Source organism: Arthrobacter sp. TWP1-1, assembly GCF_049897845.1.
GTDB lineage: Bacteria > Actinomycetota > Actinomycetes > Actinomycetales > Micrococcaceae > Specibacter.
Genome location: NZ_JAFCXC010000003.1, coordinates 284,617 through 399,959, shown reverse-complemented (window position 1 = coordinate 399,959; position 115,343 = coordinate 284,617). Strand labels below are relative to the sequence as shown.

Annotated in this window: 101 protein-coding genes and 3 tRNA genes (2 of these 104 only partly in view); 68 read left to right on the top strand and 36 right to left on the bottom strand. The window is 60.9% G+C overall.

Going from position 1 to position 115,343, the window contains the following annotated elements:
- From ACP7B9_RS08265 to ACP7B9_RS08200, 14 genes are all read left to right on the top strand, one after another.
- Positions 1 to 1,581 carry the 3' portion of a polysaccharide biosynthesis protein gene (locus ACP7B9_RS08265; RefSeq protein WP_425862406.1) on the top strand. Its footprint begins 303 nt before the window's first position, so only the last 1,581 of its 1,884 coding nucleotides appear in the window; its start codon lies off the left edge, out of view; it ends in the stop codon at positions 1,579 to 1,581.
- Positions 1,581 to 2,621: an MraY family glycosyltransferase gene (locus ACP7B9_RS08260; protein WP_425862404.1), complete on the top strand. Its 1,041-nt coding sequence runs from the start codon at positions 1,581 to 1,583 to the stop codon at positions 2,619 to 2,621. The genes ACP7B9_RS08265 and ACP7B9_RS08260 overlap by 1 nt, the downstream gene beginning before the upstream one ends.
- Before the next feature lie 167 nt (positions 2,622 to 2,788).
- Positions 2,789 to 3,307: a hypothetical protein gene (locus ACP7B9_RS08255; protein ID WP_425862403.1), complete on the top strand. Its 519-nt coding sequence runs from the start codon at positions 2,789 to 2,791 to the stop codon at positions 3,305 to 3,307.
- Positions 3,308 to 3,649: 342 nt separating this feature from the next.
- The gene (gene atpB, locus ACP7B9_RS08250) at positions 3,650 to 4,462 is read left to right on the top strand and encodes a F0F1 ATP synthase subunit A (protein WP_425862401.1); all 813 of its coding nucleotides are present in this window, start codon (positions 3,650 to 3,652) and stop codon (positions 4,460 to 4,462) included.
- 87 nt (positions 4,463 to 4,549) lie between these two features.
- Complete coding sequence (locus ACP7B9_RS08245) at positions 4,550 to 4,765, top strand: F0F1 ATP synthase subunit C (RefSeq protein WP_269937049.1); 216 nt, start codon at positions 4,550 to 4,552, stop codon at positions 4,763 to 4,765.
- Positions 4,766 to 4,838: 73 nt separating this feature from the next.
- Positions 4,839 to 5,390, top strand: a complete 552-nt coding sequence (locus tag ACP7B9_RS08240) for a F0F1 ATP synthase subunit B (protein WP_425862399.1) — start codon at positions 4,839 to 4,841, stop codon at positions 5,388 to 5,390.
- The gene (locus tag ACP7B9_RS08235; protein ID WP_425862397.1) at positions 5,390 to 6,205 is read left to right on the top strand and encodes a F0F1 ATP synthase subunit delta; all 816 of its coding nucleotides are present in this window, start codon (positions 5,390 to 5,392) and stop codon (positions 6,203 to 6,205) included. The genes ACP7B9_RS08240 and ACP7B9_RS08235 overlap by 1 nt, the downstream gene beginning before the upstream one ends.
- 115 nt (positions 6,206 to 6,320) lie before the next feature.
- Positions 6,321 to 7,958 carry a F0F1 ATP synthase subunit alpha gene (gene atpA, locus ACP7B9_RS08230; RefSeq protein ID WP_425862395.1) on the top strand — a complete coding sequence of 546 codons (1,638 nt, stop codon included), beginning with the start codon at positions 6,321 to 6,323 and terminating at the stop codon, positions 7,956 to 7,958.
- 71 nt (positions 7,959 to 8,029) lie between these two features.
- On the top strand, positions 8,030 to 8,923 hold the full coding sequence (locus ACP7B9_RS08225; RefSeq protein WP_425862394.1) for a F0F1 ATP synthase subunit gamma: 894 nt from the start codon (positions 8,030 to 8,032) through the stop codon (positions 8,921 to 8,923).
- A gap of 51 nt (positions 8,924 to 8,974) precedes the next feature.
- Positions 8,975 to 10,432 (top strand): F0F1 ATP synthase subunit beta, encoded by a 1,458-nt coding sequence (atpD, locus tag ACP7B9_RS08220; RefSeq protein WP_425862573.1) that lies wholly within the window; start codon positions 8,975 to 8,977, stop codon positions 10,430 to 10,432.
- Between the two features lie 2 nt (positions 10,433 to 10,434).
- A complete protein-coding gene (locus ACP7B9_RS08215) occupies positions 10,435 to 10,725 on the top strand; it encodes a F0F1 ATP synthase subunit epsilon (RefSeq protein ID WP_425862393.1) in 291 nt (96 codons plus the stop codon).
- Positions 10,726 to 10,735: 10 nt separating this feature from the next.
- Positions 10,736 to 11,167, top strand: coding sequence for a DUF2550 domain-containing protein (locus ACP7B9_RS08210; protein WP_425862391.1), 432 nt, complete (start codon positions 10,736 to 10,738; stop codon positions 11,165 to 11,167).
- A gap of 138 nt (positions 11,168 to 11,305) precedes the next feature.
- Entirely contained in the window at positions 11,306 to 12,634 is a 1,329-nt protein-coding gene (locus ACP7B9_RS08205) for an alpha/beta hydrolase-fold protein (protein ID WP_425862390.1), read from the top strand.
- Between the two features lie 29 nt (positions 12,635 to 12,663).
- The gene (locus ACP7B9_RS08200) at positions 12,664 to 15,120 is read left to right on the top strand and encodes a bifunctional lysylphosphatidylglycerol flippase/synthetase MprF (protein ID WP_425862571.1); all 2,457 of its coding nucleotides are present in this window, start codon (positions 12,664 to 12,666) and stop codon (positions 15,118 to 15,120) included.
- A gap of 23 nt (positions 15,121 to 15,143) precedes the next feature.
- On the opposite strand, the gene ACP7B9_RS08195 is transcribed toward ACP7B9_RS08200, so the two are convergent.
- Complete coding sequence (locus tag ACP7B9_RS08195) at positions 15,144 to 16,388, bottom strand: N-acetylglucosamine-6-phosphate deacetylase (protein ID WP_425862389.1); 1,245 nt, start codon at positions 16,386 to 16,388, stop codon at positions 15,144 to 15,146.
- Between the two features lie 34 nt (positions 16,389 to 16,422).
- The gene (gene nucS / locus ACP7B9_RS08190; protein ID WP_425862388.1) at positions 16,423 to 17,118 is read right to left on the bottom strand and encodes an endonuclease NucS; all 696 of its coding nucleotides are present in this window, start codon (positions 17,116 to 17,118) and stop codon (positions 16,423 to 16,425) included.
- A 218-nt stretch (positions 17,119 to 17,336) separates the two neighbouring features.
- Between nucS and ACP7B9_RS08185 the strand changes: the two genes are divergently transcribed.
- Entirely contained in the window at positions 17,337 to 17,669 is a 333-nt protein-coding gene (locus tag ACP7B9_RS08185; protein WP_425862387.1) for a hypothetical protein, read from the top strand.
- 10 nt (positions 17,670 to 17,679) lie between these two features.
- Positions 17,680 to 18,468, top strand: a complete 789-nt coding sequence (locus ACP7B9_RS08180; RefSeq protein ID WP_425862386.1) for an alpha/beta hydrolase — start codon at positions 17,680 to 17,682, stop codon at positions 18,466 to 18,468.
- A gap of 44 nt (positions 18,469 to 18,512) precedes the next feature.
- On the opposite strand, the gene ACP7B9_RS08175 is transcribed toward ACP7B9_RS08180, so the two are convergent.
- On the bottom strand, positions 18,513 to 19,901 hold the full coding sequence (locus tag ACP7B9_RS08175; protein WP_425862384.1) for an AI-2E family transporter: 1,389 nt from the start codon (positions 19,899 to 19,901) through the stop codon (positions 18,513 to 18,515).
- A 200-nt stretch (positions 19,902 to 20,101) separates the two neighbouring features.
- Between ACP7B9_RS08175 and ACP7B9_RS08170 the strand changes: the two genes are divergently transcribed.
- From ACP7B9_RS08170 to ACP7B9_RS08140, 7 genes are all read left to right on the top strand, one after another.
- Positions 20,102 to 22,369 carry a hypothetical protein gene (locus ACP7B9_RS08170; RefSeq protein WP_425862382.1) on the top strand — a complete coding sequence of 756 codons (2,268 nt, stop codon included), beginning with the start codon at positions 20,102 to 20,104 and terminating at the stop codon, positions 22,367 to 22,369.
- An 88-nt stretch (positions 22,370 to 22,457) separates the two neighbouring features.
- A complete protein-coding gene (locus ACP7B9_RS08165; protein ID WP_425862381.1) occupies positions 22,458 to 23,396 on the top strand; it encodes a tetratricopeptide repeat protein in 939 nt (312 codons plus the stop codon).
- Between the two features lie 149 nt (positions 23,397 to 23,545).
- Entirely contained in the window at positions 23,546 to 24,337 is a 792-nt protein-coding gene (locus ACP7B9_RS08160) for an ABC transporter ATP-binding protein (protein ID WP_425862380.1), read from the top strand.
- Positions 24,319 to 25,902, top strand: a complete 1,584-nt coding sequence (locus ACP7B9_RS08155) for a transporter (protein ID WP_425862378.1) — start codon at positions 24,319 to 24,321, stop codon at positions 25,900 to 25,902. The genes ACP7B9_RS08160 and ACP7B9_RS08155 overlap by 19 nt, the downstream gene beginning before the upstream one ends.
- A 123-nt stretch (positions 25,903 to 26,025) precedes the next feature.
- A complete protein-coding gene (nagB, locus tag ACP7B9_RS08150; RefSeq protein WP_425862376.1) occupies positions 26,026 to 26,808 on the top strand; it encodes a glucosamine-6-phosphate deaminase in 783 nt (260 codons plus the stop codon).
- Between the two features lie 176 nt (positions 26,809 to 26,984).
- The gene (locus ACP7B9_RS08145) at positions 26,985 to 27,308 is read left to right on the top strand and encodes a DUF3039 domain-containing protein (protein ID WP_425862375.1); all 324 of its coding nucleotides are present in this window, start codon (positions 26,985 to 26,987) and stop codon (positions 27,306 to 27,308) included.
- Positions 27,309 to 27,409: 101 nt separating this feature from the next.
- Positions 27,410 to 29,182, top strand: coding sequence for a DEAD/DEAH box helicase (locus ACP7B9_RS08140; RefSeq protein WP_425862374.1), 1,773 nt, complete (start codon positions 27,410 to 27,412; stop codon positions 29,180 to 29,182).
- Positions 29,183 to 29,296: 114 nt separating this feature from the next.
- On the opposite strand, the gene ACP7B9_RS08135 is transcribed toward ACP7B9_RS08140, so the two are convergent.
- The 3 genes from ACP7B9_RS08135 to ACP7B9_RS08125 form a co-directional block, all read right to left on the bottom strand.
- Positions 29,297 to 30,301: a hypothetical protein gene (locus ACP7B9_RS08135; RefSeq protein WP_425862373.1), complete on the bottom strand. Its 1,005-nt coding sequence runs from the start codon at positions 30,299 to 30,301 to the stop codon at positions 29,297 to 29,299.
- A gap of 205 nt (positions 30,302 to 30,506) precedes the next feature.
- On the bottom strand, positions 30,507 to 31,124 hold the full coding sequence (locus ACP7B9_RS08130) for an isochorismatase family protein (protein WP_425862372.1): 618 nt from the start codon (positions 31,122 to 31,124) through the stop codon (positions 30,507 to 30,509).
- 13 nt (positions 31,125 to 31,137) lie between these two features.
- Entirely contained in the window at positions 31,138 to 32,481 is a 1,344-nt protein-coding gene (locus ACP7B9_RS08125; RefSeq protein ID WP_425862370.1) for a nicotinate phosphoribosyltransferase, read from the bottom strand.
- A 37-nt stretch (positions 32,482 to 32,518) separates the two neighbouring features.
- On the opposite strand from ACP7B9_RS08125, the gene clpS reads away from it, so the two are divergent.
- The 7 genes from clpS to rdgB all read left to right on the top strand — a co-directional run bounded on the left by clpS (position 32,519) and on the right by rdgB (position 37,463).
- A complete protein-coding gene (clpS, locus tag ACP7B9_RS08120) occupies positions 32,519 to 32,824 on the top strand; it encodes an ATP-dependent Clp protease adapter ClpS (RefSeq protein WP_425862368.1) in 306 nt (101 codons plus the stop codon).
- Entirely contained in the window at positions 32,817 to 33,383 is a 567-nt protein-coding gene (locus ACP7B9_RS08115) for a DUF2017 domain-containing protein (RefSeq protein ID WP_425862367.1), read from the top strand. Before clpS ends, ACP7B9_RS08115 begins: the two co-directional genes overlap by 8 nt.
- A 77-nt stretch (positions 33,384 to 33,460) precedes the next feature.
- Positions 33,461 to 34,495 carry a glutamate racemase gene (gene murI / locus ACP7B9_RS08110; RefSeq protein ID WP_425862365.1) on the top strand — a complete coding sequence of 345 codons (1,035 nt, stop codon included), beginning with the start codon at positions 33,461 to 33,463 and terminating at the stop codon, positions 34,493 to 34,495.
- Positions 34,492 to 35,289 (top strand): MBL fold metallo-hydrolase, encoded by a 798-nt coding sequence (locus ACP7B9_RS08105; RefSeq protein ID WP_425862363.1) that lies wholly within the window; start codon positions 34,492 to 34,494, stop codon positions 35,287 to 35,289. The genes murI and ACP7B9_RS08105 overlap by 4 nt, the downstream gene beginning before the upstream one ends.
- A gap of 173 nt (positions 35,290 to 35,462) precedes the next feature.
- On the top strand, positions 35,463 to 35,990 hold the full coding sequence (locus ACP7B9_RS08100; protein ID WP_425862362.1) for a hypothetical protein: 528 nt from the start codon (positions 35,463 to 35,465) through the stop codon (positions 35,988 to 35,990).
- 112 nt (positions 35,991 to 36,102) lie between these two features.
- Positions 36,103 to 36,843 carry a ribonuclease PH gene (rph, locus tag ACP7B9_RS08095; protein WP_425862360.1) on the top strand — a complete coding sequence of 247 codons (741 nt, stop codon included), beginning with the start codon at positions 36,103 to 36,105 and terminating at the stop codon, positions 36,841 to 36,843.
- Positions 36,843 to 37,463, top strand: coding sequence for an RdgB/HAM1 family non-canonical purine NTP pyrophosphatase (rdgB, locus tag ACP7B9_RS08090; protein WP_425862358.1), 621 nt, complete (start codon positions 36,843 to 36,845; stop codon positions 37,461 to 37,463). The genes rph and rdgB overlap by 1 nt, the downstream gene beginning before the upstream one ends.
- Positions 37,464 to 37,607: 144 nt before the next feature.
- Here the strand turns inward: rdgB and ACP7B9_RS08085 are convergent, their stop codons facing one another.
- Positions 37,608 to 38,312: a DedA family protein gene (locus ACP7B9_RS08085; RefSeq protein WP_425862357.1), complete on the bottom strand. Its 705-nt coding sequence runs from the start codon at positions 38,310 to 38,312 to the stop codon at positions 37,608 to 37,610.
- Between the two features lie 186 nt (positions 38,313 to 38,498).
- Between ACP7B9_RS08085 and ACP7B9_RS08080 the strand changes: the two genes are divergently transcribed.
- The 3 genes from ACP7B9_RS08080 to ACP7B9_RS08070 all read left to right on the top strand — a co-directional run bounded on the left by ACP7B9_RS08080 (position 38,499) and on the right by ACP7B9_RS08070 (position 40,577).
- Complete coding sequence (locus ACP7B9_RS08080; protein ID WP_425862355.1) at positions 38,499 to 39,497, top strand: exonuclease domain-containing protein; 999 nt, start codon at positions 38,499 to 38,501, stop codon at positions 39,495 to 39,497.
- A 58-nt stretch (positions 39,498 to 39,555) separates the two neighbouring features.
- Positions 39,556 to 39,963 carry an MmcQ/YjbR family DNA-binding protein gene (locus ACP7B9_RS08075; RefSeq protein ID WP_425862354.1) on the top strand — a complete coding sequence of 136 codons (408 nt, stop codon included), beginning with the start codon at positions 39,556 to 39,558 and terminating at the stop codon, positions 39,961 to 39,963.
- A 68-nt stretch (positions 39,964 to 40,031) separates the two neighbouring features.
- Positions 40,032 to 40,577: a DUF4395 domain-containing protein gene (locus ACP7B9_RS08070; RefSeq protein WP_425862353.1), complete on the top strand. Its 546-nt coding sequence runs from the start codon at positions 40,032 to 40,034 to the stop codon at positions 40,575 to 40,577.
- Between the two features lie 4 nt (positions 40,578 to 40,581).
- On the opposite strand, the gene ACP7B9_RS08065 is transcribed toward ACP7B9_RS08070, so the two are convergent.
- Positions 40,582 to 41,673 carry an ADP-ribosylglycohydrolase family protein gene (locus ACP7B9_RS08065; protein ID WP_425862351.1) on the bottom strand — a complete coding sequence of 364 codons (1,092 nt, stop codon included), beginning with the start codon at positions 41,671 to 41,673 and terminating at the stop codon, positions 40,582 to 40,584.
- 87 nt (positions 41,674 to 41,760) lie between these two features.
- Here ACP7B9_RS08065 and ACP7B9_RS08060 point away from each other — a divergent pair, with 87 nt between their 5' ends.
- The 6 genes from ACP7B9_RS08060 (at position 41,761) to ACP7B9_RS08035 (ending at position 49,422) form a co-directional block, all read left to right on the top strand.
- On the top strand, positions 41,761 to 42,117 hold the full coding sequence (locus tag ACP7B9_RS08060; RefSeq protein WP_425862350.1) for a YidH family protein: 357 nt from the start codon (positions 41,761 to 41,763) through the stop codon (positions 42,115 to 42,117).
- Between the two features lies 1 nt (position 42,118).
- Positions 42,119 to 42,529 carry a DUF202 domain-containing protein gene (locus tag ACP7B9_RS08055; RefSeq protein ID WP_425862349.1) on the top strand — a complete coding sequence of 137 codons (411 nt, stop codon included), beginning with the start codon at positions 42,119 to 42,121 and terminating at the stop codon, positions 42,527 to 42,529.
- 57 nt (positions 42,530 to 42,586) lie between these two features.
- A complete protein-coding gene (locus tag ACP7B9_RS08050; RefSeq protein WP_425862348.1) occupies positions 42,587 to 43,525 on the top strand; it encodes an aquaporin in 939 nt (312 codons plus the stop codon).
- A 140-nt stretch (positions 43,526 to 43,665) separates the two neighbouring features.
- Positions 43,666 to 44,829 (top strand): exonuclease SbcCD subunit D, encoded by a 1,164-nt coding sequence (locus ACP7B9_RS08045; protein WP_425862347.1) that lies wholly within the window; start codon positions 43,666 to 43,668, stop codon positions 44,827 to 44,829.
- Positions 44,826 to 47,975 (top strand): AAA family ATPase, encoded by a 3,150-nt coding sequence (locus ACP7B9_RS08040; RefSeq protein WP_425862345.1) that lies wholly within the window; start codon positions 44,826 to 44,828, stop codon positions 47,973 to 47,975. Before ACP7B9_RS08045 ends, ACP7B9_RS08040 begins: the two co-directional genes overlap by 4 nt.
- A 100-nt stretch (positions 47,976 to 48,075) precedes the next feature.
- A complete protein-coding gene (locus ACP7B9_RS08035) occupies positions 48,076 to 49,422 on the top strand; it encodes an MFS transporter (RefSeq protein WP_425862343.1) in 1,347 nt (448 codons plus the stop codon).
- Between the two features lie 100 nt (positions 49,423 to 49,522).
- On the opposite strand, the gene ACP7B9_RS08030 is transcribed toward ACP7B9_RS08035, so the two are convergent.
- Both ACP7B9_RS08030 and ACP7B9_RS08025 read right to left on the bottom strand, forming a co-directional pair.
- A complete protein-coding gene (locus ACP7B9_RS08030; protein ID WP_425862341.1) occupies positions 49,523 to 50,341 on the bottom strand; it encodes an alpha/beta fold hydrolase in 819 nt (272 codons plus the stop codon).
- 81 nt (positions 50,342 to 50,422) lie between these two features.
- On the bottom strand, positions 50,423 to 51,814 hold the full coding sequence (locus tag ACP7B9_RS08025; protein ID WP_425862340.1) for an amino acid permease: 1,392 nt from the start codon (positions 51,812 to 51,814) through the stop codon (positions 50,423 to 50,425).
- A gap of 250 nt (positions 51,815 to 52,064) precedes the next feature.
- Here ACP7B9_RS08025 and ACP7B9_RS08020 point away from each other — a divergent pair, with 250 nt between their 5' ends.
- The 6 genes from ACP7B9_RS08020 (at position 52,065) to ACP7B9_RS07995 (ending at position 58,507) form a co-directional block, all read left to right on the top strand.
- Entirely contained in the window at positions 52,065 to 52,838 is a 774-nt protein-coding gene (locus ACP7B9_RS08020; protein WP_425862338.1) for an NUDIX hydrolase, read from the top strand.
- Positions 52,839 to 52,899: 61 nt separating this feature from the next.
- The gene (gene nadA, locus ACP7B9_RS08015) at positions 52,900 to 54,228 is read left to right on the top strand and encodes a quinolinate synthase NadA (RefSeq protein ID WP_425862337.1); all 1,329 of its coding nucleotides are present in this window, start codon (positions 52,900 to 52,902) and stop codon (positions 54,226 to 54,228) included.
- The gene (nadB, locus tag ACP7B9_RS08010) at positions 54,221 to 56,047 is read left to right on the top strand and encodes an L-aspartate oxidase (protein WP_425862335.1); all 1,827 of its coding nucleotides are present in this window, start codon (positions 54,221 to 54,223) and stop codon (positions 56,045 to 56,047) included. Before nadA ends, nadB begins: the two co-directional genes overlap by 8 nt.
- Complete coding sequence (nadC, locus tag ACP7B9_RS08005; protein WP_425862333.1) at positions 56,044 to 56,961, top strand: carboxylating nicotinate-nucleotide diphosphorylase; 918 nt, start codon at positions 56,044 to 56,046, stop codon at positions 56,959 to 56,961. Before nadB ends, nadC begins: the two co-directional genes overlap by 4 nt.
- Positions 56,958 to 58,118 carry a cysteine desulfurase family protein gene (locus tag ACP7B9_RS08000; RefSeq protein WP_425862331.1) on the top strand — a complete coding sequence of 387 codons (1,161 nt, stop codon included), beginning with the start codon at positions 56,958 to 56,960 and terminating at the stop codon, positions 58,116 to 58,118. Before nadC ends, ACP7B9_RS08000 begins: the two co-directional genes overlap by 4 nt.
- Positions 58,119 to 58,213: 95 nt before the next feature.
- Entirely contained in the window at positions 58,214 to 58,507 is a 294-nt protein-coding gene (locus tag ACP7B9_RS07995) for a DUF1540 domain-containing protein (protein ID WP_425862330.1), read from the top strand.
- 13 nt (positions 58,508 to 58,520) lie between these two features.
- Here ACP7B9_RS07995 and ACP7B9_RS07990 read toward each other — a convergent pair whose 3' ends face one another.
- From ACP7B9_RS07990 to ACP7B9_RS07950, 9 genes are all read right to left on the bottom strand, one after another.
- Positions 58,521 to 59,042, bottom strand: coding sequence for a GtrA family protein (locus ACP7B9_RS07990; protein ID WP_425862328.1), 522 nt, complete (start codon positions 59,040 to 59,042; stop codon positions 58,521 to 58,523).
- Positions 59,043 to 59,192: 150 nt separating this feature from the next.
- A complete protein-coding gene (locus tag ACP7B9_RS07985; RefSeq protein WP_425862327.1) occupies positions 59,193 to 60,041 on the bottom strand; it encodes a fumarylacetoacetate hydrolase family protein in 849 nt (282 codons plus the stop codon).
- 29 nt (positions 60,042 to 60,070) lie between these two features.
- Positions 60,071 to 60,925: a MurR/RpiR family transcriptional regulator gene (locus tag ACP7B9_RS07980; RefSeq protein WP_425862325.1), complete on the bottom strand. Its 855-nt coding sequence runs from the start codon at positions 60,923 to 60,925 to the stop codon at positions 60,071 to 60,073.
- Positions 60,926 to 60,936: 11 nt separating this feature from the next.
- The gene (locus ACP7B9_RS07975) at positions 60,937 to 61,947 is read right to left on the bottom strand and encodes a metallophosphoesterase (RefSeq protein ID WP_425862323.1); all 1,011 of its coding nucleotides are present in this window, start codon (positions 61,945 to 61,947) and stop codon (positions 60,937 to 60,939) included.
- A complete protein-coding gene (gene phnE, locus ACP7B9_RS07970) occupies positions 61,944 to 62,780 on the bottom strand; it encodes a phosphonate ABC transporter, permease protein PhnE (protein ID WP_425862321.1) in 837 nt (278 codons plus the stop codon). Before phnE (ACP7B9_RS07970) ends, ACP7B9_RS07975 begins: the two co-directional genes overlap by 4 nt.
- Position 62,781: 1 nt before the next feature.
- Positions 62,782 to 63,582, bottom strand: coding sequence for a phosphonate ABC transporter, permease protein PhnE (gene phnE / locus ACP7B9_RS07965; protein WP_425862319.1), 801 nt, complete (start codon positions 63,580 to 63,582; stop codon positions 62,782 to 62,784).
- A complete protein-coding gene (phnC, locus tag ACP7B9_RS07960; protein WP_425862317.1) occupies positions 63,579 to 64,388 on the bottom strand; it encodes a phosphonate ABC transporter ATP-binding protein in 810 nt (269 codons plus the stop codon). The genes phnE (ACP7B9_RS07965) and phnC overlap by 4 nt, the downstream gene beginning before the upstream one ends.
- A gap of 113 nt (positions 64,389 to 64,501) precedes the next feature.
- The gene (gene phnD / locus ACP7B9_RS07955) at positions 64,502 to 65,527 is read right to left on the bottom strand and encodes a phosphate/phosphite/phosphonate ABC transporter substrate-binding protein (RefSeq protein WP_425862316.1); all 1,026 of its coding nucleotides are present in this window, start codon (positions 65,525 to 65,527) and stop codon (positions 64,502 to 64,504) included.
- Positions 65,524 to 66,288, bottom strand: a complete 765-nt coding sequence (locus tag ACP7B9_RS07950) for an HAD family hydrolase (protein WP_425862314.1) — start codon at positions 66,286 to 66,288, stop codon at positions 65,524 to 65,526. Before ACP7B9_RS07950 ends, phnD begins: the two co-directional genes overlap by 4 nt.
- A 78-nt stretch (positions 66,289 to 66,366) precedes the next feature.
- Here ACP7B9_RS07950 and ACP7B9_RS07945 point away from each other — a divergent pair, with 78 nt between their 5' ends.
- Complete coding sequence (locus ACP7B9_RS07945) at positions 66,367 to 66,489, top strand: hypothetical protein (protein ID WP_425862313.1); 123 nt, start codon at positions 66,367 to 66,369, stop codon at positions 66,487 to 66,489.
- Positions 66,490 to 66,499: 10 nt separating this feature from the next.
- Positions 66,500 to 68,050, top strand: a complete 1,551-nt coding sequence (locus tag ACP7B9_RS07940) for a M20/M25/M40 family metallo-hydrolase (protein ID WP_425862311.1) — start codon at positions 66,500 to 66,502, stop codon at positions 68,048 to 68,050.
- Here ACP7B9_RS07940 and ACP7B9_RS07935 read toward each other — a convergent pair.
- The 4 genes from ACP7B9_RS07935 to ACP7B9_RS07920 all read right to left on the bottom strand — a co-directional run bounded on the left by ACP7B9_RS07935 (position 68,047) and on the right by ACP7B9_RS07920 (position 71,573).
- Positions 68,047 to 68,613, bottom strand: a complete 567-nt coding sequence (locus ACP7B9_RS07935) for a PKD domain-containing protein (RefSeq protein WP_425862309.1) — start codon at positions 68,611 to 68,613, stop codon at positions 68,047 to 68,049. The genes ACP7B9_RS07940 and ACP7B9_RS07935 overlap by 4 nt on opposite strands.
- Before the next feature lie 359 nt (positions 68,614 to 68,972).
- The gene (locus ACP7B9_RS07930; RefSeq protein WP_425862307.1) at positions 68,973 to 69,722 is read right to left on the bottom strand and encodes a DUF6318 family protein; all 750 of its coding nucleotides are present in this window, start codon (positions 69,720 to 69,722) and stop codon (positions 68,973 to 68,975) included.
- 275 nt (positions 69,723 to 69,997) lie between these two features.
- Entirely contained in the window at positions 69,998 to 70,450 is a 453-nt protein-coding gene (locus tag ACP7B9_RS07925) for a MarR family winged helix-turn-helix transcriptional regulator (protein ID WP_425862306.1), read from the bottom strand.
- Position 70,451: 1 nt separating this feature from the next.
- Positions 70,452 to 71,573: a CE1758 family FMN-dependent luciferase-like monooxygenase gene (locus ACP7B9_RS07920; RefSeq protein WP_425862304.1), complete on the bottom strand. Its 1,122-nt coding sequence runs from the start codon at positions 71,571 to 71,573 to the stop codon at positions 70,452 to 70,454.
- 203 nt (positions 71,574 to 71,776) lie between these two features.
- On the opposite strand from ACP7B9_RS07920, the gene ACP7B9_RS07915 reads away from it, so the two are divergent.
- The gene (locus ACP7B9_RS07915; RefSeq protein WP_425862303.1) at positions 71,777 to 73,249 is read left to right on the top strand and encodes an MFS transporter; all 1,473 of its coding nucleotides are present in this window, start codon (positions 71,777 to 71,779) and stop codon (positions 73,247 to 73,249) included.
- Positions 73,250 to 73,372: 123 nt separating this feature from the next.
- Here ACP7B9_RS07915 and ACP7B9_RS07910 read toward each other — a convergent pair whose 3' ends face one another.
- The 3 genes from ACP7B9_RS07910 to ACP7B9_RS07900 form a co-directional block, all read right to left on the bottom strand.
- The gene (locus tag ACP7B9_RS07910) at positions 73,373 to 76,615 is read right to left on the bottom strand and encodes an efflux RND transporter permease subunit (RefSeq protein WP_425862302.1); all 3,243 of its coding nucleotides are present in this window, start codon (positions 76,613 to 76,615) and stop codon (positions 73,373 to 73,375) included.
- Between the two features lie 52 nt (positions 76,616 to 76,667).
- A complete protein-coding gene (locus ACP7B9_RS07905; protein ID WP_425862300.1) occupies positions 76,668 to 78,167 on the bottom strand; it encodes a malate:quinone oxidoreductase in 1,500 nt (499 codons plus the stop codon).
- A 132-nt stretch (positions 78,168 to 78,299) separates the two neighbouring features.
- Positions 78,300 to 80,015: an ABC transporter substrate-binding protein gene (locus ACP7B9_RS07900; protein WP_425862298.1), complete on the bottom strand. Its 1,716-nt coding sequence runs from the start codon at positions 80,013 to 80,015 to the stop codon at positions 78,300 to 78,302.
- Positions 80,016 to 80,157: 142 nt separating this feature from the next.
- Between ACP7B9_RS07900 and ACP7B9_RS07895 the strand changes: the two genes are divergently transcribed.
- Positions 80,158 to 80,239: transfer RNA gene (locus ACP7B9_RS07895), tRNA-Leu, on the top strand.
- 54 nt (positions 80,240 to 80,293) lie between these two features.
- Here ACP7B9_RS07895 and bcp read toward each other — a convergent pair.
- From bcp to ACP7B9_RS07880, 3 genes are all read right to left on the bottom strand, one after another.
- A complete protein-coding gene (gene bcp, locus ACP7B9_RS07890) occupies positions 80,294 to 80,782 on the bottom strand; it encodes a thioredoxin-dependent thiol peroxidase (RefSeq protein WP_425862296.1) in 489 nt (162 codons plus the stop codon).
- A 166-nt stretch (positions 80,783 to 80,948) separates the two neighbouring features.
- Complete coding sequence (locus tag ACP7B9_RS07885; RefSeq protein WP_425862295.1) at positions 80,949 to 82,535, bottom strand: sulfatase family protein; 1,587 nt, start codon at positions 82,533 to 82,535, stop codon at positions 80,949 to 80,951.
- Positions 82,532 to 83,170 carry a PadR family transcriptional regulator gene (locus ACP7B9_RS07880; RefSeq protein WP_425862294.1) on the bottom strand — a complete coding sequence of 213 codons (639 nt, stop codon included), beginning with the start codon at positions 83,168 to 83,170 and terminating at the stop codon, positions 82,532 to 82,534. Before ACP7B9_RS07880 ends, ACP7B9_RS07885 begins: the two co-directional genes overlap by 4 nt.
- Before the next feature lie 162 nt (positions 83,171 to 83,332).
- Here ACP7B9_RS07880 and ACP7B9_RS07875 point away from each other — a divergent pair, with 162 nt between their 5' ends.
- From ACP7B9_RS07875 to ACP7B9_RS07845, 7 genes are all read left to right on the top strand, one after another.
- Positions 83,333 to 84,883 (top strand): ABC transporter substrate-binding protein, encoded by a 1,551-nt coding sequence (locus ACP7B9_RS07875; protein ID WP_425862292.1) that lies wholly within the window; start codon positions 83,333 to 83,335, stop codon positions 84,881 to 84,883.
- Positions 84,884 to 84,950: 67 nt separating this feature from the next.
- A complete protein-coding gene (locus ACP7B9_RS07870; protein ID WP_425862290.1) occupies positions 84,951 to 85,892 on the top strand; it encodes an ABC transporter permease in 942 nt (313 codons plus the stop codon).
- Positions 85,889 to 87,757, top strand: a complete 1,869-nt coding sequence (locus tag ACP7B9_RS07865) for a dipeptide/oligopeptide/nickel ABC transporter permease/ATP-binding protein (RefSeq protein WP_425862289.1) — start codon at positions 85,889 to 85,891, stop codon at positions 87,755 to 87,757. Before ACP7B9_RS07870 ends, ACP7B9_RS07865 begins: the two co-directional genes overlap by 4 nt.
- Entirely contained in the window at positions 87,754 to 88,590 is an 837-nt protein-coding gene (locus tag ACP7B9_RS07860) for an ATP-binding cassette domain-containing protein (protein ID WP_425862287.1), read from the top strand. The genes ACP7B9_RS07865 and ACP7B9_RS07860 overlap by 4 nt, the downstream gene beginning before the upstream one ends.
- 70 nt (positions 88,591 to 88,660) lie before the next feature.
- Positions 88,661 to 90,313: a hypothetical protein gene (locus ACP7B9_RS07855; protein ID WP_425862285.1), complete on the top strand. Its 1,653-nt coding sequence runs from the start codon at positions 88,661 to 88,663 to the stop codon at positions 90,311 to 90,313.
- An 86-nt stretch (positions 90,314 to 90,399) separates the two neighbouring features.
- A complete protein-coding gene (locus ACP7B9_RS07850) occupies positions 90,400 to 91,887 on the top strand; it encodes a beta-N-acetylhexosaminidase (protein ID WP_425862283.1) in 1,488 nt (495 codons plus the stop codon).
- 92 nt (positions 91,888 to 91,979) lie between these two features.
- The gene (locus ACP7B9_RS07845; protein ID WP_425862281.1) at positions 91,980 to 92,726 is read left to right on the top strand and encodes a copper homeostasis protein CutC; all 747 of its coding nucleotides are present in this window, start codon (positions 91,980 to 91,982) and stop codon (positions 92,724 to 92,726) included.
- Between the two features lie 71 nt (positions 92,727 to 92,797).
- On the opposite strand, the gene ACP7B9_RS07840 is transcribed toward ACP7B9_RS07845, so the two are convergent.
- Together ACP7B9_RS07840 and ACP7B9_RS07835 are read right to left on the bottom strand one after the other, a co-directional pair.
- A tRNA-Lys gene (locus tag ACP7B9_RS07840) sits at positions 92,798 to 92,870 on the bottom strand.
- Positions 92,871 to 92,940: 70 nt separating this feature from the next.
- Positions 92,941 to 93,013 (bottom strand) — tRNA-Lys (locus tag ACP7B9_RS07835).
- A 264-nt stretch (positions 93,014 to 93,277) separates the two neighbouring features.
- Between ACP7B9_RS07835 and ilvD the strand changes: the two genes are divergently transcribed.
- The 7 genes from ilvD (at position 93,278) to metG (ending at position 103,616) form a co-directional block, all read left to right on the top strand.
- The gene (gene ilvD, locus ACP7B9_RS07830) at positions 93,278 to 95,074 is read left to right on the top strand and encodes a dihydroxy-acid dehydratase (RefSeq protein WP_425862279.1); all 1,797 of its coding nucleotides are present in this window, start codon (positions 93,278 to 93,280) and stop codon (positions 95,072 to 95,074) included.
- Positions 95,075 to 95,183: 109 nt separating this feature from the next.
- On the top strand, positions 95,184 to 96,026 hold the full coding sequence (locus ACP7B9_RS07825; protein ID WP_425862277.1) for a hypothetical protein: 843 nt from the start codon (positions 95,184 to 95,186) through the stop codon (positions 96,024 to 96,026).
- A 396-nt stretch (positions 96,027 to 96,422) separates the two neighbouring features.
- Positions 96,423 to 98,312, top strand: a complete 1,890-nt coding sequence (locus ACP7B9_RS07820) for an acetolactate synthase large subunit (protein ID WP_425862275.1) — start codon at positions 96,423 to 96,425, stop codon at positions 98,310 to 98,312.
- A 2-nt stretch (positions 98,313 to 98,314) separates the two neighbouring features.
- Entirely contained in the window at positions 98,315 to 98,827 is a 513-nt protein-coding gene (ilvN, locus tag ACP7B9_RS07815) for an acetolactate synthase small subunit (protein WP_425862274.1), read from the top strand.
- A 101-nt stretch (positions 98,828 to 98,928) separates the two neighbouring features.
- A complete protein-coding gene (ilvC, locus tag ACP7B9_RS07810) occupies positions 98,929 to 99,954 on the top strand; it encodes a ketol-acid reductoisomerase (RefSeq protein WP_425862272.1) in 1,026 nt (341 codons plus the stop codon).
- A 312-nt stretch (positions 99,955 to 100,266) separates the two neighbouring features.
- Positions 100,267 to 101,862, top strand: coding sequence for a phosphoglycerate dehydrogenase (gene serA, locus ACP7B9_RS07805; protein ID WP_425862270.1), 1,596 nt, complete (start codon positions 100,267 to 100,269; stop codon positions 101,860 to 101,862).
- 173 nt (positions 101,863 to 102,035) lie between these two features.
- Positions 102,036 to 103,616 (top strand): methionine--tRNA ligase, encoded by a 1,581-nt coding sequence (metG, locus tag ACP7B9_RS07800; protein ID WP_425862268.1) that lies wholly within the window; start codon positions 102,036 to 102,038, stop codon positions 103,614 to 103,616.
- A gap of 97 nt (positions 103,617 to 103,713) precedes the next feature.
- On the opposite strand, the gene ACP7B9_RS07795 is transcribed toward metG, so the two are convergent.
- Both ACP7B9_RS07795 and ACP7B9_RS07790 read right to left on the bottom strand, forming a co-directional pair.
- Positions 103,714 to 106,206, bottom strand: coding sequence for an ABC transporter permease (locus tag ACP7B9_RS07795; RefSeq protein ID WP_425862266.1), 2,493 nt, complete (start codon positions 106,204 to 106,206; stop codon positions 103,714 to 103,716).
- Positions 106,207 to 106,208: 2 nt separating this feature from the next.
- Entirely contained in the window at positions 106,209 to 106,961 is a 753-nt protein-coding gene (locus ACP7B9_RS07790) for an ABC transporter ATP-binding protein (RefSeq protein ID WP_425862264.1), read from the bottom strand.
- A gap of 173 nt (positions 106,962 to 107,134) precedes the next feature.
- On the opposite strand from ACP7B9_RS07790, the gene ACP7B9_RS07785 reads away from it, so the two are divergent.
- Positions 107,135 to 108,253 carry a class I SAM-dependent methyltransferase gene (locus tag ACP7B9_RS07785; protein WP_425862262.1) on the top strand — a complete coding sequence of 373 codons (1,119 nt, stop codon included), beginning with the start codon at positions 107,135 to 107,137 and terminating at the stop codon, positions 108,251 to 108,253.
- On the opposite strand, the gene ACP7B9_RS07780 is transcribed toward ACP7B9_RS07785, so the two are convergent.
- Together ACP7B9_RS07780 and ACP7B9_RS07775 are read right to left on the bottom strand one after the other, a co-directional pair.
- Entirely contained in the window at positions 108,250 to 109,398 is a 1,149-nt protein-coding gene (locus tag ACP7B9_RS07780) for a winged helix DNA-binding domain-containing protein (RefSeq protein WP_425862260.1), read from the bottom strand. The two genes, ACP7B9_RS07785 and ACP7B9_RS07780, sit on opposite strands and share 4 nt — an antisense overlap.
- A 47-nt stretch (positions 109,399 to 109,445) precedes the next feature.
- A complete protein-coding gene (locus ACP7B9_RS07775; RefSeq protein WP_425862258.1) occupies positions 109,446 to 110,138 on the bottom strand; it encodes a FadR/GntR family transcriptional regulator in 693 nt (230 codons plus the stop codon).
- A gap of 261 nt (positions 110,139 to 110,399) precedes the next feature.
- Here ACP7B9_RS07775 and ACP7B9_RS07770 point away from each other — a divergent pair, with 261 nt between their 5' ends.
- The 4 genes from ACP7B9_RS07770 to ACP7B9_RS07755 are packed head-to-tail and all read left to right on the top strand — an operon-like array spanning position 110,400 to position 114,766.
- Positions 110,400 to 111,614, top strand: coding sequence for an aminotransferase class V-fold PLP-dependent enzyme (locus ACP7B9_RS07770; protein WP_425862256.1), 1,215 nt, complete (start codon positions 110,400 to 110,402; stop codon positions 111,612 to 111,614).
- A gap of 51 nt (positions 111,615 to 111,665) precedes the next feature.
- Positions 111,666 to 112,961, top strand: coding sequence for an ABC transporter substrate-binding protein (locus ACP7B9_RS07765; protein ID WP_425862255.1), 1,296 nt, complete (start codon positions 111,666 to 111,668; stop codon positions 112,959 to 112,961).
- Positions 112,962 to 112,967: 6 nt separating this feature from the next.
- Entirely contained in the window at positions 112,968 to 113,933 is a 966-nt protein-coding gene (locus ACP7B9_RS07760) for a carbohydrate ABC transporter permease (protein WP_425862254.1), read from the top strand.
- On the top strand, positions 113,930 to 114,766 hold the full coding sequence (locus ACP7B9_RS07755) for a carbohydrate ABC transporter permease (RefSeq protein ID WP_425862252.1): 837 nt from the start codon (positions 113,930 to 113,932) through the stop codon (positions 114,764 to 114,766). The genes ACP7B9_RS07760 and ACP7B9_RS07755 overlap by 4 nt, the downstream gene beginning before the upstream one ends.
- Before the next feature lie 198 nt (positions 114,767 to 114,964).
- Here the strand turns inward: ACP7B9_RS07755 and ACP7B9_RS07750 are convergent, their stop codons facing one another.
- Positions 114,965 to 115,343 carry the 3' portion of a response regulator gene (locus ACP7B9_RS07750; RefSeq protein ID WP_425862250.1) on the bottom strand. The gene runs 329 nt beyond the window's last position, so the window shows 379 of its 708 coding nt (coding positions 330–708); its start codon lies beyond the right edge, outside the window; the stop codon is at positions 114,965 to 114,967.

Genomic DNA, 115,343 nt, shown 5'->3' with positions numbered 1-115,343 from the left:
ACATTGATCGTGTGTGTTGTGACCAGCATCTTCCTCTCCATCTTTATCAGTGAGCTCCATGTGGCCAGGTCCGTGGCCGTCATCGCCTTCCCCTTTGCGGCGTTGTCCATGGCTGCCATTCGCTACGCCAAGCGCCTCTATGTTGAAGGCAAGCCGATTTTTGGCGAAGAAGCCCAGAAAACTTTGATCTACGGTGCCGGCTTCCTCGGCAATTCGCTCGTGACCCGCATGGTTCAGGACCCGGAGTCGCCTTACGTCCCCGTCGGTTTGGTCGATGATGACTCTACGAAGAAGCACCTGCGGCTGAGCTCGGTTGGCGTCTTGGGCGGCGGAGACGAACTGCCTGAATTGATCCGGCGCACCAAATCGACCGTGGTGGTATTGGCCATGGCGCACCTGAGTTCCAAGCGGATCCGCGAGATCTCAGACAGCGTTGCCGGCCTCGGCGTGAAGGTCTTGATCCTGCCGCCGCTGCAGGAGATGCTCAGCCCCGACACCAACCGCGACAACCAGGGTGGGCTGACAGATTTCCGCGAAATCGATGTTGCTGACCTGATCGGCCGCAGCCCGGTCGAAACCCAGGTGGAGCAGATTGCCGGCTATATCAAGGGCAAGCGCGTGCTCGTCACGGGCGCCGGCGGCTCCATTGGCTCGGAGCTGTGCCGCCAGCTGAACGGTTTCGCCCCGGCCGAACTGGTCATGCTTGACCGTGACGAGTCTGGACTCCAGCACACCCAGCTTTCCATCGAGGGCCACGGCCTGCTCGACAACAAGAACATTGTCCTCGCAGACATCCGCGACGCCGAGGCCTTGAACCGGATTTTCGCCGATCGCCGCCCCGAGGTCGTCTTCCACGCAGCCGCGCTCAAGCACGCGCCGCTGCTGCAGATGTACCCGCAAGAGGGCTGGAAGACAAACGTCCTTGGCTCGCTGAACGTGCTGCAGGCAGCCCGAAACATCGGTGTTGAAACGTATGTGAATATTTCCACCGACAAGGCAGCCAGCCCCACCACCGCCCTTGGCCACTCCAAGCGGGCGGCCGAGAAGCTCACCTCCTGGATGGCGGGGGAGACGGGCAAACGTTATGTCTCCGTCCGCTTCGGGAACGTCATTGGCAGCCGCGGGTCCATGCTGCCGCTGTTCACTGACCAGATCAACAAGGGTGGCCCCGTCACCGTTACCCATCCGGACATCACCCGTTTCTTCATGACCATTCCCGAGGCCTGCCAGCTGGTCATCCAGGCCGGAGCCATTGGCCACGGCGGTGATGTCTTGATCCTTGATATGGGTGAACCAGTGCGGATCATGGACGTTGCCGAACGCATGATTGCCATGTCCGGGCGCAAGATTGAAATTAAGATCACGGGCCTGCGACCCTCGGAAAAGCTGCACGAACAGCTCACCGGTGATGATGAAACCAAGGGCGCCGACGGTCACGCCAAGATCTCCCACACGCACGCCCAGCCCCTGAATCCGGCGGATCTGGACCTGACACTGTGGCTCCAACGCTGCAAGGATGAGGCCGGTCCCAACGGGGCCAGCATTGACGAGTCCGACGGCGACGTTGCGGCAGGCGCCTGATGGAAACCTGGGCACAAATCACCGTAGGCGCCATCGCGTTGGTCCTGGCGCTCGTGCTGCCGGCCTTCGTCCGGCCGCTCCTGGCCCGGGCTGGAGTGCTAGACGTTCCCAACGCACGTTCCTCCCACACGAAACCAACCATCCGCGGCATGGGAATTACGACGGCGGTGGCCTTGCCGGCCGCTGTCCTCGCGGCCATTTTTTTGCCCCAGTCGGGGAACGCGCGCCAAGGTGCGCTGACGCTGGTAGTGATTCTCGGCGTCGTACTGGCTGCCTCAGCCATCGGCTGGCTTGAGGACATTCGGGGGCTGTCCATCAAGGTCCGCGCAGGACTGCAACTTGCCGTCGGCGGCCTTGCCACAGCGGCCGTGGCGATCCTTGATCCGGGAGGGCAGCAGCTGTGGCTCATTCCCATCGGGGCGATTGCCGTGGCAGCCTATGTCAACGTTGCCAACTTCATGGATGGCATTAACGGGATTTCAGGTACGCACGGCCTCGTTGTGGGCGGGTTCTATGCTTACGCGGGGTACGTGGCCGGCCACGCCTGGCTGGTGTATGTCGGCATCGCAATTGCCTTGGCCTTTGCCGGCTTCCTGCCCTGGAACCTGAGCCGCAACAAGGTATTTCTGGGTGATGTGGGCAGCTATCTGCTCGGTGCCTCGATTGCCGTGACGGCCATGTGTGCATTTCTGGCCGGGGTGCCGGTGGAATATATTTTCTCGCCCGTGTTGATTTACCTGACGGACACTTTTGTGACGTTCCTGCGCAGACTTCTGGCTGGTGAACGCTGGTACGCAGCGCACCGTCAACATGTCTACCAGCGCCTGACGATCGTGGGCTTAAGTCATCTGCAGGCAACAGCTGTTGTGTGTACAGCGACCATCTTGGTCAGCCTTTTGGGTATTGCGGCAGCTGAGGGCGGCAATGTGGCCCAGGTAGTGGCAACGGCGGCCGGATTTGCAGTGGTGCTGGGGTACTTGCGCACGCCCACCTTGTTTCAGGCCCTCCTACGACGCCGGGCTGCGAAGGCTGCGTCTTAGGGGTCCGTACCGGGTACTTGCGTCGTCATGAAGTTCTATCTCATGTAGAATTGACGCTGGTGACACTCACCGCCCTCTTTCTATGTCCTCCCTCAGCCAGGCTGCTCGCGGCCCATTTCTGTCGGAGAATGTGAGGGGAGGGGATCCTCCCTGACGATGGAGTTCACATGAAGGACGCAAGCGCCAACAACAGCGCTGAGCGAGGCCCGATATCGGCTTCCGGTCCCACTGCGAGCCCCAGTTGGAACATCTTGAAAAAGTGCCTTCTGGTTGCCGGTTCTGCCGTAATCGTCATGGTGGTTCTAGCGTTCATCTTCACTGATGTCCAAGGTGTCCTGAGCGTACTGTCCGGTTCCTTTCTGGTGATTGTCTTCTTCGGGCTCAGCCTGTTAGTTGGACACGTTGTCGGTAAGAAAATGCCGTCAGCGGTCATGGGCGTCTTCGTGATCACCTACTTTGTCAAAGTTATTGGTTTTGCTGCGGTTCTTTATGCCGTTGGCACCCCTGGTTGGCTCAACAAGCCCTGGTTTGCCGGGGCCGCTGTTGCAACGCTCCTTTTGTGGCAGGCAACCGAGGTAGTTAGCTTCACCAAACAGCGTTTCCTGTTCTTCGATGAAAGCGCTGTGCAGGCTCCGGCTCCGGCCGTTCCTGCCGACGATGACAAAAAGAAAGGCACCCTTCCATGACGAACAATGTCCCTGATGGAAATGAACCAACACACGTTGTGGTTCCGCCGAAGTCCAATGCTGGAAAGCTGGACTATACGTACATAATTGGCGGAATCGTGCTCTGGGGTTTGATAGGGTGGGGATTGGACAATTTGTTGGATACTGGCTGGATATTGTTCGCCGCTCTGCCAGTTGGTGCGGTGTGTGGATACTTTCTGGCTCGACATCATCAAAGGCATGGCCGCCTAGATGACGGGAAACAACATTGATTTCCACCATCAGAACTTCTCACGGTGCTGACCATCTCTGGATGGAACACCAAACTTGCCCTTTGACCGAAACTGCAGAGAGGACAGCGCGTTGACCGCGTTTGCGCTTCCGATGGCCTCGAATGACGGTGGCTTCGTTCCACCGACGATTAGCGATACACACCTCCCCGACATCCTTCCCTGGATGACCGAATACGGCTCCGGGCTTGGCAAGCAGATGATCATGGTCATCTTGTCGGTGGTTTTGATCGCTTGGTTCTTCAAGGCTGCGATCAAAAACCCGAAACTTGTTCCGGGCCGGGCCCAGTTCTTTGCTGAAGGCTTCTACAGCTTCGCTCGCAACACTGTTGGCCGCGACATCATGGGTGAGAAGAATTTCCGCCCCTGGGTACCGCTGCTGTTCACCGTTTTCTTGTTTGTTTTGGTGAACAACATCTTCGGTGCCATCCCGTTCCTACAGCTCCCGTCCTTCTCCCACGCCGGCAGCGCTTATGCCATCGCTGGCATTATCTACTTCACGTGGATTGCTGTTGGCGTCAAGAAGAATGGCATCCGTTTCTTCAAGCTCGCAGTGGTTCCCACCGGTGTTCCCGGTTGGATCCTGCCGCTGCTCGTACCGTTGGAAATCATCTCCAACTTCATCGTTCGCCCGCTGACGCACTCATTGCGTTTGATGGCAACGATGCTGTCCGGCCACATGATTGTGGTCCTGGCTGGTAGCGGCGCACAATACCTGATCATGGAACAGGACAACATCCTGCTCAACGCCACTGGTGTTGCCGTGATCGCCGGTAATGTTGCCATGTATGGCTTGGAATTGTTGATCATGGTCCTGCAGGCCTTTGTGTTTACCCTGCTGACCGCGATCTACATCCAGGGCAGCCTGGACGCGGATTCACACTAAACTTTCCTCGCATTACCCTTATTTTTCTCGAACAAAGAAACACCTCACAACCTGCCGGCACAACGTCGGTATCTTGAAAGGAACCAAATGGAACTCCACGGCTCGCTTAACATGATTGGCTACGGCCTGGCCGCAATTGGCTCAGCTATCGGTGTTGGCATGATCTTCGCCGCTTACATCAACGGTGTTGCTCGTCAGCCTGAAGCTCAGCGCATCCTGCAGCCCATCGCTTTGCTTGGCTTCGCCCTTGCAGAAGCACTGGCTATCCTTGGTCTGGTCTTCGCCTTCGTTATTGGCGCCTAGTCTAAAGACTTTTTATCCCGTTTTGCGGGCTGAATTGTTCATGGACGAATATCAGATTAAGGATAAGTGAGAAATGGTTACCGCAGCAGTAATTCTCGCTAGCGAGGGTGCAAACCCGCTCCTGCCTAACTGGTGGGAAATTCTAGTCACCGCTGTATCTTTCGCTGTCCTACTCTTTGTGGTGAAGAAGTTCATCGCTCCAACTTTCGAGAAGTCTTACACGGATCGTGTAGAGGCTATTGAAGGTGGGATTGAGAAGGCAGAAGAGGCTCAGGCAGAGGCTAACGCCCTCCTGGAGCAGTACAAAGCTCAGCTGATGGAAGCTCGCACGGAAGCCAATGGCATCCGTGAGTCCGCCCGTTCAGAAGGCGCACAGATCTTGGCCGACCTGAAGGCGAAGGCTGCAGAGGAATCTGCACGCATCACCGCTCAGGCTCAGGTTCAGATCGAATCCGAGCGCGTTGCCGCTGTGAACTCCCTCCGTAGCGAGGTTGGCACGTTGGCAACGACACTGGCAGGCAAGATCGTTGGCGAAGCGCTCAACGACGATGCGCGTTCAAACCGTGTGGTTGAGCGCTTCCTGTCCGATCTGGAAAACCAGTCGAACGCGGGTGTATCGAAGTAATGGCAGGTGTATCGAGCAAGTCATTGGCAGCGGCTTTGGAGTCGTTGGAACCTAAGCTTGCCACTGCGTCGATCGCATTGGCTCAAGACCTCTTTGCAATTCTGGGGCTTCTTGACAGCAACGCCGGCCTGCGCCGCGCCTTGACCGATCCCACCCGTGAGGGTGCGGAGAAGTCAGTACTGGCCACCAATCTTCTCTCGGGCAAGGTCGGTGCTTCTGCACAGGCTGTGTTCTTGGATTTGATTGCTGCACGCTGGAGCTCGGCTCGTGACCTGGGCGATGCACTGGAAGTCTTGGCAGCAACATCGGCGATCGCGGTTGCTGAAGGTCAAGGTGACGGCTCTGCCAACCTGGAGAAGCTTGAAGAGGAACTCTTCGCGTTCATCCGAGTTGTTGGATCCAGTCATGATCTGCAGCGCGCATTGGACGATGCACAGGCTACGGATACCGCTAAGGGCGCCTTGGCGCTCAAGGTTGTTCCGCAGGCAGGCGACGTCGCTGCGCTGTTGATCCGCCAGGCCGTATCAGCCCCCCGCGGGCTTAAGCCCACGGCCTTGGTGCAACGTTTCGTGGAATTGGTTGCCAAACGCCAGCAGCGTTGGATTGCCTACGTCAGCGTCACTCGTGACCTGAGCGCAGAGCAGCTCAACCGTCTGCAGGCCGGCTTGAACAATCTCTATGGTCGCGATTTGAAGATCAATGTCAACATCGACCCGACATTAGTCGGCGGGATCAAGGTAGTTGTGGGGGATGAGGTTGTTGACGCAACCGCAGCCACCCGTCTGTCCGATCTTCGCCGCCGGTTGGCAGTGTAGGAAACTTTCAGTTTCCTCGACAGCCAGTCCACAACAGACTGAATCAAACACTTAGGCTGCCACCACCGAAAATTATTTTGGTGGCAGCCACAACTTAGGAGAGCAGGGACTGCAGATGGCCGACTTGACCATCAATGCCGACGACGTCCGGAATGCCTTGAATGAGTTCGCAGCGTCCTATGAACCGGGCAACGCAGAGCGCGTCGAGGTTGGCCGCGTCACCACGGCAAGTGACGGCATTGCCAAGGTGGAGGGTCTTCCCTCCGTCATGGCCAACGAGCTTCTTCGTTTCGAAGACGGCACACTGGGCCTGGCCCAGAACTTGGACACACGCGAGATCGGCGTGGTCGTCCTTGGCGACTTCAACGGCATCGCCGAAGGCCAGCAAGTCCACCGCACCGGAGAGATCCTCTCCGTGCCGGTTGGCGATAACTTCCTTGGCCGCGTCGTTGACCCCTTGGGTCAGCCGATTGACGACCTGGGCGAGATCGAGTCCGATACCCGCCGTGCCCTGGAACTTCAGGCCCCCGGTGTTACCGAGCGCAAGTCGGTTCACGAACCGCTGCAGACCGGTATGAAGGCAATCGACGCCATGATCCCGATCGGCCGTGGCCAGCGTCAGCTGATCATTGGTGACCGTCAGACAGGTAAGACGGCCCTGGCCGTCGACGCCATCATCAACCAGAAGGCCAACTGGGCTTCCGGAGATGTCAAGAAGCAGGTTCGCTGCGTTTACGTAGCAATTGGCCAGAAGGCATCGACGATCGCTGCCGTTCGCCAGACCTTGGCTGATCACGGCGCACTGGAGTACACCACTATCGTGGCCTCCCCTGCATCTGACCCGGCCGGCTTCAAGTACTTGGCTCCGTACGCCGGTTCGGCCATTGGCCAGCACTGGATGTACGCCGGCAAGCACGTTCTGATCGTGTTTGATGATCTGTCCAAGCAGGCCGAGGCTTACCGCGCAGTTTCACTGTTGCTGCGCCGCCCGCCGGGACGCGAAGCCTACCCCGGTGACGTGTTCTACCTGCACTCCCGTCTGCTCGAACGTTGTGCCAAGCTCTCTGATGAGCTCGGTGCAGGTTCAATGACCGGCTTGCCGATCATCGAGACCAAGGCTAATGACGTATCGGCTTACATTCCGACCAACGTCATCTCCATCACCGACGGTCAGATCTTCCTCCAGTCGGACCTCTTCAACGCCAACCAGCGTCCCGCTGTTGACGTGGGTGTCTCTGTCTCCCGCGTTGGTGGTGCAGCACAGGTCAAGGCCATGAAGAAGGTCGCCGGTACTTTGAAGCTGGACCTGGCTCAGTACCGCGACATGCAGGCATTCGCCATGTTCGCCTCGGACTTGGATGCTGCTACCAAGCAGCAGCTGACCCGTGGTGCGCGTCTGATGGAACTGCTCAAGCAGGGTCAGTACGCACCGTTCCCGGTCGAAGATCAGGTTGTTTCAATCTGGGCCGGTACCAACGGTTACCTGGACGATGTTCCGGTCGAGGATGTTCTTCGCTTTGAGAGCGAATTCCTCGAGCACCTGCGCCACAAGACCTCGGTCCTGACCACGTTGGCTGAAACCAACCTGCTGGAACCCTCGACTGTTGACGCACTCAAGTCCAATATCGCCTCCTTCAAGAAGGGCTTCTTCGCGGAGGGCGACGACCAGTTGGTCGGCGCCGGCCACGAAGAGTTCGGCGCACTTGCCGCTGAAGCAGTCGACCAGGAAAAGATCGTCAAGCAGAAACGCTGACACCATTTCTTACTTAGCTTGTCGGCCCGCGAGGGCCGGCAAGCTAAGTAAAGGATAAGGAAAGGATAAACATGGGAGCCCAGATACGGGTTTACCGCCAGAAGATCTCATCGACCACGTCGATGCAAAAGATCTTCAAGGCGATGGAACTTATCGCAGCGTCCCGCATTGGTAAGGCACGTGTACGTGTCACGGCTTCGTTGCCGTATGCCAATGCGATTACCCGTGCCGTTTCTGCTGTTGCGTCCCAGTCCGAGGTTGATCATCCACTGACCACCGAGCCCGAGCAGATCCGCCGGGCTGCGGTATTGGTCATGACCTCAGACCGTGGTCTTGCCGGTTCCTACTCCGCCAGCGTTTTGAAGCAGGCAGAGCACCTTATTGAATTGCTGCACGAAGAAGGCAAGGACGTCTCGACCTATTTGGTCGGCCGCAAGGCACAGGCGTACTTCGACTTCCGTGGCCGCGATTACGTCAAGGTGTGGACCGGTGGAACCGACGCCCCGCAATTTGAAACTGCACGTGAACTGCGCGAGGTCCTGCTGCAGGACTTCGCCACCGACTTCGAAGAGGGTGGCGTGGATGAAATTCACGTCGTTTACACCCAGTTCAAGTCAATGGTTGTTCAGGAGCCGACAGTAATTCGTTTGTTGCCGCTGGAAGTTGTTGAGGAAGAAGTTGAGTCCTCGGCTGACCTGTTGCCGCTGTACGAGTTCGAACCGCAGGCTGAAGACGTCTTGGACGCCTTGTTGCCGCGGTACATCGAGTCGCGCATCTTCTCGGCATTGTTGCAGGCCGCAGCTTCCGAGCTCGCGGCACGCCAGCGGGCCATGAAGTCTGCCGGTGATAACGCCAGCGATCTGATCAAGAAGTACACGCGTCTTCGTAACAACGCCCGCCAGGCTGAGATTACGCAGGAGCTCTCCGAGATTGTTGCGGGCGCAGATGCGCTCAACGCGTCTTAGCAGCCCAATTCATACTTATTCAATGCCATCTACACAAGTGAAGTGAGAGAGATGACTGCCCAACTTAACGAGCAGGGAACCGCTGCGAAGGCCGGTGCCACAGGCCGCATTGCGCGCGTCATCGGCCCGGTTGTCGACGTCGAATTCCCGGCTGACGGCATTCCCGCCATTTACAACGCACTCACCACCGAGATTAATCTCAATGGTGAAAAGAAGACCATCACCTTCGAAACCAGCCAGCACCTCGGAGACGGCGTCATTCGCGCCATCTCCCTGCAGGCTACCGACGGACTTGTCCGCGGTACCAGCGTGCTGGACTCGGGTGCCCCGATTTCCGTGCCTGTTGGCGACGGCGTCAAGGGTCACATCTTCAACGTCTTGGGCGAACCCCTCGACGTGAAGGAATCGGAGCTTAACATCTCCGAGCGCTGGCCCATCCACCGCAAGCCTCCGGCATTTGCCAGCCTCGAGGGCTCCACGGAGATGCTCGAGACCGGTATCAAGTCCATTGACTTGCTCACCCCGTACATCAAGGGTGGAAAGATTGGTTTGTTCGGTGGTGCCGGTGTCGGTAAGACCGTTCTGATCCAGGAAATGATCACCCGTGTTGCTCGTAACTTCGGTGGTACTTCGGTATTCGCCGGTGTTGGTGAGCGTACCCGTGAAGGTAACGACCTTTGGGTTGAAATGGAAGAAGCAGGTGTTCTTAAGGACACCGCGCTGGTCTTCGGTCAGATGGATGAGCCGCCGGGAACGCGTCTTCGCGTTGCTCTGTCGGCTTTGACCATGGCTGAGTACTTCCGTGACGTGCAGAACCAGGATGTGTTGCTCTTCATTGACAACATCTTCCGTTTCACGCAGGCCGGTTCAGAAGTTTCCACGCTGTTGGGCCGTATGCCTTCAGCCGTGGGTTACCAGCCCAACCTCGCCGATGAGATGGGTCTCCTTCAGGAGCGCATCACCTCGACCAAGGGTCACTCCATCACGTCCATGCAGGCCGTTTACGTGCCTGCAGATGACTACACGGACCCGGCCCCGGCCGCGACCTTCGCCCACTTGGATGCGACCACGGAACTTTCCCGTGAAATCGCTTCTCGTGGTCTGTACCCGGCCATCGATCCATTGACGTCCACGTCACGAATCCTTGACCCGCAGTACGTTGGCCAGGCTCACTATGACACGGCTGTCCGTGTCAAGCAGATCCTGCAGAAGAACAAGGAACTTCAGGACATCATCGCTATCCTCGGTATCGATGAGCTCGGTGAAGAGGACAAGATCGTTGTATCGCGTGCTCGCCGTATCCAGCAGTTCCTGTCGCAGAACACCTACACGGCCAAGCAGTTCACGGGCGAAGAAGGCTCCACGGTTTCCATTGCGGACACCATTGAAGGCTTCACGGCTATCTGCGACGGCGACGTTGACCACATTGCCGAGCAGGCGTTCTTCAACATCGGTGGCATGGATGATGTTGAGCGTCAGTGGGCTAAAATCCAGGAATCGACGAAGTAGTCATGGCTAACCTCGAAGTTGAAATCGTAGCGGCGGACCACGCTGTGTGGTCCGGTGCGGCGACCCTTGTGAAGGGGTTCACCAGCGAGGGCGAGATCGGCATTTTGCCCGGTCACTCCCCGTTGCTTGCAGTTTTGGCGCCGGGCTTGCTGGAGATCGCACCCGTTGACGGTGCCCGCTTCTTAGTTGAAGTGGACGGTGGCTTCTTCTCGGTTGATGAAAACCGAGTCGTGATCGTTGCCGACAATGCGCAGTTGAAAGACGGCGCAACGTCTGGCTCAGGGATTCGCTAGCAATCAATTGATGAACGAAGCCCTTATCGCGTTCATCGCACTGGCGGGAATTTTCCTGCTGGTTGTTATAACACTGTGCCTGTTTGGGGTGCGTCGCATCATGTTGCGGCGCGCCCTGGGCACGGTGGACGCCTCCATTTCCACGGTGAGTAATCGCTGGGCGATGGGGGTTTGTCGTTACCGGGAGTCGGGCCTTGAATGGCTGCGGCTTTTTTCGTTAAGTCCGCTGCCAGCCAAGACCATGGCGCGCAGCAAGATCTCACTGATTGGCCGCCGCGAGCCCAGTGAGCAGGAACTGACCCGCGTTCCGCCAGGAGCGATCATTGTGGTCCTTTCCTATGAGGGGCAGGAAGTTCTGCTGGCCATGAAATTTGGCGCCTACGCAGGCTTGTCGTCGTGGCTTGAGGCCGGACCTCATACGGGCGTCGGTACCTGGCGCTAGGACGCCCACGCAGCCTGCTGTCCCCGGCTCGCACCCAGACATATCGCAGGAAAATTCCAGCCAGCTTGGCTAGTCTCTCTTTGCCTCCACCTCTTTGTGTGGATCAACTTGAGAGAATGCGGCGTTCCTGTGAGCTGGATGAATGAACTGAGCCTGATCGACGGGCCCGTCCCCATAATCTCGGCCTTGATGGCTGGCGTGGCTATCCTTTTTCTTCTGCTCCGGCGTTCAGGCACCTGGTGGGTCTTTGTGCTCATATCCGCTGCCGGATCGACGCTGTTGAGCATAGTGGCTTGCTGGGCCGTCATCCACGTGTTCTACTGGTGGGCTGAAGATCTTCCCGCCACAGTAGTTTTCTATGTAGCTCTCCTCGTGTGGGCCATCACCTTGGGAAGCACGACGGCGTTGGCGGGGTTGCGCCGCCACCAACCGAACCCGGCACTCGGCCAGGCCTCAAGGCTGCGCCGTTCCTGTGGCGCTGTCGCTACGCTTCTTGTCATGGTGTTCGTTGGCGTTCAGGTCAATGCCTCCTTTGGGCAATATCCGACCGTGGGGACATTGTTCGTACCTCCCCTGCAGATCGCTGAAGCCGCGCCTCCTCGCATGCAGTTCGCACCTGGATCACAATTCATGAACACAACTCTTTCGGCACGGTGGACGGGAGGCGTAGAGTTACCAAACGAGGGGAGTGTCATCTCCGTGAAGATTCCAGGCACTGATTCGGGCTTCCATGCGAGGAATGCCATTGTGTACTTGCCGCCAGCGTATTCAGCACCCAACCGACCAGTGCTTCCTGTTCTGGTCCTGGTGAGCGGCCAGCCCGGCGCACCGGATTCATGGTTGCGTTCCTCCGATCTGGTGAACACGCTCAACTCCTACGCGGACGTCCATGGGGGAGTGGCTCCCATTGTGGTGATTCCCGATCCGAACGGCAGCGATGCCGCCAACACCATGTGCCTGAATTCATCGCTGGGCGAGGTTGATACGTACATGGCCAAGGACGTTCCAGCGTGGATCAAGGGAAATCTGGATGTTGATGCCAACCCGGCGCATTGGGCCGTTGGTGGCTTCTCTTATGGTGGTACCTGTGCCGTGCAGATGGTGACGCGGCACCCGGACGTCTTCACCTCGTTCATGGCGGTGTCCCCTGAACGAGAACCGGCGTTGGCGGTCGACAGATCAATTACGATCCAAAGGGCCTTCCACGGGAATGCTGCTGCCTTCGATGCCCAGGTGCCCTTGACTCTGCTAGAAGAGAAGAAGTACCCCCAGGTGCGTGGGTTCTTTGCCGCCGGCGCACAAGATGCGCAGTATTCTGCCAACGTGAAGATACTCCAAACAGCCAGCCGTCAAGCGGGCATGACCATCGAAGCTGCCAGCTATCCGGGCGGCCATTCCTGGACCGTGGTCAATGCCGCGCTGCCTCACGGACTGGCCTTCATTTTCAGTGGTCTGGGCCTGCCTTGATGGAGCCGGAAGCGACTGGCGTGCAGAACATGGTGCGACGTCTCCTGCGCTTGTCCCGTCGGATGCCCTTGACCCTATCCCTCATAGCCGCCACGGTAGTTGTCCATGTGGTGTCGGGCGCGTTCCTTGACAGGCTGGGCGGGAACACGGCGGGTTTCTGGGGATTCCAAGCCACCGATCTGCTGAGGGTTTCATGGTGGAACGCCTTTTCAACGCTTTTCCTGAGCTCAAATACTGCATCGATGCTGCTGGCCGTCGCCGTGCTGGCCCTAGTGCTCGGTCTCGCCGAATCTACTGTCGGAACCAGACGCGTTGCGGCACTGTTTATTTCAACCCAGGTGGCCGGAGTTGTCCTCTATGGTCTGCTCATGGCGGTGACGAATTGGACCGGGCTAGACATGCCAGCCGGGCTGGATCGCGCAACGCTGCTTGGACCTTTTGCTGCCTCTGCCGGGGCCTTGATGGCTGCCAGTCAAACCATCAGCTTGCTGTGGCGGCGGCGCCTGCGAGTTCTTATGCTCGCCATCTCGCTTATGCTCAGCGTTTATGTTGGCCACGCGCAGCACGTCTTTATCCTGCTGGCAGTGGTGGCGGGGCTGGCCCTAGGGAGGCTGTTCCTGCCTGCCGTCGGTGAGGGTGTCATCAGCCGTTCCACCTCCCGGGAAGTTCGGACGAACCTGGCCTTGATTGTTGCGGTCTTCGCGATTGGCCCCGTCGTCGCTGCCCTGGCTCATGTTCCCGAAGGTCCGCTCGCCGTGCTGCGGACCTGGATCACGAGCCAGGAACCAAATCCCCAGCAATGGCCCGGCGGGTGTTTGGCGGCAGCCTGCCACAACGCAGTGGAGAACCTTGGCATGTTGGGGGCCGGCGGCCATGCGGTGGCGCTGATGCCCATGGTGTTGCTGTTGGCCTGTGCGGAAGGCATGCGACGGGGAAATCGTTTGGCTCTCTGGGTGGCCGTCTATGCGCATCTGTTGATCGGTGTCATCTCAGCGTTTTACTTCCAGGTCTTTGCCGGCCTTGGCATGCCGCTGCGCCATGGCCATCGGACATTGGACGTCAGCGAGTCTGTATGGAACCTGCTACCTGTAGTTCTTGTGCCCATGATTATTGCCGGACTCCTCGTGGCCAGCCGACGCCATTTCCGGGTTGACCCCGATCCTGCGTTGCGCCGACGCTCGGCGGTCTTCCTGCCGCTGTTTGTGATGGCGTTCATTGGCCTTTACTCGGTGGTGTGGTTGGCCGAAGGAAACGAGGACGGGCGGCTGGGCATGCTGGGCTTGTTGGCTGGCATTCCCCGGATTGTTCTTCCCTACCCGTTCCCCTTTACCTACGCAGAGAGTGTGTATCCCCACGGCTTCCTTTCCGAATTGTTGTTTAGTTTTGGCGGGGCGTTGCTGTGGCTGGTCAGCGGGGTGAGCATCTTAGGCGTGTTCTTGAGCCGGGCACGCCGCAGCGGCGCGGATCAGCACGAGAGAGCAAAAGCGCTGGTGTACAGGGGCGGTGGAACCTTGTCCTGGATGACGCTGTGGCCAGGGAATCAATACTGGTTCAACGACGCCGGAACAGCGTGCATTGCCTACCAGGTGCACAATGGTGTGGCTGTGACTGTGGGAGATCCCGTAGGTGTTGCCGGAGATGCCGAGCAAGCTCTGGCCGAATTTCTGGACTATTGCAGCCATGAGTCGCTGACACCGTGCTTTTACTCGGTGGCTGAGCCGACGGTTGAGTCGCTGGCAGCGCGTGGATTCCACCGGATTCCTGTTGCCGCGGAAACGCTCCTAGATGTGCACGGCATGGACTTCAAGGGCAAGGACTGGCAGAACATTCGAACGGCCGTCAACAAGGCAGGGAAACTTGGCGTGAGCGCGCACTGGAGTACTTACTCGTCGTTGACTTCAGGACAGCGAACGCAAGTTCATGAGATTTCCGAGGATTGGGTATCGGGACAGTCACTGCCTGAATTGGGGTTCACACTCGGTGGCCTTGAGGAGCTCAAGGATGACAACGTTCAGCTGTGTCTTGCCATTGACGAGGCGGGACGAATTCATGCCGTCACAAGCTGGCTGCCGGTATTTGCAGAAGGTCAGGTGGTGAGTTGGACGCTGGATTTCATGCGCCGCAATACAGGCGCGTACAACGGGGTGATGGAATTCCTGATCGCCGCAGCCGTGCAACACTTCAAGGAAACGGTGGACTACATCTCGCTCTCGGGATCCCCGTTGGCCAACGCCCAGGAACAGGACAACAACCTCGGCCGGGTTCTTGGCCTCCTAGCCCGAACCCTGGAACCCCTCTACGGGTTTGCGTCTCTGGCGAATTTCAAACAGCGGTTCAAGCCCCGTCACACATCCTGGTATCTGATGTACCAGGATCCGTTGTCGCTGCCGGCCATGGGAGGCGCCGTCGCACAGGCCTATATGCCCAACATATCCGTGCGCTCCGTGGCTAAACTCCTGAAACCACCGCGCTGGATCTCCGAGTAGTGGAAAAGGGTCTGAAATACTAACTAATTCAGCCACTGCCCGGCACGCATGACCCGCTGCAGGGCCAGCTTGTCGTCAACGATTAGCACGTCGGCACGCAGGCCCCGGCGCAGGGATCCCACCTCGTCGGTGAGCCCTAGAACTGCGGCTGGAACAGCCGTCGCGGACATGAGTGCATCGGTGAAATCAACACCGGCCGCAGTGGTCAACCGAACCACATCCAGCAAGGTCGCCGTACCGCCGGCAATGGATCCGGTCGCGTCAAGGGTGGCTACGCCGTTCTCGACGGTGACAGGTGAAGGGCCCAGCATGTACTGGCCGTCGGCAAGACCCGCCGCCGCCATGGAATCGGTAACCAGCAAGATGTTCGAGGCGCCAACCAGGGCAAAAACAGTCTTGACGGTCTCGGGATCCAAGTGGGTGTTGTCGGCAATAAGTTCGACGGCGGCGTTCCCTGCGCTGGCAATACGCAGGCATGCTGCGACTGGGCCGGGGGACCGGTGGTGCATGGGCGGCATGCCGTTGAAAAGGTGCGTGACCGTGGGACGCCCGGACACGCCGTCGAACCCGGCAGAATCCATGCCTTCGCGAGCCTGTTCAAGTGATTCTGCAGCGGTGACGGTATCGCAGTTGGTATGCCCCAGCGACGGGGTGATGCCATGGTTGGTGAGCAGGTCCACCAATTCCTCAGCCCCAGGCAGTTCGGGGGCGTACGTCATAGTGGTGATGGCGCCCCGGCCGGCCTCGATGAGCGCGACCGTGAGGTCCATGTCCGGATCGAGCAGGAAAGCCGGGTTCTGGGCGCCGCAGCGTGCGTGCGAGAGGAATGGGCCCTCGAGGTGAATGCCGGCCAGGAGCCCCTCGTCGGTCAAATTGGCGTAAACGCCGATGCCCTTAAGGAGGTCCTCGGGGGAGGCTGTCACCATGCTGGCCAGCAGGGTTGTGGTGCCGGCCCGGTGCAGGAAGTCTACGGCCACGCGGGCCGAGGCCTCGTCGCCGCTGGGGAAGTCTCCACCGTTACCGCCGTGGTTGTGAACATCGATCAAGCCCGGCAGGATCCGCTGTCCGGCGGGAAGCGAGATGACGTTGGCCGCATCCATCTCGTCGGCGTCGAAGCCTGGCTCGTCAAAGTGGTCAGCGCGCCCTGCATATACGATCCGGTCCCCCTCAATGGCGAGCAGTCCGCCCTCAACAATGCCGTTGTCTGTGACAACATCGCCTTGGATGAGGAATTTCTCGGACACGGGTGCAGGAGTGGGAGCAGTCATGTCTCAAGTCTAGTCAGGCTGCACGTCCAAGCCGTTAGAAAAGGCGTGAGGCGCTGTCATCTACGCCGCGCATGGCGTCGTAATCAAGGGTCTTGCACTCGATACCACGATCATTGGCCAAGGTTTTAGCCTGTGGCTTGATCTGTTGGGCGGCAAAGATGCCACGGACTGGGGCCAAGAGTGGATCGCGGTTGAGCAGCTCCAGATAACGTGTCAGCTGCTCCACGCCGTCGATGTCGCCACGGCGCTTGAGCTCGATGGCCACGGTGGCTCCTGAAGAGTCCCTGGCCAGAATATCCACGGGTCCGATGGCGGTGAAGTATTCGCGACGGATCAACGTGAAGCCGGCGCCCAGGAGGTGAATCTGTTCGGCCAGGAGTCGCTGCAGGTCCGCTTCAACGCCGTCCTTGATCAATCCAGGATCGGTGCCCAGATCATGGCTGGAATCGTGCAGCTCCTCATAGATGTTGATGATGAGCTGCTCATCGGCCTTGGTGGACTTGACGATCCACTGGGAAATGACGCCGTCCTCAAGCTCGGTGTCCGCGGGCCCCACGGTTCGCAGGGTCGCCGGTGGGCTCATCCAGTTCAGCGGCTTGTAGGAGCCGCCGTCGGAGTGCACAAGGACGGAGCCGTCGGCCTTGACCAGCAGCAGCCGTACGGCGAGGGGAAGATGGGCTTTAAGGCGTCCGACGTAATCGACGGAGCACTTGGCAATGACTAAACGCACGCGCTCCACTCTAGTCCCCACGCCCTCCCAAGACTAAGCCGCTGGCGCGTCTTCGTCTCGGGGCCCTCGGGCGCGTGGGCCCACACGCTCTCCTAAGGTTAAGCCGCTGGCGCGTCTTCGTCTCGGGGCCCTCGGGCGCGTGGGCCCACACGCGCTCCTAAGGTTAAGCCGCTGGCGCCGGCTTCGCCTGGTGCCCGCCCGTGCGGCACAATGGTGAGATGCCCCGTTCCAACCATCCCCGCCGCCGTCGAACATCTTCCGGACGGGCAAGCGATTCCACCGGTGCCGGCGGATTGGATCTCAACCGGGCACGCATGGGCATTCCGGCAACAGAATCCGCGCCCGACGGCGTCTGGGCCGTAGGCACCATTAGCGCCGGAAATGCGCAAAAGGTTTACACCTGCCCCGGCTGCCATCACCAGATCGCCCCGGGCGTGCCCCATCTGGTGGTCTGGCAGGAAGATGCCATGTTTGGTAACGAGGCTGGCCTGCGGGATCGCCGCCACTGGCACAGCAACTGCTGGCGCGGACGCAGCTTTCGCTACAGGTAGGCTGGAAGGCATGGAATTCGACCCCGCCACCCTTATTTTCTCCGAGGCAACCGGTCCCATCCGGGCCTCCAGCATCCTGCCGGCCGTGCGGGAGAACATCGAGCTGCACACCGCCGATGGTCTGACCCTGGTGGGGGAGCTGGCGCTGCCGGCCGACGGCGTCGTCAAGGCCACGCTGATCACACTCCACCCGCTGCCCACCCACGGCGGATTCATGGATTCCCACGTGTACAAGAAGGCGTCGTATCGGCTCCCTGCGTTAGCAGGCATCGCGGTGTTGCGCTTCAATACCCGAGGCACCACCTCGCCGCGCGGCACCAGTGAAGGTGCGTTCGAGGAAGGCATCGGGGAACGGTTAGACGTCGAGGCGGCCGTGCAATTTGCTGTGGAACGCGGACTGCCCAACCGATGGCTCGTGGGCTGGTCCTTTGGCACCGAGCTTGTGCTCAAGTATGGGGCTGTATCCCCGGTCGTCGAATCGGTGGAGGGCGCAATCCTACTATCTCCGCCGCTGCACCGGGCCCAGGATGTTGACCTGATGAGCTGGGCCACGGTCGCTAAACCCTTGACGGTGCTGGTCCCCGAATTTGATGACTACCTGCGCCCGGAAGAGGCGGCGGAGCGGTTTGCCCTCGTCCCGCAGGCCACGATGGTGCCCGTGGATGGTGCAAAGCACCTGTGGGTTGGCGAGAAGTTTGCCGCCAGAGCCCTCAATGAAATCGCATCCACCGTGCTGGGCGCCGAGGTGACGTTGCCGGCTGAATGGCACGGTCCCGTCGCCTCAGTTCCGGCTATCTAGCCTTTCTCGGCACCTAGCTGGTCTGGCGCCGGGAAGACGCAACGCTACAGCTTGTCCTGGCGGGTAATAAAGACTTCCTTGACCAGCAGCATGACCGCGGCCGCTGTAGGAATGGCAATCAGGGCTCCTAGTATGCCCAGCAGGCTGCCTCCGGCAATGACGGAGATAACGGCAACTGCACCAGGCACCGCCACGGCTTTTTGCATAATGCGCGGTGAGACAAAGTACGCCTCAAACTGCAGGTACGCCAGGTAGCAGATGGCGTAGATAAGAGCAGTCTGCCATCCAACGGTCAAGCTCACGGCAATGACAATAACGGCCGCGATGGTGCCGCCGACCAAGGGGATGAACGCCATCAACGCCACCACGAAGGCCAGCAGGACCGTAAACGGGACATCGAGGATCGTCATGACAATAAAGGCGAAGGCGGCGTTCAGAACGGCGACGCAGACTTGGCCGATGACGTAGTTGCCCACTCCACGGGTGATTTCTTCGCTCAGTTCCTCAACCCGGTTGCGGCGCGAGCGGGGGGCCAGTCGGTAGCCCCACTTCTTGATCGCAGGGAGTGAAGCCAGGAAATACAGGCTCAGCACTAGGACAATCAAGGTGCCAAACAGGCCGTTGGCGATCGTTGTGCCAACGCCGACGACGCCGCCAAAGATGCCGCCCACGGCCTGTGCGTCCTGGAAGAACTTGGCCACCTGCTCGTTGACGGTATCCAACACGTGATACTGGACGTCCAGTTGTTTGAAGAACTCTGAATTCAGGAAATCACTGATCCAGCCAGGGGCCTTGTTCACCAACTGGGTCGTCTGCTCAATGATGGTGGGGATGAGAGTGGCGAAGAAGATTGCCACGGCTCCCAACAAGGCCAACAACACAATGACAATGCCGAGCCCGCGAGGCACCTTCCGCCTTTCCAACCAGCGGACCACTGGATCAAGCCCCAGGGCAATAAACAGTGCCGTCACGATCCACAACAGCAGCGATTCCGTGTTGGCCAACATGTAATTCAGGAACAAGGCGATGCCTACACCGAGGGTGCCCATGAAGCCGAAGTAAATGGGGTGCCGGAACATGCTCCATGTCTGCGAAGCCTCCACCGCGAGGGGTGTCTCTTGCGCGCCGGGTTCAATCGGAAGATCAAAGCGAACCCGAGGCTGGGCGCCAGGAATCGGTTGTCGTACCGCCTTCAACACCCAGGCCCGCCACCCTCTTGGCGCAGCCTGCTTGCTCGCACGCAGGGCTGCTGCTTCGGCGGCAACCGGGGCGGCCACAGCAGTACCGTCTGCGTCGAAGGCAGCCGGTGTGTCACCGGCAACAGCGGAAGGTGAGGTTTGTCCGGCGTCGTCCGGGGACTGGGATTTGTTCGCGTTGTGAACGGCCGGGGTGTCCTCAGGGCCAGTTGGACTTGATTCAGGGGACGGGCTCACGGTTTTGCCTTTGGATCGGGGCGGGCGCAGGTGTTGCGATTCTCATTTGTGCCTCGAGAGTACCAGCGTGGACCGGTTCCGTTGGAGAGCCACGAGCTGGAAAACGTGAGAATAGTCAAAGATGCATGACCATTAGATAACGGTTCGGTTACCCTTGAAATAACGACCACAGCAGTGTTCCGTCGATGTTAGGTAAGTTCTTGCGTTCAAAAATAGCAATCGTCCTGGCCGTGTTAGGCCTCTTGGTGTTGGGTACTGGTATAGGCCAGCGCACCATCTGGCTTCCCCCTGCCACGCTGACGGCCAGTGCCCCGGCAGTATCGAGCCCGGCGCCGCTGACAGTCATTGGCCCCGAGCTGCTTGACACTCGTGAGGGCAAGTTCACCATGACCATCAAAAATGATGGCCCCATCCAGCTGGCCGTTGCCCGTGAAGGCGACATCACCGGTTGGATCGGCGACGCCGCTTACACCAAGGTTGGCGCCGCCAATGAGGACTTCTCTGCGCTGACCAGCGAGAGTAAAACCGGTGCTGAAACCGTGCCCAACCCAAGCGGCTCCGACATGTGGGTCAGCGAAGAAAAGGGCACCGGTGAGATGAGCTACACGTGGCAGGCTCCCGGTCACGGAGACTGGGCGCTGCTGCTTTCCTCGGATGGTAAGGCCGCTGCCCCCACAGACATTTCCATCACCGTGGAAAATCAAGAAGGAACCCCATGGGCCGTACCGCTCATGGTCATTGGCTCGGCGCTACTAGCGTTGGCTGCCCTCCTGTTCCTCATCGCGCCGCGCAAGTCCAAGAATGCCGTGGCCGTGGCTGCGGCAGGGCGCCGTTCCTCTGGCCGCCCGGCTGATCCGTCCACGGGTGCCGTTGAGGTAGCCAAGATCTTGGCCGCTCGCGATGCCGCCAAGGCCGCCAAGGATGAGCCGCAGGCCCCCACACACGAGACGATCGCCGACGTCCGGCGTGCCGCTGCTGCGGCCGCGGCAGAAGGCAAGCCCAAGAACGACGGCGCAGCTGCCGCCAACGTCCCGGTCAACGACGCCACCTCGGCCCTACCTATTTCCTTGCGCGGCGATGACGTCGCTGTTGATGATGTTGCCGGGTCTGCCAAGAACGACGCGGAGCCAGCATCCGATGCCGCCCCTCAGGGCAAGGCTAATTCTGAATCCGACAAGGATTCCAACAGCGATTCCAACAGCGTTTCCAATACGGATTCCGAGAAGGACTCTGGCAAGGACTCCGGCAGCGATTCCGATTCCGATTCCGGTTCCGGAAGCGGTTCGGGCCAGGACAGTAGCCCCAAACAGGGCAAACCGCGTTGGTCCGCTGCCGCACGGAAGAAGGCTGCAGACTCCAAGGAAGAAGGCACGAAGGATGGCAAGTCAGAGCTCCGTGCTTCGGTAGACAACAGTTCGGTCGACTCCTTGAAGTCCAACACAGCGAAGACCAAGACCCGGTGGGGCGCCGCTTTGGCGGCACTGCTCCTGGCTGGCAGTGTCAGCCCGGCCATTGCCGATGACGCCACCACCCCGGCGCCGAGCGCCAGCGCTGACGCGCAGTCCACCGCCGGTGCCATCACGGCGCCGGCAACGGGCTTCCCGAACCTCCTTGACAGCCAGGTTGAGCGCATCGCCGACGCGGTAGCCTCCGTGGTTGCAACAGGCGACAATGCCAAGAACGCCAAGGAATTGGAATCGCGAGTTGGTGGCATGGCCTTGGAGGTCCGAACCGCTAACTACAAGATCCGCTCTGCCGTTGAGAAGCAGGCTGCCGTAGAGCCGGTCAATGCAACAACTCTGCTGGCCAAGGTTGTCACCACCACCGAAACATGGCCACGTTCGGCCATGTTCGTCACCAAGGGTGAAAATAACGAATTGCCGCAGTTGCTGACGTTGGTGCAGGCAAGCGCCCGCGAGAACTACAAGCTCGTCAAGGCAACACCGTTGCTTCCCGGCCAGACGCTTCCCACCGTGGATAAAGAAGGCACCAAGGAAGTAGCCAAGGACGATACAAGCGATTTGTTGATGAGTCCGGATGCAGCAGTTGCCGCGCTCAGTGACCGACTGACCAAGGACGACAGTTCATTCAAGGCCTCGTTCAAGGACAGCATCTACATCACGAGCGTCTTTGACCTGCAGAAAAAGGTTGTTGCCGATGCCAAGGACGCCAGTTACGTGTTCAGTCACAAGGCCAGCAGCGACCCTGTTGTTTCCCTGCGCACCGCGGACGGTGGCGCCATGGTGGTGGTTGGTTACACCTTCGGGATTGACGCCACCAGCAAGGCAGACGCCAAGCTGACCGTTGGTGCCGATGCCGCCGTCTTCACGGGTGGCACGGAAACAACCAAGGGCTTTACCTTGAACTATGCCGAGCCCGTTGTCATGTACATCCCCCCGGCCGGCGGTGAGGACCAGATCACCATCTTGTCCGCTACCCGCGACCTCGTTGGCGGATCGTTCAAGTAAGCTCCGGAACTTTGCAAGCCAGCTTCGTCAAGTTTCACCCGCGGCGAGAAGTCTCATCGCCGCGGGTCGGCACAGTTAGAGTGAATTCATGAGTCAAAACACCCCCATGCCGCCAAACGGGACGCCCGGGATCAACCTCCGTGGCGCCGTCGACCTTTCAGCCTTGAAAAACCGGGCCACAGCGCCCGGGGCTCCCTCCGCAGGGTCGCCCTACGCCGTTGATGTAAACGAGGCGAGTTTTCAGGAATTCGTCCAGCTTTCACAGAAGGTGCCCGTGGTGGTGTCGCTGGGCTCGGGGCGCTCCCACCAGTCTGCCCAGGTCACCGGGGTGCTGGAAAAACTGATGAACGAATACGGTGGCAGGATTGCGCTGGGCCGGGTGGATGTGGACAGCAGCCCGCAGATCGCCCAGGCCTTTGGCATCACCGCCGTGCCCACCGCAGTTGCGCTGATTAATGGCCAGCCGGTTCCCATGTTTGAAGGCGACCTTGCAGAAGAGCAGGTTCGGGAGTTCCTTGAGGAACTGCTCAAGGTCGCGGCCAGCAATGGAGTGACCGGGAATCTTGGTGGCGCTCCGGATCCCGAGGCGGCACCGGAACCGTCGCTTCCGCCACTGCATCAGGCCGCCCGCGATGCCATCGACGCCGGAGATCTGGCCGGTGCGGAGGCCAGCTACGAGAAGGCACTGGCAGAAAAGCCCAACGATGGCGATGCCAAGATTGGTTTGGCGCAGGTGCACCTGATGCGTCGCGCAGCCGAAATCAATGTGGTCCAGGCTGATGAACTCCGTTCCCGTGCGGCCGGGGATCCGGACGATCTCGAGGCCGCGTTGGCCGTGGCGGATCTTGATGTCACAGGCGGCCATGTTGAGGACGCATTCGCGCGTTTGGTGAAATTTATCGGCACACATTTCGGCCCCGAACGCGACAGCGTGCGGGTACGTCTGTTGGAGCTTTTTGACGTGGTGGGCGTTAGTGACCCGCGCGTCTCGGCATCGCGACAGGCGCTTGCCCGCGCATTGTTCTAGCAGGCACTTCATCCGTCATCGGCTTCGCCGTAGCGGTCCACTCATTCATGTTGTGGGCCTGTTGCGGCGAAGCCGCGGCATTTAACGCCCAGGCAATGTCATCCTTTGGGAGCAGGCGCTTCACCAAACCGGATTGTTAGTGTGTGGGCATGAACAACTCTTTTGCACAATCTCCAAGCGAAGGGCGCCCACCGGCCCTTTCAATCCGCGGATTGACCAAGCGATTTGGTTCCAAGACCGCCGTCGACAGCATTGACCTGGATGTACCAGCGGGTTCTTTCTACGGGTTGGTGGGCCCAAACGGTGCAGGCAAAACCACCTCACTGTCCATGGCGACGGGTCTTTTGCGTCCGGATGCCGGGCAGGTCCACGTCCATGGCTTGGACGTATGGAAGGAGCCCCTGGAGGCAAAGCGGCTCATGGGGCTGCTGCCCGATGGTGTGCGACTTTTCGACCGGCTCAGCGGCGAGCAGTTGGTGACGTATGCGGGCTTGTTGCGCGGCATGGACCAGGACACCGTGAGTTCCCGGGTCAAGGACTTGTTGTCCGCACTTGATCTGACCCGCGACGCCGGGACCCTTGTGGTGGATTACTCCGCCGGCATGACCAAGAAGATTGCCCTGGCTGCCGCGTTGATCCACGCCCCAAAGCTTTTGGTCCTGGATGAGCCGTTCGAGTCCGTTGACCCGGTCTCGGCCGCAAACATCCGAGATATCTTGGAGGACTATGTAAAGTCCGGTGGCACGGTGATTGTTTCCAGCCACGTGATGGATCTGGTGCAGCGCATGTGCGATCACGTTGCCGTCATTGCCGGTGGCCGTGTTCTTGCCGCAGGCACAGTTGCCGAGGTCAGGGGCAACCAGAGCCTGGAAGAGAAGTTTGTTGACCTGGTTGGCGGCCGTAATGAGAGTGCAGGGCTGGCATGGTTGCGCACCTCGTAAGGCTGAAACTGACCCTGCTGCGAAATTCACTCAAGCGCAGCCCCTGGCAATTAGTGGGCCTGATTATTGGCGGCATTTACGGCTTGGGTGTGCTGGTCACTGTCATCGTTGGGCTGGCACTCATGGGCTCCGGTGAAGCCGAATTCATTGGCACGGTGATTGTGCTCGCTGGTGCGGCGCTGATTCTGGGCTGGCTGATTATCCCTGTTGTGGCTGCGGGCCTGGACATGACCCTTGATCCTGCGCGCTTCACCACCTATGCCATCCCGATGAAATCCATGCTGACCGGATTGCTGGTCTCAAGTTTCATTGGGGTGCCAGGCGCCATAACCTTGATCGCCTCGATTGGCACCGCCGCGTCCTGGTGGCGCCATCCTCTAGCCGCACTCGTGGCTCTCGTGTGTGGCGTGGTGGGTGCCGTGACGTGCATCGTCGCCTCACGTGCCATCACGGCGGCCAGTGCAAGCCTTGCCTCGACCCGGCGCTTCAAGGACTTCAGCGGCATTGTGTTGTTGCTTCCGCTGATGTTCCTCGGGCCCATCATCACCAGCGTGTCCGACGGCGTGAGTAACCTCCGCGAATACCTCCCGGCACTGGCCAACACCGTCTCATGGACGCCGTTGGGCGCCATCTGGGCCGTTCCGGCGGACGTGGCCCAGGGCCACTTTGGTGCCGCCGGACTGAAATTCCTCATCGCTGTGGCGAGTATCGGTGCCCTCGTCTGGGTGTGGAAGGTGTGCCTCGCTCGCGCGCTGGTAACTCCGGCCTACGCCGGCGGAGGCCGGCGCCGTGGCGGAAAGCTCGGCTTCTTCACCTGGTTCCCGGCAACACCCGCGGGAGCCATTGCCGCTCGCTGCCTGAGCTACTGGTTCCGTGATCCGAGGTACAGCGCGGGCTTGTTGATAGCTCCGCTGATGCCGTTGGTCTTTGTGTTTGCCGGCGCGCAGGCAGGATCGTCGGATGCGCTCGGCGTGGCCTTGGGCTTCGGCGGGGCACTGGCGGCGTTCCTGGTTGTTTGGTCCATCAGTGCCGACATTTCCTACGACAACACGGCGTTTGCGCTGCACATCGCCACGGGTGTTGACGGCCGGGCAGACCGCATCGGACGTGCCCTGGCCGCCGGCGTTCTGGCGCTGCCGCTGGGACTCGTGTACGCCGTCGTTGGTGGCATCCTGATTCAAGACCTAGGTCAGTTGGTGGCGACCGTTGGCCTGGTACTTGGCGTTGTGGGCTCGGGACTGGGACTGGCCAGCGTCTTCTCGGCACGCTTCACCATGAACGCACCGCTGCCGGGTGAGAGCCCGCTGAAGACCCGCCCGGGCAACGGCTTGTCCACCGCGCTGATCCAGCTGGCCGGGTTTGGCGGGCTCGGTGTGATGGTGCTGCCGGAACTGATTCTGTCCGTCGTGGCCTTGGCAACAGGGCAAATGCTATTTGCCTGGTTGGCCTTGGTGGTCGGTGTTGTGCTCGGCGCCGTGTTCCTGGTGATTGGCGTCCGCCTGGGTGCCAAGGTCTACAACGATCGGGCTCCGGAATTGTTGCTTGCGGTTTCGGTGAACCGTTAGCCACCGTTCTTGGTCACCGTTAGTGGAAGGCGGCTGGCAATAGCTAGAGTTAGAGGCAGCAATGACCAGCGATATTTGAGAATTGCACAGACATCTGTGTGCCCCTGAAAGGAAGCGTGTTTCATGGAGGTCATCATCCTCCCCAGCAGCAAGGAAATTGGCGCCCTGGCCGCCGACGCCATCGAGGCCTTGGTACGCAACAAATCCAACGCCGTAATTGGCCTTGCCACGGGTTCCTCCCCGCTGCCGATCTACAACGAACTGGCTCGCCGCCATGATGAAGAAGGCCTGAATTTCACACAGGTCAGGGGCTTCGCCCTCGATGAGTACGTGGGCTTGCCAGTTGGCCACTACGAGTCCTACCGCGAAGTCATCCGCCGCGAATTCACCAACCGCGTCGATGTTGCACCGGAGAACGTGCACGGCCCGGACGGCGCCAGCGAGGACATCGTGGCTGCCTGCCGGCAGTACGAGGACGCCATTGTTGCTGCCGGCGGCATCGACCTGCAGATCCTTGGTGTTGGCACCAACGGCCACATCGGTTTCAACGAGCCCGGCTCATCCCTGGCTTCACGTACCCGCATCAAGACCCTGGCCGAGCAGACGCGTCAGGACAACGCGCGCTTCTTTGACAACATTGACCAGGTTCCCCACCACGTAGTGACCCAGGGTCTTGGCACCATCATGGATGCCCGTCACCTGGTTCTGGTTGCCACGGGCGCGGGCAAGGCCGACGCCGTGCGCGACTTCGTTGAGGGCCCCGTGTCGGCATCGTGCCCGGCCTCGATCCTGCAGTTCCACCCGCGTGCCACAGTCATCATTGACGAGGCCGCGGCGTCCAAGCTTTCCGGCGCCGCTACCTACCGCCACGCCTACGACAACAAGCCGGTCTGGCAGGGTCTCTAAGATATTGCACCGAACCCACGCCGGGAGTTGGGTTAATCACTTAACCCGCCTCCCGGCGTCGTGCTTTAACAACCCACAGCCCAACGCCGCACCACCTTCGGGCGTGTATTGACGAACGCCGCACCACTTTCCCAAACCTCGGTGAGTCGCGGACGCGGAGACGCTAGAATAGTTTCATGAGTTTGCCTCCAGACCCCTTCGAAAACCATCCCATGGGAAATCCCGAGCGCAGCGGCGGGTCAACAGCCGTCATTGAGCGCCAGGAACAGCGCCAAGAAGTTGAGCCGGGCGACAGCGAACGGTTCTCGCACTATGTGCGCAAGGAAAAGATCATGGAATCGGCCATGACAGGTGAGCCCGTTGTGGCCCTGTGTGGCAAGGTGTGGACTCCGGGGCGCGATCCCAAAAAGTTCCCCGTCTGCCCCGATTGCAAGGCCATCTATGACGGCCTGATGCCCGAGGGTGGCAAGGGTAAGGGCCCCAAGAAGCCCAAAGAGTAGTTTCGAACTACCAACAGTTTTAGCGGTGTATGCCGTTGTTTGGCCGTGCCCGGATTCGGGTGCGGAAGCGTGGAAGATGTGACAAGGATGGCGGGATTTTTTTGACGGAGACTTTGTTTGGCGGACCGTCCCTGCCTCCGGCCTACCCTGAACGCGCAGCGTGGGGAACGGCCCAGAAGCTTAGGGCCTGGCAGTCAGAAGCCATGGAAAAGTACTTTCAGGAGAGCCCGAAAGACTTCCTGGCGGTAGCTACGCCGGGTGCAGGTAAGACGACCTTTGCGCTGCACATCGTGACGCAGCTGATCGCCCGCGGGATCATCAACAGGGTCACCGTGGTGACGCCTACCGACCACCTCAAGCGCCAGTGGGCCGATGCCGCGGCCAAGGTCGGCATCGCCATTGATCCCAACTTCAAGAACGCCGACGGCCGCCATGGCAAGGGCTTTGTTGGGGTTGCCGTGACTTATGCGCAGGTGGCCAGCAAGCCCATGCTGCACCGTGCCAAGACCGAGGCCGCCAGGACTTTGGTCATCATGGACGAAATCCACCACGGCGGTGACGCGCTGAGTTGGGGTGACGGTATCCGTGAGGCCTTTGAGCCGGCCGCTCGGCGCCTGTCGCTGACCGGAACACCGTTCCGCTCCGACACCGCGGCGATCCCCTTTGTGGAATATGCCGAGGATAGGGATGGCATTCGCCGTTCCAAGGCCGACTACACCTACGGCTACGGCGAAGCGCTCAAGGACCATGTGGTCCGCCCCGTCATGTTCATGGCTTACTCGGGCCAAATGCGCTGGCGTACGAGTGCCGGTGAGGAGATGGCCGCAACCCTTGGCGAAGCGGTCACGAAGGATGTCACCGCCCACGCCTGGCGCACAGCGTTGAACCCGGCAGGGGAGTGGATTCCGGCGGTTCTGGCCGCGGCCGATAAGCGCCTCACCGAGGTGCGCCGTGCCGTGCCCGACGCCGGTGGCCTCGTGATTGCCACCGATCACGAGGACGCCCGCGCCTATGCGGCGCAGCTAAAGAAGATCACGGGGGAGTCGCCCACAGTCATCTTGTCCGATGATGCGAAGGCCTCCGACAAGATCGATTCCTTCTCGGCCGGTGAAAAGCGCTGGATGGTGGCCGTCCGCATGGTGTCCGAAGGTGTTGACGTGCCCCGTTTGGCCGTTGGTGTCTATGCCACCTCCACCGCCACGCCGTTGTTCTTTGCCCAGGCTGTAGGCCGCTTTGTGCGCGCCCGCAAAAGGGGAGAGACGGCGTCGATCTTCCTGCCCTCGGTGCCGAACCTGATGGAGCTTGCCAACCAGCTGGAACTCGAACGTGACCACGCCTTGGACCGCCCCGACAAGGACCCCGACGGATTCATCGAGGAAGACGCCGAGATGGAGGAGGCCAACCGCGAGGAAAAGGCCTCCGACACCATGGAGAAGTTTAAGTTTGAGGCCCTGGAATCCCAGGCGTCCTTTGACAGGGTGCTGTTCGATGGCGGCGAATTCGGTACCGGCGGCGCCATTGGAAGCGACGACGAGCTCGACTTCCTCGGCATTCCCGGACTGCTCGACGCCGACCAAATGGGCCTACTGCTGCGACAGCGCCAGGCCGACCAGCAAACGCGGCGACGCAAGAAGTCTCCGGAGGCACCCGAGCCCGAGGCGCCGCCGCTGGTTGACCACCGCATGCTCATGGACCTGCGCGGCGAGCTGGCCAAGAACGTCTCGGCTTGGAGTGCGCGTTCCGGCATGCCCCACGGCATGGTGCACAGCGAATTGCGGCGCATTTGCGGCGGACCCGCCGTGGCTCAGGCCAACGAGTCTCAGCTACAGACTCGGATGAAGAAGCTGCAGGACTGGTTCATCGGCCGCAAGTAGCGGCGCCGGATGATGCTGCCGGCCGAGCTCAGCGGTTTTCGCCACCGCCTCCCATTAATGAACCCCGCCGACGGGGCTCATTAATGGGAGGCGGTGGCATTTTTTGAGTGAGCATCATCTTTTCGGGATGCCAGCGGCACGGAGTAAGCGTTCAAAGCCGACAAGGTCCTGCATTTCCGCCCACGTCCATCGGAATACGCCAACGTTTTGAGCGCGGATCTGGTCCTCGCGGTTTTTCTCGTCGATGACCCGGTCCGCGGTGCTCTTCCCTCCAGCCCAGTCTTGCCGCAGGTACTTGGCTCGTCCATCAAATTCTCCGACTTTACGCTGGTCCTTAAACCAGAAGTCGACCAGCGCCTTGCGCCCGTCACGGAGCTCGAACTCGTGTTGCAGCTCCGGGGCGATGAAGCCGAGCTGTGCCATTCTGACTCTGCTGAAGGACTCGCCGGCAGACCCGGAAAGACCCGAGGCGAAGTCAATCACGGCGACGGCCCTGTTCCGGGCAGCTTTTTTCGGTAGGGCGTCGGCAGCGGCGAGCAGCTCTGATTTCAACAGAGGTGGCCCTTGCGGTGCATCATGATTCCAGGAGGGGTCGTGCTCCACGGTGGGGATGTCCACGGGTGTGAAAATATTGCCGGGCCGCTGGTACCTGACCAGATGCAGACTGGAATCGCAGACTGAGACGGCCTGCTCAAACTTCAGCCGGGTGATCAGGTGGAGGGTAGTTGTGAGCTTGTCCGTCAAAAGCAGCGGGCCGCAAGCCACGATGTTGTCGCCGGGCTTCTCAAGGTGTCGGGCCACATCGCCGCGGCTGCGCCCGCCGTTCGCATACGAGGTCTGGATGTGAAGTTTTCGTGGCGCCCCCATGATCCACAAGCCCCAGAGCATTGCGGCTGATTCGAGACAAAAGACGGGCTGGCGTTTGGTGGTCAGTTGGAACGCGGCGGCACGCAACCCATATCGCGATGGCTCATCCAGGGCGTGCCATTCCTCCGCTTCCGCGTAGACGCTGCGCCGGACACGGGCGTAGCGCCCGCTACTGCAGAGCCTTGCAAGGATCCGGGAATCTTGGCCGGCGAGCGATACATCGGAGGAGAGAATCAGCCGTGGCGTATTCATAGCTCTAAGCGTTCCAGATCAGAACTCGTCATGTAAGAGCGTCTTGCCGACCTGTGGATAACTCCGCTGAGTCTGGCCAGCGGTTTCTGCCACCGCCTCCCATTAATGAGCCCCGTCTACGGGGTTCATTAATGGGAGGCGGTGGCATTTTGGAGTTCAAGCACGACGGCGGGCCCTCACCATCGCTGATCGGCCCGCGTACGCGCTACTTGACCTCGATGCCCGCGTCTTCGAGTTCTTCTAACGCTTCTTCGGCCGCGTCTTCGTCGATGCCTGCGACGTAATCACGTAGGACCGTGGTGTTGTAGCCCGCATTGACAGCATCCAGGGCCGTGGCGCGAACGCAGTGCTCAGTAGCGATGCCTACCACCACAACGTCCTCGACGTCATTTTCGCGTAGCCATTCGTCGAGGCTCACGGGATCCTCGGCGTCCTCGTCGGCACTCTGGTTGGCTTCGCGTTCACCCACTGCAACCTCGTCCTCGGGTGCCAGTAGGCCGTCAAAGCCCGAATAGGCGGCGTCATACTTGCCCTTGCGGAAGTAGGCGTCAATGTCCTCGGTGTCGAGGTTGCGGTGCAGAGCGGCCCTCTTAGAACCGGCTACGCAGTGTACGGGCCAACTTTTCACGAAGTCAGGAGTCTCGGAGAAGTGGCTGCCGGGATCAACATGCCAGTCCTGCGTAGCCACGATGAAGTCGAAGTCCGTGGCATTCTCCAGTAGTTCGCTGATCTCGCTGGCAAGATCGGCGCCGCCGGCAACGGCAAGCGAGCCGCCCTCGCAGAAATCGTTCTGCACGTCAACAATGATTAGGGCCTTAGCCATGGGGTGCTCCTCGTTATTTCGTTACTGGTATTGCTTGTTCGTATTCGGTGGGGATGACTGGCTCCCCGCGCTGGAGCCTGCGGGCGGTTCCAGGCATTTCGGCCATGGACGCTGCGTGGCGGGCCGTGGCCCGGACGACTCCCTCTGAGCCGGTCCAGCCCGGCACTAGGACGCCGTCGGTCATGAATTCTTCCAGAAGGACCCGGTCGTTGCTGTCCGCGGCGGGGTTGTGGCCAATGCCAACCACCTCGCTCGTGGCAATGCCCGCCTTGTTGAGCCGGCGCAGCGCGTACTTGCGCCCGCCCACGCTGGCCTTGTTCTTGGCTGCCTTGGCCACGGAGACAAACTCGCCGTCGTCGCCCTCGCGGGACACGAGCTTGTAGACCATGGAGGCGGTGGGCGCCCCGGAGCCTGTCACCAGGGACGTGCCAACTCCGTAGGAATCAACCGGCGCCGCAGCCAATGCCGCGATGGCGAACTCGTCGAGATCGCTGGTCACGGTGATGCGCGTGTTGGTATTGCCGAGCGAATCCAACAACGCCCGGACGTCGCGCGCCTGGGCGAGCAAATCACCCGAGTCCAACCGCACGCCGCCCAAGGCGGGACCGGCGATGGCGACCGCCTTGCGGACGGCGGCTTCGACGTCGTACGTGTCAACCAGCAACGTGGTGCCAGAGCCCATGGAACCGAGCTGGGCGCGGAAGGCCTCCTCTTCGGAATCATGCAGGAGGGTGAAGGAATGCGCGGCCGTGCCAAGGGTGAGCACACCGTAACGCAGGCCGGCCTCCAAATTGGAGGTGCCATGGAAACCGGCGATCACGGCAGCGCGGGAAGCTGCAACGGCGGATTCCTCATGCGTGCGCCGGGATCCCATCTCGATGCACGGGCGGAAGCCGGCGGCGCCAATCATGCGGGAGGCTGCGGAGGCGATGGCGGAATCGTGGTTCAGGATGGAAAGGACGTATGTTTCAAGGATGCAGGCCTCGGCGAATGTGGATTCGATCGTCAAGATGGGCGAATTCGGGAAGTAAAATTCGCCCTCTGCGTAACCGTAGACGCTCCCGGAGAACTTAAAATCGGCCAACCAGGACAACGTTTCGTCATTGACTACGTTGTTTTGGGCCAGGAAATTCAGCTCCTCGGGGCCAAAGCGGAAGTGCTCCAGACCCTCCAAGATGCGGCCCGTTCCACCCACAACCCCATACCGGCGGCCGTCAGGCAGGCGGCGGGCGAAGGCTTCAAACACGCTTCGGCGGTGTGCCGCGCCGGAGTGCAGGGCTGCTTGAAGCATTGTCAGCTCGTAGTGATCTGTAAACAATGATGTGCGGGGCTGGCCCCAGCTTGATGGCGTAGTCACGGAATTTACTTTAGTGCGGCAACACTAGAATGGACATATGAGTGTCAGCACAGCCCCGGAAACAGACCGGGAAGTCTCAACGCGTGAACTCATCTCCCCAGACATCCCCTGGGATTTGATCGTGTGGAATGACCCGGTCAATTTGATGAGCTACGTCAGTTACGTCTTCCAAAGCTATTTTGGTTATTCAGAGGCAAAGGCGGCGAAATTAATGCTTGAGGTCCATACCGAGGGCAAGTCCGCCGTGGCCCATGGAGCCAAGGAAAAAATGGAAGCGCATGCCGTTGCCATGCACGGATTCGGCCTGTGGGCAACTGTCCAGAAGGGTGGCCCCCGTGGCTAAAGCATTCTCTGCCGGCCGTCGCGGCATCACCGGATTCCTTGAAATCGCCGAGCGTGACCTCCTGCGCAAGCTCTTCGCCGACATCATCGCCATGCTTGAACCCGACACGCCCGCGCACGAGGATCCTCTGGCGGCCTTGATCGGGCTGGACATGGACGTCTCTGTCCCGGGTGATCCGGCTCTGCTCAGGCTTCTGCCGGACGCCGTGAGGAACGACGACGACGCGGCCCTTGAGTTCCGCCAGCTCACCGAGCGCTCCCTGCGGGAAACAAAGATTGGCGCCTTGCGCGCTGCGTCAATGGGCTTGGACTCCGAGAAGCTGGTTCTGGATCCGGAGGCAGCAAAGCTGTGGGCCATGGCCCTGAACGATGTCCGTCTTGTCTTGGCCGAAAGGTTGGAAATCAGGGACGAAGAGGACGCCGAGAAGGTGCATCAGGTGCAGGACTGGGGTGACGCCGAAGACGTGGAAAGTTACCTGTCCCTGGTGTACAACTTCGTCTCCTGGCTTCAGGAAAGTCTGGTCCAGGCCATGCTGTCCGCGCTGGCGCGCAGCAAGTAGGGTACGCCGGGCGTAAGTGTGTTATTGGGCGCAATTGACGCTGTTAGGCCAACAAAAGAACTATTGTTGTATCGATCATGAGCACACATTCAGTCAACCCAACGCACACATCAGCCGGCAGCTCGCGGACGAGCCTCGTTGCCGAGCGGCCCATCGGGATTTTTGATTCCGGGGTTGGCGGATTGACGGTGGCCCGTGCGGTCATTGACCAGCTGCCCAACGAGTCAATCCTGTACGTAGGCGACACCGCCAACGGTCCCTATGGACCTCTCCCCATCGCGGAAGTTCGTGCCAACGCGCTCGGCGTCATGGATGAACTTGTAGATTCTGGCGTCAAACTTCTGGTGATTGCCTGTAACTCCGCATCAGCCGCGGTTCTGCGCGACGCCCGGGAACGGTACACGGCCCGCTATGGGATCCCTGTCATTGAGGTCATTCAACCGGCCGTGCGCCGGGCCGTGGCCGCCACCCGAACAGGCAAGGTTGGTGTGATTGGCACTGTCGCCACGGTTGGTTCGCGAGCTTACGATGACACCTTTGCCGCGGCTCCGGACTTGAGTATCACCTCCGTTGCCTGCCCTGATTTTGTTCGCTTCGTGGAATCCGGCATCACGGCCGGCCCGGAGCTGCTGACCACCGCGGAAGAGTATCTGGCCCCCTTGAAAGCTGCCGGGGTGGACACGCTGGTCCTTGGCTGCACCCATTACCCCTTGCTAACCGGGGTAATTTCATACGTTATGGGCGATTCCGTGACCTTGGTGTCCAGCGCCGAAGAAACCGCCAAGGACGTCTACAAGGCACTCGTGAGTCATGATTTGGAGCGGGTGTCCGGCGGAGCGCCGAAGCATCAGTTCCTCTCCACCGGCGATGCGGCCAGCTTTGGTGTACTGGCCCGGCGTTTCCTTGGGCCCGAGGTGCTGGACGTGGAACAGGTGAGCCACGTCGCGGCGCACTATCCCACCGGTTCACTGGCGCTCATTACTGAAGACATGTTGGCGGCTGCCCGCAACAATGCACCCAGTGCGGCTGCCAGCCGGGTCTCGAATTTTGTATTAGCCGATTCGGTCGGCAGACTGGCAGTTCCGGAAACAGGCGTGGGGGAGCGAACATGAAGTTGACGATTGTTGGATGCAGCGGGTCCTTCCCAGGTCCGTCATCGCCCGCATCTTGCTACCTGCTTACGGCGCACGACGGCGTTCGGCCGTGGCGGGTGCTGATCGACTTGGGCAGCGGTGCCCTTGGTGCAGCGCAAAAGTATATGGATCTGGAAGATATCGATGCGATCTTCCTCAGCCACCTGCACCCGGACCACTGCATGGATTTGTGCGGACTGCACGTTGCGGTCCGGTGGAGCCCCGATGGTTGGAAGAGTGGACGGATTCCTGTCTGGGGACCGGCCGAAACGGCCGATCGCCTGGCCACAGCCTATGGCCTCGAATTAGATCCGGGCATGCACGAAGAGTTTGATTTCCGCAATTGGAATGAACGCGAGCCCGTCATGGTGGGCCCGTTCAAGGTGACGCCCTACGCCGTTAACCACCCGGTTCCAGAGGCCTACGCGCTTCGGGTAGAGGTGACCGAGTACGACGGAACCGGCGTTGACCGAACGGCCGTCTTGACGTATTCCGGTGACACAGACAGCTGCCAAGGTTTGGAAGATGCCGCGCTGAACGCCGACATGTTCTTGTGCGAGGCCGCCTTCGAAGAGGGCCGCGATGACCACATCAAGGACGTCCATCTCACCGGAAAAAGGGCAGGCGAGGCCGCGGCCCGCGCCACCGTGAAGCGCATGCTGTTGACCCATATTCCGGTTTGGACCGACACCAACAAGGTTGTGACGGAGGCCCGTGAGGTGTACACCGGCGACGTGGCCGCGGCAGTGGCAGGCGTCCACTACACGATTTAGCTGTCCTTTGGAATGACAGTCCTTTTGGATTAGCTGTCCTTTTGGACGAAGTGTTCAGGATGAGGCGAATATCCTCCGAAAGGACTATCCCTTTAACTATTCGGGGCGGTTAGGCTCGGTGGCAGAAAAGGGCGGCAGACGCCGTCGCACTTCACCTACAAAGGATGCTAACCATGAGCGAGATGCCCCGCTACAACCCCGGACCCAGCGAGTTTTCCCCAGTCCAGGCCCCTGCTGCCCCGCCCATCATGAACACCGTTTTCTTCATGTTGGTGGGTGCGGCCGTGCTGCAGGTCATCGCCACCATTTTTGCTGTTCTGCAAATGCAATCCGATGACTTCCGCACCCAGCTGAAGGATCAACTGGAGTCTCAAGGCCTGCCAGACGCCGGCGGCAACATACTCGACAATGCCATCATGGCGTCCACCGGAACCGCGATTGTCATGGCGGTCGTCGCCGTGATCCTCTATGTACTGATTGGCCTGTTCCTGAAGAAGGGCATGGGCTGGGCCCGCATTGTCGGCGCCGTGTTGGCAGTTGTATCGCTCTCGCAACTCATGAGCTTGACCATGCCGGGTGGGATCGCCACGATCCTGCAGATCCTGCTGGGCATCGGTGCCATGGTGCTGTGCTTCACGGGCCCCGGTGCCGCATACTTCGCGGCGAAGAAGAGCTACAAGTTGGCAACCAAGGGGCGGTAGTACTGCCCGGATCTAGTACTGTCCGGAACTAATACTGGAACAAGATGGCGGCTTCCAAGGATGGGGGCCGCCATTGCCGTGCCCGCGTGCCTCGACCGGTACCCTTATTAGCATGACTTCCAATGAAACACTTCGCGCCGACGGGCGCGCCAATGACCAGCTCCGCGACATCACCATCACCCGCGGCTGGTCCAAGCAGGCCGAAGGATCGGCCCTGATTGAATTCGGCAACACCCGCGTGCTCTGCACCGCCTCCCTAACCCCCGGCGTCCCGCGCTGGCTCAAGGGCGAAGGCACCGGCTGGGTCACGGCCGAATACGCCATGCTCCCGCGCGCCACGAACACCCGTAACTCCCGCGAATCCGTCAAGGGCAAAATTGGCGGCCGCACGCACGAGATCTCCCGTCTGATTGGCCGCTCACTGCGCGCCATCATCGACACCAAGGCCCTGGGCGAAAACACCATCGTCCTGGACTGTGACGTTTTGCAGGCCGACGGCGGCACCCGCACGGCCGCGATCACCGGTGCCTACGTTGCCCTGGCCGACGCCATCGCTTACGCCAAGGAAAACAAGCTGATTGCGAAGAACGCTCAGCCGCTCATCGATTCCGTCTCCGCGATCTCCGTCGGCATCATCGACGGCGTTCCCATGCTGGATCTGCCCTACGTTGAAGACGTGCGTGCCGAGACCGACATGAACGTTGTTGTCACGGGCTCCGGCAAGTTCGTCGAGGTTCAGGGCACCGCGGAAGGCGCCCCGTTCGACCGCGACGAGCTCAACCAGCTGCTCGACCTGGCCCTGATCGGCACCACGGAACTGAGCCGCATCCAGCGCGAGACCCTGGGCGCCTAATGTCCGCGCCGAAACTCATTTTGGCAACCCACAACCAGGGCAAGCTTCGGGAACTGCGCGAATTGCTGCGCGGTCAGGTGCCGGGTTTGGATGTGGACACGGACGTGCTCGACGCCGGAGCGATCCAGGCTCCGGATGTCGCCGAAACGGGGGTCACCTTCGCGGAGAACGCCCGGCTGAAGGCTCATGCCGTGGCACAGTTCTCTGGCGCCTTGGCCATCGCCGACGACTCGGGTCTTGCCGTTGATGTTCTTGGCGGCGCCCCGGGCATCTTTTCAGCCCGCTGGGCCGGGAGTCACGGTGATGACGGCGCGAACCTGAATCTGCTGCTGGCACAGCTCGCGGATATTACCGAAGAACATCGAGGCGCACGCTTTGTGTGTGCCGCCGTGCTCGCCAGCCCTGATGGCACCGTGGATGTTGTCGAGGAAGGAACCCTTGAAGGGACCTTGCTCCACGAACCTCGCGGCGAAGGCGGTTTTGGCTACGATCCGATCCTGCAGCCTGTGGGACTGGACAAGTCCTGTGCGGAACTGACGGGCGCGGAAAAGAACGCCATCAGCCACCGCGGCAACGCGTTCCGGGCGCTGCTGCCGCACATCGTGAAGGCCCTCGCCTAACAGTTGCGCTGGTCGAGCTTGTCGAGACCTGGATCTCGACAAGCCCGACCAACGGCTGACAAGCCTAATCAGCCGAAACGACGGCGACCCCCGGCACTATCGGCACTATGCCGGGGGTCGCCGTCGTACTTGGTGCCAAATTTTTTAGGCCTGCGAGGACTTCTTCTTGTTGCGCTTGCTGATGGCCTTCAGGAATTCGATGCCGATCGGGATGATGGAGACGGCCACGATGGCAATGAAGATGATGTCAAGGTTGTCGCGCACCCACGGCACCTTGTTGCCCAGGATGTAGCCCAGCAGGGTCACGCCGCCGGCCCACAGCACTGCGCCGATGGCATTGAAGAGTACAAACTTGCGCATGTCCATCTTGGCCACGCCCACAATAACGGGGACGAAGGTGCGCACGATCGGAACAAAGCGGGCCAGGATCAGGGCCTTGCCGCCGTGCTTTTCAAAGAAGGCATGGGCGCTGTCGACGTGTTGCTTCTTGAAGAGCCGGGATTCGGGCTTGTTGAAGATGGCGGGACCGGCCTTGTACCCGATCAAATACCCCACCTGGTTGCCAATAAAGCCTGAGACGATCAGCAAAGCCATAAGGACCCAGATGTTGACGGGCATTGAACCGGTGCTCACCAAGAGACCAGCGGTGAATAGTAGCGAGTCTCCGGGCAGGAAGAACCCGACCAGCAACCCGGTCTCGGCAAAGATGATGCCGCAGGCAAGCACAACAACCCAGGCGCCCATGGCCGGGTTGTCGAGGATCTTCATGGGGTCCAGCCAATCAGGCAGGAGGCCGAGGGAAGGAACAGTCCCGCGTCCCATGAGGGCAGGCAGGGCAGAGTCACTCAAAGCTGAAAGTATCACCCTCCAAGATTACGGTACTTAGCTGAACGCATCCTCCACCTAAAGGAGGATATTGGAGGGGGTTGACAATCGGTCATTCTTTACGCGGAGCTGGGTGCTAGGGGAGAGGTGCCCATGTGAGATCCGGCTCGCGATGCACCTCGTGTGGGTGCGCGGGGGTAGCCTTGAATCGTGGCTTTGGACTTTACTGCGATCGATTTTGAGACTGCCAACGGATTTAGGGGATCTCCCTGCTCCGTCGGTTTGACGAAGGTTCGTGGCGGGGTGATTGTCGATGAAGGCTACTGGCTTATGCGCCCTCCGGAGGGTCACGACCACTTCGACGCCCGTAACATCACCATCCACAACATCACTCCCGACGACGTGGCCGCTTCGCCTCGTTTCGCGCAGGTGTTCCCCGAGGTGCATGCCTTCATTGGCGATGACGCGCTCGTGGCCCACAATGCGGCGTTCGACATTGGCGTGATCCGTTCGGCGTCCGAGGTTTCCGGCATGCCTGCGCCCGCGTTCGATTATGCGTGCACGGTGGTGCTCTCGCGCAAGAACTATTCATTGCCGTCGTACTCGCTGCCCTTTGTGGCCGAGGCTGCCGGTGTACCGCTGCTCAACCACCACGATGCCATCGAAGATGCCCGCGCCTGTGCCGGGATCATGGTTGACATCGCAGCCAAGCACGAGGTGGACTCGGTGCGCGGCGTTTTTGCGGCCATGAAGCTGCCCATGCCGCACATCGACGCCTACAACCCCGACACCGACGTCATGTCCAAGGCAACGCGCTCCGCCCTGGAGAAGATGGCTGAGATGAAAGCCGGGCTTGCCAATGGAACCGCCCGCGCCGGCCGCTCAAGTTGGTCAACCGAGGGCCCCAACCCGGTGCCGAACCCACGGGCAGACATGTCCCACCCGTTATTTGGGCAGACCATCGTGTTTACCGGTGATCTTGGCCTTGGCCGACCTGAGGCGAAGGTCCGGGCCGCCGGTCATGGCGCCCAGTGCGCCAGCAGTGTCACCCTGAAAACCACAGTGCTAGTGGTGGGTAGCGGCTTCACAGCCTCCGATCTGCGCAACGGCAGGCTCACCTCGAAGGCCGCGCGCGTGCTGGAATTGCAGCGTCGTGGGCAGGGCATCGAGGTGCTCTCCGAAGGCGAATTCATGCAGATGGTCGGTTAGAGCACCAAATCAATTGAGGTGCTGGCGGTCGCCAGACGCTGGCGCCTAGGATACTGGCATGGCTCATCCCAAGATGTACTCCGATGATGATCCGCTCCTGCTGCGACTACGGAGTGTGAGCTTGGCGTTTCCGGAGGCCACGGAGAAGGAAACCTTTGGCCGGCCAACTTTTAGGTGTGGACGGATCTTTGCCTATTACGGGCAAGGTCAGACGGGCCACCCCCGACCGGCCTCCATTCAGGTTCTTCCGGAAGCCGATGAACGTGCGGCCTTGCTGGCGGATCCGCGTCTTTACATCCCTTCCTACATTGGGCCATACGGCTGGGTGGGACTGGATCTGAGCATTGACGTACAGGATTGGCAGGAAATCGCGGAGTTGGTGGACAGTTCCTACCGCAGGATCGCGCCACCGCGCTGCCTTGTAATACTGGACCGGGACGGTTCGCCCGCAGATCGCCCCGGCTGAGGCTGCGGGTTTAGTCATTCTGCGCAACAATCCTTTAGAAGTCGCCAAGCACCGCCGTACCCTGAACCATGACCCAATTCACCAGCCACCAAGCCGTCGCCACTGAGTTCATTCCGGCTCCTCGGCCGAGCGTGCTGAAACGGGTTTTCGCTTTTCCTAACCCCGTCAATGATCACGCCGCCAGGTTCACGGCAGGCATTGTTGTTGTCCTTGCACTTGTCGCACTCGTTGGGCAGCTGCCCTGGCTGGTGGGAGTCGTTGCAATCGGCTTTGTTTTGCGCCTTGCCTTCGGCCCGCGGATCTCCCCAGCAGCGCTGCTCTCGGTCAACGTCCTAGCCCCACTCGTGGGCGAACCCAAACTGGTTCCGGGTCCACCCAAGCGCTTTGCGCAGGGGATCGGCGCCGTCTTGTCCGGCGCGGCCTTCATCCTGCTCGTCTCCGGCGGCTCGCTGCCGGGTTGGACCCTCATGGTCCTGCTGGTCGTTGCGGCCTCATTGGAAGCGTTCATCGGCCTCTGCCTCGGCTGCGCGGCCTTCGGATTCCTCATGCGGCGCGGCATCATCCCCGCCGGGATTTGCGAGGAATGCGCCAACGTCGGGGTCGCCAGGAACTAGCGGGCTATTCTCCCGTGGTGAGTTTGATGAACTCCGCGGCGAGATGCCGGATCAGTGCGGGTGCCTCGGCCATGGTCAACCACGACGGCGGCAGGGCGGCTTCCCCGTAAAACGCACCAAGGATGTTCCCGGCTATGGAGGCCGTGGAATCGCTGTCGCCACTGTGGTTGGTCGCCAGCCGGATGGCCGCGAGGAAGTGATCAACCGGCGAAACGGCGCCGCCGGCCGTAGCCAGCACACTATAGAGGCCAACCGCCAAGGCTTCTTCGGCAACCCAACCCAAGCCCAGCGCATCGGTGAGGGAATCGCCTGACAGGGGTTCGCCGTCGTTCGCGGAAAGAGCTATGGCCGCCTCCAAGCGGGCCAGCAACGCAATATCAGCGGCAGGCTCGGCAACGGCGCGGTCGCGGGTCGAGGCAGCAGCCTCGCGCAGGCCAAGGCCGCCGATCACCAAGGCATGAATCAGCCAGCTAAAGGCGCCGGAACTCTGCCGGGCGGCGGGATGGCCGTGCGTGAGTGAGGCGGCGTCGGAGCTGATCTTGTAGATGGTCTCGGCCTCAATGTTGGGCAGCAGACCATACGGGGCCGAACGCATCACGGTGCCGCAACCCTTGGAATCAACGTTCACCGGGCGGAACACCGTGCCCATCTCACCCGTGGCGAGACCCGTAACGCAGGCATTGCCCGGGTGACGCTGGTGGTGCAGCACGCTTTGCTTATCGATCCAGCGCGGAGACTGCACAGGTGCGTGCTCGGCGGTCTCGATGTCCTGCGTCTTGAGCCAGCGCAGATAGGCGAGCCACTGGCAGGCGTTAATGTCCGCGCCGACACCGTTATTGGCCCATTCCAAAACATCCAGCAGGCCATCCAGTGTGTAAAGCGTCATCTGGGTGTCGTCGGAAAAGTGTGCTGTGCTGGGCGCCTGTGAGAGATCCACCAGCAGGGCCGGGCCATACTTGGCCGCAATATCGGCCAGCGAGTCAAACTCCACAAGGTAGCCGAAGGCGTCACCCAAAGCGCCGCCCATCAACGTGCCCTGGACGCGCGTTGCAAAGTCGGCCGGAGGTGCGTTGAGGGTGCCTGCTGCAGTAGTCATACCGTCCAATTTACCGTTTCCTGCAGGTCATGGAGTGCCCAGTAGACTCGAAGCTGAACTTGCCACCCCAGAGCGTTGAGGAGACCCATGCGCGAACCAGCTTGGCGACGTACCGGAAAAACCCCTGACTACCGGTTTTCGCTGGCCAACGAGCGCACCTTCCTAGCGTGGGTGCGCACCGCGCTTGCCCTCCTTGCCGGTGCGGTAGCCATCGATCAGCTGGCACCGGAGATCGCACCGCCGATCATCCGGATCGTCCTCTGCATGGTCCTCGCCGTTATCGGAGCCGCGCTCGCAGTTGTCAGCTACCGCCGCTGGGCCCGCCAAGAACAGGCCATGCGCAACGACGCGGAACTGCCTCATTCGTGGCTCATGTTGGGGATGACGGTGATTGTCTCGCTGGCGGCGATCGTGTTTGCCGTGCTGATCCTTGTCCGGCCCTGACATGCTTGTCCCGGAATTGACGCCGCAAGGGGAAACTGAGCGTGACCCCGGCCTGCAGCCCGAACGCACCGCGTTGGCCTGGCGCCGAACAGTCCTCAGCGCCATCATCGCCGACATCCTTATATGGCGCGGCTGGCTGCACGGGCTCACGGAAGGCGCAACCGATGGATTGCTCACCACCGACCACTCCGCCCAAGTCATTGGCTTGGGGATCTGTGCCGTGCTCGCCTGCCTCACCACGATCGTCCTTGTGGTCTGCGCCGTGGGCAGGATTCGGCTGCTGCATGCTGGCGTTGGGGTGCTCGGTCACAGCGCCGAAATAGCGGTTCCGACTCTTATGTTACGTACAGCATCGGCCGCTATAGTGGCTCTGGCTGTGGCCACCGTATGCGCTTTGGCGCTTGGGTTTTAATCACCCGCCACGCCCCACAATTTTTCTTTTCATTTGCAACCGAAGGATTCACACACCATGACTTCATCCGGAACAGTCCAGGCCCCGGTGCAGGCTTACCCGCTGAGTACCCGCGTCGCCATCGAAGCTCTGGGCAGCTTTTTCATTGTCTTTGCCGGTCTCGGCACCGCACTATTCAACTCCACAGGGTCAGCGGCCACCATTGGCTTCGCCTACGGACTGGCCATGGTGGCGGCCATCGTTTCCTTCGGCCACATCTCCAACGGTTACTTCAACCCCGCCTTTTCACTGGGCCTGGCCGTGGCCGGCCGGCTGAAGTACTCCGCCATGGGCCTGTACATCGTCGCCCAGACCATTGGCGCCATATTGGCCTCCGTAGTCTGGCTGGGCATGATGAAGGTCATGCCTGCCGGTGCCACGCCTGAGACCGCGGCGCTCTTCGGAGCCCTGGCCAACGGTTTTGACGCCCATTCCCCGTCCCAGGTGCCCTTGGTGGGCGTGCTGATCGTGGAGGTCGTTGCCGTTGCCGTACTAACCGCCATGATCCTTGGCATCACCTCCATCCGGAACAAGACAACCCTCGGTCCTGTTGCGATCGGTGTGGCCTTTGCCGTTGCCGTGGCCATCACCATGCCGCTGAGCAATGGTTCGCTGAACCCGGCCCGCGCCACCTCCGTGGTCTTCCTGGCCGAGTCCTGGGCTGCCGGCCAGCTGTGGCTGTTCTGGCTGGCCCCGCTGGTTGGTGCCGCCCTGGCCGCCGCTATCTACCGCGCCTTCGTACCGGCTGTGGCCGTGGCAGACCTGACGGACGACGCCGAGACCTCCTCCGCCGTTCCCGCCGCCACCGTTGCTTCCGAGGCTTTGGAGACGGATGACTCAGCCGCCGAGGCACCTGCCGCACCCGTTCCGGCGTCGAGCATCAACGGCAAGGCTGCCCCTGTGAAGGGCAGCGCGGTCGATGACGCACAAGCCTTCTTCGACGGCGCCAAGAAGTAACCTTCGCCGTTAGGATTCGGCCCTTCCCACCAAGTGTGGGGAGGGCCGCTCTGCGTTAAGTCGGTTGTTTGGAGTCCCTAGCGGGGCCGGTTGTGGAATGCGAATCCTAGAATGTCGGTGCCCTGCACTAGCGTGGAAGCATGAAGCTACTTCACACCTCCGATTGGCACCTAGGCAGGGCTTTCCACGGAGTGGGAACACTCGCGGCCCAACGGCGTTTTGCCGAGCAACTCCTTGACACGGTCGTTGCCGAAAACGTTGATGTTGTCCTGGTCGCGGGCGACGTCTATGACCGGGCGCTGCCCAGCGTGGATGTGGTGAATCTCTTCGATGACATTCTGGCCAGGCTCAATGCAGCCGGCGCGCAGGTGGTTGTCACGAGCGGAAACCATGATTCTGCCACGAGGCTCGGCTTTGGTGGCCGCCTCCTGGAACGTGCCGGGGTGCATCTGCGGACTCGACTGGCTGATCTAGCCACGCCCGTGCTGTTGCCTTTGGATGGTGAATCGGATGGCCAGGTGGCGATCTATGGCATCCCGTTCCTTGAACCACGGCTAGTTGCGCAGGATCTTGGAGTTGAGACAGGCACACACTTTAGTGTCACCGAAGCAGCCGTTGCGTTGATTAAGGCTGATTTGGCTACCCGTGCGCCCGGAACTGCCTCCGTGGTGCTGGCCCATACCTTTGCCAGCGGTGGCATCACCTCCAGTAGCGAACGCGAACTGTCCGTTGGGGGCGTCGGTGCGGTGCCGCTGGATCTCTTTGAACCCTTTACTTACACGGCGTTGGGACACCTGCACGGTCCACAGAAACTCAGCGAGTCTGTGCGGTACTCGGGGTCCCCGCTGCACTACTCCTTCTCCGAGGCCAGACACAACAAGGGAGCCTGGCTGCTGGAGATCACCGCGGATGGGTTGAAGGAGGTCACCAAGGTTGATTGGTCGCCGGAACGGGCCTTGAGCATCCTTTCGGGGAAAATCGAGGAGCTGCTTTCTTCCCCGGAGTGGGCCTTCGCCGAAGAGAATTATTGCCAGATCACGCTAACCGACAACGATCGGCCCGCGCTGGCCATGGAACGTCTTCGCGTCCGCTTCCCGAACACGCTGGTGCTGATGTTCGAACCAGAAACCGCGCGGAACGCAAACAAACAAAGCTACGGTGACCGCATCGCCAAGGCGGCCGACGCACTTGAACTGTGCTGCGGCTTTCTTGACCACGTCCGTGAACGCGGCGCCAACACCGAAGAAGGACGTGTCCTGCGCGAGGCCCTAGCCAGCGTCCGGGAACAGGAGGTAGCGCTGTGAGGATTCACCGTCTGGAAATTCAGGCTTTCGGCCCCTTTGCCGGACGCGAAATTGTGGACTTTGACCACCTTGGCTCCCAAGGGCTGTTCCTGCTCAACGGATCCACGGGAGCAGGCAAAACAAGTGTCCTTGATGCCATCGCGTACGCGCTCTATGGCCGTGTACCCGGTACGCGGCAGGGTTCCCAAGCGCAATTTCGCAGCCACCACGCAGCCGAAGGTGTGGGCCCGGAAGTACTGTGCGAATTCAGTGCTGGGGGCCGGCGGTTGGAGGTACGCCGCAGCCCCGAATGGATGCGGCCACTCAAGCGCGGAACCGGAACCACCCGGGAACAGGCCAGCACCCAACTACGTGAAAAGACAGCGGAAGGGTGGGAGGTTAAGTCCACCCGCAATGACGAAGCTGCCGCGGAGATCCAGGAACTGCTGGGCATGAGCATGGCGCAGTTCACCAAGGTGGTGTTGCTGGCCCAAGGCGATTTTGCCGCATTCTTGCGGGCCAGCGCCGAAGAACGCCAAACGCTGCTGCAGAAACTCTTCGGCACAGACCTTTACCAGAACTTGGAAGCCCGCTTAGGCAATGATTCCAAGGCAGCCCAGGCAGAGGTTGCCGCCGGATTGTCACAGGTGATGGCAGCGGAGCGGCTGGCCCGTAGCCAGGCAGCACAGGCACTAGCGGCCGATGTGCAATCCCAGGAGGCAGCGTCTGCGGCAGAAGGGGCCCAGGAGGCTGGGTCCGCACAAGATGCCGGAGATGAAGCAGAGGTGCTTGAGACCGAGGCAGTGGAGTCCGAGGCTGGCGAGTCCCTGGAATCGTTGGAGGACCTCAGCGGTCTGGAACTCTTTGCTGTTTTGGCGGACAAGCTTGCCGCAGCAGTTGACCGTGCCCGCGGACAAGCGGAGTCAGCCCAGCGCAGTGCGGATTCCTTGGCCGATGAGGTGCAGAAAAGCAATGACCGGCGCAACCGGCACGACGCACTGAGCCTCGCATTGGCCGAACAAGCCCGGCTGCAGGGACTGGCCGGCGATGCCCTGAAGTGGCGCGTTGATCAGGACCAACACCATGCGGCCCAGATTCTGGTTCCCGTCATGAACCAGTCAGTGAAGACGTCCGCTGCCAGTGAGAAGGCGAAGCGCTCAGTTGAGGTCGCAGCAGCGGACCTCGACGCCAACGAGTTGGCAGCTTCGGTGCTAGATAAACCCGCCGCGAGTGCCGCCGAAGCCGAGCTGGAGGCCCTTGACCGGGAGCTGACCACTCGGCTGGCTGCCGTGGCTGCCGCAGTCCCTGAGGAATTGCGGCTCAGCAACAAAACCGCTGAACTGGCAACGGGGGAGGCGGAACTGGCACGGGCCCTTGCTGCCCAGAAACAGCACACCGCGGACGCCGCAGCCGCCACCGTACGCCTGGCCGAGGTAGCAGAAGAACAAGAAGGACTCCACCAGGGTGGCCATAACGTTGACCACGCTGCACAGGACGCTAAGCAGGCGGAGCAGCTTGTCACGGCCATTGAGGACCATCAGGACCAGCGCAAGATTGTTGAGGAGCTCACCGAGACCCAGACTGCTACCCGTGCCAACGCCTTGGACGCGAAGGAGCAGTGGCTGGACGCCTTCAACCTTCGGCTCAGTCAGGCCGCCGGTGAGCTGGCCGCGGAACTCATCGATGGTGAGCCGTGCCAGGTTTGTGGCAGCACAGTCCACCCGGCACCATCGCCCTTAGCCGGCTCCGGTGCCGACCTGGTGAAGACCGAGAAGGCAACAAAAAAGGCCTTCGATTCAGCCGAAGCTTTAGCCCGCGAGGCGCAGACACAACTTTCGGAGGCCACGAGTGCGCTCGCCGTCCTAGCCGGACGGGGTGGTGAGGGCGAGTTGGCGGAGGCGCGGGCCGCCGTCGAACTTAAGAAGGCGGCGCACCGGGCGGCCACGGATGCTGTTGCTACCTTGGCGGCGCTTAACGCTGAGAGTGCGGAACTTCGGGCACAGCTCGCGAAGGCCCAGACAGGCGTGCTTGAAGCAACCGGCAAGGCAGCATCGCTTCATGCCGGAAATGAGGCTCTTATCCAGGAGCTCGCAGCCTTGGACGAGCATCTGAGGATTGTCCGCGATGGCTTCGAGTCCCTGTCCGACCGCCGTGCTGCCCTGACATTGGCACAGGCACCGGGCAATGCGCTCCTGCACGCCGTTCGGCAACGTGCCACGGCAATCGCTGCCTCGGACGAGGCACAGCTCGCGCTGGTACAGGCCATTGACGGATCCGTCTTTGCGGACGTTCCGGCCGCACAGGCGGCGCTCTTGACTGCTGCTGAGGCCACGGGACTCGAGGCGAGATTGACGCATCACGCCAAGGATATTGCGGTGAACACGGACAGGCTTGCCGCGCCCGAGGTTGTTGCTGCCCAGGCTGAGGTTGCCGCGAAGATAGCGCCGCCAACTATCGAAGGGCTAGAGCGCTTGGCAGGGGAGTCCGCGAAAGCCAAGGCGCGGGCTAGGCAGGGTGAGCTGGTGTTGGGATTGGCTCGCTCGGCGCAAACGCAGCTTGCCGCTACGGAATCACACTTTAAGGTGCTCGAGGAGGCAGTGGCGCCTTTGCGTGCACGCGCTCAGCTGTTGGAAGGTCTGGCGAACGCCGTGCGCGGGCTGGGCGACAACAAATTGAAGATGACGCTTACCAGTTATGTCCTGGCGGCGCGCTTGGAACAGGTGGCCGAGGCTGCCTCACTGCGTCTGGCCACCATGAGCGATGCCCGCTACACCCTTCGCCACAGCGACGCGAAGTCGGGCAACAAGAAGTCGGGACTTGGGCTGGAGGTCGTTGACGAATGGACGGGCATCAGCCGCGATACCTCAACACTTTCGGGCGGGGAATCCTTCATGGCTTCACTGGCGCTGGCGCTGGGACTCTCCGATGTTGTCCAGCAGGAATCCGGTGGGCTGGACATTGAGACGCTCTTTGTTGATGAGGGCTTCGGCAGTTTGGATGAACAATCGCTGGAGCAGGTCATGGACGCCCTAGAGGGCTTGCGTGATGGGGGTCGGATGGTGGGACTTGTCAGCCATGTTGCCGAGATGAAGCAGCGCATTCCGATGCATCTGCATGTCCACAAGGGACGTAACGGTTCCACGTTGACGGTGGGGGACTCGGCCTAGTTTCGGCCCGCACCAAAGCCCATTAGACTGGAAAGGTATTTGGGTTCGGTGTGCCGGGTGGGGGGACGGTGCACACGCACTTTGAGCTGGCCTGATACACATGAAATCCTCACTTCCAACAAACCCTGACCCAGCGTCCATCCCGGACGCCCGCGGCAGCGGCCCATCAGGCGCCCCCGCAGCGAAGGGCGGTCGCTACGCGGCGCTGCCCCGGCTGGCCGGTGCCAGTTATATTCCACTGGGTCTCTTTGCCCGCGTCCCCCTGGCCATGCTGACGATCGGTGTTTTGACGCTCGTCACCACGGTCAGCGATTCCTATGCCATCGGTGGCTTTGCGGCAGGTTGCATCGGAATTGGTGCCGCCGTCGGTGCGCCCGTGACCGGCTACCTTGCTGACCGCCTGGGCCAAAAACGCATCTTATTGGTAGCTGCCGTGATTAACGCTGTGCTGGTCGCGGCCGTGGTGATCCTGGCCTACGCCTTGCTGCCTGAACAGGGCGCCGACGTCACGGATGGGGCAACCCTGACGGTCTTGGCCACCGCGCTGGTGGCCGGAGCTACCTCTCCCCAGGTTGGCCCGTTGTCCCGCGTACGCTGGATGGCGTTGAGCAAAAAGCTCCCCGCCAAGGAACAAGGCCCCCTCGTTGACACCGCGCTTTCCCTCGAAGGAACAGCCGACGAGGTGACGTTTGTCTTGGGACCGGCGCTCGTTGGACTTCTGGCGTCGCTCGTTGCGCCCTGGTTGCCGCTGGTTCTTGCCGCCGTCATGACGCTGGCCCTGGTAACGCTTTTTGCGCTTCACCCCACCGAGCGAGTTGTTGGTGCACGCCCAGCCAGTACCACCGTGGGCAACGCCGGCTACGTTTCGGGCGAAAGGCCCAATTGGTTCCTTGTTGCCGTTCCGGTGATGGGCATGCTCTGCATGGGCGCCTTCTTCGGCTCCTCCCAGACCGCCTTGACGGCCTTCACAGGCGTCCACGGATCCGTGGATCAGGCCGGGCTCATGTACGCCATCATGGGAGCAAGCTCCGCGGTGACGGCATTGTCCGTTGCATATTGGCCCGCCAAGTTCGGCTATTCATGGCGCTGGGTGTTGGCGTCCGGGCTCATGGCGGCGGGTGCAGCAATGTTCCTTGTTCCCGAGTCATTGGGGCAGATGGTCTGGGTACTGCTGCTCGTTGGACTATTTGTTGGCCCCACCATGGTGACCATCTTCAGCGTCGGCAGCGTAGTTGCTCCGCCGCAGTGGATGGGGACCGTCATGACGGCGCTGGCCAGTGGCATTGTCGCTGGAACGGCGCTGGGCAGTTCCATCGCCGGTTCGCTGGCACAGAACGTTGGGTACCACACCGCGTTCATCGTCCCGATCGTAGCGGCTTCGGCCTTGTTGCTTCTGGGACTCGTCGCCGCCGTGAGCCTGCGCGGCCGTCTCAAGCGGAACCACTAACGCAGAGTCCTCGTGCCTCAGCCGTTGACCCGTCACATAATGCCGCTATGGGAGTTCATAACGGCATTATGTGACGGGTCAACGGGCCTGGGGCGAGCTATTATGCGAGGAACGCGATCGCGGCGTCCTTGAATTCGCGCGATGTGACCGTGTTGTTGTGGTTGCGCCCGGGGATGACAACACGCGCTGCACTCTTGCTGAGGGCAGCCAACCGGTCCATGCTGCGGGCCCGTTCATCGAGATCTCCGGCCACCAGCAACACCGGCATGCGGGGAACAGCGTCCGTGGGATCGAAAGGCTCCATCTTGACGGCCTGAATCAAGGCCAGAAGAGCGAAGATGTCATTGGACGGGATCACCTGGGCCATGTTCAGCAGCCATGCCGTCGATTCATCGGCGATCGGGGTGCCGTCGTTGAGGAAATCCTGCGCCGCCCGTAAATCGAAATCGGCCAGCGGATCATCGGGGTTGGGTCCGCCGAGCACCATTTTGCGCACCAGCTCTGGCTGTGTGGCACCAAACTCCCAGGCCAAGCGTGAACCCAAGGAGTAGCCGATCAGGTCCACGCCACTAGTGGGATCGGCTGCAGTGAGTGGACGAACGCCCTCATCGAAAAGTATCTGTAAGAGATCGGCTCGAATCTTGCCTGGCGTATATGAATCAAGATCAACGGGCGCCGCGCTGTGTCCGTGCCCCGGAAGATCAACACTGATCACGAGGCGGCCGGCATTGTTGAGGGCTTTCACCCACCCGGTCTTGACCCAATTGAGGTCGATCGAGGACGCGAAGCCGTGGATCAGAAAAACCGGGGGCAACGCCGCCGGGGAGTCGGGTTCAAAGACAACCGAATTCAGCCCTGCCGGGGCACCCTCAGTGGTGTGGTGCTCCATCGTGGCCTTGTGCTTGCCGGGGGAAGTCATAGCCCAACCTTTCCCGCGGCGGTCAGTGCCGCCGTCGTACGTCAACAATAGCGAAAACTGTACCGGGCCGGGGACTTCGGTCTAGAGCTGGCTCGAGGCTCGTTTTCGCTTGCGCAACTGGGCGATCATGTTGAGCACTGCGATGCCGGCAATGAGCGTGAATGAGCTGAGCAATTGTGTGCGGCTGACCGGATCGCTGAAGCCCACCACGAAGATGGCAAGGAGCAGGACCAGCCCGGCGATGGTCAGGTACGGGAATCCGCGCATGCGCAGCGGAAGCTCGGTGCCATCGCGGTCGGCGCGGCGGCGCAGGATGAGCTGTGAGAGCAGGGCCATTCCCCACACAACCAGACACGTGGAGCCCACAAGGTTCAGCAGCACCTTCAGGACGGTGTCGGGGTAGAGCATTTCCCACACCACAGTGATGAAGCCGAAAGCCACGGAAACTACGACGGCGGCCACCGGCACCGCCCGCTTGTTGGTGCGGGCGAAGACGCTGGGTGCTTCGCGGCGCTCAGACAGCGAGTGGATCATGCGCGAGGCGCCGTAGAGGTTGGCGTTGAGGGCCGAGAGCAGGGCCGCGACGGCCACCAGGGTGATCGCCGTGCCGGCCCACGGCAGGCCCGCTACGTTCAAGACACCGGCGAAAGGGGAACTCAGTGCCTCGGAGGTCCACGGCAGAACGGCGGTGATAATGAAGATGGAACCTACGTAAAAGACCAGGATGCGCCACACCACGGTACGGATGGCGACCGTCACGCTGCGAGCCGGATCAGCCGTTTCGGCGGCGGCAACGGCGACGATTTCGGTGCCGCCAAAAGCGAAGGCGACCACGAACAAGGCAGTGGAAATGCCGGCCATGCCAGTTGGGGCGAAGCCTCCGTGGTTGACGAGATTGCCCAGGCCCGGTGATGTCGCGCCGGGGACCAGGCCCAGCAGCAGGGCGATGCCAAAGAGTATGAACAAGACAATGGCCGCCACCTTCAACAGCGCAAACCAAAACTCAAACTCCCCGTAGTTCTTGACGGAGGTGAGGTTGATGGTAGTAAATACCACCATAAAAATCAGTGTCAGGACCCAAGCGGGCAGCACGGGCCAGATCGAGACGAGGAGTTGAGAAGCGCCCAGAGCCTCGGCGGCAATGACCACCACTAGCTGTAACCACCACAGCCAGCCAACCGTGGATCCGGCCACTTTGCCCATAGCTTTTTCCGCATAGACGGAGAAGGCGCCCGAGTTGGGATTCGCCGCGGCCATCTCACCCAGGGCCCACATGACCAAAATGATCATGGTTCCTGCCACCAGATAGGAGATCAGCACGGCAGGTCCGGCCGTCATGATGCCCTCGCCCGAACCGAGGAAGAGGCCGGCGCCGATGGCGCTGCCAAGACCCATCATGGTCAGCTGCCGCTGTTTGAGTGAGGATCCCAACCCGGTAGTCGAGGGGGCTGGAGCGGACGTCTGGGGGAGCATGTGGTGGAGGGCCTTCTTTTGCGGTACGGGCCGGGTAGGCCGAGGGGACGAACGGTTGGCCCCTGCCAAGAATTATCCCATGAGTGGCCCGTACCATCCGCCGAGCCATGGTGGGTCGGCAGGGTGACCATATTCCGTCTTTGTGTCCCGGATGGTGACCTCGCCTCTGGATAATTTGTTTCTGGAGACTTGATGGTCGTAGAATCAGTTCAAGTCAATATGACTCTAACTAGGGAAATTGGTGCAGGACATGGATCGGACAGCAGTCGCCGGAGCCTCAGGCTTCAGTGCCCCAGCCGGTAATGCCTCAAGTTTCAGCGCTGCCAACATCAGTGAGCGGCAGGCGCTGCCGCCCGCGCTGGCCATTTCCACCGTCATCTTCGCCCTGCGCCCCAGTGAAAACAGTGGCCGGCCAACCTTATGGCTGCCGCTGGTACGCCGCATTCGCGAACCATTCAAGGACCTCTGGGCCCTTCCAGGTGGGCCGCTGACACAGGCGGATTCCCTCCTCGATGCTGCGGCCAGAAACCTGCAGGACACCACGGGGCTGGCCCCCAACTATCTGGAACAGCTGTACGCGTTCGGCGGCCTGCACCGTTCGCCAAGCCAGCGCGTTGTCTCCATCGTTTACTGGGCGCTGGTTCAATCCACCCAGGCCGATCAGGCGCAGGAAACGGACAACGTCAAGTGGTTCCGTGCGGATGGGCTGCAAACGCTGGCCTTCGACCACAACGAGATCGTTGATTACGCCCTGTGGCGCATCCGGAACAAGATGACCTATGGGTCCATCGCGTACCACCTGCTCGGCGAAACGTTCACGCTGGCCCAGGTGCGCGAGGTGTATGAGGCGGTTCTCAACCGCAGTATTGACCCGGCCAACTTCCGTCGCCAGCTCAAGCAAACTGCCCACATCGAGCCCACCGATGAATTTCTTCAGGGCGGCAAGCACCGCCCTCCGCGCCTATACCGCTACACCGGCGAGCGCGACGGCGGCCAGCCCGGTGCACCGCCCACCCGCCTTTAGCTTCTCCCGCCTTTAGTACCCAGACCCCTAACGAAAACTGCCTCACATTTTGGAGCACACCATGTCATCCGTGAACACCACCATCCAGCTCATCACCCGCGAGCAAGCACTTCCGCTTGGCGTGCCCGGCCGTGCGCAGGAAAGTTGTGACGACGATCTGGCCAAGGGGCCCTGGGAATTTGATCTGGCGGAGGCGCTGGCCGGCACCCCCGGTTATGGGCCCGGCGCCTCTGACGAGGACGTCGCCCCGGCAGCCACGCCGCGGCAGGGCCAGTTGCCGCAGGAGTACAAGGACGCGTCCGGCGCCGAACTTGAGTCCCGCATCCTCGCCGCCAAGGCTGAACTGGGGGAACGCGTCGTCGTGCTGGGGCACTTTTACCAGCGCGATGAGGTGGTCAAGTTTGCCGACTTCGTGGGGGATTCCTTCCAGCTGGCCAACGCGGCCAAGACGCGTGACAAAGCTGAGGCGATTGTTTTTTGCGGGGTGCACTTCATGGCCGAGACGGCGGACATGCTTTCCGGCAGCCACCAGAGCGTGATCCTGCCGAACCTCGCTGCGGGATGTTCCATGGCCGACATGGCCGATCTGCCCTCCGTTGAGGCCTGCTGGGCCGAACTGGAAGCCTTGTACGGAACGGAGCCGGACGCCGAAGGCCGGGTCCCCGTGATCCCTGTGACCTACATGAATTCCTCTGCGGCGCTCAAGGCGTTCTGCGGCGAGCACGGTGGCATTGTGTGCACCTCTTCCAACGCGGCCACGGTGCTGGAATGGGCCTTTGAGCGAGGTCAGCGCGTGCTGTTCTTCCCGGATCAGCATTTGGGCCGCAACACCGCCAAGGCCATGGGGGTCTCGCTTGAGGAGATGCCGCTGTGGAACCCGCGACTACCACTGGGCGGCAACAGCCAAGACGTGATGGAAAATGCCAAAGTGGTGTTGTGGCAGGGTTTCTGCTCCGTGCACAAGCGCTTCACGGTCAAGCAGATTGAGCAGGCGCGGGTGGACTTCCCAGGCGTGCGCGTGATCGTGCACCCCGAGTGCCCCATGGAGGTGGTCGACGCCGCCGACGAGGCCGGCTCTACAGACTTCATTCTCAAAGCCATCCAGGCGGCCCCGGACGGCAGCACCTTCGCCATTGGCACCGAGATCAACATGGTCAACAGGCTTGCGGCCCAATACCCGCAGCACACCATCTTCTGCCTTGACCCGGTCATCTGCCCGTGCTCCACCATGTACCGAATCCACCCCGGATACCTCGCCTGGATCTTGGAAGGTCTGGTGGCCGGTGAGGTGTACAACCAAATCACCGTCCCGGAAGCCACAGCCGTCAACGCGCGCATTGCGTTGGAACGGATGCTGGCTGCCAAGCCCAAGAACATCGTTCATGCGTAGCGATAACTCGCACCTAATTGTTGTGGGCAGCGGCATCGCCGGGCTCTACGGTGCGCTCTTGGCCGCGGAATCCGGGATGCGCGTCACTCTTATGACCAAGGGCGAGCTGGCACAGAGCAACACTCACCGCGCCCAGGGTGGCATCTGCGCCGTCCTGGGTCCGGACGATGCCGCACCGGGCGATACTGTCGAAGCGCATATCGCCGACACCCTCAAGGCAGGCGCCGGGCAGTGCGATCCTGCGGCCGTGCGGATCCTGTGCTCCGAGGCGGCCTCCGACATCACCGCCCTAGAGCGCTTCGGCGTCACCTTTGACCAGGACCCCGCCAGCGGCAAACGGGCACTCGGGCTGGAGGGAGCCCATTCGGCCGCGCGGATCCTGCATGCCGGCGGGGATGCCACCGGCGCTGTCATTGCCGACGGCCTGATCGCGGCTGTACGGAGCGCCGCCCGGCTGGGGCTCATCACGGTCATGGAACACTGTTTCGTGACCGAGCTGTTGACCGCGCCCACAGAATCGGACGACGCCGGGACCCCGGCTCGCGCAGTCATCGCCGGGGCGGCGTATCGAGACGCGGGCGACGAACGGCGAACGTTGCTGGCAGATGCGGTCCTTCTTGCCTCGGGAGGTGCCGGGCAACTATTTGAGTTCACCACCAACCCGGCGGTTGCCACGGGCGACGGCGTTGCCCTCGCCTGGCGTGCGGGCGCAATCGTGGGGGATATGGAGTACTTCCAGTTCCACCCCACTGCGCTGGCCCTTGGCGGGAACTTCTTGATCTCCGAGGCCGTGCGCGGCGCGGGTGCCGTGCTGCGCGACGCCAAGGGCGATCGCTTCATGCCGCGCTACCACCCAGAAGGTGATCTGGCCCCGCGTGACGTGGTCTCCCGCAGCATTGCGGCTCATCTAGCCACAACTGCTGATGCAGAGGATTCCGCGTGCGTTTATCTTGATGCAACAGGCGTCGAGGAATCCCACGGTGCTGGGTACCTGGCTAGGCGTTTCCCCACGATCGATGCTGCCACCTCCGCCCTGGGTTTCGATTGGACCCGCGAATGGCTGCCCGTTACACCTGCCGCCCACTACTGGATGGGTGGTGTGGCCACCGACCTCCTGGGCAGGACCTCCGTCCCAGGCCTCTACGCCGCGGGGGAGGTTGCCTGCACAGGTGTCCACGGGGCAAACCGCTTGGCCTCCAACTCCCTGCTGGAGGGATTGGTGTTCAGCCGCCGGGCCGTCACAGCATTTGCGGATGCGGCTGCCTTCGCCGAAGGGGCAGCCTCCGGCGGATCGGGCGACTGGCCCGCGCTGGAGATCGAGCCTCGCCCTCTCTCCGGTGTGGCTCAATCGCAGCCGACGATGGAGCGAAACACGGACTCGGGGCAAGCTGAATCCCGACAGGCGCAATCTCGACACTCACTGAGGCAGCTGATGAGCCACCATGCCGGCGTTGGCCGCGACGCGGCTGGCTTGCAGCGGGCTGCAGAGGCGTTGGCGGAGCCGTTCCTCGAGCCCGATTTCTTTGGCGACCCGAATTACGACGCCGGCCCCGTTGCCCAGGAGTCGAGCCTGCCCAGCTGCCGCCAAGACGCCGAGGATGAAAACCTCCGTCTGGTGGCCAGCCTGCTGGTCCACGCTGCACTGGCCCGGGAGAACTCCGTAGGCGCACACTTCCGTGAAGATTTTCCCCAGGGCCCGGTTGCCCAAGATGCAAAGGCCGTTCGGGAATCTAACTTTTGGATCAACCCCAACGTGCTAAACCAGTCCGTCACACACCTTGCCACCGCCCAAAACCAGCGTGAAAGCGAAACAGTATGAACGCCGTCGCACCTGTCCTGAATACTGCCGCACCAACCCTTCCGGCACCCACCTTGCCGGAGCCCGCCGTCGCCGAGATTCTGCGCCGGGCGTTTGCGGAGGATGCCCCGTATGGCGATATCACCTCGGCCACGCTCCTGCCCGCGGCGGCAACTGCAACGGCATGGCTCGTGGCGCGGGAGCCCGGTACCTTCTCCGGCGGTGCCGTCTTCGAGGCTGCCATGAAAATGCAGGATCCCGCATCGCACGTGGAGCAATTCATTGCCGACGGCGCCACCTTCGTCGCGGGGGACAAGATCATGAGCGTCAGCGGCTTGGCACGCGGGGTGCTCACGGCGGAGCGGATCGCGTTGAATCTCACCCAACGCATGAGTGCCATTGCCACCCAGACGGCGCTCTATGCCGAGCTGATTGCCGGCACCGGAGCAAGGGTCACCGACACCCGGAAGACGACGCCCGGGCTGCGCATTCTGGAGCGCTACGCGGTGCGGTGCGGTGGCGGGCACAACCACCGGTTCTCGCTCTCGGACGCCGTACTGGCAAAAGACAATCACCTGGCTGTGCTCACCGGCGGAGATCCGGCCAAGCTGACGGCTGCGCTCGCAGGTGTGCGGGCCCAGCTGCCCCACACGGTGCACTTCGAGGTTGAGGTGGATTCCCTGGCACAGATCGAACCGGTGCTGGCCGCCGGCGTGGACACCATCATGCTGGACAACTTCACGAACGAACAGCTGGTTGAGGGTGTCGCACTCGTGAACGGCCGTGCATTGGTGGAAGCCAGCGGCAACGTGAATCTGCAGACTATTGCGGCCATCGCAAAGACCGGCGTTGACATTATCTCGGTGGGTGCACTCACGCACAGCGTCCGGGCCCTTGACCTTGGACTCGATATTGAGCTGAGTCACCCGTTGTGATCTTCCTCGACGCGGCCGCCACCACCCCGGTCCGGCGGGAGGTCATCGAGGCCATGTTCCCTTTCCTGACCAACCAGTTCGGCAACCCTTCCAGTCACCATGAACTTGGCGAACTGGCGGCGACCGCCCTTGCCGACGCCAGGGAGCGGTGCGCCGCGGTGTTAGGCGCCCATGCCGAGGAGCTCGTCTTCACCTCCGGCGGCACGGAGGCCGACAACCTCGCGCTGAAGGGGATCGCTTTGGCGCGCCAGGCCGAGGATCCGGCCCTCAATCGGGTGTTGATCAGCGCAGTGGAGCATCCGGCCGTGCTGGAATCGGCGAACTATTTGCACCGGGTTCATGGCTTCGTGGTGGACGTCGTGCCAGTTGATGCCAACGGGCTTGTGGATCCTGCCGTTTTCGCAGCGATGGTGGGGACTGGTGGTGTTGCGGTTGCCTCCGTCATGTACGCCAATAACGAGGTGGGTACGGTCCAGGACATTCCCGCACTTGCTCTTTTGGCTCGGGCGGCAGGGGTTCCGCTGCACACCGACGCTGTCCAGGCTGCGGGTTGGCTTTCCTTGGATGTGCGCGAGCTGGGCGTAGACGCACTCAGCATTTCCGGTCATAAGATGGGTGCGCCCAAGGGTGTCGGACTGCTCTATGTACGCTCCGGAACTCGTTATGAGCCGTTGATCCATGGCGGCGGACAGGAACGCGGGGCCCGCTCAGGCACGGAAAACGTGGCCTTCGCCGTTGCCTTGGCCACCGCAATAGGCTTGCAGGAAGCAGGCCGGGGCGCCGCCGTCGAACGCGTCACGGCGTTGCGTGAAAGCTTTATTGAGCATGTCCTGACCACTGTTCCGGCCGCCATGCTGACCGGTCACCGGACCCGGAGGCTGCCGAATGTGGCGTCATTTTGCTTCCCGGGAACCAGCGGGGAATCGGTGCTGCTTGAGCTGGAGCGCAGGGACATCATCTGTTCTTCGGGATCCGCCTGTGCGGCAGGTTCAGACGAACCGTCGGCCGTACTCAGCGCCATGGGGATTGACCGCGTCGTGGCACAAACCGCACTGAGATTCAGTTTTCCCGCCGATGTCACCCAAGCCCAACTCACTTCGGCAGGCCTTGAACTCACCGCCGCCGTAGGCAGAATGCTCCGGCTGGGTGGGAAATAGCTCCAGAAAATTTGCACTAATTGGGTAGCGGCTATTGGGCGTACTGTGAGAGAAATCGGGTCACAGGGGCCGGATTCAGCACAAGGGAGAACGCCATGACAGTCACAGTTCCAGTCACCGAATGTGCCGTTGCCAACTGCTCTTTTAACGATCACACCCATTGCGGTGCCGCCGGCATTACGATCGGCGGAAACGCTGATCACGCCCAGTGCGCCACCTTCATCGACACCGGCGTTCACGGCGGATTGCCGAAAGTCTTGGCTTCCGTAGGAGCCTGCCAGCGCTCGGAATGCTCGCACAACGAAAACCTCATGTGCGGCGCTTCCTCGGTCCGGGTAGGGCCCGGCGCGGATAACGCCGACTGCCTCACCTACGAGCACAGCAGCTAGCAGCGTCTACCGATTAACTCAGCGGGGTGCCGTCGCTAGGTGCGGCGGCGCTCGAGTTTGTGCTGACCCCGTGGCGGACTCGGCGGAACACCCAATACCGCAACAGCACAAAACGGGTCACCGCGGAGGCCACGTTACCCAACACGATGACCACCAATTCCACGCCGATCGAGGCGCCGGGGGAAACATGGTGCAGGACCCACAGGCTGCCGGTGGTGATGGCCAGCGCCAGGAGCATAACCCCGATCCCACGCTGTTGGTCACGCCACCACATGTGCCGGGTGCGCAAGCCAAAGCTCATGCGGCGATTCAGGTCGGTGTTCAAGATCGAGCACAGCACCAGTGAAATTGTGTTGGCCCATTGGGTGCCCACCGAGGGGCGGAGGGCAGCAAAAATAGCCATGGAAATTACTGTGCAGACCACTGCGACACGAGCGAATCCGCGCAACTGAGCCAGCAGCGCCGGCTTCTTGCGCAACCAAGCCAGGGGTGCAGCAAAGACCCCGCGGTCCGCATCTGTGGAAGCGGGGTTCACGGGGGCTGAATTTGGGGGCGCTGCTGTTGCCATAGGAGACCAATCCTGCCAGCTAAACGGTACAAAAACCCAATGCACGGCATGAGAGTTGGCTGACAGTTGGCGGCACCAAAACATGGGTGCCGCAACTGTCAGCCAAGAACCAACGGATTAGACGCCGGCGACCACGGGATTGCGCAGCTCGCCAATACCGCCCACGCGGCAGATGACCTCATCGCCGGGGGTGAGCTGGCGGCACTCGGCCGGGAAGCCGGTCAGGATGACATCGCCGGGCTGCAAGGTCATGAAACCGCTGAGGTACACAAGGATCTCCTCGACGCCCCAGCCAAGATCGTTGCTCGTGGCGGGAGCCAGTTCGGTGCCGTTGTGCACAATGCTGATGGCCACGCCGTCGTCCTTCAGGCCCGCAACAATCCACGGGCCAATGGGGGTAAACGTGTCGGGGCTCTTGGCACTGATCCACAGCTCGTCGGTCTTTTGCGCGTCACGGGCGGAGACGTCGTTGCCAATCGTGAAGCCCAGGATCGCCTCGCGAGCATTTTCCAGAGTCAGATTGCGTGCGGCCTGACCCACGACGACGGTCAGCTCAGCTTCGGGGTCGACGTAACCAACCGTGGGGCTTAGGACGATCGCGTCGCCGGGGCCAACCACCGAGCTGGCGGCTTTGTGGAACGCCTGCGGGGGAAGCGCGCGGCCGGAGGCTCCGGTGTTGTGGGCCATTCCGAAGACATTGACGGGGGCACACGGTGCCAGGAACGCGAACTGCTCCTGTGTGACGGTCGCGCCGAGTACCCAGCCCTCGCGGGTGGCGCTGTTCTGGTTGGCCGGTGATGTCGGGAACGGGGTTTCAACGACAGTCCAAACCTGGCCCTCCGGGCTCTCAAAATCGGCGGCATCGTTGCGTACGAAGAATTGTTCGGGCAGAGGAGAGGCGACTGCGCCTGCTCGTTCAGCATCGAGGGGGCGGACACGGGCAAGGCGGTACGGCGCATTAGTCATGAGGACATCCTACCTCCTGTTCTGGGGTGCTATTCATCAAGATTTCCGCTGATGACTTCCAGCGCCAATGCCTTGGCGGATGCAGCCTTTTCACCCAATTCCTCGGTGAGTGCCGCGATGAGTCCCTCCATGAGTATGGTTTGCGGGATTCTGCTCGTGACCGTGACCTCTTCGCGGAAACTAAGATCCCCCATGCCCACAACCAAGGAAAAATCTGCCATGGCGGCCAAGGGCGAACGTGCGAACGCCGTGATGACCACTAGCGTGGCACCGGCATCCTTGGCTGCCTGCGCCACGCGGAGTGTCGAGCTGTTGGCCCCGCTACCGCTGATGATCAGTAGTAGATCCGACGGGGAAAGCAGTCTAGCGGCGATCTGTTGGCCGATCACATCCAGCGGGGATTCCGCGGGCCGGCCAATGGCGCTCAGCCTGGCGGCCATATCCGCGGCTAGAGGGGCGGATAGCCCGTTGCCCACCACCAGCATCCGCCCGGCCGCCGCGATGGCCTGCACCGACCCGGTCACTGCGGCCGGATCCAAAAGGGCGGCCATGGTCGTCACTGCGTTGCCCACCTGGACGAAGGCATCGGCCACCATGCCGGCAGCACCCACAACCCTGGGGCGCTGGTCGGTATTGGCATACCCGGCGTCACGGGCCAACAAGACTCGTAGCTGTTGGTATCCGGAGTAGCCAAGACTCTGGCAGGTGCGCACCACTGTGGCCCGTGAGGCCCCGGCCAACTCAGCCACTTGCTGAGACGAGAGCTCCACGATTTGCTGGGTGTGCTCAAGGAACACGGCAGCCACGGCCTGTTCCGCGGGTAGCAGGGACGGCCGGGACGAACGGATATGGGCGACGACCTGGCCCGGGGCATGCTCAGTCACTGGTTGGCCTTTCATCGGGGCGCCGGGGATGCGGCGGGGAAATATGTGGGTGGTGTGCTTTCCGTAGCGACACGTTCTGCCGGTGTGGCGGCAATCCTCTTCGAAATGCTGGCGACGATTGCGCCACCCAGATCGAAAACAACGTCCGGGCTGACATCCTTGGGCAGGTGGAAGCGGAATGGCAGCGTTCGCACCCGGGCCACAGTACCTTGCCGGGAAGGTTCCGTGGCGGAGAGCGCACTGATCGTGACGAGGGTGCCGCCGCTTCCCGCGACCGCCCGCTCATGGCCGGGACTGGCCAGCACGTCATTGGAATTGACGATGCCGGAGGTTACAACCACCGGAATGCTTCCGGATTCGGTGGCAAGAACATCGCTCAGATGGTGGTGGTAATGGCCGCTGAGAATGGCCACGGTGTCCGTTCCGGCCAGAGCAGCTGCCAACTCGGCGGCGTTGATCAGCTCGATCCCGTGGTGCAGGGGAGTAACCGGCTCAACAGGCGGGTGGTGGATCACTACCACGCTGCCGTACCCATGATTCGTTGACAGCTCTGATTGTAGCCACGCCAGTTGGGCGGCATCAACGTGGCCGTGGGTGCGGTCAGGAACGGAGCTATCCAGGGTGATGATCCGGTATCCGGCGACCTCGCTCACGCCAACAATGGGCGCGTCCGGTATGGCAGAAGGTTCAGCAGCTGATCTCTCCACCTCAGAGCCGGGGTGGCCCGTGCCGAGCACCGCGCGGAAGCCGCCTCGTTGATCGTGGTTGCCCATAGCGTAAATCGCCACGGCACGGTGCCGGCTGGCAAAGTCTTCCGTCAGCGAACGCAGGGTGCGGTACGAAGCCGGGGACCCGTCGTCGGACGCGTCCCCGGACACCACCACAAGATCCAGCGGACCTACGTTCTCAAACGCCTCAAGTGTGTGGCGGTATGCGGCCACGGTGTCGACGGTGCCCTCGTGGAGTGCGCCGCCGTCCATGAGATGGGTATCGCTGAGGTGGAGGATACGCAGCGTTGTCATGAAGCCAGCCTAGGGGCCCGCCATGTGCCGTGGACCAGCTTGTTGCGGACGAGCCCGGAGACTTGATCGATCGCCATCGTGACCACAACAACCACGATGAGCAGCATGCCCACGGCATCCCAGTTGCGGAATTGCACATTGTCTTGGAGCATCTTGCCGATACCGCCGGCGCCGATGAGCCCCAGGATCGCCGAGGCACGCACATTGATTTCAAAGCGGTACAGCCAGAAGGAAAGAACCTCGGGGGCCGCGGAGGGCCAGACGCCCCAGCGGATCAGTGCCAGGGTTCCGCCGCCGGTTGAGCGGACGGCCTCCTTGGGGCCGGGATCCACTCCTTCGAAGGCCTCATACCCCCACTTACCCAAGGTGCCAATCGAGCCAACCGCCAGCGCCAGAGCGCCGGTGAACGGCGTGAGGCCGGTGACCGAGAGGATCAAAATCGCGATGACCACCTCAGGCACGGCGCGGATCACCGCAAAGATCAGGCGCAGGGGAGTATTGACAACACGCGGAGCCAGGCCCTTGGAGGCCAGAAAGCTCAAGGGAAAGGAGATGATAATGCCCAAGATGGTGCCAATCCATGCCATTTGGACGGACAGAATGGTGGCCTTGAAGGCTTCACCAAGTTTGCTCCAATCCGGCGGGAACAGCATCAGGTCAATGTATTTGATCAGTTGGGACGGGAAATCCGTCAGGGTCGACCACTTGATCTTGACGGACCAAAATGCGGCAACGATGATCAGGCTGACCACCAGCCACAGCGTGGTGCGCAGCCTCGACGTTGGTTTGACCGGACGGGCGGGGTGCTGCTTCTGGGCAAGTGTGCTCGCCACGCTATACCAACTTCTTTCGCAGCCAGGAGGACACCGATTCAAGCACCAAGACCAGCACCAGGATCTCCAGAATGATCAGGGACAGCTCGTGGTACCTGAAGAAGCTACGGACGTTGTCGATCAAGATGCCAAGGCCGCCGGCACCCACCAGCCCGATGACGGTTGAGGCGCGGATGTTCAGCTCGAAGGTGTACAAAACCTGAGATGCAAAGCTGGGTAGGATCTGGGGCAGCATGGCAGCCCGGTTGGCCTTGGGCCAACTAGCTCCAGCCGCAAGTGCGGCTTCCTGCGCGCCGGCGTCCTCACCGTCTAGGGATTCCGAAACCAGCTTCACGATGATGCCAATATTGAATAGCACCAGAGCCATGATGCCCGAGAGTGCGCCTACACCCACCACGGCCACAAGAATTGCGGCAAACAAGATGTCGGGAACGCTGCGGATCATGTTCATCACGAACCGCACACCTGCCAGCAGTCCCAGCTTGGGATTGGTGGCCCGCGAGGCCAAAAATGCCAGAGGAAGCGAAATTGCCGAACCGGTGGCCGTAGCGATCACGGCCATCTGCAGCGTCTCCAGGAGTGCCGGAATGGTCTTCGGGAAAAAACCGTAATCGGGCTGCAGTAACTGGACAATGTTGGTGGTGGCGTTGCGCCAGTTGGCCGCGATCGCCGGCACGTCAACCTGCACGCCGATCCCCGCCCAGATGGTGAGGGCCACAAGAAGTACGACGGCGGCAGCGGACTTGGCGCCATGGCGCGGCTTAGCAGGACGCCCGATTTTCATTACTACGGGGTTACTCACAGTTCGGCCTTGCTGCCGAGGACATCTTCGGCTGTCAGCGACCGACCGTAAATGTTCTCAAAGACCGACTCATCAGCGTCGGCCCCGGCACCATCAAAGACGACTTCCCCGGAACGAAGCCCGATCAGCCTGTCGCTGTAGCGACGGGCCAAGTCCAGAAAGTGCAGGTTAACTACAACCGTGATCCCCAATTCGGCGTTGATGCGCTGCAGATCGCGCATCACCACGTGAGAGGTGGGCGGGTCGAGGGAGGCCACGGGTTCGTCGGCCAAGATGACCTTGGGTCGTTGTGCCAAGGTGCGGGCAATGGCCACGCGTTGTTGCTGCCCACCCGAGAGGCTGGAGGCCTTTTCGTAGGCCTTGGGCACAATCTCGACCCGTTCCAAGGCCGCCATGGCGAGCTCGACGTCGTCGTTCTTCCAGGCGCCCAGCAAGGTGCGCCAAGCAGGCGAGTGATACAGTCTGCCCATCAGGACGTTGTTGATGACGGTGGTGCGCTTGGCAAGGTTGAAACTCTGGAAAACCATGCCAACATTGGAACGCAACTCACGCAGATCCTTGCCACGAAGCTGCGGGGCTCCGCGCCCGTTGAGCTGATGTGCTCCCACGGTGATGCTGCCGCTGGTGATGGGGACGAGTCCGTTTATGGAGCGTACCAGCGTTGATTTGCCGGCTCCGGAGAGGCCCACAATCCCGACCATTTCACCGGCTGGAACGCTCAAGTTGATGTTTTTTAGGCCGGTGAAGCCGTTGGGATAGGTCACGCAGACATCGTTAAAGCGGATATCCGCCCCGGTGTTCTCCATGGGATCTGCTTTCTTTTGCTGTAGCGCCAGCGTGTCCCGCCCGTCGAAGAATTGGTCGAGGGGCGGGACAGCGACGTTGCTGTTTGGTGCTGTGTTTTGGCTGTCCGGCGGTATCAGCCGAGGCCGATGGAGTGGGCCGCTTCCTGAGTGGTACGCAGGCTATCCGGGTCCGCCAGCTTCATGCCGGTGATTTGGTAGATGGCCGTCAGGGCCTTGACGCCCTCGGGGGTGTCCGCGAAGTCGAGCATTGCGTCGCTGATCTTCTTCTGCCAGTCCGAGCTGAGCTTGCTGGAGATGGACATACCGTCGTTGGGGACTTCATCTGTCAGGGCGAAGACGACCACCTTGCTGCCGACATCCGGGTTGTCCTTGGCAACCACCTCACGAGCATCCCAGTAGCTGAAGCCAACCTCGGCATCGCCCTTGTAAACGGCAAGAACAGAGGCGTCATTGGCCGTCACCTTGATGGGAGAAACGTCCTCGACAGCCACCCCGGCGGCCTTCATAGCGGCCACGGGGAAGATGTACCCTGCCGGGGAGGCAGGAGAGAGCATCGCCACCGTGGCGCCCTTGATTTTTGCAACCGAGTCCAGCCCGGCGGGGCCATTACCGGATGCTGTCCCGTTGCAATACAGCATGCCGTTGGGTCCCTCAGAGGGCGTATCGGAGCAGAACTTATCCGGGTTGTTGGTAAACATTTGTGCGGCGTAGCTCGACTTGTTCTTGCGGACCGTCTGCAGGGCAGGTGCGGCGCCATACTTGTCGCAGGCCTGGCTCATCTGCAGCGAAGGGAGCATGCCAATCTGGGCCTGGTTGGCGCCGATGGCCTCAACCGCAGCCTGGTAATCGGCGGTGATGACGCCGGTGACGGGAATGCCCAAACGGCTAGTCAGGGCATCCTCAAGGGGCTTGACGGTGTCAACAAGCTTTTTGGCATCACCTGAAGGAACGAGTGCAAGCGTCAATTTGGTGGGGGCAGCGGCGGAGGAATCGTTGGTGCCGGTACACGCGACTGCCGAATTTGCCCCGCCTGAGGAAGAATCTGCCGCGTCCTGGCTGACGCCGCAGGAGGAAAGCGCAAGCGTGCCGGTCAGTGCCAATGCGCTCAAGGCTGCGAGTTTGAAACGGAACTTGATCACTGTGGTGCCTTTTCTGAAAGGAGAGTGGACGTGCTGGGATGGGTGGAAATAAAAGCGGCTGGATCGTGAGCCCAGTCGGATATTGCGTCATACAGCAGTTCAAACCGCGGGGCGGTCAGGCTGGCAGCTCCGGTACGGTGTTCGAATCGGTCAATGAAGGCGGTGGCGCAGCCCTCGCGGGCTGGCAGATCGATGTCGTTGATCCAGACGTCGCCAACGCTGAGCAACTCGTGGGCGGCCTTGTTTGCCAGGAGGATGGGAATCAGATCTGTGAATCCCGCGGGTTTGCGGGCATCGGGGATGATCAGGTCCACGGAATCGGACAAGCCAAGTTTGGACAGGGATTCTTGCACGCCGACCAGTGGCGCATTGGTCAACAGGACCCTGAACGCAATACCCGCCAGGCTGTCCAGGAAGCTGGCCAAACCATCCGGTGCACTGATTTCTACTGTCCCGTCAGCTAGGCGCTGCCGGCTTGCTAGATAGGCATGATGGCGACCAGCAGGATCTGTATAGCCTTCTGCGAGGGCTGCAACCGCTGCGTAGCCGTCCTTGTAAGTGGGTGCGTTTGGGTCTTCAGCCAGAAAGGAAGCCAGTCCGTCATGAAGTACCTTTTGGACTGCTTCCGGCATTTGGTTGGCGATTGCCTCGGCGTAGGCAAGAACTGGGCCGTCGCCAAGGCAGACGGTGCCATCAAAATCAAGAATCAGTAGTGGGAGGGGTTGTTCTGCGGCCAGATGGGCTGGCGTGGTTGTACTCACAAAAAGTAGCGTACGTGGCCATGAACACTATGTCCATGAAAATCAATTCACTGAAACAATTGTTCACCCAGTGTTTACGTGAGCTTGTTCGAGGGGCTGGCAGGGGCTTGGCGCGGAGATTTGTGTGACCTTGACTTTGGTACGCGCCGCGACATTGGCGCCCGCCGTGGCGACGGGCTGGGTGTCAGCGCCGTGGCATAGAATCCGAGTCATGCGTAAAGGATCAGCCAGCCTCATCAACCGCGTAGTTGCCGCCGCCTTGACTGTGGGTGCCGCCGGAACCGCGGCCGTGATGGGCGCCAGGGCCTATAGAGCCGGCGTGGACAGTGGATCAGGCAGGAGCTTGGGCGACGCGCCGGGCGCAACCGCGGCGTCTGATTTAGTGCATGGGATCGGTAAGAGTACGGGGCCCGTCGAGAATGGCCGCGATTTTGCGCAGTTGGCCGCGGATCGACTCAGTGAACTCATCACGTTCAGAACTGTTTTTTCAGGTTCACGGGACCAAATAGAGCTCGAGGAGTTCACGGGGTTCATCGAGGCATTGGAACGGTTGTATCCCACGGTTCACCTATCTTTGGATCGAGAATTCGTCAACGGTCATGCCTTGCTGTTCAAGTGGGCTGGCGCTGGGCTGGGTGCGGCCGCCCGGCCGATAGTACTCATGGCTCACTACGATGTTGTTCCCGTTGACGCACGGGACAATTGGACGCATCCGGGCTTCTCTGGCCACCAAGATGGGCAGTATGTGTGGGGGAGGGGCGCCCTTGATGACAAGGGTGCGCTCGTTGTCATCATGGAGGCCATTGAATCCCTTGTGAAGGAAGGCTTTGTGCCGTCTCACGACGTATACCTTTCTTTTGGCAATAACGAAGAGACCGCCGGCGACAGCGCTGTTTTGGCTGCCGAGTTACTCGCCAATCGCGGCGTAAAGCCCTGGCTTGTGCTCGATGAAGGTGGTGCCGTTGCCGTCGGTGCGTTCCCGGGTTTGAAGGCGCCCGCTGCTGTCATTGGGGTGACCGAAAAGGGCATTCTGGACCTGGAACTCCTAACTAGGGGTGCCGGAGGGCACGCTTCCACACCACCACGCATGGGTGCTACTGCGCGATTGGCGCAGGCGGTGGTTTCTCTCGAGGAGACACCTTTTCCAGCGTCGATGCCACCTCCGATCGTTGAAATGATGCGCCGCATTGGGATGAATAGTGGTTTTGCCCTCCGGCTTGTGACTGAGAATATGTGGGCCTTCAAGTCGCTGCTAACTCAGGCTTTTGGCATGGTTGGAGATGAAACCCGGGCACTTACTCGCACCACAGTGGCAGTGACCATGCTGGAGGGCAGCAAGGCCGCGAACGTCTTGGCATCCACGGCGCGAGCAAACGCCAACATCCGAATCGCCGTGGGTGAAAGTGTTGAATCGGTTGTTGAGCATGTGCGCACCATCATTGACGACCCGTCGGTGGAGCTCAAGGTCGTTTCCGGGCACAATCCGTCGCCCGTTTCCTCGTTTGAGAATGAACAGTTCTCCTTGCTGACTAACGCAGTTGCAGCCTCATATCCGGAGGCTGTTGTAACGCCGTACATCCAAACTGGTGCGACCGATTCACGGAATTTCACCACCATCTGCCCTGCGGTTTACCGCTTCTCACCACTCGTGATGGATGCCGCCGACCGGGCAAGTCTTCACGCCGTGAACGAACGAGTCCGTATCAGTTCGCTGGGTACCGGTGTGGTGTTCTACCGCGAACTGCTGCGTGGACTCGGTTAGCAGCCGATGCCTTGGGGGTTTTGGAAGCAGTTGTCGGCGTAGAGGTTGGTTTCTGCGCGCCAGACGGTGAGGGCTAGAGGTGGTGAGGGGATGTTTCCTTGGCCGGGGATGGGGAGTTGGGGGCCGTTGTTGACGGTGTAGCTGCCGTTGAAGTGGGTGGTGAGGTTGATGGTGAGGTGGCCGGTTTCGGTGTAGATGTGGCTGGTTTGGGTTTGTTCGCCGATGCGGTCTTTGTGGAGGGGTGCGCCGTGGGTGGGGGTGGGTCCCCAGATAGTGCCGTCGCCGTAGTTCCAGGTGTAGGCGACGGGGGTGGCGGTGATGGTGACTTTTTGGCCGAGCATGGTGAGGTTGAAGGTTTGAGTGGTGGCCTCTGCCCAGACGTTGGTTTCCTTGCCGCGGAGGGTGTGGGGTCCTGGTTGGCTGCCGATGCTGGCCGCGACGACGGGGCTGCGTTGAAATTCGTGGGCTATTGATGCGGCGATTTCAGCGAGGATGTCACGCGGCTTGGAGTCGTAGACACAATGAGGTCCAGAATGAAATGTCCAGACAGCAGGTTCGCCCATTCTGAGCGCTTTGTACCAGTAGATGAGTGCTCCGGGCTTTCCGTCCTCACTACCAGTGCCCGCAATACAATCGGGTATCACTTCAGCACATGCAGGAAAAATGACGCTGTCCCCCTGTGTACAGGCGATCCTTGGCTCGTATCGGTACACGTCGGTCGGACTAGCCGCAGGAACCGGGGTGTAATGACCTGGTGAACCTGGGATCGGAGCCAATACCGCCGTTTCGATTCCCGAATCCACCCAGTCGGGCCGAGGAGGTTCCGGATCGCCGGCCGCGGACACAGTCGCATAGCCGAGGAATATTGCGGCCGTGAAAATTAGGGTGCAAGGAATTCGAATACTGAGCCGATCACCACGGATCATTGCTTGCTGCCTTGGATATGTGACACGTCGACGGCAGTCCAATGACCTGAAGAATATTTAGCGACCATCAGATCCGCGACAGCAGGCTTGGCACCCCTATCTTCAGCAAGAGTTTTATCCCCACGAAAATACTTGACGTTGTCCTGCCTCACTAACGCGACTATCTGATAGGAGCCGTCCTGCACAGGAGAAAAATTCGATTCTGTTGATAACACGTCCATCTGGCCACCCACGATCCAGCGACCTTCGGCATGCCATGGCACAACTGCCTCTTTCATGGCGTTACACGTAAGACAACCAGAATCCGTAATGGCCAACATCGGCGCGGGGTCGCCTGTTTCGAATGCGTAGCCCAAGGTGCTGTACCAGTATTCGGCGAAGGCGATGAGTCCTTCTTTGCTGAATTCCTTGGCTTTCTCAGGCAGCACAGGGATGGGAACGTTCTCGGCCGGTCCGGCATCGGTAGCGCGTTTGTAGGCCGCGGCCGTGGTCGGTGGTGGAGCCGTGGTGGCAGGGGCTGTTGTCGTCACCGTTGCGCCGGATGGTGAAGCCGTGCCGGGGTTGTTGCCACCACCGGGTGTGGTGCAACCGGTGAGGGCGAGAAGCCCGGCAAATACCACCACCGTCCCGCTCGCCAGGATGCTGTGGCGACCGCGACCGCGCCGGTCAGCTCGGCGGTACCGGCGCCTGCCGTGGTGCCAGTCCTGGTGACGTCGTTGCTGTGTGGTTGTGGCGTGACTATCCATGATCGCCGGCCCCCATAGGTGTGGCATGAGTAGCGGGCCTCATCATTGGGGCTCGCCGCGTGTGGCTTCCTTCCAAAATACACACCGTGAAGAGAACGTGCCAGAACTTATCCACAGCCCCGGCTAGCCAAGGGGTCGTATTGTGTCCAATCGGATAGGTGCCGGAGCGCCTTGCCAGCAAAAATACGGCGGGCCCTGATCCAGGGATCAGGGCCCGCCGTATGCGAAAATCGACTCTGGCCGGAAGCTACAAAGTCAGCCTCACGCCTCCAGTCTCAACGCTCATTTACAGATATGCGCAGCTTGTCGGTCACAGCGAGCAGGGTGCGCATCTCGTCGTCGGTCAGGGCCGATTCCATGATCTCCATAATGTGTTGCACATGCGCCCGGCCAACCCGCTTTTGCAATTCTGCGCCGGCCTCGGTCAGTCCGATCAGCACTCCGCGCCGGTCTTCTTCAACCGTCTTTCGCTGGATCAGGCCACGGGCCTCTAAACGATCCACCATGCGCGAAATACTTGGCTGCGTCAGTAGGACGTTGTCGTTGAGCTCATTGAGCCGCAGCCATCCTGACGAGCACCTCGAAAGGTTGTACAGCACGTCGTACTCACGGCTGCCGACCTCCTTGAAGAGCGGCTCCTTGTGCAACTCGCGCATCACTGCCACCTGCGACCGCAGCAGTGATTCCCACGATTCAGTAGTCAGGCGTCGGTGGGTTGCGGCAGACACCTTACTTCACCTCGACTGAGTTGGCCGAGGAACTTTCGACGGTGGCTGCAGCTTGGGCAGCAGCTCGGCGGGCCTCGAACGTGGGGCCTTCCGGAACGGACGCCGGGCGGTTCTTGGCAAACTCTTCGCGGAGGGTTGGCAGAACATCCGAACCAAAGAGGTCCAGCTGCTCCAGAACTGTCTTCAGCGGCAGGCCCGCGTGATCAACGAGGAACAGCTGACGCTGGTAGTCGCCGAAGTAGTCGCGGAAGGCTAGCGTCTTTTCGATCATTTCCGCCGGGCTGCCCACAGTCAAAGGGGTCTGTGAAGTGAAATCTTCCATGGACGGGCCATGGCCGTACACGGGGGCGTTGTCGAAGTACGGGCGGAATTCGTTGATGGCATCCTGCGAGTTCTTGCGGATGAAGAACTGTCCGCCCAGGCCCACGATGGCCTGTTCCGGGGTGCCGTGGCCATAGTGTGCGTAGCGTTCCCGGTAGAGGTTGATGAGCTGGATGTAGTGCTCTTTGGGCCAGAAGATGTTGTTGGCGAAGAAGCCATCACCGTAGTAAGCAGCAATTTCTGCCACCTGGGGTGTGCGGATGGCGCCGTGCCAGACAAAGGGGGCAACGCCGTCGAGCGGGCGGGGTGTGGAGGTGAAGCCGCGCAGGGGAGTGCGGAACTTGCCTTCCCAGTTGACCACTTCCTCGTCCCAGAGGCGGCGCAGCAGGGCGTAGTTCTCCACGGTCAGTTCCACTGAGTCCTGATTGTTCTTGCCGAACCAGGGGTAGACAGCGCCCATGTTGCCGCGGCCCAGGACGATGTCGGCGCGGCCGTCGGCGAGGTGCTGCAGGGTAGCGAAATCTTCGGCGATCTTGACCGGGTCGTTGGTGGTGATCAGCGTGGTGCTGGTTGAGAGGATGATCTTCTCGGTTTGGGCGGCGATGTAGGCAAGGATTGTCGAGGGCGAGCTGGGGTAGAACGGCGGGTTGTGGTGCTCGCCAGTAGCGAAGACGTCCATGCCAATGTCTTCAGCGTGTTTGGCGATGGTGGTGATTGCCTTCAGGCGCTCGTGTTCGGTGGGCGTGCGGCCGGTGGTCGGGTCCATGGTGATGTCGCCAACACTGAAAATTCCGAACTGCATTTCTGCTCCTTAGCCCCACGGGATCACCGTGAGATATATACGTTTGTATCTATTATATGGCTCAACCGGAGGAAGGGGCAAAATGTTCCCTGTCGAAACCCGGCATGGGGAAACTGGGGAGCTTCCGGGTCAAAATACAAGCGGGTACTAGGATTCTCTCCAGTGGCATGTAATGCATGTCACAGAACGTGCGGAGGAATTTCATGACATCAGTGCAACGCGGCAGGCCAGGAACGGGTCTCCGATTGGCGCCATCGGCCACGGCGGTAGTCGGCTTCTTGGTGCTCGTGGAACTCACTAGCGGTATCCTGCAAGGTTATTACACGCCCTTGTTGACCGACATTGCCCGCGCCCTCGGTATTCACGACGCCGATGTCAACTGGTTTGAAGCCGCCCAGCTGATGGTTAGCGCCTTGGTTGTCCCGGTTCTCGCCAAAATGGGAGACATGATCGGCCACAAGAAGGTACTGCTGATTTCAACAGCACTCACGGCCGGAGCTTCCTGGGGTGTTGCGTTCGCCCCTAACTTCTGGGTTTTCATCATCGCATGGGCGCTTCAGGGCTTCTACGTTGTTTGGCTGCCACTGGAAATCGCGCTGATCTACAGCCGGTCCCACCAACGTCCCGACGGCGCCGCGCTGACCCGGAAAGCGGCCGGAATCCTCGTCGCCGGACTCGAATTTGGCGTCATCGCCGGAGCCTTGGCTGGCGGCTTCATCGGCGGTGCGCTGCCCGGCCAGCTATGGCTGACACTGACGATCCCTGCCATCGCCGTCACGCTGTGCTTCTTCGTGGTTCTCTTCGGCGTGCCCGAATCTGAAGGCCGCACGGGTGGCCGTCTGGACCTCATGGGGTTGACCCTGCTTTCCACGGGCTTGTTGCTGATCACCGCTGGCCTGACCTTCATGCGGATCAACGGCCCAGGCACTTGGTGGGCGTGGGCCGCCGTCGTGCTTGGCATTGCAGCCCTGATCCCATTTACCCAGCACGAACTGGGTCATAAGGATCCGCTGATCGACATCCGGCTCCTGCGCCAACCCAGCATGTGGCCGGTCCAGCTCACGGCGTTCCTGTTCGGTGTCTCGGTCCTGGGGGCACAGGCGCCGTTGTCCACGTTCGCGCGCACGGACCCCGCCGAGGTGGGTTACGGGCTCGGGGCCACCTCGGGCACCGTCTCGATTCTGATTGGCATCTATGTATTGGGGCTGCTCGTTGGTGCCCTGCTATACCCCGTTGTTACAAGATGCACGACGCCGAGGATCACCTTGATGGGGGCCGCTTTTCTCGTGGCGCTGGGTTACCTACTGTTCCTACCGTTCCATGACTCCATGACTCAGGCTCTTACGAACATGGCCATTGCTGGGATTGGCAGCGGTGCCTTGGTGGCCGCGTTGCCGTCGGCCGCGGCAGCCGCAGCCCCGCTGACCCAGACTGGAATGGCCACGGGGTTGACCAATGCAATCAAAACCGTGGGTGGCGCCTTTGCTTCTTGTGTGTTCGGCATTGCCCTTGCTGGCCAGGCCTTGGGGTCCATAACAGTTGGAGCAGGCAGCACCGCGGCGCCTCTTGAGGGTTACATGCTTGTCTGGACCATTTGCGGAGTGACCGCACTCGTTGCGGCTGTGGCGTTGTATTTTGTGCCGAAGTTAGCCTTCGGTGCCACCTCGCCGCGCTGAACACCCCCACCCCAGATGGGGTACGCAGTTGTTGAACGAAAATGGGGCAAAAACGGTGAAAGCGGTCGATTAAGTGCGTAATCGATAAGGGGGAGGAGGGGAGAGAGATGGTGAGAGAAGTCTTTAGTCTGCTGCTCGGCGGCCGCGGACCTTAGGGATGGCGCCGGTAGTCCAATCCTGCGCCTCGAATGCAGCGGAAGTGTGCCCGGCCACCGGTGTGTGGACGACCTTGAGCGCCTTGATCAAATCACGGCGTTCCTTGCGACCCTCAACCAGGCGATACAGCACGGGCACCAGAATCAGGGTCAGTGCAGTTGATGAGATGAGTCCGCCAACCACCACAACGGCCAGCGGCTGAGCGATAAAGCCGCCCCCTCCTGTGAGCCCCAGCGCCATGGGTGTGAGGGCAAAAATGGTGGCAAGTGCCGTCATCAGGATGGGGCGAAGACGTTGCCGGGCACCATGCTCAATGGCGTCCGCGACGTTCATGGCCGGCCGGTCGCCGGATGGCTGCCGGTACTGGTTGATCAGGTCGATGAGCACAATGGCGTTCGTGACCACGATGCCCACCAGCATCAACATGCCGATCAGTGATGGCAGGCCCAGCGGGATTCGTGTGATGAGGAGCAGGGCGATGGCGCCCGTCGCGGCGAACGGGATGGACACCAGAAGGATCAGCGGCTGGATGAGGGACTTGAACGTGGCCACCATGATCACGTAGACAATCGCTATGGCTGCCAGCATTGCAAGGCCCAGCTGTTGGAAGGATTCGGCCTGTTGCGTTGCGGCCCCACCAATTGAGGCGATCACTCCATCCGGCAGCTTCGTGGCGTCCAGACGTTTTTGAACCTCAGAGCTCAGCGACCCGAGCGAGTTCCCTTCGGGTGTCACCGAAACAGTGGCCGTTCGTTGTCCATTGGAGGAGGTGACGGTCAGCGGAGTTTGGACTTCCTTGACGCTGGCCACTTGGGACAGCGGAATCAGTCCAGTTGCGGTGGGAATCTGGGCTGCTGCCAAGGCAGTCACGGAATCAAACTTGGTGCCCACACCAATTTGGACCTTGTAGTCGGTGGTGTCGATACGTACCGTGCCACCCGGGATTGGACTGACTGTAGCGGCCAACAAGCCGGTGATTTGCTGCTCGTCGAGACCTGCGGCTACGGCCTTGGCCCTGTCAACGCTGACCTGAACAACAGGCTGGGCGCCACTGAGGTTGCTGGAAATCGACTGGGCGCCGGGCACGCCTGCCATGGCCTTGTCCAAAACGTCGCTGGCCTCCTGCAGTTCATCGCCGGTGGTTGCCTTGACCGTAATGTCCACAGTGCTGGAGGTCCCAAAGCCCCCGCCCTGTGAGCCCATGCTGATGGTGCCCGCGTCCTTGATGCCGTCGATAGCTGCCAAGACCGTTGCCTGCAGCTTGACCTGATCGGCATCCGGATCGGTGATGACCTGGAATTGAGCGCTCGAGGCACCTGATGACAAAAGTGCGGAGAAGCCGCCGGATCCGTTGCCCACCGTCACCTGAATATCTGTGACGCCCTCAATATCTGCAAGTGCGGATTCGACCTTCCCGGCCGCCTCATTGGTGACCTCAAGGCTGGTGCCAGCGGGCATGTCCTGCTGGATGCTCAGACTATTCTGCCCCGTGTCACCGAGGAGGTTCGTGGGCAGAAGGGGCGTCATGGCCAGCGTTGCCGCCAACACAATGCCGCCGGCAATCAAGGTCACCACAGGATGTTTCTGCGTCTTGGCCAGAATCGGCAGGTAGCCGCGCTGTAGCCAGGAAGATCGTTCCTTCTCTTCCACGGCGGCGAGAAGAGCCTTACCGCGCAACGCGGTTCCGCCGTCGTCCGCTGAAGGAGAAGCAACTGAAGCGGAACCCGAACCAGCCGGCGACTTCAGGAACCAGTACGCCAGGACCGGAACGATCGTCAGCGAAACTAGCAGCGAGGCCAGCAGCGCAAAAGTAACGGTGAGTGCGAAGGGGCGGAACAGCTCGCCGGCCAGGCTACCCACAAAGGCGATGGGCAGGAACACGGCCACGGTGGTCAGGGTAGAGGCGGTGATGGCCGCAGCAACCTCCCGAATGGCGGCAAGGATGGCCGTCTTCTTGTCCTCGCCATAGCTCAGGTGCCGCTTGATGTTCTCGATCACCACAATGGAATCGTCCACCACCCGCCCAATCGCGATGGTGAGCGCGCCGAGGGTGAGGATGTTCAACGAATAGCCGGTGGCCCACAGCCCAATGAAGGTGACCAGCAGGGATAGCGGGATGGAGATGGCCGTGACCAGCGTGGAGCGGACCGACATGAGGAAAATCAAGATAATAACGACGGCGAACCCAAGTCCCAGCAGGCCCTCCACCGTGAGATCGTGGATGGATTTTTCAATGAAGGGAGCCTGGTCCAGGACCGTCGTGAACGTGGTGTTGTTGCCCAGCGACGCGGTGATTTCAGGGAGCACATCGGCAACCTGCTGGGACAGGGTAACGGTGTCGGCCGCGGGCTTCTTCGTGATGGACAGGGCCAAAGTGGCCTCGCCATTGGTGCGGGTGATGGACGTGGTGACATCATCGGCCAGCGCAACGGAGGCTACAGAGGCGATGGTGGGCGCGGCGCCGGAAGATGAAGATGCGAGCGGCAGTGCCTTGATGGCGTCCAAGGAATCGACGGGGCTGCCAGCCTGAATGGAGAGCGTTGTGCCCTCGGTGCTCAGCGAGCCAATCGGGATCAGCGTGCCGTTGTTTTTCAACGCCGTGGCAATGGCTCCGGCATTCACGCCAGCAGCTGCCATCTTGGCAGGGTCGGGCAGAATCTCGATGTGTTGGGAGTTGGCACCACTCACATCGGCGCTGCGAACGCCATCGATCTTCAACAGCGCCGGAACGGCGATGCGCTGCAGATCGGTGTTGAGCGCGGCCAGTTCCTGGTCCGAGGAGACGGCAAGGAAGACGATCGGGAAGTCAGCGATGCTGCCGGCAATGGGCTGCGGCTGAACCCCGTCAGGCAGACGCTGACTGACATTGGAAATGGCGCGGTCAATTTGGTTCCGGGCGCGGTCCAGATTGGTGCCGTACGTGAAGGCAAGGTTGATGGTGGAGACGCCGCTGCGCGAGGTGGACGTGCTGGATTCCAGCCCCTCCACCGCGTTGAGCGCAGCCTCAAGTGGTTCGCTGACCTGTTTGTCGATCACGGCGGGGGATGCGCCCGGCATGGCCGAGACCACCGTGATCTGCGGGAACTCAATACTGGGGATGAGTTCCTGCTTCAGGGAGCCGAGCGTGATGACCCCAAAAACCATCGCGAAGATGGTGATCAGGGCAATCAGCGCCCGGTTGCCCAGAGACATTTTGGCCAAACTAAACATCAAACCACTCCCACGTATTTATGCCGGTCCCCATCCAGCGATGCGAGGGGTTTTAGGCGTTGTCCGTCGTCAACTGCAAAGAAGCTGCCGTGGAGGCCAGGCTCTTTTCAAAGAGTTCCGCATTGTCGTTCAGCTTGGTGCCGTACGTTGGCATCATGGTGCGCAAGGAATCCTGCCATTCAAGCTTGAACTTGCGCGGGAAGCAACGCTGCAGCAGTTCGAGCATGATCGGCACGGCGGTCGAGGCGCCCGGGGACGCGCCGAGGAGAGCAGAGAGTGTTCCGTCCGCTGCCGTGATGACCTCGGTGCCGAACTGCAGCACACCGCCCTTCTTGGCATCCTTCTTGATGATCTGCACACGCTGGCCTGCCGTGATCAGCTCCCAATCCTTGCCTTCGGCCTGGGGGAAGTACTCGTGGAGAGCGTCAACCTTGCCGGCGCGGGACTTGGTAACCTCGCTGACCAAGTACTTGACCAGGTCAAGGTTGTCCTTGCCAACAGCGAGCATCGGGATGATGTTGTTGGGGCGGATGGAGCCGGGGAGATCCATGTAGCTGCCGGTCTTGAGGTACTTGGTGGAGAATCCACCGTACGGTCCGAACAACAGTGAGCGCTTGCCGCCAACATAGCGGGTGTCAAGGTGCGGGACAGACATGGGCGGTGCGCCCACGGAGGCCTGGCCGTAAACCTTGGCGCTGTGCTTGGCTGCAATGGTTTCATCCGTGCAACGGAAGAACTGACCCGATACCGGGAAGCCGCCGAAGCCCTTGCCCTCGGGGATGCCGGACTTCTGCAGCAGGTGCAGGGCGCCGCCACCGGAGCCGATGAAGACAAACTTGGCCTTGACCTTGCCGTATTCACCGGAGGACGGGTGCTTCAATGAAACATCCCACGCGCCGTCATTGGTGCGTGCCACATCGGTGACGGTGGTCCCGTAGTTGATTTCGACGTCGTTCTTGCCCATGTAGGCGATCAGCTCACGGGTCAGGGCGCCAAAGTCAACGTCGGTGCCCTCGGCGGAACGAGTAGCGGAAACCTGCTGTGAGGCATCGCGGCCCTTCATGACCAAGGGGGCCCACTTGGCAATCTGCGCCGGGTCCTCGGAGTATTCCATGGACGCGAAGACCGGGTTGGTCTTGAGCGCCTCGTGGCGGGCCTTGAGGAACTTCCGGTGGGCTTCGCCAATAACGAAGCTCATGTGCGGAACAGTATTGATAAATCCCTTGGGCGAGCCAATCAATGATTCGTCCACCAAGTGCGACCAGAACTGGCGCGAAAGCTGGAACTGCTCATTGATATTGATGGCCTTGGCCGGGTTAACCGAGCCGTCTTTGGCCGCGGGGGAGTAGTTAAGCTCGCAAAGCGCGGAGTGGCCGGTACCGGCATTGTTCCACGGGCTGGAGGATTCCAATCCTGGAGTATCGAGCTGTTCGAACAGCACAATCTTCCAGTTTGGTTCGAGTTGCTTGAGCATGGTGCCCAGCGTGGCGCTCATGATGCCGCCTCCGATGAGTACAACGTCAGCGTCTTTGGTGTTCGAAATGAAGGTCACAGTCAACTCCGGTAGAGGCTCTTCCTAGCGCTAGAAGCGTATCGCGGCCGGGGCTGGATGCGTAAATCCGTGCAGGGTAGTAATGCGTCTTACAGCGTCCGACGGCGGGAGGCTCACCTCGGTGGGTGGCTTTCAGCCGTTGGAAGGGGCTAGTTTCACCATGTTGAAGACCTCGTTCAAGACAGGGCTCAGCGGATAGCTGGCCACCCTGTCTGAGAGCGCGATTGCTGAGATCGGGAACGCAATTGGCACGGCCGGAACTGTCTCTGCGAGTTGTTCACTGATGGCCTGGTAGGCGGCCACCCGGTCCGGGCCGTTGGGCATGCTGCGGGCCCGTGTGATCTTGGAGACCAATTGCGGATCGTTCATGGAAAGCTCCGCGTTCGGCGTGCCGAAGAGCACGCCAACAAAGTTGTCCGGGTCCGCGTAACTGCCGTTCCACCCCAGCAGGCTCAGTGCGTGATCGCCGCTGCTCGTGACGGCTGCGACGTAGCCTTCGCTCCACGGGATCGGGACCGGCTTGATATTGAAACCGGCAGCGGTGAGCTCCGTAGCCATCTGGGCGTAAACCTTTTCCGGCGACGGCAGGTACGTTCTGGCCGCGTTAGTTGGGTAATAGAACTTTAGTTCTTCGCCCTTGTAGCTGGAGGCGGCCAGCACGGTTTTGGCTTTTTGCGGATCGTAGGCAATCCCGGCCACGGCGTTGTTGAAGCCACTGAGTTTGGGTGGGATGAATTGCGCCGTGGTGGCAGTCCCCGCGATGAAGTAATTGTTCACAAGGGTGGATTTGTCGATGGCTGCCGCGATCGCCTCGCGCACTTTTTGATCGGCAAGAACGGGAACGCTCTGGTTAAGGCTCAGGTACATCACCGAGAAGGGATCCCGTTGCAGAACCTGCTTGCCGGTCTTGATGAGCTTGTCCAAGTTGTCAGGCGTTACCGGGTCAAAGCCGTCAAGGGATCCGTCCTCGAGCGCGGCAAGGCGAGTTTCGGGCTGCTCATATGTCTTGAAATTCAACGTGGCGATTTGACCCTTGGTACCCCAGTAATCAGGGTAGGCGGTCATAACGACGGATCCAGGTGCTGCCTTCGAGAACATAAAAGGCCCTGTGCCCACGGGGTGCAGCGCATAGCGGGAGACCTTGTTGGCCGAGTACGTCTGATCGAGGACGTCGGCGGTGCCAGCCTTCAATGCCGTGGGGGAGGCGATGGCAAACGCGGGCAGGGTGAGGGCGTCAAGGAACCCGGTGAGTCGCATTTTCAGGCGCAGGGTGACTTTCAGCTCTCCCGTAACCGTGCAGCTCTCATAGAGTGAGTTGGCGGAATCGTCCTTGAAGGCACGGAAAACCTGCTTGAACATCGAGGCCGAGCCATCGTCACGGGTTGCCGGTGTTAGTGCGTACCAGCGCTCAAAGTTTGTACACACGGCCGCGGCGTCGAGGGCCGTTCCATCATGGAATTTTACGTCCGGGCGCAGGGTAAAGGTGTAGCCCAACCCGTCGTTGAGTTCGGTCCAGGCCGTGGCAAGGCTGGGAGCCGGCGCGCCCGTCACGGGATCAATCGTCAGCAATCCCTCCATGACCTGCCGGGTGACTCTGTACGATTCTGTGTCCGAGACCAGCGCAGGATCGAAGCCCACCGGGTCGGAGCCGGTACCAAAAGTGAAGGTGGCGTCGGCCGCCAGAGTGGTGGGAGCGGCCGTTGTTCCGGGGGCCGGATCAGGAGTGGCCGTACAGGCAGTTGCACCCAGAAGTACGACGGCGGCCATGGACGCCGCGCTTTGCAGCACCTTGCGACGTGGCACGTTGCGCAACGGTATCTTGCGCAGCGAGCCGGCGGGGCGTGGCACGATTGAGTTCTCCTTGCGGCGTGGGTGGTCCATCAGCCCCTCATCTTAGTAGGGGAATCTTGGGAGTTCCCTTAGGTGGGGCCCAAAGGTGGTCAAGACTACGTCTGTGACCCGGTAGTATTGTTCATGCTTCAATGCATTCGCGCGAGTGGTGGAATTGGTAGACACGCAGGTTTTAGGTACCTGTGCCTTCGGGCGTAGGGGTTCAAGTCCCCTCTTGCGCACAACATAAAGGCCCCGTTCACATGGTGAACGGGGCCTTTGTCATATCCGGCGAGTTACGCGGCGTCGATCTTCGGCTCGATCTTCAAATCACGCTGCAGCTTGGCTACGTGGCCTGTGGCACGGACGTTGTATTGCGCCACGGCCACCTTGCCGGTTTCATCGATCACGATGGTGGAGCGGATCAGCCCCTCATAGACCTTGCCGTAATTCTTCTTTTCGCCCCAGGCGGCGTACGCAAGTGCCACGGCGTGGTCCTCGTCGCTCAGCAGCGGGTAGCTGAGGGCGTCCCGGGCCACAAACTTTTCCAGCTTGGCAACGGGGTCCGGTGAAATGCCCACCACTGCATAACCCGCCGATTTCAGGGAGGCAAGGCTGTCGCGGAAGTCGCAGGCCTGCTTGGTGCAGCCAGGCGTCATGGCGGCCGGGTAGAAGAAAACGATGACCTGCTGGCCGGCAAAGTCAGCCAGCGAGGTGGTGCCGCCGGCTGCGTTGGGCAGGCTGAAAGCGGGGGCCAATTCGCCGGGGACTAGACGCTCGGTCATGAAATACTCCTGGTTCGCCCCGACGCAGCGCCTTGTGGCGAAAGTAGGGGAATAGTTTTGGGCACTCTCCCCAGCCTAATGCGTTACGGCACAGAACGACGCCGGGCACCCACCCTGGGTGACCGGCGTCGCCGTCGTACCTCCTTACCCTGGGCAAGGTGGGACGCTAGTCAACCGCCCCGGCATAAAGATCCGTGCGGGTGCTGGGATACACCGTGGCGATGGCGGGGCCGTGGTTGCGTCCCGAATGGTCAGGATCCACGGGCGCCTGCCACGAGACTGGAACCGAACCCGTGCCCGGATTCAAACGCTGGAACAGGTCATCCGCAAGGTGGCCGCGCCCGGTTCGACGCAGGTGTTCCATGTAGAGGACGGGGTCGTTGTACAGTGCCGGACCGTTTTGCAGCGTAGTTTGCATGGGATCCGGCAGGGAACCCGGCATGCCGGCATAGGTGTTCCACCAGACGGCCAACTTGGACCGCATCTGGTCAACGAGCAGCGGATCCTCGTCCAACAAGTTCCGGGTCAAATACGGATCCTCCGTGACATTGAACAGCGACTCCCACTCAGCACGGAAGGCGCCTGGGTGGTAGGTGCGGATATAGAGGTGGTCGCGGGTGCGTACGGCACGTTGGTAGGTATGGGCGCCATGACCCAGGACCAAGTAGTCGCGGGACTGGATCGGAAGTCCGCGCAGAGCATCGGCAAAAGACTCGCCCTGCCATTTTTCGGGAATGGGCAGGTCCAACAGATCGCAGATGGTCGGCGCGTAATCAATGTTGTACAGCAGTGCATCACAGCTGGGCCGGGCACCGGCACCTTCGGTGAGTCCGGGCCACTTGACCAGCAACGGCAGATGATGGGTGGGCTCGCTGGCCAGCCCGTGCTCAGCATAGGAGCCCTGCTCGCCAAAGGCCTCGCCATGGTCTGCACTGACGACGATCGCAACGTCGTCGGAGATACCCATGGCTTTAAGGCCCTCCAACAACCGGCCAAATTCGCTGTCCCAGAAGTGGATGGCCCCGTCGTAGCCGTTGATGAGCTTCTCGTAATCGGCGCGGGTGCGGATTTCCTGCGGGAAGTTGTGCGGCACTCGCCGTTCAAACAAGCCGTCGGAGTACATGAAGTCCAGGGCGGAGCGGGGTCCGTAAACCTCAGCATGTCCGTCAATGGCAGCCTGGTCAGGCCAGGCGGGTGCCGGTCCGGATGCGGCAGCCTTGTCTGTCCATTCTTTTTCCTGAAGGTAGTCCATGTGCGGATCCCAATACGTCAGGTGCAGGTACCAATCGTCGGTGTCTTGGTGGCGCTCTATCCATTCAAGGGCCGTGTTGGTGACAATGTCAGCAGGCTCGTCCCCGACGTCGGGCGTGGCACGAATGCTCTCACGGAAGTTGCCAAGGAAATACCAGGCGCGGTGTCGCTCGGCAAAGGATGAGACAGCTGCCGTCAGGTAGCCATGGGTTCCCAAGTGTTGGCCAAGGAGGGGACGGCCCGCAACCAGGCCGTGTCCGGCGTCGACCCTGAAGCGGGCAGCCTCGCCATGGTGGCCGATCACGCCATTTGTAATGCCGAACTGGCCGCTGGTCAGGGCAGTGCGAGAGGGCATGCAGGGGGAGTCGGAGGCGTAGTAGCTCTCGAAGCGGGTGGCATCTTGGGCGAAGACATCGAGATTTGGAGTGATGGGACGTTGGTAACCGTAAGGGCCAGTGTGGTCCGGGCGGAGGGTGTCAACGTCCACATAAATGATCTTCACGCGCTCTTCCCATCCTGCTGCTGCGAGAGTCGAGCAGCAGCAGCGGCGTCGTTAGCGGTTCCCTGAAACTCGCTGAGTTGTTCGGTGAGCCGGGAATGCGTCATCTCCAGCCATGTCAGATATGTGGTGCCGAGCAGGTAGGAGCGCTCGCGGCCAAGACGCACCAGCTCCCGGTGCCACACCGGATCGATCGGAAACGCGGTGTCCTCGGCGACGATATCGTCGCTGTAGGCCTTCTGTCGGTGCTGTTTCCGGCGGTAGCTCAGTTCCGTGGTGAGGAGCTGCAGTGACACCTCGGGGCCAAGGACGCCAGTGAGGACGAAACGCATCTGAAAGTCGGAGTCCAAGGGCCTCACCGTGGGTTCATAAGGAGAGTGTGCCCATTCCTTGAAGGTTGTTATCCCCTCAGGTGTCAGGCGATACACCTTCGCATCGGGACCCGAGCGGTGCTGATCGATGATCAGATCCACCCATCCCTTTTCCAGACACTTGGTCAGCTGTCGATAGATCTGGGACGGCTGCGGACTATAGCCAAAAAATGGCCCTTCCTGCTCCAACCACTTGTGCAGGTCGTAGCCGGCCATGGGTGTGCGCACCAGGTGGCCCAAGATGATGCATTCAAGCTTATTTAGCACTTCTTGCCTCTCGATCAACTATATGATTAGAATCATACCCAACTTGTATACCTGTCGCAAAGATATGCGCTACACGCAAGGAAAGTATTTCTCAAAGTACATAGTTGAATCATCGACACCACAGGGCATCGCTGAGTGCGCATGCTAAACAAGGGAGTTTTCGTGAAGGCACCAAAACGGATGTACCGGGCCCTGGCGCTTGCAGCCACAGCTGCCATCTTTCTATCGGGATGTGGCAGCAGCGCCAATAATGGTTCAAGCGAGGGTGGTGCCGGTGCCAAATCGGTGACAACCTTGACGCTGGCCTCCGGCATTGAGCCGCAGTCCTTGGACCCGGCGATGTCCCGGGAAGCTCAATTTGTGCAGTACTTCCAGCCCGTTTTTGACACCTTGATCCGCCGCGACGCGGACGGCACGCCTCAGCCGATGCTCGCCACGAAGTGGGAAACAGCGAAAGACGGCAAGACCCTCACCCTCACGTTGCGCGACGATGTCACCTTCACCGATAACGCCAAGCTCACGGCCGAAGCCGTGAAGGGTAACTTGGACCGCTTCAAGGTCACAGGCGGCCCGTTGGCCGGCGCACTTGCCTCCGTCGCCAGCGTCGATGTCGTGGATGCGGTCACCGTGAAGTTGAACCTGTCCAAGCCCGATCCGGCTTTGATCTACGCACTGGGTGGGCCCAGCGGTTACATCCAGTCCCCGGCAAACTTTGACAGTCCCACGGTAGACACCCAGCCCATTGGCTCGGGACCGTATGAGCTGGACCGGGCCGCCACCACACCCGGTTCGCAGTACACCTACGTAAAGAAGGCTGATTACTGGGCTCCGGAACTGCAGAAGTTTGAAAAAATCGTCATTAAGCCCATCAAGGATGAAAACGCCCGCTTCAATGCCGTGCGTTCGGGACAGGCCGACGGCATGATTGCCACAGCCAAGATCGTCAAGGCAGCCGAAGCCGCTGGCGTCGAGGTGAAGATGGTGCCCGGTGACTGGCAGGGATTGAGCCTGTTGGACCGTGCCGGGACGCTGACTCCGGAGCTTGCCAAGGTGGAGGTCCGCCAGGCCATCAACTACGCCGTGGACAAAGACGCCATCCTCCAAAACGTTGGTCAGGGTCTGGGCGTAGTCACCAGCCAAATCTTTAGCCCGGCCTCGGACGCCTATATTGCCGAGCTGGACGGTGCCTACGACTACGACGTCGACAAGGCCAAGTCGCTGCTGAAGGCTGCCGGTCTGGACAATGGCTTCACCCTGAAGATGCCCACCTCTGCCGACATGGATCCGGCTTTGGCACCGACCATCACGGATCAGCTGGCCAAGGCAGGCATCACCGTGGAGTGGGTGGATGTCCCCGCAGCCCAGTACCAGGCCGAACAGCAATCCGGAAAGTTCCCGGCAGCGTTTACCGCCTTTGGACAGCCCGTTGTGGCCTGGTCTGCCATTAGCACCGTGGCGACGGAATCGGCCCCGTGGAACGTGTTCAAATTCAGCACCTCCGAAAGTAAGACTCTGCTCGATGAGATCGTGAACACCAGCGGCGAAGAGTCCGTAGCGAAGCAGCAGGAACTTAACAAGTACCTGGTGGATAATGCCTGGTTCGCCCCGTGGTACCGGATCGACCAGCCGTACTTCATCTCCAAGAACGTGAGCGTAGAAGTACAAAGCGGCCAGCCGGTGCCCTCGATCTACAACTTCGAACCGGCCAAGTAAACCAGCTCACCTTTAACTGCTCTGGGGCGGGAAACCGCCCCAGAGCCCCACTCCCTAGGATGTGGCAGTGATTTCCTATATCAGCCGCAGGATTGGCGCCGGACTCGTCCTCATCGCCTGCGCATCATTCATCGTATTTGCCCTCATGCTCGCCAACAGTGAAAACGTCGCCCGTAACATTTTGGGGGACGAGGCCTCGTTGGCGCAGCTCGCTGCTAAAAAAGTCGAGCTGGGCTTAGACAACCCGCTTTTGCTCCAATATGGTCAGTGGCTGTTCAACGCCGTCCAAGGCAATCTGGGCAAATCCTGGTTCAATGCGGAATCCGTAGGCTACCTGCTGCTCAACCGCATCCCCGTCACCTTGTCCATTGCTGTGGGGACGGTGGTGGCCTCGACCCTGGTCTCCCTGATCATGGGTGTGGCCGCCGCCGTGTACCGAGGCTGGCTGGACCGCGTCCTTCAGATCGTCTCGGTGGTTGGATTGGTCTTTCCGGGCTTCTGGTTGGCTTTGGTCATGATCGTCAAAGTATCCATTGAATGGGGCCTAGTCCCCGCCACCGGCTACATTACCTTTGCGCAATCACCGTTCGGCTGGATGCAAAGCCTGCTGTTGCCGGTCTTCTCGCTGGCTATTGGTGCCGTGGCCGGCTTGTCCCAACAGGTCCGCAGCGCCACCATTGGCGTGCTGGAAATGGACTTTGTCCGAACCTTGCGCAGCCGTGGGCTCTCCGAGACCAGCGTGCTGTTCCGGCACGTGCTCCGCAATGCTGCTCCTCCCACCTTGACGGTGCTTTCCCTGAATTTTATTGGGCTGATGTCGGGTGCCGTCATGATTGAGCAGGTCTTTGCCCTGCCCGGCTTGGGCAGCATTGCCGTGGAAGCCACCGGAGTGGGCGACATCCCCATCGTGGTGGGTGCAGTGGTAATTTCCGTGGTCATTGTGGTGATCGTCAACCTCGTCATCGACCTCATCAATGGCTGGCTCAACCCGAAAGTGCGGCTGTCATGAGCATTCCCCCCAATACTGCGCAACCTCTTATCCCCGGTACGGCCAGCAGCACGACGCCGAGCAAAAGTGCCGAAGCACGGCGCCAAAGCATCCTCCGGCGCATTGCCGGGTCCCCGATGGCTGCCATCTCACTGAGTGTTCTGATCCTGGTGATCCTAGCTGTCATCATGGCGCCGCTCTTGACCCGTTATGACCCCAACGTGGGCGACATCGGCAAGGCCCTACTGCCGCCCGGAGCCGAGCACTGGCTGGGCACCGACAGCGCCGGACGCGACGTCTTTTCCCGCCTTGTCTATGGTGGCCGCATCACGCTTGGCGGCGCAGGCCTAGCACTTGCCATCGCCATGGCCATCGGCGTCACCACCGGCCTGTTCGCCGGCTACTTCGGCGGCAAGCTGGATTCCAGTGTGGACTGGGTGAGCAATTTGATCATTGCCCTGCCCAACATCATGATCCTGCTCGCCGTCCGCGCTGTCTGGGGCAGCAATGTGTGGCTGAGCATGACCATCTTCGGTGTGCTCATGGCCCCCGGCTTCCACTGCCTGGTCCGCACCATTGTCAGCGGAGTGCGCAACGAACTTTACGTAGATGCCGCACGTGTCTCGGGCCTTAGCCTGGGTCGAATACTGGGCCGTCACGTGCTGGTGGCCATCCGCGCGCCAATCATCATCTATGCCGCTCTGGCCGGAGTTGTAGTGATTGGGGTGCAGGCCGGTCTGGACTTCCTTGGACTGGGCGACGTCACGGTGCCCACGTGGGGAACCATGCTCAACGAAGCCTTGGTTAACCTGTACATTGCCCCTGGCCTCATGCTCTGGCCCGGTATTGCGCTGGGTGTGGTGAACGCCGCGCTGATTCTCTTCGGTAACAGCCTGCGCGACGCCCTTGAAGACCGTCCCTCAGCTAAGGTCCGCAAGCGACGCGGCACCTCCGCAGTTGCCAAGGCCACGCACGACGCCGATGCCTCCACGGGTGTCAGTGGTAACCTCCAGGAGGTCCCCGGCAACGCGAGCATCCCCGAGGACAGTATTCTGCTCGTTCGGAACCTCCAGGTGGGGTATCCCTCCGAAGACGGCTACAAGGCCGTGGTGAAGGATATCTCCTTCGGTGTCCGCAAGGGCGAGGTGCTTGGCCTGGTGGGCGAGTCCGGTTCGGGCAAGACTCAGACCGCGTGGGCCATCCTCGGCCTGCTGCCCACCGGCGGACGCATCCTTGGCGGCGAGGTGGAAATTGCCGGTCAGTCGGTGGCGGCCCTGTCCAAGAAGGAACGGCGTGCCCTGCTGGGGAAATCGGTGGCCTACATTCCGCAGGAGCCCATGTCCAACCTGGACCCCACTTTCCGGATCGGCTTCCAACTGGTCGAACCAATCCGCCGTCAGCTCGGGCTGGGCAAAGCAGAGGCTACCCAGAAGGCCTTGGCCATGCTGGCGCGGGTTGGCATTGCCGACCCGCAGCGAACATTTGATTCGTATCCACACCAGATCTCCGGTGGCATGGCACAGCGTGTGCTGATTGCTGGTGCCGTGGCGTGTGATCCGGATGTCTTGATAGCCGACGAGCCCACCACAGCATTGGACGTGACTGTTCAGGCCGAAGTGCTGGACTTGCTCCGTGAACTGCAGCACGAGAAGGGCATGGCCGTGGTTTTGGTGACGCACAACTTTGGTGTCGTTGCCGATCTTTGTGATCGGGTGGCTGTCATGAAACTGGGCCAGATCGTGGAGCAAAACGGTGTTGAGGAACTCTTCGCAGATCCCCAGGACGCATATACGCAAATGCTTCTGGGATCCGGACTGGAAAACAAGACACCCCGTACGCGGCTGCTTCCTGAGGAAGCACAAACTCTTGAGGAGGCGGCATTGTGAGCGCACCGTTGTTGGACATTCAAAACCTGATCACCGAATACCCGCGCCGCGGCTGGCGCAAGCCCCCTGTCCGTGTACTGAAAAGCGTGAACCTTGACGTCAAGCCCGGGGAGACGGTGGGCTTGGTAGGGGAATCCGGTTCCGGGAAGACCACGATCGGCCGCGCGGTTTTGGGGCTGGCACCTGTGAGCGGTGGAAGGATCATATTTGACGGACAAGACATCTCGCATTTGAATCCAACTGCCCGCCGGGCGGTCAGCAAGGACGTCCAAGTGGTCTTTCAGGATCCCTATACGTCCCTGAATCCGTCCATGACGATTGCCGACATCCTTTCGGAACCGCTCGTGGTTCAAGGTATGACCGCTGCCAAGGCTCGGGTGCGGGTTTCCGGGCTCCTTGACCGGGTGCAGTTGCCGGCCGATGCCGCGGCGCGGCTGCCGCGCGAATTTTCCGGTGGCCAACGTCAACGTGTTGCCATTGCCCGGGCGTTAGCCATGGAACCAAAGCTCATTGTGTGTGATGAACCCGTTTCGGCCCTGGACCTCAGCACGCAGGCGCGGGTCCTGGATTTGTTCTTGGAAATCCAGGAGCAAACAGGGGTGGCGTATCTATTCATCTCGCATGATTTGGCCGTTGTGCGGCATTTGAGCCACCGCGTCTGCGTGCTGTACCACGGGGACGTGGTGGAGTTCGGTGAAGCGGAGCAGGTCACCGCCGATCCAAGCCACCCGTACACCCGGCGCCTCTTGATGGCGTCGCCGGTGGCGGACCCGGCCAGACAACGGCAACGCAGGGCCGACAGGCACGCCATGATGGCGGCCGAAGGGGCGTAGACGCCTTCATAATTCACCCGCGCCGCTCGGCGTGATTGTCAGCAAGAACCAAGCCAAGGAGACACCGCACGTGAAAAGACATGCCCTCAGCACCCTTTGCCTTGCCACCGTCCTGGGACTAACTCTGCTCGGGAACACTCCCGCACTTGCGGCGCCTCCGCCCATGGCTCCCGGAGGCCAAGCTGCCTCTCCCGGGGCCCCTGACAATCCCGCTGCAGTAGGAGCCGCCGCGTCCGCCAACCAGGGACAGCCCACATGGGCCGGCAAACCTGAAGCGGCACAGGCCCTGCCCATTCATTATGTGGACTGCTCGGCCACAATTGCCGGCGACGGATCGGCCGAGCAGCCGTTCAATGCCCTCACCCAGATTGCTGGGTTGCAGCTCCTCCCAGGGGAACAGCTGCTGTTCAAGCGCGGCACGAGTTGCACGGGGACACTGAAATTCCAGGGCAGTGGTACTGCCGCTGAGCCCATTGTGGTGGGCGATTTCGGAGACGCACCCGAACGAGCCACCATTGACGCCAAGGGCGCCTACACGGTTGTGCACCTGTTCAACCAGGAACACATTGTCCTCAAAGACCTTGCCATCACCAACGCCGAGAACCCCGGCACCAACCGTCGCGGGATCACCGTTCAGCTGCAGGATTATGGCACCGGAAGCGGCTATCTGCTGGAGAACCTTGACATCCACGACATTGTCGGTGACGACGCCAAGGGACCCGCCGGCAGCCAGGGTATCGCGTTCCAGGTCACCGGGACCACCGTGCCCACCACCTTTGACGGAGTCGAACTCCTGAACAACACCCTGACCCACATCAACCGCCAGGCCATCAATATCATGCTGAGTACGTGGAGCTGCCGGCCGGAAATTGGCTGCACAGGAACTCCCAACTGGCTTCCTGCCACCGGCGTGGTGCTGCGCGGCAACCTCCTGAGCGACATTGGCGGGGACGGGATCGTCATGAACACCACCGAAGGCGCGCTCGTGGAGAACAACACGATCAAGGGCTTTAACCTTCGCTCTGCCGGCTACAACGCCGGGCTGTGGTCCTTCAACAGCAACTACATGCTTGCCCAGTTCAATGACACCTCCGGCGGCCATGGAACATTGGATGGCATGGCCTATGACATTGACGGCGGCAACATTGGTGCCGCCTTCCAATACAACTTCAGCCACGACAATGACGGCGGATTCTTCCTGCTGTGCACGCACAACAACATCCAGCGGGACTCGGTGGTGCGGTACAACATCAGCCAGAACGATTCCTTCCGCGGCGTGGAGAACTGCAAGGGGCCAATTGAAAGCGCCGACGTGTACAACAACACGATCTACATTGGTGACGGCATCTCCCAGACAGTGCTCAACGAGAACGTTGACGCGCAGCGCAACGTGAAATTCCGGAACAACATTGTCTACAAGGGCGGCACCGGCACGGTCACGTTCAAGCTGTTGGCCAACACCGGCTATACCCTTGAGAACAACGTGATTTCAGCATGGATCCAGGGACAGCCTGCCAACCCCGGCGGCAGCACTGCCAACCCTCTCATGTGCAACCCGGGCACAGCGCAGGGCCTCAACTCCGCCGGTGGCTACAAGCTGCAGGCCGCCTCGCCGGCCATCGGCGCCGGCGGAGCCATCGCCAACAATGGAGGGCGCGACTACTTTGGTGCTCCCGTGATCGGCACGACGACCGTCGGCGCTGCACAAGGCGCCGGCTGCTAGCAATCCACAACCTCCGGGCTCCTACTTTTGAGTGGGGCCCGGAGGCTTCCTTATCAAACTCAACTCCACGGAAATGGACTGATCACTTGACCGCCACAGGCAATTCCCACCATGCAGCCGACACCACTCCCCGGGTGATACCGGCCATTCAACAGTGGCAACCAGCCGACGGGGTCGTGACCCTGCGCGGGGGTTTCGACGTCGAACATGCCCCGGAATTGGCGGCAATTGCGACGACGTTCATTACCGACATGGCAGAACTGACTGGCGTCACCGGAACCATCTCGGGTAGCGCAGCGGAGACCGTGAAGGTTGAGCTGGCGCTCGATCCGTTTCTGGTGTTCCCTACCGAGAATGCCACGGCCGCCGTGGAAGGCTACTGGCTGGAGATCGACGGCGGCGTGAAGATCGTGAAGATCACGGCGCGGACGGCCACCGGGGTGTACTGGGGAACGCGCAGCCTGCTGCAGATGCTGGCGTCGTCCATGGAACTGCCGGGCGGTACGGCCGTTGACTGGCCGAATTATCCCGTGCGTGGCTTCATGCTTGATGTTGGCCGCAGGTTTGCCCGGTCGGAAGCCGTGCGTGACTACATCCGCATGATGAGCTGGTTCAAGGTCAACACGTTCATGATCCACCTCAATGACAACGAGATCACCAAGGACACCAAGCGCAGCTGGGATGAGGCGCAGAACGGTTTCCGCTTGGCTTCGGAATCGGCGTGGACTGCTGGACTGGCGTCGGAAGATGGGGCCTACAGCCGCGCAGACTGGGATTCCTTCGAGGACCTGGCCGAACTCCGGCACGTGCAGCTGGTTCCGGAATTGGACGTTCCAGCGCACTCGCGTGCCATCATCCGGTGGCGTCCCGAGACGGGGCTGAACGGCGGGGACTCGGACATGCTCGATCTCGGAAAAACCGAAACTGTCGAGTTGGTGAAGGATCTCTTTACCGAATTCGTGCCGTGGTTCCGGGGGCGCTCGGTCCACTTTGGAGCTGACGAGTACAGCAAGGAACACACGGAAGACTACCGCCAGTTCTTCAACACCATCAGCGCCCACGTACGCTCGCTGGGCAAGGATCCCGTGGCGTGGGGGAGCTTGAGCACCATGTCCGGTGGAGCAGGAGCCCCGGGCCCGGCGGGATACAACCGGGACGTCACCGTCTGCGCCTGGAACAACGATTGGTACAGCGGCCAGGCTGCGGTGGCTGATGGGTACAAGGTCATCAACACCAATGACAATTTGCTGTACATCGTGCCCTTCGCCGACTATTACCACGGCGGGGCCTTGGATGCGCAGGCTTTGTTTGAGTCGTGGGAACCGCACGTTTTTGGCGATGGCAAGGATCTTTATCCCGGGCATCCACAGCTGCTCGGTGCAGCATCGGCCGTCTGGAATGACCTGGTGATGAACAGCTACGACGAACAGCTTGTCTTTGACCTAGTGAAGCCTGCTTTTGGCGTTCTGGCGCAGAAAATGTGGACCGGAGCTGTTGCGGGGCTCGATTATGAGAGTTTTGCCGAACGTAGTGACGTCGTGGCCGGATGGCCGGGGAAGGTACTTCTGCAATAGCTGCCCGTCAACAGCTGAGGTTAGCGATAACGACTCCGCTTTGCGTTCAACGTTTGCGTTCGACGAATGAGTTTCCCGAAAGAAAGAACACCATGATCGATTTGGAAATTGCTGTCCAGGACGTTGCCGGAGCACTAGTTGCGGCTTCCGGGGGAGCCGCACGTATTGAATTGTGCACTGCGCTTCGGCTGGGTGGGCTGACCCCATCGCAAGGAGTAACAGAGCAGACCCTTGAGGCCACTGAGGGCCGCGGTGCTTTTGTGCACGCCTTGGTACGGTCACGGGGCGGTGGCTTCGTGTACGACAGCCATGAGGTAGCCACCATGGAACGGGAGATCAGGGCGCTCCGGCGCGCAGGTGTCCACGGGATTGTTGTTGGTGCACTTACTCCGGAGGCGCGCATTGACACCGAGGCCCTCAGGCGTTGGCTCGATGCCGCAGAGGGCCTGGCCGTCACGTTCCACCGGGCCATTGATTCCTGCCCCGAGCCCTTGGGGGAGCTGGCCACCCTGGCGGAGGCTGGTGTGAGGCGGGTTCTGACGTCCGGTGGTGCCGCGCGAAGCATCGACGGATTGGCCGTTCTGGAGGCAATGTCCGCCCAAGCACCTGCCGGTATTGAGGTGATGGCTGGCGGTGGTGTGCGCATCGAGGATCTGCCCGCCTTGCAACGTGCGGGCGTGGACGCCGTTCACCTGTCAGCGAGGGCAGTTGTGCCTGGTGTCGCTCTTGGCCCCGGTGGTGGCACGTCGGATTGGGACGTCACATGCCTTGAGTTGGTCCGTGAGGCTCATGCAGGCTTGTCTGGATCAGGTTTGTCGCGGAGCCATTCCCTCAACTGAGAGTCATTTTCGGGCAACAAAAAACCGCTTCACTACTTGCTTGTTAGCAGTAGTGAAGCGGTTACCCTTTGTGCACCCCTCCGGACTTGAACCGGAAACCCATTGATTAAGAGTCAATTGCTCTGCCAATTGAGCTAGAGGTGCATTCATTTATCTTTGCAGTAAAAAACCGCACCGACACTAGTTGTTACCAGTGTCGGAGCGGTTTTACCCGTGCACCCCTCCGGACTTGAACCGGAAACCCATTGATTAAGAGTCAATTGCTCTGCCAATTGAGCTAGAGGTGCATCTTTTTCACTGCTGAGTGGCACTTCGGATTGTGTCCGTGGTGTTCCTCGCAACGACATGAAACTATACGGGCTTTTTCGGTGAGTGTGAAATCCAAAAGTACGGTTTTAGGCATTTTGAGCCGCGGATCACAAAAGGTCTGGCCAGGATGCCCGTAATCTAGGGTTTTTCGCCCCAAAAATTCATCGAAGATTTTTGTCGCCATCGGCCCGGACGGTCAAGGGGAGTGACGTAGTTCACGCATGAGTCGTAGACTGACGCACATGAGCGCCGGAAGTAGTGCCATCGAGAACAGTGCCAACCGAAATAGTGCCGTCGAGAATGCGTCGGCCGTCGCGCCTGCGGATGACGTGGTTCGCACGAAGGACGGCAAGCCTGACATCAAGCCCCGCAGCCGCGTAGTCACGGATGGCCTCCATGCGGCTCCATCCCGCGGCATGTTTCGTGCGGTCGGCATGGGCGACGACGACTTCCGGAAGCCGCAGATTGGCGTCGCCAGTTCCTGGAATGAAATTACTCCGTGCAACCTGTCCCTGAATCGGTTGGCGCAGGGTGCCAAGGAGGGCGTTTTTGCCGCCGATGGGTTCCCCATGCAGTTCGGCACCATTTCGGTTTCCGACGGCATCTCCATGGGCCACGAGGGCATGCACTTCTCACTCGTCTCACGTGAAGTCATCGCCGACTCCGTCGAAACGGTCATGATGGCCGAGCGGCTTGACGGCTCCGTGCTGCTTGCAGGCTGCGACAAGTCCCTGCCCGGCATGCTGATGGCGGCGGCCCGGCTGAACCTCGCCAGCGTCTTCCTCTACGCGGGTTCCATTATGCCGGGCTTCGCAAAGCTCGAGGACGGCACGGAGAAGGAAGTCACCCTGATCGACGCCTTCGAGGCCGTGGGTGCCTGTGCCGCCGGGAAGATGAGCCTGAAAGATCTCGACAGCATCGAGCGGGCCATCTGCCCCGGGGAGGGTGCCTGCGGTGGCATGTACACGGCCAACACCATGGCCTGTATCGGTGAAGCGTTGGGCATGTCCCTGCCGGGTTCCGCCGCCCCGCCCAGCGCTGACCGCCGTCGTGACATGTTTGCGCGCAAGTCGGGGGAGGCGGTGGTGAATCTGCTCCACCTCGGCATCCGCGCCCGCGACATCATGACGAAGGAGGCGTTTGAGAATGCCATTGCCGTCACCATGGCGTTCGGCGGTTCCACAAATGCTGTCCTTCACCTTCTCGCCATTGCCCGTGAGGCGAATGTTGATCTGACGCTCGCGGACTTCAATCGAATTGGTGACCGCGTTCCCCATCTGGGCGACTTGAAGCCCTTCGGCCGCTACGTCATGTTCGATGTGGACAAGATCGGCGGTGTGCCCGTCATCATGAAGGCCCTGCTCGACGCCGGACTCCTCCACGGCGACTGCCTCACCGTCACGGGTAAAACGGTGGCGGAAAACTTGGCGCAGATCAACCCGCCTGACCCGGACGGGAAGGTGCTCCGGGCGATGGACAACCCGCTGCACAAGACCGGCGGCATCACCATCCTGCACGGATCCATGGCCCCGGAGGGTGCCGTGGTGAAAAGCGCCGGGTTCGATCTAGATGTTTTTGAAGGCACGGCGCGCGTCTTTGAGCGAGAGCAGGGTGCCCTTGAAGCATTGGACAGGGGCGAAATTCATGCCGGTGATGTTGTGGTGATCCGCTATGAGGGGCCCAAGGGTGGCCCGGGCATGCGCGAAATGTTGGCCATTACCGGCGCCATCAAGGGTGCGGGGCTGGGCAAGGACGTTCTATTGCTCACGGATGGGCGCTTCTCCGGCGGCACAACTGGGCTGTGTATTGGTCACGTTGCGCCTGAGGCGGTCGACGGCGGTCCCATCGCGTTCGTGCGCGACGGCGACACGATCCGAGTCGACATCGCGGCCCGATCCTTTGACTTACTGGTGGAGCCGGCGGAACTTGAATCTCGCAAGGAGGGCTGGGAGCCGCTTCCGGCCAAGTTCACCACGGGGGTGTTGGCCAAGTATGCGAAACTCGTCAACAGTGCGTCAACGGGAGCTTATTGCGGCTAGCACGCTTTGTTACGGCCCATAAATGCTGCCTGTCGCTATGCTCTAGCTAATGAAAAAAGTATCTAGGGGACATGCTTCAGGAATTAAATCGGCGAGATGGCGACGTCATTTGAGATGGGCGGTTCCGCTTATTGCGGCGCCTGTCATTTACTTCGCGGCCATGCTCGGGGTCATGTGGATCAACCAAGGGCTCGATAACGAAAGTCTTCCGACCTGGTGGATGTGGCTGGTTTTATTATTGCTGCTCGTAGCCATAGCCGGTCCCATCACCGCACTTGTCCGTGCCTCTATTGGCGGTTACAAAACGTTTCGCCACTGGCGTCGATCCAACGGTCATCTCACCAAAACCGAGGCTGCCGTTGCGCAGCAGGAGAGCATCTCGACTCGGGCTTGGGAGCATGCCAGAGTGCTGCATCAGACCCTGGTCCGGCGCGAAGTGCCGGACGGGCTCCACATTTGGGATGTTGTCGCCAACTCCAATGAGGTCTTCTTCCTAGATGTTCCGGCCGATTATGCGCGCCACTACGGCGTGGACGTGAGCTACTCGCAAAGTTCGGCTTTTTACTTTGGCCGGCCGGCTTTTGTTCTCGCAGGTTTAGGGATTAGCGCCATGTCAAATGCCGCTCGGCGAAACGCTGCATCCCAGCTAGCGGCAGCCCAATGGCGCGAGCGTCAGCCGTGCCGCCTAGTCGTGAGTAATCAGCGGATCCTGTGCCAGGTTGGTGGCCAGTGGCTGAGTTTTTACTTCTCGGGGATGACGGCTGTTTATCCCGAAGTTGGGGAGTGGTCGCTTATTACGCAATATGATTCGACCTCCCCTCTATTGTTGAGTGGCGTACACGTACCCGCGGCAGCATTGCTCACGGTCTTGGCTACGCACGGGGTCGATGCGCTCAGTGCTCACCCGAGCCTGCAGGTGTTGGCTCGCGAAAATGTCATCAGACCCGTCTGAGAACAAGGTGACCAGGCGCGAGTTTGCTGGGAAAACTCCTGAAAATGGACACGATGACCATAGAGTGGACTACGTGTCCAAATAGTGAGACGCGAGTGTGGCCTGTTTGACACTCAGGAGCGGAAAACGGGAGACTTGCAGACATGCAACGAAATCTCGTAGTCGTCATTAGCTAGCGCGTGACGCGAAGTGACCGCACCCAAGGTCATAGATCCCGTGACGCTCGCATGAGAGTATGTCACGCCACGTGCATACCCCCTCGCCAAGTGACTTATGGGCTGAGGGGTTTTTTGTTTCCACCACCAGCGGCAACTCGTAGTACTGCGTGCAGCATCCAAAATTGAACGCAAGCAAAGAAGATTTACCCAAAGCATGAGTTTCCTAAAGGAAGAACCGATGAGCAAAGGAACGCCCGCCAGCCCAGCGCTGATGGCAGCCAAGTCCTCCGGACACGGTGCCCAAGGTGGCACCAAGTCAGGTGTCGCCAGCACCACCAACCCAGCCTCCGACGTCGTCGGGCCCAACAATGTTGTGGCGCCCGTACAGATGACTGGCTCCGAGGCCCTTGTCCGGTCCCTTGAAGAGCTTGGCGTCAAGGACATCTTCGGTTTGCCCGGTGGAGCAATCCTCCCTACTTACGATCCGCTCATGGCGTCGTCCCTGAATCACATTTTGGTGCGCCACGAACAGGGTGCCGGTCACGCGGCCCAGGGTTACGCCATGGTCACCGGCAACGTTGGCGTTTGCATCGCCACCTCCGGCCCCGGTGCAACCAACCTTGTCACCGCCATCATGGATGCGCACATGGACTCTGTTCCGTTGGTTGCCATTACCGGCCAGGTCGCCAGCTCAGTCATCGGCACCGACGCCTTCCAGGAAGCCGACATTGTTGGCATCACCATGCCGATCACCAAGCACTCGTACCTGGTGACGGACCCCAACGACATTCCCCGTGTGTTGGCCGAGGCATTCCACCTCGCCTCCACCGGACGCCCCGGCCCGGTCTTGGTTGACTTCGCCAAGGACGCCCAGCAGGCGCAGATGACGTTCTCCTGGCCGCCGGTCATCGACCTGCCCGGCTACCGCCCCGTATTCCGTGGCCACTCAAAGCAGTTGCGTGAGGCAGCCCGTTTGATCGCCGAAGCCAAGAAGCCCGTGCTTTACGTTGGCGGCGGCGTCATCAAGGCGAACGCTGCAGAAGAACTCATGGTTCTGGCCGAGCTGACTGGGGCCCCTGTTGTCACCACGCTCATGGCTCGCGGCGCGTTCCCTGATTCGCACACGCTGCACGTGGGAATGCCCGGCATGCACGGTTCCGTCTCCGCTGTTACGGCCCTGCAGCAATCGGATCTGCTCATCACCCTGGGCGCTCGTTTCGACGACCGTGTCACCGGCGTGCTTAGCAGCTTCGCCCCACACGCCAAGGTCATCCACGCGGACATCGACCCGGCGGAAATCTCCAAGAACCGCACAGCCGATGTGCCGATCGTTGGCTCCCTCAAGGAGATCATCCCGGACCTGACGGCCGCCGTGAAGACCGAATTTGACGCCAGCGGAACCCCCGATCTCGGTGATTGGTGGGCATTCCTTGGCAACCTGCGTGACACCTACCCGCTGGGTTGGACGGAGCCGGAAGACGGCCTCATGTCCCCGCAACGGGTCATCTCACGCATTGGTGCCCTGACCGGCCCCGAGGGTGTATTTGTTGCAGGCGTTGGCCAGCACCAGATGTGGGCTTCACAGTTCATCAAGTACGAACGCCCCCGCTCCTGGCTCAACTCCGGTGGTGCTGGCACCATGGGTTACTCCGTCCCGGCCGCCATGGGCGCCAAGGTGGGCAACCCCGATCGTGTTGTCTGGGCCATCGATGGTGACGGCTGTTTCCAAATGACCAACCAGGAACTGGCAACCTGCCGCATCAACAACATCCCCATCAAGGTTGCCATCATCAACAACTCCTCCCTGGGCATGGTGCGGCAGTGGCAGACGCTGTTTTACAACAGCCGCTACTCCAACACCGACTTGAATACCGGTCACGACACCATCCGGGTTCCGGACTTCGTCAAGCTTGCAGATGCCTACGGTTGTGTGGGCCTGCGGTGCGAGCGCGTCGAGGACATTGACGCCACGATCGAGAAGGCCTTGGCCATCAACGACCGCCCTGTCATCATTGACTTCGTGGTCAGCCCCGATTCCATGGTGTGGCCGATGGTGCCCGCGGGCGTCAGTAATGATCAAATTCAAGTTGCCCGGAACATGACACCGGTGTGGGACGAGGAGGACTAGACATGAGCCGACATACTCTTTCCGTACTGGTTGAAGACAAGCCCGGCGTCTTGACCCGCGTGGCAAGCATGTTTGCCCGCCGCGCCTTCAACATCCATTCCTTGGCTGTTGGCCCCACCGAGATTGCGGGCATGTCTCGTATGACGGTTGTGGTCGACGCCAACGGTGACCTGATTGAACAAGTCACCAAACAGCTGAATAAACTAGTCAACGTCATCAAGATCGTTGAACTTGTTTCAGAGAATTCCGTGCAAAGGGACCACATCCTGGTCAAGGTACGTGCGGATGCCGCCACGAGACTGCAGGTAACCCAAGCCGCAGATCTCTTCAGGGCTTCAGTGGTTGATGTGTCCACAGACTCATTGACCATCGAGGCCACCGGCTACGCGGACAAGCTTGCAGCATTGCTGAACGTCTTGGAACCCTTCGGGATCCGGGAGATCGTGCAATCAGGCACCTTGGCCATTGGGCGGGGATCCCGCTCAATGAGCGACAGGGCACTTCGCGCTTCCTAGAGCGAAAGCCCCGCACGCAGACCGGCCTCTTGGGGCCAACGAATTATTTTTCAAAGACAGCAACACACACCATTTATTCAAGTTATTCAAGGAGTTTCACTGTGACTGACATGTTCTATGACGACGATGCAGACCTGTCCATCATCCAGGGTCGCAAGGTCGCCATCATTGGTTACGGCAGCCAGGGCCACGCCCACGCACTGAACCTGCGCGATTCCGGTGTTGACGTACGCGTTGGCCTCAAGGCGGGCTCCAAGTCCATTGCTAAGGCAGAGGCAGAGGGCCTGCGCGTCCTCAGCGTTGCAGAAGCAACGGCTGAAGCCGACCTCATCATGATCCTGACCCCGGACCAGGTTCAGCGCTTCGTATACGCAGAGGACATTGCACCGAACCTGAAGGCTGGCGACGCCATCTTCTTCGGCCACGGCTTCAACATCCGCTTCGGCTACATCACCCCGCCGGCCAACGTTGACGTTGCCCTCGTTGCTCCGAAGGCTCCGGGTCACACCGTGCGCCGCGAATTCGAAGCAGGCCGCGGTATCCCCGACCTGATCGCTGTTGAGCAGGACTTCACCGGTGGCGCTAAGGCTCTGGCCCTGTCCTACGCAAAGGGCATCGGCGGAACCCGCGCCGGCGTTATCGAGACCACGTTCACTGAAGAGACCGAAACCGACTTGTTCGGCGAGCAGGCAGTTCTTTGCGGTGGTACCTCACAGCTGGTTCAGTACGGCTTCGAAGTTCTGACCGAAGCTGGCTACAAGCCGGAAATCGCTTACTTCGAGGTACTGCACGAGCTCAAGCTCATCGTTGACCTCATGTGGGAAGGTGGCATCGCCAAGCAGCGTTGGAGCGTTTCCGACACTGCCGAGTACGGCGACTACGTCTCCGGCCCGCGCGTCATCACCCCCGAGGTGAAGGAAAACATGAAGGCTGTTCTCGCGGACATCCAGAGCGGTGCTTTCGCTACTCGCTTCATCGAAGACCAGGACAACGGCGGCGTTGAATTCAAGGCCCTGCGCAAGAAGGGCGAAGAGCACCCGATCGAGGCCACCGGCCGCGAACTCCGTGGACTCTTCTCCTGGGTCAGCAACAGCGACGACTACACCGAAGGCTCCGTAGCCCGCTAACGGCCAGCTCTCCTAGATCGTTTTTCCAAGTTCGACGGCGCCTGCCGGACCCACGTGGGTGCGGCAGGCGCCGTCGAACTTTAAGACACGTTTGAGGCAAAGTGGAGACAGCGTCCAAGTGACCACAATTTGGACAAACTCCCCAATGCCTATGTGATTTGCGTCGCTTGCGTCGGTGATCTTGCCGATTATTACGGTCCGGATGCTGGACTCCCATAAACTGGAATTCGGCTTTTGTCGTTCAATTAGTAGCGCAAGAACCATCACCAAAATCCCCACAAGAACACTATCGACAAGCTAAAGAGGTCACCGGTGACAGCCACCAAGCCCGTAGTACTCCTCGCTGAGGAACTTTCGCCCGCCACGATCGAGGCCCTGGGTCCCGATTTTGAGATCCGTCAGACCGACGGCGCGGACCGATCCCAGCTGCTTTCCGCCATTGTTGACGTTGACGCGATCCTGGTTCGCTCCGCAACTCTCGTGGACGCCGAGGCCATCGCCGCGGCCAAGAACTTGAAGGTCATCGCTCGTGCCGGTGTGGGGCTGGACAACGTTGACATCAAGGCTGCAACCCAGGCCGGTGTCATGGTGGTGAACGCGCCGACGTCGAACATTGTCTCCGCTGCGGAACTGACCATCGGTCATATCCTCTCCTTGGCCCGCCACATCCCGGCCGCCAGCACGGCGCTGAAGAATGGCGAGTGGAAGCGCTCAAAGTACACCGGCACCGAACTGCTGGAAAAGAAGCTTGGCATCATCGGCTTGGGCCGCATCGGCGCCTTGATCACCGAGCGCGCCAAGGCCTTCGGCATGGAGATCGTTGCTTACGATCCCTACGTCACCTCGGCCCGCGCCGCCAGCCTTGGCGTCCAGCTGCTCTCACTTGATGAGCTGTTGGAGCAGTCCGACTTCATCACGATTCACATGCCGCGCACCCCGGAAACCCTGGGCATGATCGGCACCGAAGCGTTCAAGAAGATGAAGAAGACCGCCTACGTCATCAACGTGGCTCGCGGTGGCCTCATCGACGAAGCGGCCTTGAACATTGCCCTGCGCGAAGGTGAAATTGCCGGAGCCGGCATTGACGTCTTCGTCAAGGAGCCCGCAACCGACGTTGACTTCCTCGGACTCGACAACGTAATTGCCACCCCGCACCTGGGTGCCTCCACCGATGAAGCCCAGGAAAAAGCCGGCGTCTCCGTCGCCAAGTCTGTGCGCCTTGCATTGGCCGGCGAGCTCGTTCCGGATGCCGTGAACGTTGCCGGTGGCGTCATTGCCGCCGAGGTTCGTCCGGGCATCCCGCTGATCGAGAAGTTGGGCCGCATCTTCACCGCGCTGTGCCACGCTTCCGTCACCCAGATCGATGTCACGGTCGCCGGTGAAATTGCCGCCCTCGACGTCAAGGCCTTGGAACTATCTGCACTGAAGGGCGTCTTCAAGGACGTTGTTTCGGAGCAGGTCTCCTACGTCAACGCTCCGGTCCTGGCCGAGCAGCGCGGTATCAAGACCAACTTGATCACCACGCTCGAATCAGCCGACTACCGCAACATGCTGACCATCAGCGGCGCCCTGTCGGACGATTCACAGATCTCCGTTTCCGGTACCTTGACTGGTCCGAAGCAGATCCAGAAGATCGTCTCCGTCAACGGCTACGAGCTTGAAATTCCCATGAGCGATCACCTCCTGGTGATCTCCTACGCGGACCGCCCCGGAGTTGTTGGCACCTTGGGCCGCTTGCTGGGCGAGAACAACGTCAACATCGCCGGCATGCAGGTTGCCCGTCACACCGAAGGCGGCCAGGCACTGGCACTTATCACGGTCGACAGCTCCGTGCCGCAGAGCCTGCTCGAGGCCATCAAGACCGAAATCGGCGCCACCATGGCCCGCGAGGTCGACCTGGAGGACTAATCCTCCTAGCTTGGGCCCACGCCCGCGAAGGTCCCGCTACGAGCTTGCGAGTAGTTGGAGCGGGTGTGGACGACGGCGGCGCCTTGGTGAGTTTTATTGCTCACCCGGGTGCCGCCGTCGTTCTTTTAATACACGAATCGGTGTTTCACCTAGGGACACGGTAAATTCGTAGGGTGACATCTACTGAATCGGCCAAGACGCCTTACTACCTCACCACCGCCATCACTTACCCGAACGGTGTTCCGCACATCGGGCATGCCTACGAATACATCGCCACCGACGCCATGGCACGCTTCAAGCGCCTTGACGGATATGACGTGAAGTTCCTGACTGGCACCGATGAGCACGGTATGAAGATTGCGCAGGCGGCCGAGAAGGAAGGCATCACGCCCAAGGAACTCGTGGACCGCAATGCCGAAATTTACAAGGAAGCGCACGCCGCCCTTGGCATCAGCTATGACCGGTTCATTCGTACCACGGACGCCGATCACTACGCCGCCTCGCAGGCCATCTGGAAGAAGATGGAAGACGCCGGAGACATCTACCTCGGCAAGTACGAGGGCTGGTACTCCATCCGTGACGAGGCCTACTACGGCGAAGATGAGACCGAACTGCGCGAGGACGGCAAGCGCTACTCCAAGGTCACCGACACCGAACTGACCTGGACCGAAGAGGAGAGCTACTTCTTCCGCCTGTCGAACTACCAGGAAAAATTGCTGGCACTCTATGAAGAGCAGCCGGAATTCGGTGCCCCGCGCACCCGCTTCAATGAGGTCATCAGCTTCGTCAAGGGCGGCCTGGAAGACCTTTCCGTCAGCCGCACCACCTTTGACTGGGGAGTTCCTGTTCCCGGCAACGACAAGCACGTCATGTACGTGTGGGTCGACGCCCTGACCAACTACCTCACAGGCATTGGCTACCCGGATGTTTCCTCGGAGGAGTTCCAAAAGTTCTGGCCTGCCGATGTCCACATCATCGGCAAGGACATTTCCCGCTTCCACGCCGTCTACTGGCCTGCTTTCCTCATGTCCGCCGGGCTGGAATTGCCCAAGCGCGTCATGATCCACGGCTTCCTGCACAACAACGGCGTGAAGATGTCCAAGTCTTTGGGCAACGTTGTGGCTCCTGCCGACTGGGTTGCCCAGTACGGCCTGGACCAGGTCCGCTTCTTCCTGCTGCGCGAGGTCCCCTTCGGCGCCGATGGTTCCTACAACCATGACGCTGTTGTAGGCCGGATGAACTCCGACTTGGCCAACAACCTTGGCAACCTGGCTCAGCGTTCACTGTCCATGGTGGCGAAGAACTGCGAGGGTGTTGTTCCGACGCCCGGCGCCTTCACCGAGGCCGACGAAACGATCATGGCCGCTGCGCATGAGTTGCTGGAGATCTCCCGCAACGCGTACGAAGTTCAGGACTTCCACGGTTCGCTGGAGAAGATCTGGCATGTCCTAGGCGACACGAACGCCTACTTCGCCGATCAGGCGCCCTGGGTTCTGCGCAAGACTGACGTTCCCCGCATGGAAACCGTGCTGTACGTGACCCTTGAGGTGCTGCGTATTGTCTCGATCCTGATCCAGCCGGTGGTTCCCGATGCTGCTGCGAAGCTGCTGACCGTTCTGGGCCAGGACACAGCCGCCGATTCGGCCTTGCGTGAGTTCGCTGCGATTGGCACGCCTCTCGTTGCCGGTACCGTGCTGCCTGCCCCGGCGCCGATCTTCCCGCGCTATGAGGAGCCCGCGCCCGTCGAAGCGTAATTTCCAGACTTAATGAAGTGACCCGCAGTAGTGGTTGTAAAGTGGCGAATTTTCGCTGTTTTACGACCACTATTGCGGGTCACTTTTTCTTGTTGAATTAGTCCATTGCCAACCCCTCCACAGGTGAGAGCTTCGCGGCGCGGTGTGCCGGAACCACCGAGGCCAGCAGACCGGCCACTGCGGCAACGCCCACCACGGCGAGGATCTGTCCCCACGGAATCACGGCGGTGATGTCGGCGAAGCTGCCCAGTGCCGATTGCGCACCAGCCCAGCCATAGGCCACGCCAAGAACGGAGCCGATGATGGCCGCGACCCCGGCGATCAGCACGGCTTCAAGGGCCAGCATGCCGCGCAGCTGTCCGCGCGTCAGGCCAAGTGCCCGCAGCAGCGAGTTCTCGCGAGTACGTTCCAAGACCGAGAGTGAGAGCGTGTTGGCCACGCCGATCAGCGCGATGAAGACGGCCACGGCCAGCAGCCCGGTCACAACTAGCAGCAGCATGTCGATGACCTGGTTGAACGTGACCTTCTCGAGCACTGCGCCGGAGATGGAGTCTTCGCTGATGCCGAGCGTCGTGGACAGCTGAGTCCGCAAGTCCATGAGTTGATCAGCCTTCAGCGCGGGATCCACGGAGATCCATAGCGGGGCGGAGGATCCCTGCCGCAGGGGATCATCGGCTGCCAAGGCGGGGAAGGCATCCGAGGAGACCAACGCCGTCATGCCGTAGTTCGTGGCAGGCGATGCCGTCAGGTTGGTGGTGTGCGTTCCGGAGGCCAAGGATGCCTCGGTGGCTTCGATACCCTTGGGCACCACGGCAGAGGTGCGGCTAGGACGGTTGGCAGGGTTCTTCAGCACGACGGCGGCATCGGCATCGGAAATTCCATATGCCTGGAGCATGTTCTCGCCAGCGCTCACCTGGCCCACAAGTTCCAGTCGCGCAATGTGCTCGACGCCAGGCAGGGCCCGGGCCGCAGCGAGCTGAGCCTCTGAAATGCTCGCCTCACCCGAGGGAGTCTGGGCCGTCATATCCACGGGGTAGGTGCCATCAAGTTCGGAATCGAAAGCGTTCCGCGCAGTGGCAGCGCCGGTCATCATCATGGTCACGAGCGTGACGCCAATGAGCAGGGCCGACGCCGTCGCGGTGGTGCGGCGCGGATTGCGCACGGCATTCGCGGCCGCCATTTTTCCCGGCACACCCGCCGGACGGGCAATGGTTCCGGCCAGCGATACCAGCTTGGGTACAAACAATGTCGCTGCCATGAGGAAGCCAACGAAGGAGGCCGCACCGGCAGGCAGTGCGATCAACAGATTCGCGGAAATGCCGCCATACACGAGTCCCGCTCCGCCGGCCAGAAGCAGCGCCACACCAATGATCAGGCGCAGGCGGCCGCCGGCATTGTGGACCGAGGCGTCATCTGCCGGTCGCAGCGCGGCCAGTGGCGCAACGGCCGTGGCGGCGCGTGCCGGTACCAGCGAGGCAAGCACGGTCAGCAGGGTACCGACAATCAGCCCGGCAATAATGGCCGACGGCGGCACCGCCAACGTAGCGAACGCAAAATCTGGATTTTGGCTCAGTAGGGTCAATATCAGTGCCATGGTTCCCGTCGCAGCCAGGACCCCGAGAACAGAGGCGAGGAAGCCGACAATCAAGGCCTCGACAATCACGGAGCTGCGGATCTGGGAGCGGCTGGCACCAATGCAACGCAGCAGCGCCAGTTCCCGGGTTCGTTGGGCCACCAGCACGGAGAAGGTGTTGGAGACCACCAGGGCGGCAACGAGGAGAGCCACGCCGGCAAAGGCGAGCAACACGATGGTCAGCTGATCTTGACCGCCCGTGAAGCTCGAAACCATTTGGGTGGTCTTCTCATCGGCGGTCAGGATCTCGTCAACGGGCTGGTCGACTGCGGTGGCCAAGGCAGCCTTCGCGTCGGCGATGGAAACCCCGTCCTTGAGGGTGACCGAGATGGTGTTGATCCCATTCTCGGGGGAGCTGAAGGCGTCGACGGCCGCTGCCGTGCCCACGAATTGCGCCAGGCCCGAGGTGATGGGATCAGCGGACGTGGCGGTGATCCCTGAGATCGTCACGGTTCGCTCGGTCCCGGGGGTTGAACCGGATTCGGAGACGATCGGCTGGCCGGTCAAGGTGGCCTTGCTGCCAACACTCAACTTGCGGCGTTCTGCCGTGGTGGCATCGACCGTGACTTCCTGGTCGTTGCTGGGCCATGCTCCGGAGTTCAGCTTCACGGCTTCCAGCGACGGGAAGTCAGGCAGATTGCGGAACGTGGCGCTGACGGTGGCGTTATCGACCGTGGCCTGAACAAATGGGGTGCGTTGCGCATAAGACTCGGCAACAACAGGTGAGTTGGCCACGGAGGTGGCGTCCGCCGTCGTCAAGGGGGACTCGTAGGTGGAGGAGGCTACGAGATCGCCCTTGGAGTAGGCCTGGCCGATGCTGGCCTTCAGCGAGGCCGCCGTGGAGGCATTGACCATGAGCGTCGCGGACAGGAAGGCGACGGCGAGCAACACCGCGAGGGTGATGGCGATGAAGCGTCTGGAATGAGTCTTGAGCTGACTCAGGGCTACCTGCAACATGGCTAGGCCCCCAAGGATGCCAGCGCGGCCAGCACCGAATCGGCGGTGGGGTTGTCCAGCTGGCCCACGAGTTCGCCGTCGTTCATGAGAACCACGCGGTCGGCGTAGGAGGCGGCCACGGGATCGTGGGTGACCATGATGATGCTCTGGCCCATCTCCCGTGAGGAGCGGCGCAGCATGCCCAAAACCTCTGCGCCGGAGCGTGAATCAAGGTTGCCTGTGGGCTCATCGCCGAAGATGACGTCGGGCCGGGTGAGTAGGGCGCGAGCCACGGCCACGCGCTGCTGCTGGCCGCCGGAGAGCTCGTGCGGCTTGTGCTTGAGCCGGTCGGTGAGGCCCAGTGTGGCGGTGACAAACGTGAACCATTCCTTGTCCACGGTGCCGCCGGCGAGGGCCACGGGCAAGGTGATGTTGGCTTCCGCCGTCAGGGTCGGGACGAGGTTGAAGGCCTGGAACACGAAACCGATCCGGTCGCGACGCAGCTGGGTCAACGCCTTGTCATTGAGGCTGGTCAGCTCGGTATCGCCGAGGTGGATGGTGCCCGAGGTGACCGAATCCAGGCCCGCTAGGCAGTGCATGAGCGTTGATTTGCCGGAGCCGGAGGGGCCCATGATCGCGGTGAATTGGCCGGCGGGGAAGTCCAGGTCCACGCCCTTGAGTGCTGCCACCTCGGTCTCGCCCTTGCCGTACGTCTTACGCAGTCCGCGGGCCTGAACCGCCAGGGTGCGTTGCTTGTGCTCTGTTGTGATGGTCATGGTTCCAGCCTATTTTTCGCGGCTCCGGAGCGGATCGGAGCGTGGGCGGATATCCCGTGAATGCCCGACGTCGAACCCTCCTACCCAGGGTGGAGTCCCGTCCCGCCGGGGCTGGTTGGGCAGGATGAAACTCGGGCATTCCGTTCGCGGGTGCGCCGGAGGACAATGAGGAAATGGAGACTCCCGAGCATGGGCCACTTGGTGGTGGGCCGCTATTTTCAGACAGGGTAGTTGCTGCGGCAACCGGATTTGCGGAGCTGGTCAGCATTGCGCTGGGGGACAAGTTGGGCTGGTATCGGGCCCTGGCCGATGCGGGCAGTGCCGGGCTCACCGCGGACGGATTGGCCGGGCGAACTGGATCGAATCCGCGGTATGCAAGGGAATGGTTGGAGCAACAGGCTGTGGCGGGGCTCCTCACGGCATCGCGGCAAACGGAGGACGACGCCCCGGCAGGTCAGAGCGGCAGCTTTCGTTTCAGTCTTCCGCCAGGTGCTGAAGCGGCACTCGTTGACGAGGAATCCCTCGACAATCTTGCGCCCATGGTGCGGATGCTCATGGCAGGGCTCGCGAACTTTCCGGAGCTGGTGCAGGCGTACAAATCCGGCGGGGGAGTGCCCTGGTCAGTGGTGGGAGATGAGGCCCGGGACTCGCAGGCGCGGGCCAACAAGGCATGGTATGAAACGCGGCTGGCAACGGCCCTTGCCGGCGTCGGCGACGTCCATGCCACTTTGGCTAGGCCGGGTGCCCGAATTCTCGATCTGGGTGCCGGGTATGGCTGGTCAACCCTGGCGCTTGCCAAGGCCTACCCGGGGGCCGTCGTCGTCGGTATTGACATTGATGAGCCCTCGATCCTGCGCGCACGGGAGCATGCCAGCGAGCTGGGCATGTCCGCTCAGGTCAGTTTTCAGCACGCCGATGCCGCTGGCTGGCAGGCGCCGGCCAGCGCCGATGGCGTGTTCATCTTCGAGGCCCTGCACGATATGCCCTTCCCCATCCGGGTCTTGGAATCCATTCGGACCATGGTCAGGCCAGACGGCGTTGTGGTGGTGATGGACGAGGCTGTCGCCGATGCGTTTGATCCGCCGGGCGACGAACTTGAGCGGCTGATGTATGCCTATAGCCTGCTCATCTGCCTGCCCGACAGTCTCTCAACACCTGGCTCCGTGGGAACAGGCACGGTGATGCGGCAATCAACCCTTGAGCGCTATGCCTTGGACGCGGGCTTCTCTCGAGTAGCCAAGCTGCCCATTGAGGATTTTTCCGTGTTCCGTTTCTATCGGCTGTACCTCTAGGGAAGCAGCCACTCGGTGACCGTTGGCTTGCCGAGGAAATATCCGTAGTCAATAACGGCGTCCTCCACGGCCGACATTTCCGCGGGGTCAAGCTTGCGCAGGGTGGCAACGTGCACCACTGCCGACGCGGCCGTGATGACATGCTTCCAAGTTGCCGCCAAGAGTCCGTCAATGAGCACCGAGTGGTAGAGCGTGGCCGCGGGTTCATGGCGCTGGGCGGAGGGGGTGAAGAGTAGGTGCTTGGACTCAAAATAGGACATGACGTATTCGTCGTAGCCCTGGATGAGATCCACGCGCGGGTGGGGCGGCGCAGTGTGATCAGCCGCGGCAGGCTCCCACCAAAGCCCCAGCCCGTCGACGGTCACCCGTTCGAAGCGTCCCGGGAATTCTTCTACGGCGGAGGCCACGCCGCTGCGTGCATCGGACATGGGCAGGCCACTCCACACAGCAAAGTCCTTGACGGAGACAGGGCCTCGGGTGGCGAGGAAGCGTTCGGCTAGGAGCGTTAGCGCAGATGCCCTGTCCGGAACCGGGCCGGCAGGCACCCGCTCGTCAAACAGGGCGTAGCTACGTTGCTTGCCTATCGAGGCGCCGCTGATGACCACCTGTTCCAATTCGGCATGCATCATGGCGTATGTCAGCCGCAATCCGGAGGCCACAACCCCTGCCGCGGCCAACGCCGCCTGCAACTGCAACCGGGTCCGATGCCTGCCACCTGCCAACTCGACGGCAAGGACCTGATGCACGCGCGCCAGCGTCACGGCATCCAGGCCGGTCTTGCGGTAGTACAGGTCATTGCCACGATGGATGTGCGGGGCCGTCAGGGCCAACAGCCAACGGACATCCGCGGGAGCCACAAAGTGCCAGGTGGGTCGCAAGACGTGCGTGCGCAGGATCTCGCCATGGTCGACGGCGGACGCCAGATCCGCGGCTGTGTTACCGGCTGCTTCGGGAACCTCATGTTGCACCCCACTTTGCCGCACCCGGCGTTGCGCCGTCGACCACAGTGCATAGGCATACTCCTGCGCCTGCATGGCAACAAAATGCTCCACCACGGAGCCAGCGCTCGCACCTAGGGGTGACCAGAGTCCATGGTGGTGCATGCGGACGGTCACGGCGTCATGAATGCTCAAGGTGTTGGCCACAAATTCACCCTATCCGCAGCGGGTGGGGAGGCAACAGTACCCGGGCCCTACCTGTCCAGCTGCGGAACCGGTCGGAGCTTCTTGAGCCAGAATTCCGTTTGGGCAATGTGTGCGGCGGTGGCCGTGGCCGCCGATGCGGGGTCTCTGTTTCGGATGGCTTCAAGGATGTCGCGGTGTCCCTTGTTGCTGGTTTCGCGCACCGAGGCGCCTTCGGCGCTGTCAAAAACGTTGAAGTGCCGGCCACGGGAACGGAAGAGGCGCATCAGGCCCGTCAGGGTGAGATTTCCGCCGGCCTCGCAAATGGCCTCGTGAAAGCGGGCATCCAGATCTGAGATGTCGCCCGAGTTATCGGTGGCCTCCATCTTTGCCACGAGATCGTCCAGCTCGGCCATGAGCTCCGGGGTGGTCCTGGCGGCGGCGCCGGCGGCCGCATGGGATTCCAACGCGCGCCGGATTTCAAAGAGCTCGAGGACGCTGTCGAAAGGGAAGAGGTCAACGAGAAGCGCGAATCCTTTGAGGATTTCGGCCGGTTCCAGTGACGAGACATACGTTCCTGAACCGTGCCTGGCTTCCATGACGCCAAGCGCCGACATGGCCCGTATGGCTTCGCGTAGCGAGCTTCGGGAGACCCCCAATTGGGTGGCGAGTTCGCCTTCCGGTGGGCATTTTTGCCCCGGAGCCAGCTCGCCTGAGGCAATCTTGGCACGCAGGCCCTGCATGGCTGTTTCCACTGCGCTCATTGACACTCCTCGTTCACGGTCCGCGATCTGACTGTACTGAGCTTTCACCGATCCCTCTCAGTAAGACCTCACTATATGGATTCATCATATGTGTTTCCAAAGTCCTCAGACGTCTTGATGAAATTGTCCCGTAACAACGCGGAAACTTCCATAGGTTTTACTAAGTCATCTGATGAATTTTATGATTCATCTATTGTCTTCGTTTCAAATGTGAGATAGCTTACTGATCATTCACCGCCTGCCGCCAACAGAAAGAATGCCGTGGCTTCTACGCTCATCACCGCTCCTGCCGCCATGCTGACCCCCACGGGCCAGCCGGCAATATCAGATTGGTCCCTGACCGGGGACAAGATTCATCTCAACCATGGTTCCTACGGTGCCGTGCCGCGTGCCGCGCAAATTCATCAGCTGGCGTTGAAGGCCCGCATGGATGAGAACCCCTGCACCTGGTTCATGGGACAGGCCGCGACCCTTGCCGGTACCCGAGCCGAAGTCGCGGCCTTCCTTCACGTGGACGCCGATGACCTCGCGCTGGTGCCCAACGCCAGCGCCGGCGTCAGTGTTATCTACAATTCGCTGCCCTTTGCCGAGGGTGCCGAGATCGTCACGACCGACCACGCCTATGGTGCCGTCTTGGAAGGTGCCCGCCGCGTGGCGCGCGAATGCAACGGTGAGGTGCGCATCGCCGTCGTACCTCTTGACGCAGACGCGGCTCTGAGCTGCGAACTGGTCATGGCGCAGGTCACCGAGCGCACAGCCTTGATCGTGATTGACCAGATCACCTCGGCCACGGCCCGCAGCTTCCCCGTGCTGGAGATTGCCCGGGCCGCTGCGGAACTGGGCATTCCGGTGCTGGTGGACGGAGCGCATGCACCCGGCGCCGAGGCAGATCCCGTGCCTGACTTTGAGGGATTCTGGGTGGGCAATCTGCACAAGTTTGCGTGCGCCCCGCGTGGCACGGCGGCCGTGGTGGCGCGTGGCCCGCTGCGCAAATACCTGCATCCGCTGATCGATTCCTGGGGCTTCCCGCACGATTTCCCGGAGAGCTTTGACCATGTGGGAACCCAGGACATCACCTCGTGGATGGCCGCCAAGACCTCCTTTGACACCATCGAGACCCGCTATGGCTGGGATGCCGTCCGTAGCTACTCCACCGCCCTGGCAGATTACGGACAGGCCATTGTCCAGAATGCTCTGGCCGAGGTGACAGGGGAGGATGCCGCGGCCGACGTCGGGATGCAGGTTGGCCAATTGCGGCTGGTACGTCTTCCCCGCGGTTTGGCAACGTCCCACGAGGGCTCGCACGCCGTCCGAGCCTGGATTTCAGAGACCTTGGACATTGAAACGGCCATCACCACCTTTGGCGGGGCCGGCTACCTGCGCCTGTCGAGCCATGTTTACAACACCGCCAAGGATTTTGAAGACTTTGCCGAGCGGGCCGTTCCGGAACTGTTCCGGCTGGCCCAAAACCATTAAGGCGCTGCTGCGCCCCGTCACATAGCTGTTTCACACTATGAAAGGTTTCCCATGAAAAAGAAGTTAACAGCCATCACCGCCTTGGGCGTTGCCGCAGTGCTTGCGCTGTCTGGTTGCGGCGGAGGAGATACGGCTGCCGATGGCAAGGTCACCCTGAAAATGGTGGAGAGCCTCACCAACCCCACCCGCACCGAAACGTTGAAGACGCTGCTGGCAGGATTCGAAAAGGAGAATCCCAACATCAAGGTTGATTTGATTTCGCCGCCAACCGACTCGGCCGATCAGAAGATCCAGCAGATGCTCCAGTCCGGCAAGGGGATCGACGTCGTCGAGGCACGCGACATCACGGTAGGCTCCTTCGGTGCCAACAAGTGGCTGTACGACATGAGCGCAGACCTGAAGGATTGGGACGGCTGGGAGAACTTGACGGAGAACGCCGTCAACTACTCCAAGCAGGACGGCAAGACCTATTACATCCCGTACGGCTTCTACGGTCTTTCGCTGTTCTACCGCACGGATCTGGTCAAGGAGGCCGGATTCGCCGGGCCGCCCGCCAGCTGGCAGGATCTGCTGGAACAGTCCGAGAAGCTCAATCAGCCAGATGCCAATAAGTTCGGTTACGCGTTCCGCGGCGGCACCAACGCCAACTCCAACGCCGTCGCGGTGATCGAGGCCTACACGGCAGATCAGATCGACAAGGAGAACGCGTTCAAGCTCACCAATGGCAAGACCATCTTCTCTGCGCCCGAGGCCCAGACGGCCATGGACGATTACCTGGAGCTCTTCAAGAAGGGCTCGCCGCCGTCGTCCGTTGCCTGGGGTTACCCGGAAATGGTCCAAGGCTTCAGCAACGGCTCAACCGCGTTCCTGCTGCAGGATCCCGAGGTCATCGCCACGGTCAAGGAATCCAAGTCCATCACGGCTGATCAGTGGAGTGTCGCACCATTGCTGGTCGGGCCCACGGGCAAGGCCATCCAGCCCGTAGCAACTGCAGGCTGGGGCATCGCGGAATCCAGCACGGCTAAGCCTGAAGCGGTCAAGCTCATCAAGTACCTGTCCCAGGGTGAACCTGCCACACAGTTCAGCAAGGACAACTCCCTAGTCCCGATCCTCAAATCGGCAGCTGAGGACCCGTTCTACAGCACCGGCCCGTGGGCTGCCTACGTCACCATGACCGAGAACCCGGAAACGTACATCTCCGCCGTTCAGCCCCGCGGCGTGGCCTGGTGGACCGAATGGATCAAGAAGTCCGACGGCGAACTGCAGCGCGTACTCACCGGCAAGATGACCACCAAGGAACTGCTGGCCAGCTGGGATAGCTACTGGACAGAAAAGATGGCGGGCTAGTCACCAGTGGCACTCAACGCTGAGCAGGAAGTGGTGCGCGGGCGCAAGTCCGCCAGCGCACCACCGCAGACCCCTTATCCCCGAAAGAAGCGGTTCAATTCTAGGACTGCCCTGACCATGCTGGCCTTCATGGCGCCGGCAGCGATTTTCGTGGGTATCTTCATCTACTATCCAATGATTTCGGGTAGCCAGATGGCGTTCCGGAATTGGAACCTCAATGACCTTTCAGATACCTCATGGGTGGGATGGGGCAACTTTGTTGCACTGTTCGAAAACCCCGAATTTGGCACCATCGTCCGCAACACCGTTGTCTGGGTGGTGGGCTCGCTTGTCCCGCAAGTAATCATTGGCTTCGCGCTGGCGTTGTTCCTCAAGCGAAAGTTCAGGTTCCGCGGCGTCTATCAGGCGTTCATCTTCTTCCCCTGGGCCGTGTCCGGGTTCCTGATCGGCATGCTGTTCCGGTGGATGTTCAACGCCGAATTTGGTGTTGTCAACGATCTGCTCATGAAGGCCGGACTCATCCAGAGCCCCATCCCGTGGCTGGCCGAACCTGGCTTTGCCATGACGGCCATCATCGTTGCCAACATTTGGTACGGCGTGACGTTCTTCGCCATCATGATCCTTGCGGCCCTGCAATCGGTCTCGGATGAGATGTATGAGGCAGCCGCGATCGACGGTGCCGGCAAGATCCGTACGTTCTTCAACATCACGCTGCCTGCCATCTCCGTGACACTGGGGCTGACCATCTTGCTGCGCATCATCTGGATCTTCAACTTCCCGGACGTCATCTGGGCTATGACAGGCGGCGGACCGGCCGACCAGACTCACATCATCACCACCTACATGATCAAAATTACGCAGGAGGGTGACTATGGCCAGGCGTCGGCGCTGGGCTTGATTGTTGTCTTGACGCTCATGTTGTTTGCCGCGTTCTACCTGATGGCCGTGCGTCCACGAAAGGCCAACCGATGATCAACAAAGAAACTACGCTGGCCCGGACCAGCAAATTCATCTTCCTGGGCATCTGCCTGATCGTGACGATCTTCCCGTTGTATTGGATCGTCATCACATCCCTGAAGGCGCCCGGAACCATCTATTCGCTGCCGCTGGACTACTGGCCCAAGGAAATCTCCTTCGAGAACTACGTTGGGCTATTCACGAAGTCCGACTTTGGACGGTACATGGTCAACAGCCTGCTGGTGGCAACCATCGCGGCCACCGTGGCCACGCTCATCTCCCTGCTCTCGGCCTATGTCCTGGCACGGTTCCAGTTCTCCGGTCGCGGTTGGGTGTTGGGAGCTTTCCTGCTGACCCAGATGATCCCCGGATTCATCGCCCTTGGTCCGCTGTATATGATGATGACCAAGTTCGATCTGGTCGATTCCAAAACCGGCTTGATCCTCGTCTACATCGCCGTCTGCATCCCGTTCTGCACCATCATGCTGCGTGGCTTCTTCGAAAACGTCCCGGATGCGCTGGAGGAGGCCGCCATGATCGATGGCTGTTCACGCCTCAGCGCACTCTTCCGCGTTCTGGTGCCCGTCATGATGCCCGGTATCGCAGCCAGCTTCATCTTCAACTTCGTCAACTGCTGGAACGAACTGTTCCTGTCCGTGACGTTGATGAACAGCGACGAGAACAAGACCATCCCCACGGCGCTCGCAGGATTCATCTCCAGCTTCAACATCGACTGGGGCTCCATGTCCGCAGCCGCCGTGCTAACCGTGGTGCCGACCCTGGTGATCTTTGCTTTCGCCAGCAAGTTCATTGTCCAGGGCCTGACGGCAGGAGCAGTGAAGGGCTAATCTCCCCTCTAGACGCTCCTTCACTTACGGGGCTTAATGTGCGAACGCTCCTGCAGTCACTGCAGGAGCGTTCGCACATTAAGCCCCACTTCTGAAGGAGCGATCGTCAATTAGGCCCCGTAAGTGAAGGAGCGTTGGGGTGGAGTGGTTTGGGTTGGGAGGGTGGGGTTGGGTGAGGTGGAGGCGGGAGGGGAGGTGCTAGCGCGGGGTGACTATGCCCGTCTCGTAGGCGATCACCACTACCTGCACACGATCGCGAGCGTTGAGCTTGGCGAGGATGTGGCCAACATGTGTCTTGACGGTGGCCTCGGAAACGAACAATTGCCGGGCGATCTCGGGATTCGAGAGACCATTGGCAATGAGCACAAAGACCTCATGTTCACGCCCCGTGAGGCTCGCGACCGCCGCCGTGTGGGCGTCGTTGGCCGGGCTCGGAGCCGAAAGCATGGGCGCCACATGATCGAGCAGGCGTCGGGTGGTGGACGGCGCAATCACGGCGTCACCGGCGAACACTGTTCGGATGGCGCCCAGCAGTTCCTCGGGCGGAGCATCCTTGAGCAGGAAACCGCTGGCCCCG

What these genes read in the sequence shown, in the direction of transcription:
- ACP7B9_RS08260 (WP_425862404.1), top strand. Translation starts at nt 1,581, where the DNA reads ATGGAAACCTGGGCACAAATCACCGTAGGCGCCATCGCGTTGGTCCTG.
- ACP7B9_RS08255 (WP_425862403.1), top strand. Translation starts at nt 2,789, where the DNA reads ATGAAGGACGCAAGCGCCAACAACAGCGCTGAGCGAGGCCCGATATCG.
- ACP7B9_RS08245 (WP_269937049.1), top strand. Translation starts at nt 4,550, where the DNA reads ATGGAACTCCACGGCTCGCTTAACATGATTGGCTACGGCCTGGCCGCA.
- ACP7B9_RS08240 (WP_425862399.1), top strand. Translation starts at nt 4,839, where the DNA reads ATGGTTACCGCAGCAGTAATTCTCGCTAGCGAGGGTGCAAACCCGCTC.
- ACP7B9_RS08235 (WP_425862397.1), top strand. Translation starts at nt 5,390, where the DNA reads ATGGCAGGTGTATCGAGCAAGTCATTGGCAGCGGCTTTGGAGTCGTTG.
- atpA (WP_425862395.1), top strand. Translation starts at nt 6,321, where the DNA reads ATGGCCGACTTGACCATCAATGCCGACGACGTCCGGAATGCCTTGAAT.
- ACP7B9_RS08225 (WP_425862394.1), top strand. Translation starts at nt 8,030, where the DNA reads ATGGGAGCCCAGATACGGGTTTACCGCCAGAAGATCTCATCGACCACG.
- atpD (WP_425862573.1), top strand. Translation starts at nt 8,975, where the DNA reads ATGACTGCCCAACTTAACGAGCAGGGAACCGCTGCGAAGGCCGGTGCC.
- ACP7B9_RS08215 (WP_425862393.1), top strand. Translation starts at nt 10,435, where the DNA reads ATGGCTAACCTCGAAGTTGAAATCGTAGCGGCGGACCACGCTGTGTGG.
- ACP7B9_RS08210 (WP_425862391.1), top strand. Translation starts at nt 10,736, where the DNA reads ATGAACGAAGCCCTTATCGCGTTCATCGCACTGGCGGGAATTTTCCTG.
- ACP7B9_RS08205 (WP_425862390.1), top strand. Translation starts at nt 11,306, where the DNA reads ATGAATGAACTGAGCCTGATCGACGGGCCCGTCCCCATAATCTCGGCC.
- ACP7B9_RS08200 (WP_425862571.1), top strand. Translation starts at nt 12,664, where the DNA reads ATGGTGCGACGTCTCCTGCGCTTGTCCCGTCGGATGCCCTTGACCCTA.
- ACP7B9_RS08195 (WP_425862389.1), bottom strand. Translation starts at nt 16,388, where the DNA reads ATGACTGCTCCCACTCCTGCACCCGTGTCCGAGAAATTCCTCATCCAA.
- ACP7B9_RS08185 (WP_425862387.1), top strand. Translation starts at nt 17,337, where the DNA reads ATGCCCCGTTCCAACCATCCCCGCCGCCGTCGAACATCTTCCGGACGG.
- ACP7B9_RS08180 (WP_425862386.1), top strand. Translation starts at nt 17,680, where the DNA reads ATGGAATTCGACCCCGCCACCCTTATTTTCTCCGAGGCAACCGGTCCC.
- ACP7B9_RS08165 (WP_425862381.1), top strand. Translation starts at nt 22,458, where the DNA reads ATGAGTCAAAACACCCCCATGCCGCCAAACGGGACGCCCGGGATCAAC.
- ACP7B9_RS08160 (WP_425862380.1), top strand. Translation starts at nt 23,546, where the DNA reads ATGAACAACTCTTTTGCACAATCTCCAAGCGAAGGGCGCCCACCGGCC.
- ACP7B9_RS08155 (WP_425862378.1), top strand. Translation starts at nt 24,319, where the DNA reads ATGGTTGCGCACCTCGTAAGGCTGAAACTGACCCTGCTGCGAAATTCA.
- nagB (WP_425862376.1), top strand. Translation starts at nt 26,026, where the DNA reads ATGGAGGTCATCATCCTCCCCAGCAGCAAGGAAATTGGCGCCCTGGCC.
- ACP7B9_RS08145 (WP_425862375.1), top strand. Translation starts at nt 26,985, where the DNA reads ATGAGTTTGCCTCCAGACCCCTTCGAAAACCATCCCATGGGAAATCCC.
- ACP7B9_RS08135 (WP_425862373.1), bottom strand. Translation starts at nt 30,301, where the DNA reads ATGAATACGCCACGGCTGATTCTCTCCTCCGATGTATCGCTCGCCGGC.
- ACP7B9_RS08130 (WP_425862372.1), bottom strand. Translation starts at nt 31,124, where the DNA reads ATGGCTAAGGCCCTAATCATTGTTGACGTGCAGAACGATTTCTGCGAG.
- clpS (WP_425862368.1), top strand. Translation starts at nt 32,519, where the DNA reads ATGAGTGTCAGCACAGCCCCGGAAACAGACCGGGAAGTCTCAACGCGT.
- murI (WP_425862365.1), top strand. Translation starts at nt 33,461, where the DNA reads ATGAGCACACATTCAGTCAACCCAACGCACACATCAGCCGGCAGCTCG.
- ACP7B9_RS08105 (WP_425862363.1), top strand. Translation starts at nt 34,492, where the DNA reads ATGAAGTTGACGATTGTTGGATGCAGCGGGTCCTTCCCAGGTCCGTCA.
- ACP7B9_RS08100 (WP_425862362.1), top strand. Translation starts at nt 35,463, where the DNA reads ATGAGCGAGATGCCCCGCTACAACCCCGGACCCAGCGAGTTTTCCCCA.
- rph (WP_425862360.1), top strand. Translation starts at nt 36,103, where the DNA reads ATGACTTCCAATGAAACACTTCGCGCCGACGGGCGCGCCAATGACCAG.
- rdgB (WP_425862358.1), top strand. Translation starts at nt 36,843, where the DNA reads ATGTCCGCGCCGAAACTCATTTTGGCAACCCACAACCAGGGCAAGCTT.
- ACP7B9_RS08075 (WP_425862354.1), top strand. Translation starts at nt 39,556, where the DNA reads ATGGCTCATCCCAAGATGTACTCCGATGATGATCCGCTCCTGCTGCGA.
- ACP7B9_RS08070 (WP_425862353.1), top strand. Translation starts at nt 40,032, where the DNA reads ATGACCCAATTCACCAGCCACCAAGCCGTCGCCACTGAGTTCATTCCG.
- ACP7B9_RS08065 (WP_425862351.1), bottom strand. Translation starts at nt 41,673, where the DNA reads ATGACTACTGCAGCAGGCACCCTCAACGCACCTCCGGCCGACTTTGCA.
- ACP7B9_RS08060 (WP_425862350.1), top strand. Translation starts at nt 41,761, where the DNA reads ATGCGCGAACCAGCTTGGCGACGTACCGGAAAAACCCCTGACTACCGG.
- ACP7B9_RS08055 (WP_425862349.1), top strand. Translation starts at nt 42,119, where the DNA reads ATGCTTGTCCCGGAATTGACGCCGCAAGGGGAAACTGAGCGTGACCCC.
- ACP7B9_RS08050 (WP_425862348.1), top strand. Translation starts at nt 42,587, where the DNA reads ATGACTTCATCCGGAACAGTCCAGGCCCCGGTGCAGGCTTACCCGCTG.
- ACP7B9_RS08045 (WP_425862347.1), top strand. Translation starts at nt 43,666, where the DNA reads ATGAAGCTACTTCACACCTCCGATTGGCACCTAGGCAGGGCTTTCCAC.
- ACP7B9_RS08035 (WP_425862343.1), top strand. Translation starts at nt 48,076, where the DNA reads ATGAAATCCTCACTTCCAACAAACCCTGACCCAGCGTCCATCCCGGAC.
- ACP7B9_RS08030 (WP_425862341.1), bottom strand. Translation starts at nt 50,341, where the DNA reads ATGACTTCCCCCGGCAAGCACAAGGCCACGATGGAGCACCACACCACT.
- ACP7B9_RS08025 (WP_425862340.1), bottom strand. Translation starts at nt 51,814, where the DNA reads ATGCTCCCCCAGACGTCCGCTCCAGCCCCCTCGACTACCGGGTTGGGA.
- ACP7B9_RS08020 (WP_425862338.1), top strand. Translation starts at nt 52,065, where the DNA reads ATGGATCGGACAGCAGTCGCCGGAGCCTCAGGCTTCAGTGCCCCAGCC.
- nadA (WP_425862337.1), top strand. Translation starts at nt 52,900, where the DNA reads ATGTCATCCGTGAACACCACCATCCAGCTCATCACCCGCGAGCAAGCA.
- nadB (WP_425862335.1), top strand. Translation starts at nt 54,221, where the DNA reads ATGCGTAGCGATAACTCGCACCTAATTGTTGTGGGCAGCGGCATCGCC.
- nadC (WP_425862333.1), top strand. Translation starts at nt 56,044, where the DNA reads ATGAACGCCGTCGCACCTGTCCTGAATACTGCCGCACCAACCCTTCCG.
- ACP7B9_RS07995 (WP_425862330.1), top strand. Translation starts at nt 58,214, where the DNA reads ATGACAGTCACAGTTCCAGTCACCGAATGTGCCGTTGCCAACTGCTCT.
- ACP7B9_RS07985 (WP_425862327.1), bottom strand. Translation starts at nt 60,041, where the DNA reads ATGACTAATGCGCCGTACCGCCTTGCCCGTGTCCGCCCCCTCGATGCT.
- ACP7B9_RS07975 (WP_425862323.1), bottom strand. Translation starts at nt 61,947, where the DNA reads ATGACAACGCTGCGTATCCTCCACCTCAGCGATACCCATCTCATGGAC.
- phnC (WP_425862317.1), bottom strand. Translation starts at nt 64,388, where the DNA reads ATGGAGAACACCGGGGCGGATATCCGCTTTAACGATGTCTGCGTGACC.
- ACP7B9_RS07940 (WP_425862311.1), top strand. Translation starts at nt 66,500, where the DNA reads ATGCGTAAAGGATCAGCCAGCCTCATCAACCGCGTAGTTGCCGCCGCC.
- ACP7B9_RS07935 (WP_425862309.1), bottom strand. Translation starts at nt 68,613, where the DNA reads ATGGGCGAACCTGCTGTCTGGACATTTCATTCTGGACCTCATTGTGTC.
- ACP7B9_RS07930 (WP_425862307.1), bottom strand. Translation starts at nt 69,722, where the DNA reads ATGGATAGTCACGCCACAACCACACAGCAACGACGTCACCAGGACTGG.
- ACP7B9_RS07920 (WP_425862304.1), bottom strand. Translation starts at nt 71,573, where the DNA reads ATGCAGTTCGGAATTTTCAGTGTTGGCGACATCACCATGGACCCGACC.
- ACP7B9_RS07915 (WP_425862303.1), top strand. Translation starts at nt 71,777, where the DNA reads ATGACATCAGTGCAACGCGGCAGGCCAGGAACGGGTCTCCGATTGGCG.
- ACP7B9_RS07910 (WP_425862302.1), bottom strand. Translation starts at nt 76,615, where the DNA reads ATGTTTAGTTTGGCCAAAATGTCTCTGGGCAACCGGGCGCTGATTGCC.
- bcp (WP_425862296.1), bottom strand. Translation starts at nt 80,782, where the DNA reads ATGACCGAGCGTCTAGTCCCCGGCGAATTGGCCCCCGCTTTCAGCCTG.
- ACP7B9_RS07865 (WP_425862289.1), top strand. Translation starts at nt 85,889, where the DNA reads ATGAGCATTCCCCCCAATACTGCGCAACCTCTTATCCCCGGTACGGCC.
- ACP7B9_RS07845 (WP_425862281.1), top strand. Translation starts at nt 91,980, where the DNA reads ATGATCGATTTGGAAATTGCTGTCCAGGACGTTGCCGGAGCACTAGTT.
- ilvD (WP_425862279.1), top strand. Translation starts at nt 93,278, where the DNA reads ATGAGCGCCGGAAGTAGTGCCATCGAGAACAGTGCCAACCGAAATAGT.
- ACP7B9_RS07820 (WP_425862275.1), top strand. Translation starts at nt 96,423, where the DNA reads ATGAGCAAAGGAACGCCCGCCAGCCCAGCGCTGATGGCAGCCAAGTCC.
- ilvN (WP_425862274.1), top strand. Translation starts at nt 98,315, where the DNA reads ATGAGCCGACATACTCTTTCCGTACTGGTTGAAGACAAGCCCGGCGTC.
- ACP7B9_RS07795 (WP_425862266.1), bottom strand. Translation starts at nt 106,206, where the DNA reads ATGTTGCAGGTAGCCCTGAGTCAGCTCAAGACTCATTCCAGACGCTTC.
- ACP7B9_RS07790 (WP_425862264.1), bottom strand. Translation starts at nt 106,961, where the DNA reads ATGACCATCACAACAGAGCACAAGCAACGCACCCTGGCGGTTCAGGCC.
- ACP7B9_RS07785 (WP_425862262.1), top strand. Translation starts at nt 107,135, where the DNA reads ATGGAGACTCCCGAGCATGGGCCACTTGGTGGTGGGCCGCTATTTTCA.
- ACP7B9_RS07775 (WP_425862258.1), bottom strand. Translation starts at nt 110,138, where the DNA reads ATGAGCGCAGTGGAAACAGCCATGCAGGGCCTGCGTGCCAAGATTGCC.
- ACP7B9_RS07765 (WP_425862255.1), top strand. Translation starts at nt 111,666, where the DNA reads ATGAAAAAGAAGTTAACAGCCATCACCGCCTTGGGCGTTGCCGCAGTG.
- ACP7B9_RS07755 (WP_425862252.1), top strand. Translation starts at nt 113,930, where the DNA reads ATGATCAACAAAGAAACTACGCTGGCCCGGACCAGCAAATTCATCTTC.